At 59.2% G+C, this 115,343-nt stretch carries 92 protein-coding genes, 1 tRNA gene, 2 pseudogenes and 1 riboswitch (2 of these 96 running past the window's edge); of the genes and pseudogenes, 61 read left to right on the top strand and 34 right to left on the bottom strand.

Going from position 1 to position 115,343, the window contains the following annotated elements:
* From ACUIAI_RS05265 to ACUIAI_RS05250, 4 genes are all read left to right on the top strand, one after another.
* Positions 1 to 239 carry the 3' portion of a methionine ABC transporter permease gene (locus tag ACUIAI_RS05265; RefSeq protein WP_445341761.1) on the top strand. The gene continues 442 nt to the left of window position 1, outside the view, so only the last 239 of its 681 coding nucleotides appear in the window; the start codon falls outside the window, past its left edge; the stop codon is at positions 237 to 239.
* Positions 240 to 264: 25 nt separating this feature from the next.
* A complete protein-coding gene (locus ACUIAI_RS05260) occupies positions 265 to 1,146 on the top strand; it encodes a MetQ/NlpA family ABC transporter substrate-binding protein (RefSeq protein ID WP_445341760.1) in 882 nt (293 codons plus the stop codon).
* Between the two features lie 33 nt (positions 1,147 to 1,179).
* On the top strand, positions 1,180 to 2,043 hold the full coding sequence (locus tag ACUIAI_RS05255; protein WP_445341759.1) for a MetQ/NlpA family ABC transporter substrate-binding protein: 864 nt from the start codon (positions 1,180 to 1,182) through the stop codon (positions 2,041 to 2,043).
* Positions 2,044 to 2,133: 90 nt separating this feature from the next.
* Positions 2,134 to 3,306: a glycosyltransferase gene (locus ACUIAI_RS05250; RefSeq protein WP_445341758.1), complete on the top strand. Its 1,173-nt coding sequence runs from the start codon at positions 2,134 to 2,136 to the stop codon at positions 3,304 to 3,306.
* A gap of 12 nt (positions 3,307 to 3,318) precedes the next feature.
* On the opposite strand, the gene ACUIAI_RS05245 is transcribed toward ACUIAI_RS05250, so the two are convergent.
* Both ACUIAI_RS05245 and ACUIAI_RS05240 read right to left on the bottom strand, forming a co-directional pair.
* Complete coding sequence (locus tag ACUIAI_RS05245; RefSeq protein WP_445341757.1) at positions 3,319 to 4,095, bottom strand: ABC transporter permease; 777 nt, start codon at positions 4,093 to 4,095, stop codon at positions 3,319 to 3,321.
* Complete coding sequence (locus tag ACUIAI_RS05240) at positions 4,092 to 5,024, bottom strand: ABC transporter ATP-binding protein (protein ID WP_445341756.1); 933 nt, start codon at positions 5,022 to 5,024, stop codon at positions 4,092 to 4,094. The genes ACUIAI_RS05245 and ACUIAI_RS05240 overlap by 4 nt, the downstream gene beginning before the upstream one ends.
* A 157-nt stretch (positions 5,025 to 5,181) precedes the next feature.
* Between ACUIAI_RS05240 and ACUIAI_RS05235 the strand changes: the two genes are divergently transcribed.
* Complete coding sequence (locus ACUIAI_RS05235) at positions 5,182 to 5,874, top strand: response regulator transcription factor (RefSeq protein ID WP_445341755.1); 693 nt, start codon at positions 5,182 to 5,184, stop codon at positions 5,872 to 5,874.
* Between the two features lie 49 nt (positions 5,875 to 5,923).
* Positions 5,924 to 6,829, top strand: coding sequence for a sensor histidine kinase (locus ACUIAI_RS05230; protein WP_445341754.1), 906 nt, complete (start codon positions 5,924 to 5,926; stop codon positions 6,827 to 6,829).
* 189 nt (positions 6,830 to 7,018) lie between these two features.
* On the opposite strand, the gene ACUIAI_RS05225 is transcribed toward ACUIAI_RS05230, so the two are convergent.
* The 6 genes from ACUIAI_RS05225 to ACUIAI_RS05200 form a co-directional block, all read right to left on the bottom strand.
* The gene (locus ACUIAI_RS05225; RefSeq protein WP_110413184.1) at positions 7,019 to 8,068 is read right to left on the bottom strand and encodes an NAD(P)-dependent alcohol dehydrogenase; all 1,050 of its coding nucleotides are present in this window, start codon (positions 8,066 to 8,068) and stop codon (positions 7,019 to 7,021) included.
* Between the two features lie 240 nt (positions 8,069 to 8,308).
* Positions 8,309 to 9,334 (bottom strand): threonine aldolase family protein, encoded by a 1,026-nt coding sequence (locus ACUIAI_RS05220; RefSeq protein WP_445341753.1) that lies wholly within the window; start codon positions 9,332 to 9,334, stop codon positions 8,309 to 8,311.
* Between the two features lie 81 nt (positions 9,335 to 9,415).
* Positions 9,416 to 10,825: an NAD(P)(+) transhydrogenase (Re/Si-specific) subunit beta gene (locus tag ACUIAI_RS05215; protein ID WP_445341752.1), complete on the bottom strand. Its 1,410-nt coding sequence runs from the start codon at positions 10,823 to 10,825 to the stop codon at positions 9,416 to 9,418.
* Positions 10,822 to 11,190: an NAD(P) transhydrogenase subunit alpha gene (locus ACUIAI_RS05210; protein ID WP_110413181.1), complete on the bottom strand. Its 369-nt coding sequence runs from the start codon at positions 11,188 to 11,190 to the stop codon at positions 10,822 to 10,824. The genes ACUIAI_RS05215 and ACUIAI_RS05210 overlap by 4 nt, the downstream gene beginning before the upstream one ends.
* Positions 11,187 to 12,377, bottom strand: coding sequence for an NAD(P) transhydrogenase subunit alpha (locus ACUIAI_RS05205; RefSeq protein ID WP_110413180.1), 1,191 nt, complete (start codon positions 12,375 to 12,377; stop codon positions 11,187 to 11,189). Before ACUIAI_RS05205 ends, ACUIAI_RS05210 begins: the two co-directional genes overlap by 4 nt.
* 485 nt (positions 12,378 to 12,862) lie before the next feature.
* Positions 12,863 to 13,555: a hypothetical protein gene (locus tag ACUIAI_RS05200; protein ID WP_445341751.1), complete on the bottom strand. Its 693-nt coding sequence runs from the start codon at positions 13,553 to 13,555 to the stop codon at positions 12,863 to 12,865.
* A 462-nt stretch (positions 13,556 to 14,017) separates the two neighbouring features.
* Between ACUIAI_RS05200 and ACUIAI_RS05195 the strand changes: the two genes are divergently transcribed.
* Positions 14,018 to 14,320, top strand: a complete 303-nt coding sequence (locus ACUIAI_RS05195) for a hypothetical protein (protein WP_445341750.1) — start codon at positions 14,018 to 14,020, stop codon at positions 14,318 to 14,320.
* A 595-nt stretch (positions 14,321 to 14,915) separates the two neighbouring features.
* Here the strand turns inward: ACUIAI_RS05195 and ACUIAI_RS05190 are convergent.
* The 5 genes from ACUIAI_RS05190 to ACUIAI_RS05170 form a co-directional block, all read right to left on the bottom strand.
* The gene (locus tag ACUIAI_RS05190; protein WP_445341749.1) at positions 14,916 to 18,698 is read right to left on the bottom strand and encodes an RCC1 domain-containing protein; all 3,783 of its coding nucleotides are present in this window, start codon (positions 18,696 to 18,698) and stop codon (positions 14,916 to 14,918) included.
* Between the two features lie 485 nt (positions 18,699 to 19,183).
* Positions 19,184 to 19,259 (bottom strand) — tRNA-His (locus ACUIAI_RS05185).
* Between the two features lie 116 nt (positions 19,260 to 19,375).
* Positions 19,376 to 19,834: an ASCH domain-containing protein gene (locus tag ACUIAI_RS05180; RefSeq protein WP_445341748.1), complete on the bottom strand. Its 459-nt coding sequence runs from the start codon at positions 19,832 to 19,834 to the stop codon at positions 19,376 to 19,378.
* Positions 19,824 to 20,390, bottom strand: coding sequence for a DNA-deoxyinosine glycosylase (locus tag ACUIAI_RS05175; protein WP_445341747.1), 567 nt, complete (start codon positions 20,388 to 20,390; stop codon positions 19,824 to 19,826). The genes ACUIAI_RS05180 and ACUIAI_RS05175 overlap by 11 nt, the downstream gene beginning before the upstream one ends.
* Positions 20,387 to 21,364, bottom strand: coding sequence for a YwiC-like family protein (locus ACUIAI_RS05170; protein WP_445341746.1), 978 nt, complete (start codon positions 21,362 to 21,364; stop codon positions 20,387 to 20,389). The genes ACUIAI_RS05175 and ACUIAI_RS05170 overlap by 4 nt, the downstream gene beginning before the upstream one ends.
* Before the next feature lie 112 nt (positions 21,365 to 21,476).
* On the opposite strand from ACUIAI_RS05170, the gene ACUIAI_RS05165 reads away from it, so the two are divergent.
* The 10 genes and pseudogenes from ACUIAI_RS05165 (at position 21,477) to gmk (ending at position 33,741) form a co-directional block, all read left to right on the top strand.
* Positions 21,477 to 21,845 carry a DUF488 domain-containing protein gene (locus ACUIAI_RS05165; protein ID WP_144177619.1) on the top strand — a complete coding sequence of 123 codons (369 nt, stop codon included), beginning with the start codon at positions 21,477 to 21,479 and terminating at the stop codon, positions 21,843 to 21,845.
* Positions 21,846 to 22,306: 461 nt separating this feature from the next.
* On the top strand, positions 22,307 to 22,678 hold the full coding sequence (gene rpsL / locus ACUIAI_RS05160; RefSeq protein WP_015022141.1) for a 30S ribosomal protein S12: 372 nt from the start codon (positions 22,307 to 22,309) through the stop codon (positions 22,676 to 22,678).
* Positions 22,679 to 22,681: 3 nt separating this feature from the next.
* Entirely contained in the window at positions 22,682 to 23,152 is a 471-nt protein-coding gene (gene rpsG / locus ACUIAI_RS05155) for a 30S ribosomal protein S7 (protein WP_015022140.1), read from the top strand.
* Positions 23,153 to 23,178: 26 nt separating this feature from the next.
* Positions 23,179 to 25,305 (top strand): elongation factor G, encoded by a 2,127-nt coding sequence (gene fusA, locus ACUIAI_RS05150; protein ID WP_445341745.1) that lies wholly within the window; start codon positions 23,179 to 23,181, stop codon positions 25,303 to 25,305.
* A gap of 195 nt (positions 25,306 to 25,500) precedes the next feature.
* Complete coding sequence (gene tuf, locus ACUIAI_RS05145) at positions 25,501 to 26,700, top strand: elongation factor Tu (protein ID WP_015022138.1); 1,200 nt, start codon at positions 25,501 to 25,503, stop codon at positions 26,698 to 26,700.
* A 236-nt stretch (positions 26,701 to 26,936) separates the two neighbouring features.
* Positions 26,937 to 27,500, top strand: coding sequence for an elongation factor P (gene efp / locus ACUIAI_RS05140; RefSeq protein ID WP_045935559.1), 564 nt, complete (start codon positions 26,937 to 26,939; stop codon positions 27,498 to 27,500).
* 22 nt (positions 27,501 to 27,522) lie between these two features.
* Positions 27,523 to 27,999 (top strand): annotated as a pseudogene (nusB, locus tag ACUIAI_RS05135) (transcription antitermination factor NusB); the annotation flags it as partial.
* Positions 28,000 to 28,423: 424 nt separating this feature from the next.
* Positions 28,424 to 29,653, top strand: coding sequence for a glutamine-hydrolyzing carbamoyl-phosphate synthase small subunit (gene carA, locus ACUIAI_RS05130; RefSeq protein WP_445341744.1), 1,230 nt, complete (start codon positions 28,424 to 28,426; stop codon positions 29,651 to 29,653).
* On the top strand, positions 29,646 to 33,020 hold the full coding sequence (gene carB / locus ACUIAI_RS05125) for a carbamoyl-phosphate synthase large subunit (RefSeq protein WP_445341743.1): 3,375 nt from the start codon (positions 29,646 to 29,648) through the stop codon (positions 33,018 to 33,020). Before carA ends, carB begins: the two co-directional genes overlap by 8 nt.
* Positions 33,021 to 33,117: 97 nt before the next feature.
* Positions 33,118 to 33,741, top strand: a complete 624-nt coding sequence (gmk, locus tag ACUIAI_RS05120; protein WP_445342821.1) for a guanylate kinase — start codon at positions 33,118 to 33,120, stop codon at positions 33,739 to 33,741.
* Positions 33,742 to 33,826: 85 nt separating this feature from the next.
* Here the strand turns inward: gmk and ilvD are convergent, their stop codons facing one another.
* Complete coding sequence (gene ilvD / locus ACUIAI_RS05115; protein WP_029678603.1) at positions 33,827 to 35,686, bottom strand: dihydroxy-acid dehydratase; 1,860 nt, start codon at positions 35,684 to 35,686, stop codon at positions 33,827 to 33,829.
* Positions 35,687 to 35,864: 178 nt separating this feature from the next.
* Between ilvD and rpoZ the strand changes: the two genes are divergently transcribed.
* From rpoZ to ACUIAI_RS05065, 10 genes are all read left to right on the top strand, one after another.
* A complete protein-coding gene (gene rpoZ, locus ACUIAI_RS05110; protein ID WP_015022131.1) occupies positions 35,865 to 36,149 on the top strand; it encodes a DNA-directed RNA polymerase subunit omega in 285 nt (94 codons plus the stop codon).
* Positions 36,150 to 36,211: 62 nt separating this feature from the next.
* Positions 36,212 to 37,432: a methionine adenosyltransferase gene (metK, locus tag ACUIAI_RS05105; RefSeq protein WP_046323134.1), complete on the top strand. Its 1,221-nt coding sequence runs from the start codon at positions 36,212 to 36,214 to the stop codon at positions 37,430 to 37,432.
* Between the two features lie 92 nt (positions 37,433 to 37,524).
* On the top strand, positions 37,525 to 39,828 hold the full coding sequence (locus ACUIAI_RS05100; protein WP_445341742.1) for a primosomal protein N': 2,304 nt from the start codon (positions 37,525 to 37,527) through the stop codon (positions 39,826 to 39,828).
* A gap of 101 nt (positions 39,829 to 39,929) precedes the next feature.
* Complete coding sequence (locus ACUIAI_RS05095) at positions 39,930 to 40,634, top strand: HAD family hydrolase (protein ID WP_445341741.1); 705 nt, start codon at positions 39,930 to 39,932, stop codon at positions 40,632 to 40,634.
* 45 nt (positions 40,635 to 40,679) lie between these two features.
* Positions 40,680 to 41,654 (top strand): methionyl-tRNA formyltransferase, encoded by a 975-nt coding sequence (gene fmt / locus ACUIAI_RS05090; protein ID WP_445341740.1) that lies wholly within the window; start codon positions 40,680 to 40,682, stop codon positions 41,652 to 41,654.
* 66 nt (positions 41,655 to 41,720) lie between these two features.
* A complete protein-coding gene (arc, locus tag ACUIAI_RS05085; protein WP_445341739.1) occupies positions 41,721 to 43,265 on the top strand; it encodes a proteasome ATPase in 1,545 nt (514 codons plus the stop codon).
* Positions 43,262 to 44,770: a depupylase/deamidase Dop gene (gene dop / locus ACUIAI_RS05080; protein WP_445341738.1), complete on the top strand. Its 1,509-nt coding sequence runs from the start codon at positions 43,262 to 43,264 to the stop codon at positions 44,768 to 44,770. The genes arc and dop overlap by 4 nt, the downstream gene beginning before the upstream one ends.
* 90 nt (positions 44,771 to 44,860) lie before the next feature.
* Positions 44,861 to 45,697, top strand: coding sequence for an inositol monophosphatase family protein (locus tag ACUIAI_RS05075; RefSeq protein WP_045935548.1), 837 nt, complete (start codon positions 44,861 to 44,863; stop codon positions 45,695 to 45,697).
* A 24-nt stretch (positions 45,698 to 45,721) separates the two neighbouring features.
* Positions 45,722 to 45,925, top strand: a complete 204-nt coding sequence (locus ACUIAI_RS05070) for a ubiquitin-like protein Pup (RefSeq protein WP_445341737.1) — start codon at positions 45,722 to 45,724, stop codon at positions 45,923 to 45,925.
* Positions 45,926 to 45,928: 3 nt separating this feature from the next.
* Positions 45,929 to 47,356, top strand: coding sequence for a proteasome accessory factor PafA2 family protein (locus ACUIAI_RS05065; protein ID WP_445341736.1), 1,428 nt, complete (start codon positions 45,929 to 45,931; stop codon positions 47,354 to 47,356).
* Between the two features lie 98 nt (positions 47,357 to 47,454).
* Here the strand turns inward: ACUIAI_RS05065 and ACUIAI_RS05060 are convergent, their stop codons facing one another.
* From ACUIAI_RS05060 to ACUIAI_RS05005, 12 genes are all read right to left on the bottom strand, one after another.
* Positions 47,455 to 47,742, bottom strand: a complete 288-nt coding sequence (locus ACUIAI_RS05060; protein WP_015022121.1) for an HU family DNA-binding protein — start codon at positions 47,740 to 47,742, stop codon at positions 47,455 to 47,457.
* 169 nt (positions 47,743 to 47,911) lie between these two features.
* On the bottom strand, positions 47,912 to 50,383 hold the full coding sequence (locus ACUIAI_RS05055) for a lysylphosphatidylglycerol synthase transmembrane domain-containing protein (RefSeq protein ID WP_445341735.1): 2,472 nt from the start codon (positions 50,381 to 50,383) through the stop codon (positions 47,912 to 47,914).
* A 2-nt stretch (positions 50,384 to 50,385) separates the two neighbouring features.
* Entirely contained in the window at positions 50,386 to 51,831 is a 1,446-nt protein-coding gene (gene purB, locus ACUIAI_RS05050; protein WP_445341734.1) for an adenylosuccinate lyase, read from the bottom strand.
* Between the two features lie 72 nt (positions 51,832 to 51,903).
* A complete protein-coding gene (locus tag ACUIAI_RS05045; protein WP_445341733.1) occupies positions 51,904 to 53,331 on the bottom strand; it encodes an esterase/lipase family protein in 1,428 nt (475 codons plus the stop codon).
* Positions 53,328 to 53,654 (bottom strand): hypothetical protein, encoded by a 327-nt coding sequence (locus ACUIAI_RS05040; protein WP_445341732.1) that lies wholly within the window; start codon positions 53,652 to 53,654, stop codon positions 53,328 to 53,330. The genes ACUIAI_RS05045 and ACUIAI_RS05040 overlap by 4 nt, the downstream gene beginning before the upstream one ends.
* Positions 53,655 to 53,862: 208 nt before the next feature.
* Entirely contained in the window at positions 53,863 to 54,414 is a 552-nt protein-coding gene (locus tag ACUIAI_RS05035; protein ID WP_445341731.1) for a DUF6466 family protein, read from the bottom strand.
* The gene (locus ACUIAI_RS05030) at positions 54,411 to 55,442 is read right to left on the bottom strand and encodes a vWA domain-containing protein (protein ID WP_445341730.1); all 1,032 of its coding nucleotides are present in this window, start codon (positions 55,440 to 55,442) and stop codon (positions 54,411 to 54,413) included. The genes ACUIAI_RS05035 and ACUIAI_RS05030 overlap by 4 nt, the downstream gene beginning before the upstream one ends.
* Entirely contained in the window at positions 55,439 to 56,515 is a 1,077-nt protein-coding gene (locus ACUIAI_RS05025; RefSeq protein ID WP_445341729.1) for a vWA domain-containing protein, read from the bottom strand. The genes ACUIAI_RS05030 and ACUIAI_RS05025 overlap by 4 nt, the downstream gene beginning before the upstream one ends.
* Positions 56,512 to 57,045 (bottom strand): hypothetical protein, encoded by a 534-nt coding sequence (locus ACUIAI_RS05020; protein WP_254477285.1) that lies wholly within the window; start codon positions 57,043 to 57,045, stop codon positions 56,512 to 56,514. Before ACUIAI_RS05020 ends, ACUIAI_RS05025 begins: the two co-directional genes overlap by 4 nt.
* The gene (locus ACUIAI_RS05015) at positions 57,042 to 57,974 is read right to left on the bottom strand and encodes a DUF58 domain-containing protein (protein WP_445341728.1); all 933 of its coding nucleotides are present in this window, start codon (positions 57,972 to 57,974) and stop codon (positions 57,042 to 57,044) included. Before ACUIAI_RS05015 ends, ACUIAI_RS05020 begins: the two co-directional genes overlap by 4 nt.
* Positions 57,971 to 59,026 (bottom strand): AAA family ATPase, encoded by a 1,056-nt coding sequence (locus ACUIAI_RS05010; protein WP_438820759.1) that lies wholly within the window; start codon positions 59,024 to 59,026, stop codon positions 57,971 to 57,973. The genes ACUIAI_RS05015 and ACUIAI_RS05010 overlap by 4 nt, the downstream gene beginning before the upstream one ends.
* 45 nt (positions 59,027 to 59,071) lie before the next feature.
* Positions 59,072 to 59,860 carry a uracil-DNA glycosylase gene (locus tag ACUIAI_RS05005; RefSeq protein ID WP_445341727.1) on the bottom strand — a complete coding sequence of 263 codons (789 nt, stop codon included), beginning with the start codon at positions 59,858 to 59,860 and terminating at the stop codon, positions 59,072 to 59,074.
* Between the two features lie 150 nt (positions 59,861 to 60,010).
* Here ACUIAI_RS05005 and ACUIAI_RS05000 point away from each other — a divergent pair, with 150 nt between their 5' ends.
* From ACUIAI_RS05000 to groL, 3 genes are all read left to right on the top strand, one after another.
* Positions 60,011 to 60,655, top strand: coding sequence for a LytR C-terminal domain-containing protein (locus tag ACUIAI_RS05000; protein WP_110413150.1), 645 nt, complete (start codon positions 60,011 to 60,013; stop codon positions 60,653 to 60,655).
* A gap of 167 nt (positions 60,656 to 60,822) precedes the next feature.
* Positions 60,823 to 61,026, top strand: a complete 204-nt coding sequence (locus ACUIAI_RS04995; RefSeq protein ID WP_015022108.1) for a cold-shock protein — start codon at positions 60,823 to 60,825, stop codon at positions 61,024 to 61,026.
* Between the two features lie 319 nt (positions 61,027 to 61,345).
* Positions 61,346 to 62,965, top strand: a complete 1,620-nt coding sequence (gene groL / locus ACUIAI_RS04990; RefSeq protein WP_015022107.1) for a chaperonin GroEL — start codon at positions 61,346 to 61,348, stop codon at positions 62,963 to 62,965.
* A 207-nt stretch (positions 62,966 to 63,172) separates the two neighbouring features.
* Here the strand turns inward: groL and ACUIAI_RS04985 are convergent, their stop codons facing one another.
* Entirely contained in the window at positions 63,173 to 63,466 is a 294-nt protein-coding gene (locus tag ACUIAI_RS04985) for a WXG100 family type VII secretion target (RefSeq protein WP_254477290.1), read from the bottom strand.
* A gap of 75 nt (positions 63,467 to 63,541) precedes the next feature.
* Between ACUIAI_RS04985 and ACUIAI_RS04980 the strand changes: the two genes are divergently transcribed.
* From ACUIAI_RS04980 to ACUIAI_RS04955, 6 genes are all read left to right on the top strand, one after another.
* Positions 63,542 to 64,327: a TPM domain-containing protein gene (locus tag ACUIAI_RS04980; protein ID WP_445341726.1), complete on the top strand. Its 786-nt coding sequence runs from the start codon at positions 63,542 to 63,544 to the stop codon at positions 64,325 to 64,327.
* 4 nt (positions 64,328 to 64,331) lie between these two features.
* Complete coding sequence (locus ACUIAI_RS04975; RefSeq protein WP_254477292.1) at positions 64,332 to 65,090, top strand: response regulator transcription factor; 759 nt, start codon at positions 64,332 to 64,334, stop codon at positions 65,088 to 65,090.
* A gap of 184 nt (positions 65,091 to 65,274) precedes the next feature.
* The gene (locus tag ACUIAI_RS04970; protein WP_445342820.1) at positions 65,275 to 67,035 is read left to right on the top strand and encodes a sensor histidine kinase; all 1,761 of its coding nucleotides are present in this window, start codon (positions 65,275 to 65,277) and stop codon (positions 67,033 to 67,035) included.
* A gap of 86 nt (positions 67,036 to 67,121) precedes the next feature.
* Positions 67,122 to 67,511: a cold-shock protein gene (locus ACUIAI_RS04965; protein ID WP_015022102.1), complete on the top strand. Its 390-nt coding sequence runs from the start codon at positions 67,122 to 67,124 to the stop codon at positions 67,509 to 67,511.
* Positions 67,512 to 67,579: 68 nt separating this feature from the next.
* Positions 67,580 to 68,566, top strand: a complete 987-nt coding sequence (locus tag ACUIAI_RS04960; RefSeq protein ID WP_445341725.1) for a DUF3027 domain-containing protein — start codon at positions 67,580 to 67,582, stop codon at positions 68,564 to 68,566.
* A 102-nt stretch (positions 68,567 to 68,668) separates the two neighbouring features.
* Positions 68,669 to 71,311, top strand: a complete 2,643-nt coding sequence (locus tag ACUIAI_RS04955) for an ATP-dependent Clp protease ATP-binding subunit (protein WP_254477295.1) — start codon at positions 68,669 to 68,671, stop codon at positions 71,309 to 71,311.
* A 559-nt stretch (positions 71,312 to 71,870) separates the two neighbouring features.
* Here ACUIAI_RS04955 and ACUIAI_RS04950 read toward each other — a convergent pair.
* Positions 71,871 to 72,245, bottom strand: coding sequence for a hypothetical protein (locus ACUIAI_RS04950; RefSeq protein ID WP_445341724.1), 375 nt, complete (start codon positions 72,243 to 72,245; stop codon positions 71,871 to 71,873).
* A 1,045-nt stretch (positions 72,246 to 73,290) separates the two neighbouring features.
* On the opposite strand from ACUIAI_RS04950, the gene ACUIAI_RS04945 reads away from it, so the two are divergent.
* The 7 genes and pseudogenes from ACUIAI_RS04945 to ACUIAI_RS04915 all read left to right on the top strand — a co-directional run bounded on the left by ACUIAI_RS04945 (position 73,291) and on the right by ACUIAI_RS04915 (position 79,346).
* Positions 73,291 to 74,751 (top strand): NAD-dependent succinate-semialdehyde dehydrogenase, encoded by a 1,461-nt coding sequence (locus ACUIAI_RS04945; protein WP_445341723.1) that lies wholly within the window; start codon positions 73,291 to 73,293, stop codon positions 74,749 to 74,751.
* Between the two features lie 202 nt (positions 74,752 to 74,953).
* Positions 74,954 to 75,787, top strand: a complete 834-nt coding sequence (locus ACUIAI_RS04940; RefSeq protein ID WP_254477298.1) for an IclR family transcriptional regulator — start codon at positions 74,954 to 74,956, stop codon at positions 75,785 to 75,787.
* Positions 75,777 to 76,559 carry an IclR family transcriptional regulator gene (locus ACUIAI_RS04935; RefSeq protein WP_445341722.1) on the top strand — a complete coding sequence of 261 codons (783 nt, stop codon included), beginning with the start codon at positions 75,777 to 75,779 and terminating at the stop codon, positions 76,557 to 76,559. The genes ACUIAI_RS04940 and ACUIAI_RS04935 overlap by 11 nt, the downstream gene beginning before the upstream one ends.
* Before the next feature lie 223 nt (positions 76,560 to 76,782).
* Positions 76,783 to 77,310 (top strand): MFS transporter, encoded by a 528-nt coding sequence (locus ACUIAI_RS04930; protein ID WP_445341721.1) that lies wholly within the window; start codon positions 76,783 to 76,785, stop codon positions 77,308 to 77,310.
* Between the two features lie 169 nt (positions 77,311 to 77,479).
* Positions 77,480 to 77,740: a hypothetical protein gene (locus ACUIAI_RS04925; protein WP_445341720.1), complete on the top strand. Its 261-nt coding sequence runs from the start codon at positions 77,480 to 77,482 to the stop codon at positions 77,738 to 77,740.
* Between the two features lie 117 nt (positions 77,741 to 77,857).
* Positions 77,858 to 78,049, top strand: a pseudogene (locus tag ACUIAI_RS04920) (MFS transporter); the annotation flags it as partial.
* 244 nt (positions 78,050 to 78,293) lie between these two features.
* Positions 78,294 to 79,346: a 3-isopropylmalate dehydrogenase gene (locus ACUIAI_RS04915; protein WP_254477301.1), complete on the top strand. Its 1,053-nt coding sequence runs from the start codon at positions 78,294 to 78,296 to the stop codon at positions 79,344 to 79,346.
* A 662-nt stretch (positions 79,347 to 80,008) separates the two neighbouring features.
* Here the strand turns inward: ACUIAI_RS04915 and ACUIAI_RS04910 are convergent.
* Entirely contained in the window at positions 80,009 to 82,426 is a 2,418-nt protein-coding gene (locus tag ACUIAI_RS04910; protein WP_445341719.1) for an energy-coupling factor transporter ATPase, read from the bottom strand.
* 33 nt (positions 82,427 to 82,459) lie between these two features.
* Positions 82,460 to 83,086 carry an ECF transporter S component gene (locus ACUIAI_RS04905; protein WP_046323104.1) on the bottom strand — a complete coding sequence of 209 codons (627 nt, stop codon included), beginning with the start codon at positions 83,084 to 83,086 and terminating at the stop codon, positions 82,460 to 82,462.
* Positions 83,071 to 83,205: riboswitch (FMN riboswitch) on the bottom strand. (Overlaps the previous gene by 16 nt.)
* Before the next feature lie 165 nt (positions 83,206 to 83,370).
* Between ACUIAI_RS04905 and ACUIAI_RS04900 the strand changes: the two genes are divergently transcribed.
* The 7 genes from ACUIAI_RS04900 (at position 83,371) to ACUIAI_RS04870 (ending at position 90,925) form a co-directional block, all read left to right on the top strand.
* Positions 83,371 to 84,021: an RNA polymerase sigma factor gene (locus ACUIAI_RS04900; protein WP_445341718.1), complete on the top strand. Its 651-nt coding sequence runs from the start codon at positions 83,371 to 83,373 to the stop codon at positions 84,019 to 84,021.
* Positions 84,008 to 84,871: a hypothetical protein gene (locus ACUIAI_RS04895; protein ID WP_313835538.1), complete on the top strand. Its 864-nt coding sequence runs from the start codon at positions 84,008 to 84,010 to the stop codon at positions 84,869 to 84,871. The genes ACUIAI_RS04900 and ACUIAI_RS04895 overlap by 14 nt, the downstream gene beginning before the upstream one ends.
* A gap of 34 nt (positions 84,872 to 84,905) precedes the next feature.
* On the top strand, positions 84,906 to 85,763 hold the full coding sequence (locus ACUIAI_RS04890; RefSeq protein WP_445341717.1) for an ABC transporter ATP-binding protein: 858 nt from the start codon (positions 84,906 to 84,908) through the stop codon (positions 85,761 to 85,763).
* Between the two features lie 166 nt (positions 85,764 to 85,929).
* Positions 85,930 to 87,051 (top strand): hypothetical protein, encoded by a 1,122-nt coding sequence (locus tag ACUIAI_RS04885; RefSeq protein ID WP_445341716.1) that lies wholly within the window; start codon positions 85,930 to 85,932, stop codon positions 87,049 to 87,051.
* Complete coding sequence (locus tag ACUIAI_RS04880; RefSeq protein ID WP_445341715.1) at positions 87,044 to 87,781, top strand: ABC transporter ATP-binding protein; 738 nt, start codon at positions 87,044 to 87,046, stop codon at positions 87,779 to 87,781. Before ACUIAI_RS04885 ends, ACUIAI_RS04880 begins: the two co-directional genes overlap by 8 nt.
* A 140-nt stretch (positions 87,782 to 87,921) precedes the next feature.
* Positions 87,922 to 89,838 (top strand): FtsX-like permease family protein, encoded by a 1,917-nt coding sequence (locus ACUIAI_RS04875; RefSeq protein ID WP_445341714.1) that lies wholly within the window; start codon positions 87,922 to 87,924, stop codon positions 89,836 to 89,838.
* A 61-nt stretch (positions 89,839 to 89,899) separates the two neighbouring features.
* Positions 89,900 to 90,925 (top strand): glycosyltransferase, encoded by a 1,026-nt coding sequence (locus ACUIAI_RS04870; protein ID WP_445341713.1) that lies wholly within the window; start codon positions 89,900 to 89,902, stop codon positions 90,923 to 90,925.
* 12 nt (positions 90,926 to 90,937) lie between these two features.
* On the opposite strand, the gene ACUIAI_RS04865 is transcribed toward ACUIAI_RS04870, so the two are convergent.
* The gene (locus ACUIAI_RS04865) at positions 90,938 to 91,711 is read right to left on the bottom strand and encodes a histidine phosphatase family protein (protein WP_445341712.1); all 774 of its coding nucleotides are present in this window, start codon (positions 91,709 to 91,711) and stop codon (positions 90,938 to 90,940) included.
* A gap of 52 nt (positions 91,712 to 91,763) precedes the next feature.
* On the bottom strand, positions 91,764 to 92,543 hold the full coding sequence (locus ACUIAI_RS04860) for a nitroreductase family protein (RefSeq protein WP_445341711.1): 780 nt from the start codon (positions 92,541 to 92,543) through the stop codon (positions 91,764 to 91,766).
* Positions 92,544 to 92,715: 172 nt separating this feature from the next.
* On the opposite strand from ACUIAI_RS04860, the gene ppgK reads away from it, so the two are divergent.
* The 4 genes from ppgK (at position 92,716) to ACUIAI_RS04840 (ending at position 98,560) form a co-directional block, all read left to right on the top strand.
* A complete protein-coding gene (gene ppgK, locus ACUIAI_RS04855; protein WP_110413135.1) occupies positions 92,716 to 93,486 on the top strand; it encodes a polyphosphate--glucose phosphotransferase in 771 nt (256 codons plus the stop codon).
* Between the two features lie 75 nt (positions 93,487 to 93,561).
* Entirely contained in the window at positions 93,562 to 94,743 is a 1,182-nt protein-coding gene (locus tag ACUIAI_RS04850; protein ID WP_445341710.1) for a pyridoxal phosphate-dependent aminotransferase, read from the top strand.
* Between the two features lie 131 nt (positions 94,744 to 94,874).
* Positions 94,875 to 96,251 (top strand): MFS transporter, encoded by a 1,377-nt coding sequence (locus ACUIAI_RS04845; protein ID WP_254477307.1) that lies wholly within the window; start codon positions 94,875 to 94,877, stop codon positions 96,249 to 96,251.
* Positions 96,252 to 96,322: 71 nt separating this feature from the next.
* Positions 96,323 to 98,560 (top strand): exo-alpha-(1->6)-L-arabinopyranosidase, encoded by a 2,238-nt coding sequence (locus ACUIAI_RS04840; RefSeq protein ID WP_445341709.1) that lies wholly within the window; start codon positions 96,323 to 96,325, stop codon positions 98,558 to 98,560.
* 18 nt (positions 98,561 to 98,578) lie between these two features.
* On the opposite strand, the gene ACUIAI_RS04835 is transcribed toward ACUIAI_RS04840, so the two are convergent.
* The gene (locus tag ACUIAI_RS04835) at positions 98,579 to 100,837 is read right to left on the bottom strand and encodes a hypothetical protein (RefSeq protein ID WP_445341708.1); all 2,259 of its coding nucleotides are present in this window, start codon (positions 100,835 to 100,837) and stop codon (positions 98,579 to 98,581) included.
* Positions 100,838 to 100,887: 50 nt separating this feature from the next.
* Between ACUIAI_RS04835 and ACUIAI_RS04830 the strand changes: the two genes are divergently transcribed.
* From ACUIAI_RS04830 to ACUIAI_RS04820, 3 genes are all read left to right on the top strand, one after another.
* A complete protein-coding gene (locus tag ACUIAI_RS04830; protein ID WP_445341707.1) occupies positions 100,888 to 104,319 on the top strand; it encodes a tetratricopeptide repeat protein in 3,432 nt (1,143 codons plus the stop codon).
* Entirely contained in the window at positions 104,312 to 106,900 is a 2,589-nt protein-coding gene (gene ligA / locus ACUIAI_RS04825) for an NAD-dependent DNA ligase LigA (protein ID WP_445341706.1), read from the top strand. The genes ACUIAI_RS04830 and ligA overlap by 8 nt, the downstream gene beginning before the upstream one ends.
* A gap of 69 nt (positions 106,901 to 106,969) precedes the next feature.
* Complete coding sequence (locus ACUIAI_RS04820; protein ID WP_445341705.1) at positions 106,970 to 108,166, top strand: Mrp/NBP35 family ATP-binding protein; 1,197 nt, start codon at positions 106,970 to 106,972, stop codon at positions 108,164 to 108,166.
* Positions 108,167 to 108,297: 131 nt separating this feature from the next.
* Here ACUIAI_RS04820 and ACUIAI_RS04815 read toward each other — a convergent pair whose 3' ends face one another.
* Positions 108,298 to 109,596, bottom strand: coding sequence for an MFS transporter (locus tag ACUIAI_RS04815; protein ID WP_445341704.1), 1,299 nt, complete (start codon positions 109,594 to 109,596; stop codon positions 108,298 to 108,300).
* Between the two features lie 205 nt (positions 109,597 to 109,801).
* Between ACUIAI_RS04815 and ACUIAI_RS04810 the strand changes: the two genes are divergently transcribed.
* From ACUIAI_RS04810 to ACUIAI_RS04795, 4 genes are all read left to right on the top strand, one after another.
* Positions 109,802 to 110,515, top strand: a complete 714-nt coding sequence (locus ACUIAI_RS04810) for a LytR/AlgR family response regulator transcription factor (protein WP_445341703.1) — start codon at positions 109,802 to 109,804, stop codon at positions 110,513 to 110,515.
* Positions 110,499 to 111,815 carry an ATP-binding protein gene (locus tag ACUIAI_RS04805; RefSeq protein ID WP_445341702.1) on the top strand — a complete coding sequence of 439 codons (1,317 nt, stop codon included), beginning with the start codon at positions 110,499 to 110,501 and terminating at the stop codon, positions 111,813 to 111,815. Before ACUIAI_RS04810 ends, ACUIAI_RS04805 begins: the two co-directional genes overlap by 17 nt.
* A 154-nt stretch (positions 111,816 to 111,969) precedes the next feature.
* Positions 111,970 to 114,576: a family 78 glycoside hydrolase catalytic domain gene (locus tag ACUIAI_RS04800; protein WP_445341701.1), complete on the top strand. Its 2,607-nt coding sequence runs from the start codon at positions 111,970 to 111,972 to the stop codon at positions 114,574 to 114,576.
* Positions 114,576 to 115,343 carry the beginning of an MFS transporter gene (locus ACUIAI_RS04795; protein WP_445341700.1) on the top strand. It continues 942 nt past the right edge of the window, so only the first 768 of its 1,710 coding nucleotides appear in the window; its start codon is at positions 114,576 to 114,578; its stop codon lies beyond the right edge, outside the window. The genes ACUIAI_RS04800 and ACUIAI_RS04795 overlap by 1 nt, the downstream gene beginning before the upstream one ends.

Below are 115,343 nucleotides of genomic sequence, written 5' to 3'. Positions count from 1 at the left end.
ACCTGCGTGAGGGCATCCCCTCAATCATCCGGGTGACCACCATCACCATCGTCAGCCTGGTGGGCGAGACCGCCACCGTGGGCATCGTGGGCGGCGGCGGTCTAGGTGACTTTGCCATTCGTCTGGGCTACCAGCGATCCATGAACGACGTGACCATCGCCACCATCATCGTGCTGGTCATCTTCATAGCCCTGATCGAACTGTTCGGCCGGCTTCTGGCCGAGGTCGTCGAACACTGAGCAACCGGGGAAAGGTCAGATTATCGTGGTCGGTCGTAGTCGCGTCGGCAAAAAGAACAGAGCCAAGATCCAGCTGGCGGCGCTCAGCCTGGTCATCGTCCTCCTGCTGGCGCTGGTGGTCGGTACCGATGTCCGTCTGAACCAGGTAGGTGCCGATGTCAAGGTCGTCAAGGTCGGCGTCATCGGCAGTTCGGACGATCAGATCTGGAAGGCTGTCCAGGCGGAGCTGGATCGGCGTGGCGAACACATCAGAATCGAACTCAAGCCTTTCCAGGACGCCATCTATGTCAACCAGGCCACAGCCAACCGCGAGGTGGACTTCAACGCCGCCCAGCATTACGCCTACCTGGAGGACGATGTGAAAACCAACCACTACCAGCTGGCCGTGCTTGGTAATACTTACATCTCGCCCATGAACCTCTACTCGCAGCGCTATGCCAAGCCCTCGCAGTTCCAGGACGGCGACCGGGTGGCCATCCCCAACAACGCCACCAACATGGGTCGGGCCTTGAAGGTCCTGGCCGATGCCAAGCTGATCGGTCTGCGCGACCCCAAGGCCACCAACCCGTTGCCCGAGGACGTAGTGGACAATCCCAAGCATCTGCACATCGAACAGGTGGACCCGGCCGGTATCCTCAACCTGCTGCCCGACTACGCAGGTGGTGTCACCAATGCCAACTTTGTAGTCGATGCAGGTCGCAGCGTGCACGATGCCATTCACGAGGTTCCCTACGATCTGCAGAACCCGGCCAACAAGCCTTATATCAACATCATCGTCACCACCAAGGATCAGCGGGACAACCCCACCTACGCCGCAGTGGTGCGCGCCTATCATTCCAAGCCCGTAGCCGACACCATCGTCCGTGTCTACAAGGGCGCCTGCCTGCCGGCATTCAAGGTTTCCTGATGCGATAGGTTCCAGCAATGAAGGAGGACGGATATGAGCACCAGAAGAACCAGGGCCAAGCGAGAGCTGGCGGCTGTCTCGGTCGTCATCCTGGTGGTCGCCGTCCTGATGGGCGTGGCCTATGTCAAGGTCAACCAGCCCGAACGTGGCCAGCGGGAGATCAGCATCGGCCTGGTGGGTGATGCCGATGAGGAAATCTGGAAGGCCGTTCAGCACGAACTGGACCAGCGCCGGGCAGGCATAAAAATCAAGCTTCGGTCCTTCCAATACGGGCGTTACGCCAATCAGGCGCTGGCCAATGGGGAGATCGACCTGAATGCCTTTCAGCACTACGCCTTTCTGGAGCAGGAGTCCAAGCAGCACGGGTATCGGTTTGCCGCCATCGGCGACACCTACATTTCACCGCTCAACCTTTACTCAAAGAAATACCGGAGCATCGACCAGATAGGGCATGGTGAGCGGCTGGCCATTCCCAGCGATCCCATCGACCTGGGCCGCTCCCTGAAGGTGCTTGCCAGCGCCGGGCTGATCGGGCTGCGAGACCCCAAGGCCACCACGCCGGTTCCTGAAGACATCGTCGACAACCCGCGTGGGCTGGTCCTGGACCAGGTCGACCCACCGGGAATCGTCAAGGTCCTGCCCGACTATGCGGCCGGCATCACCAACACCAATTTCATCCTGGATGCCGGCATGAAGATCCAGGATGCGATTTACCAGGTGCCCGGCGATCTCAAATCGCCAGCCAATCACCCCTATGTCAACATCATCGTGGCCAGGCAGGCCGACAAGAACGACCCTGCCTACAAGGCTCTGGTCTCCGCCTACCACAGTCGATATGTGGCTGACGCCATCAACCGCTACTACCGTGGGGCAGCCGTCCCGGCCTTCCCCTACTAATAGTGACTGCAATTAGTGGGTGCAATCGGGTCATCGCCCTGTCTTGGTCCGGCCCAAGGCTGCTAATGATGAACAGCGGAGGGAACGCTGATGAAGGATCATGATCGCCTGACGCTGGCCCTGGTCCTGGACTCCTTTGGCAACAGGGGCAACGGGACTTCCAACTCCGCCATTCAATACGCCCAGGGTCTGGAGGCGCTGGGGCACCGGGTCCGTCTGGTGGGGGTGGGATCGACCGACTATCCGGCACGGGTGCATCGCATTCCTTTGGTCTCCGCAGTGGCGGCCAGGCAGCAGATGAGCTTCGCTCGTGCTGATCCGGATCTCTTCCGAAGAGCCTTTGCCGGTGTGGATCTGGTTCATATTTACGAACCTTTCGCCTTCGGCCGCGCCGCCCTGTCCCAAGCTAGATCCATGGGCATACCGGTGACCGCCGGCTTTCACATTCAGCCTGAGAACATCACCTATTCCTCTGGCCCATTGCGCTACCTACCCGGGGTGGATGCGGCCATTTACAGGCTGTTTCGGTTCTGGCTCTACGACCATGTCAGGCACATCCACGTTCCCACCCAGCTGACGGCCGACCTGCTGCACTCGCATGGGTACAAGGCCTGCCTGCACGTCATATCCAACGGGTACCAGCCCAGGTTCAACCCTGGTGACCGATATGAGCGGGACCGATACGAACGGCAGCGATCCGGTCGGCTGATCCAGGTTGTGGCCTCTGGCAGGCTGGCCCGGGAAAAGGACCATCTGACTTTGATCCGTGCCTTGGCCCTGTGCAGGAACAGACGCAGGATCCGTCTGACCATAGCTGGTACAGGACCCATGGAGCACCGACTGAAGGCAGAAGCCGCCCGGCAGCTGGACGGCATGCAGGTCTCTATTGGATTCCATCAGAACGCGACCATGCCCGATCTGCTCAGGCAGGCCGACCTGCTGGTTCATCCATCAATAGCGGATCTGGAATCGGTCAGCGTCCTGGAGGGGATGGCCTGCGGCGCAGTCCCGGTTATCGCCCGATTCATCCTGAGCGCCGCCGGTCATTTCGCCTTGACGCAGCATTCGCTCTTCCCGGTCGGCAAGGCTCGGTCCCTGGCTGAGCAAATCGACTGGTGGATTGACCATCCTGATGCCCTTGCAGTCTGGTCCAGTCGCTATGCCGAACATACCAAGGAACATTACTCACTGGATGCCTCCGTCAAGGCCTTTGCCCATATGGCCGTGCAGGCCGTCAGCGATCAGGAGCCGGGCCGGGTATAGGCCTGACCTGGCTTAGATCTCCTGCTTGGATATGATCAGAGCCGATCCGAAGATGGCCACCAGGACCACGCCTGCGGATACTCCGGCGTAGATCCAGGCCTGATCGGCCTTCAGAGTGTTAAGGATGATCTGTTCGCCGAACCCGACGAAGTCGAGGTATTTCAGCCATTGCCATTTCGCAGTGAACTCCATGAGACCGATCAGTATGGGCCATATCACGACCACCACCGCTGGGATGACCAGGGATTTGGTAAGGATCAAGAGAATAATGCCTAGGCTGATGATGACGGAGATGCAGAAGCTGACCAATAGGGTCATGACGGCCACATCCTTGCATAGGATGCCCCAACCGGCTCCAGGCTTCCTTCCTAGGGCCAGTCCGGTCAGCAGAATAGCGACGAAGTAGCACAGGGTCAAAAGGATGATGTCAGTCAGGATGGTCACATACTTGCCCAGGATGAACTGTATGCGCGAGATGCCCGATGTCAGCGTGTTCTTCAGAGTGTGCTGGCTGTATTCCGCACCAATGACAATGACGAAGACCGCGATGTAAAAGTAGATTAGAGACGAGGCGGAGGCGACACCTGCTTGCAGGCCTGTCCTAATGGTCCAGCTTTGCCCTTCGATTTCCGACAGTTTATGAGCGTATTCTTCGCCTCCGGTGGTGATTCCTATGGTCGTCTTGCCCCATGTGGTCACTATGCCGAGTGCCACAGTGGCAATCAGCAGAATCAGCATGCCGATGGATCGCCGCTGCCTGTAAAAGTCGGCCCTGATCTGGTTAATCATTGTTGTCTCCTAAGCTCTTGAGGGTCCTTGTTCAGCAGATCCGCGAAATATTCCTCCAGCGATCCCTTCTGCTGGCCGATCTGATTGACCAGGATGCCTTCCTGAACCAGAAGACTGTTGATGGGTCCCGGTTCCAGATTCCCTTGCTTGATCAGAATCTGATGGTCGTCAAGGACTTGGAAGGGGCCGATTCCCTTGCGATCCAGGAGCATAGCGGCCTTGGAGCTCTGGTCCACGTCGATCAACAGTCCATTCTGATTGATCCGATCCAGTTCATCCTTGTCTACCTCCTTGATTAGGCGGCCGTGGCTGATGAATCCGAACCGGGAGGAGACCAGATAGAGTTCGCTCAGAATGTGACTGGAGATGAGAATGGTCGTCTGGCGTTCCTTGTTGAGCCTGTCCAGGAGTGTTCTGAATTCCATAATTCCTGCCGGGTCCAGGCCGTTGATGGGCTCGTCCAGAATCAGGAAATCAGGCCGTGTGAGGATGGCCATGGCCAACCCCAGGCGCTGACGCTGGCCAAGAGAGAGGTGATCGGCTCGAGTCTCGGCCTTTTCGCTCAGGCCGACGAAGTCGATGGTCTGATCGATTGCCTTGTCGTCGGCCAGCCCGTGCTGGATGGCTGTCAGCTTCATATTCTGGCTGACGGTCAGTTTTTTGAAGGCGGCCGGAGCCTCAATGATCGAGCCTATTCTGCTTAGTATGCGGCTGTCCTTGCCAATTGTGTGCCCCATCATCCTTATGGTTCCCTCCTGAATGGGGGAGAGCCCGGTGATCAGACGCATCAGAGTGGTTTTGCCAGCGCCATTCTCGCCGATCAGTCCGTAGACCTCGCCCTTGTTTATGGAAAGGCTGAGATCGTCCAGTGCCTGGAAGCGCCCGAACCGTTTGCTGACATGGTTAATATCCAGAATGGTATCGTCCATGGAGTTCCTTTCTCTGTGCTGCTATTTGAGAATCTAAAATGCCTTTCTTAAGTGCTTGGCTAAGAAATCATTAAGAATTTCATAAATCCGATTGGGTGAGATCGGCATCGTTAGGCGGCTTCAGTAACATGAGAGTGACCTGCGAAAGGAAGAAAGTATGCCGACGATTCTGGTCGTGGAGGATCAGGAGGACATCCAGTCCCTGCTCAAGGATGTGTTGGGAGGGACCTACCGGATCATCCAGGCGACGACGGGCGCCCAGGCCTTAGCTTGCTTCCAGCAGGAGGAACCCGACCTGATCCTTCTGGATCTGATGCTCCCCGTAGTCACCGGGGACAGCGTTCTCAAGTCCATTCGGCATATGTCGTCAGTGCCAGTCATCATCCTCACGGCCGTCCAGGACAAGACCAGGACCGTCAGCCTCCTGGAGCAGGGCGCCAATGATTATGTAACCAAGCCATTTGACATCGATGAGCTTCGCGCTCGCGTCCAGGTCCAGCTGCGCCAATCCGGGGCACTGAAAGCGGATGCGAATGCAACAGGTGAATCCGACACCAAAATTTGTTTCGAGGGGATCGAGCTGGACCGGATGGAGCACACGGTCAGCGTTGATGGGCACCGGGTCGAACTGGCGCGCAAGGAATTTGCCATTCTTGAGCTTCTGATGGATCATCCGCATCGGGTTTTCGAGAAGGAGGATCTCTATCGGCAGGTTTGGAACCAGCCCTACATCAATGCCGAGAATACTCTCAATGTGCACCTGAGCACCTTGCGGACCAGTCTGAACAGATACGCCGGCAGTCAGCGCTACATCGTGTCGGTCTGGGGCATCGGCGTTCGCCTGGTCTGAATTCGGATGGAAGAAAGAACGATGAATAAGGGTCGTCGGAGGTGAATCCGTGAAGGTGGCCGCACTTGTTTTGGGTCTTGTCGCCCTCGCCCTGGCGATTGGCCTGATAATGCTGATTGTCGACCTCAAACGGATCAGTGACGATCTGGACTTCATCAACCATGCCGACACTAACGCCTTGGTAACCACTGGGTCCAATATCGGGCTCATCCGCACTCTGGCGGATAGGATCAATGCCGTTCTGAACAAGACCAGGCGGCTGCAGATCACACAGGCTGAGCAGAACAAGCAAGTCCGGCAGATGCTGACCAACCTAACCCATGACATCAAGACCCCGCTGACCGTGGCCAGGGGATACGCCCAGCTGCTCAAGGAGGGATCGGCTGATCAGGAGCAATTGGGTAAGATCCTCAACAACCTGCAATCGGTGGATCACTATCTGCATTACCTGATGGATTTCAATCTAATACAGGAGAAGAGCGTGAGTCTGGATCTGACCAGGGTGAACCTATCAGCATTGGTTCAGCAGGAGCTCTTCAATGCCTTCGATTCTCTGACTGCGCGGTCCGTCACAGTGGATCCCAGGATTCAAACTGGTGTGGAAATTACGACGGATCAGATTATGATGAGTCGAATAATTCAGAACCTGATCGGCAACTGGCTCAAGTATGCTGACGAATCAGCCTGGGTGGACCTGCACAAGAGTGAAGATGGACGAATTCATTTGGACTTCGGCAACAAAACCAAGAGCGGAGCCGTCGATGTGGACAGGCTCATGGAACGGTTCCAGACCGATGACCAGTCACGTACCAAGATCAGAAGCACAGGTCTGGGTCTGAGCATCGTTGATTCCCTGGTGGATTCGCTCAGCGGCTCCATGAGGCTGGAATCTGCCGACGGTATTTTCCTGGTCCACTTGTTGTTGGGTGATGCTCCGCAATCGAAGGAACTGTAAATAACGTAGGCTTGAGGGAGCTTGGTAAGATGCTGTGGCCGGTCACGGTCTTCACGACAAGACCGTGACCGGCCATCAGTGCATGTAGGCGGAGAATGGGGTCAGCACATGAATCTGACAGTACCTAAATCTGATTGTGCTTAAACCGGCCGACAGATAGGCCGCTTCTCCGTCTACAATCAGGGGAAATCAGGCCTTGGTGTGGGGCACTATAACAGCCCTGGCCGAGAGCTTGTTATCTACCAGCTTATGGTAGGCATCCAGGGCATTGTCCAGCGAGTAGGTTTCGATCTCGGTCTCGATCTGGCCGTTGCGATACATGTTGGCCACATCGTAGAGCTCGGGGATGGACCCCCAGTAGACGCCAAGCAGCTCCTGCTCCCAGGGCTTGGAGTACCAGTCGTATTCCGCCTTGCCGCCGGCGATGCCGACCACGGTCACCCGGGATCCCGGGCCGCCCGAAGCCTGTGCGGCAGCAATGGTCGGGGCCACACCCACGAAATCGAAGGCGGCATCCACGCCCTCCCCGTGGGTGATCTTCCTGATGTTCTCCACCTGGTGCTCGTCGCTGACCACGGGGATGGCACCCTTGGCCTCAGCCTTGGCCAGGGCCTCTGGCTTGGTGTCCGTGGCGATCACGGTGGCGCCGGTCAGGGCGTGAAGAATCTGAATGGCGATCTGGCCCAGTCCACCCAGGCCAATGACCAGAGCGTACTTTCCGCCGCCGTTCAGATGGGGCATGGCAGCCCGGATGGCGTGGTAGGGAGTCAGGGCAGCGTCAGCCAGGGGTGCTGCGCCGATTGGATCTGCATCGCCCAGCGGTACCAGGTTGCGGGCCGGAACGGTCATGTATTCAGCCATGCCGCCGTCACGCCCCAGTCCCAGCGCCAGGGATTTATTGGTTGCGGCGCTGGAGCAGTAGTTCTCCTGGCCGGCCACGCAGTGAGGGCAGTGGCCGCATCCGGTGGGTCCATAGACAATGTAGGCATCGCCCTTCTTGAAGCCCGTGACATCGGGTCCTACCTCTTCGACCCAACCAGTGGTCTCATGTCCCAGAATGAATGGCGGCTTGGTGTGGCTGCCGGTTTCGGGGGTGTAGTCCTGGAAGACGGAGACATCAGAATGGCAGCAACCTGCCCCGGCCACCTTGAGCAGAACCTCGCCGCTCCCGGGTGTCGGCTCCGGCACTTCCTTGAGGGTGGGGAAGGTATTGTATTCTTCGAAAACAACGGCTTTCATAAGCGTCCTTTCATCGTTGAAGTAATTCCGCCCCCGTGCTCAGGGCGGAGGTGTGCAACAGCATCGTTGCAATAAAAATCTTACTGAATGACAGCTTTGCACTCACCCGAACGAGTGTGATATGTCCAACAATGCAGGGTGAAAGCCATATACATATAAATACCCCTCCCCGAAGGTTGATTGGCGGGGGAGGGGTTGCAGGATTACCTTGGTCTTGCCTTCGTTTAGCGTGAGCGACTTTTACAGAAGATTGATCAGGGCTTGGGTGTCTTCGACCGTCGTCGCCCAGGAGGTGGCCAGCCGGATCACGGTGTGGGTGGCATCGCTGCGTTCCCAGAAGTCAAAGGCGACCTGCTTGGACAGCTCCTCCATGCGTTCATTGTCCAGGCGGACGAAGGTCTGGTTGGTTGGGGAATCCATGACAATCTGATACCCCTTCTCCCGCAAGGCCTTTTTGATCATCGCTGCCGTCTGGATGGCGTTGCGGCTGATTCGTGAGTAGAGGTCGTCGGTAAAGAGGGCATCGAACTGCACTCCCAGGAGTCTTCCCTTGGCAAGAAGGGCACCTCTTCTTTTGATCATGGTGCTGAAATGCTCGGGGGCATTCCCTCTGGGGAAGACCACCGCTTCACCGCAGAGTGCTCCGACCTTGGTTCCGCCGATGTAGAAAACGTCGCAGAGACGGGCTATGTCCGTCAGATCGACGTCGGTTCCGGGAGCCACCAGTCCGTATCCCAGCCTGGCCCCGTCCAGGTAGAGCGGAATCTTGTATTCCCGACAGGTCTGCGAGAGATCTTCCAGCTCCTGTCGAGTGTAGAGGGTCCCATACTCGGTGGGATGTGAGATGTAGACCATGCCGGGGAAGACCATCTGCTCATGGTTTCCGTCGGCATAGAAGCCTTCCAGAAAAGCGTCAAGGTCCTCTGCGCGAATCTTGCCCTGTTCGCCGCGAATCGTCAGAACCTTGTGGCCTACGGCTTCGATGGCGCCGGCCTCATGGACATTGACATGGCCAGTATCCGCAGCGACCACTCCTTGATATGACTTCAGCAGGCAGGAAGTGACGACCTGGTTGGTCTGGGTTCCTCCGGCCATGAAATAGACCTGGGCCTGGGGGCAGCCACAAGCTCGGGCGATTTTCTGAGCGGCGGAGGAGCAGTACCGATCCTTGCCGTACCCGGGAAGGTGCTCCATGTTAGTGTCGATCAGCCGCTGCAGGACTGCGGGATGTGCGCCCTCGGAATAGTCGTTGACGAATGACAGCATGTGGGTCCTTCCTGTTCGATGAAAATTGGCTCCGGACCATCGAAGCCGATCCGGAGCCATGGTTCTCACTACAGCATATGCTCAGGCGATGAGTTCCTTGACCGATGCAATGATCGCCTGAAGGCTGACTTTGGCGTCATTGAAGAGCATCTGCGTATTTGGGTTGAAGTAGAGCTCGTTTTCGATGCCGGCGTACCCCTTGCCTCTGCCTCGCTTGAGGACGACAACATGCTGGGCCTTGTCAACGTCCAGGATGGGCATGCCGGAGACGGCGGTCCCCGGCCGGCGTGCAGCCGGGTTGGTCACGTCATTGGCGCCCACTACCAAAGCGACGTTGGCTGAGGGGAACTGGGGATTGATGTCATCGAGGTCAATCAATTCCTCATAGGGGACGTTGGCCTCGGCCAAAAGAACGTTCATATGTCCGGGCATACGGCCGGCCACCGGATGGATGGCATAGGATACATCCACGCCACGGCCCTTGAGCAGTTCGCCCAGGTCGGCCAGTTCGCGTTGGGCCTGTGCCTGAGCCAGACCAAAGCCGGGGACGAAGATGACCTTGTCGGCATAGACCAGCTGGACAGCCACATCGTCGGGCGTGGTCTCCTTCATGGTCCCCTGGGTGCCTTGATTCTGGCTGGCGCTGACAGAGGAACCGCCGAACCCGCCGGCCAGCACGCTCAGGAGCGGCCTGTTCATGGCCTGGGCCATCAGGACGGATAGGGTTGCACCTGCTGCACCAACCAAAGCGCCTGCTACGATCAAAGCCACGTTGTCGATCGCCAGGCCGTTCATGGCCACAGCTGTACCTGTGCAGGCGTTCAAGACGGAGATGACCACGGGCATGTCGGCGCCACCGATGGGAATGACGAAGACAAGTCCGTAACCTAGGGCGAATATGGCCGTGAGGAGGGCCCATAGGGTCCGATTGTCCGGATTCAGGCAGAGCAGGACCAGGCTGAGGACCGTCAACAGAGCGAAGAGCACATTCCAGACAGCCTTGGCCGGCAGCTTCAGGTTTTTGATCAGGCCGATGCCCTGGAGTTTGCCGGCAGCTACCAGGGAACCGGTGAAGGTGATGGAACCGATGACCACGCCCAGGCCGGCGGTGATCAGCACCACCAGAGTCGGGGTGCCCTCGGAAGTCAGTATGTCGTTCAGAGCGACCAGGGCTGCAGCGCCGCCGCCGACCGTGTTGAAGACGGAAACCAGCTGAGGCATGTCCGTCATTTTCACCTTCTTGGCCGAGTAGACCCCTGCAACGGATCCAATCAGAATGCCGAGCACGAGCAGAACGATAGCCAGGGAGGAGGTGAAACCCGTGGCGAACAGGTGGATGAAGGCCATGGCAACGGCGATGATCATGCCTGCCGCAGAAATCCTATTGCCTGTACGGGCGGTTTTGGGGGAGTTCATGTAGTGCAGGCCCATGACGAACATGACTGAGGAAAGAAGATAGACGAACCAGGTGATGATGTCGAGGGTGTTCACTTCTCGGCTCCCTCGTTCTTAGCAGTCTGGGTCGGGACGGTCGAAGCCTGTTCGTCCTGACTGGTCTTATCCTTCCCCTTGTCGGGTTTGGAGGACTTGAACATCTCCAGCATCCTGTCGGTCACCACGTAGCCGCCCACCACATTCATGGCGCCAAGGACGGCAGCCAGGAATATAAGTACGTAGGAAAGCGGGGAGTGAGCCTCCGCCGCGATGATGACTACCCCGACGATCACAATGCCATGAATGGAGTTGGCGCCCGACATGAGCGGTGTGTGCAGCGTGGCCGGAACTTTGCCGATCACCTCCACGCCGATCAGCAGGGCCAGAATGAAGAGCGTTATTGCTATGACCAAAGAATTCATTGCTCCTGACCTTTCTCTTCGGTCTTTTCAACATCCGGAGCATCCGCGCTTCCATGCGCGCTGGATTTGGTTGCTCCTGACACAACAAGTGCTTGATCGATCTCGTCGTCCGTTTTGATGCTGAGCGCACCGTCACGAAGGAAATGCACCAGCACGTCCGCCACATTTCTCGACAGAAGATTCGATGCCGTCGTGGCTACGCCGCTGGCCAGGTATGGGGCCCCGATCATGATGACTCCCTTGTCGGTGGTCCTGGTTCCCACCTGTGATCCCTCGACATTGCCGCCCAGGTCGCTGGCAGCGCAGTCCACGACCACAGCCCCGGGATGCAGGTTGGCCACACCCTCGGCGCTGAGGAGGCGAGGAGGCTTCCCGCCTGGAACCTTGGCTGTGGTGATGACCACATCAAAGCCTGCCGCTTTGGCATCCACCGCAGCCTGCTGCTGGGCCTGCTCCTGATCGGTCAGCTGGCGCGCATAGCCGCCCTCGCCCTGCCCCTTGGAGAAGTCCAGTCCCAGGTCGAGGAACTTGGCTCCCAAGGATTCCACCTCCTGCCTGGAGGCGGGCCTGACATCATAGGCGGTGACCACGGCTCCCAGGCGTTTTGCGGTCCCGATGGCCTGCAGGCCTGCGATACCGGCACCCAGGACCAGGACCTTGGCTGGTCGGATGGTTCCTGCAGCAGTGGTCATCATGGGGAAGAAGGAACCATAGGCATCGGCAGCCACCAGAGCCGCCTTGTATCCCATGACCGAGTTCTGCGAGGTCATCTCGTCCATGGACTGGGCCGAGCTGAGCTGTCGGGGGAGTCGCTCCATAGCGATCCCTGTAAGCCCGGACGTTTCCAGGGATTTGATGTAGTCCTTGTCGCTCAAGGACCCCAGCATGCCGATGATCCATGTTCCGGCTGGGATCCCCTTCAGCAAAGATTCATCGGGTCTGTTGACGAAGCCCAGAACTTGTGACTTGGATAGCACACTATTCCTGTCGGTGACTGTGGCTCCCGTCTGCTGGTAGTCCTCATCTTGGAAGCCGGCTCGTGCCCCGGCTCCGGACTCCAATAGGCAGGTAATGCCCTGCCTGGTCAGCCGGGTCACGATGTCAGGCGTTAGGGCCACACGGGACTCCTCATCGTCTGTTTCTTTGAGGACCCCGAAGGCTACGTTGGATTGTTCTGGTCCACTCATGTCTTTCCTTTTCCAAACACAACTGTGTGTGAGTAATTTCATCAATGATTCTAGTTGCTGGTCTTTACTGTTGGGAGGTCAACACAATTTGTATGTGAATAAGTAACAGCTGAGAAGAGACCAAGTTCGAGGTATCTTGCATGGTGTCTTGCCGAAGAGGATGAGAAATAGAAAGAGCAAAGAACCATGCTCGCCAAGTTGTGTTCGCGCAGCTCATGGATTGCCTGAAGAGTGTTTTCGCGGCTTTGATGTCGAATTTTTGTGAACCGGCCGGCAAGGTGCAGGACCTTGCCATCCATGTCAAGCTGCAGCAGGGGAGATGATCCAGTAAAGGGTGCCACATATCTTCAAGAATGATGAGTGGCACCCTGAGGCGGAAGGCCTTGGCGATGGAACGCTGTGGGCAGGTAATTTCACATACACGGTCGGCCAGCCGGCCTTTCCGGTCTGCTATGTCGTTTCAGATCCATGTTCGTTACAGTGCTTTATTCATTCCCCTCGTGTTTTTCGTTCGTCGCAGGGTCCTTGGGCTTGGACTGCAAGGGATTGTGATGGTAGATAAGGGCGAAGGCAGCCAGGGTCTCGATCATGCTGGCGAGAATCCAGGCGATGACGATGGCGTTCTGATGTTTGCCGACGGTTCCCATTCGGGTGAAGATGAATACATCCATGATGAAGGTCTGCAGAACCAGAAGAACCGTCGCCACAACTACCGTCCTGGTGTGCCTGTCCGCATCTGTTCCCTCTCCCTCTGGTTTGCCGGGGGACTTGAAGCTGGCATAGGAGAGGAGCCAGATGCCGATTCCGAAGAGAACGGCGGCAAGAGGCAGGGAGAAGAAGATCGGCATGGTGCTCAGGCTGAGGCCCAGAGCTGCAACCAGGACTGCCGAGGCAAGGCCTAGATAGAAGGAATCGTGGTTTTTGGCCTTGCGAGGTTTGGCGGGCTTGCTTTCGTTCGTTGGCTGAGACGGTTTATCGACGGGTCCGGGCGTATCCTTTGCAGCAGGCTTACCGGGTCGGCTTGGCTTGTCGTCATGTGAGGAGCCATCATGCTCTTCGCCTACCTGGCCGGCCTGCGAGCGGTCGGCGGTTAGGGCCTGGTCCTGCTTATTTTGTGCTCCAGGTCTGCCATGAGCAACGTCCTTGCTGGATGAATCCCTGCCTTCCTTCTTCGGCATGGGGGCATTTTCCGCTTGGCTTTCTCTTCCGTCGTTCGCGTTCTCCGCTGGTCTTGGCATGCGGTCCTTGTCATTCATTGGTGATTGTTCGGGACTTTCATGCCTGCCCTGGTTCTTATTCGCACGTTCGTTTCGATTGTTGCTCATCTGACCCTCCAGGCTTGTTCTTCCCCATTGCTTGTGGCAGGTCATCTGGAAGCCTGCCCGTTTTCAGGAAGCAACATCTGTTGAGGCCAGTGTATGTGTCTTTTTCTCGTAAAAGTGGCATTGACCGGCACCAGATCCATACCGTTCCGATATTGACCCTTATGGGTGAAGCACTAATAGTTTGGCGAGAGGAATGTCCTGCAAAAAGAGCTGGGTTCATTGCAGCGTATCCGACTATGGATGCTGTCTCTGCCTGGTCAGTACAGGCGGCCGTTAACGGAGTCTGTCAGATAGATGATCTGGATGAATGGCTGCATGGGGGCATCGACCCTCGATGCCATCAACCGACTGATCGATGCGACCTGCGCGCAAAGATCAACCTCCGCAAGGCGGGCCATGAAGATTGACCTCAAGGCGGACAGGCCTGTGCCCGGCTCGGCTGACTTGTGTCTGCTTGTTCGGGATTCGTTGGATGATGTGGTTGCCGGGCTCCGTGGGTGTCATGTCGACTGTCTGGGTCCTGTCAGCTGGACTGGCGCGCATAGGGCTGTCACCTCGGTGTATGTCAGGGACCCTGACGGGAACCAGATAGAGTTTTCCAGATACGACCAGGACTGAAACCGAACAAGAACCGGTCATATCAGTAGGCGATAACACGAATGCGAACACAGTTTTTGGGGAAGCGATAAGTGACGGATCTTAAAAGCCCCCCATTCAGATACCGATGGTTTTGTTTATTGCAGTCACAAGGCCTTGTTTAACGTGGTCTCATAATAATTTACACTTGATCGGGTTTAGCTCTGCGCCTAGGCAATTATCTTTTCAGGATTCGTTGAATGTCGTATTGACAAAACTGATTTGAGTATGGAGATGGAGTCAAGAATGGAGAGGTGTGACGTTGAGTTTCGTGATATTAGGCTCTGAGATTTGTTTGGTCAACGGGCGGCGCCTTATCGTCAGGACAACTGGCATCTGTCGACTGGCTACGGTGTCGAATTCAGCCATCCCATGTCTTGCCGTCTTTCCCTTCCTCATTCGCTGAAGGGGTCTTGGAAGAACATCTGTGTCTAGTGAGATGACCAGTTCTATTGTTTCAGGGCCTGCTGCTCATAGGATTGTAGGGTGGCTCCGTTGTGTTGGGGGATTGGCGGAGCCACCCTGGTTGGCCGGGCCGTCTTGGGATGCGGCCTGGCTGCTTACTCGGGTGAGGATTCTAGACGTGCAGGGCGTGGGTTTCGCGCCGGTGGCGTCCGGCTGCGACGGCGCCGGCTGTGGCGAGCAGCCCGGCGGCGAGCAGGAGGATTATGCTGCCGTTGCCTCCCGTCAGGGGCAGGGTGCCTTCATAGGTGTAGGCCAGGTGCGCCTGGGTCTGGCCGACGCCGCCCAGGCTCCAGTCCACGACCACATCAGTCAGACCCGGATTATGGGCGGGCGTGGCGAACGAGACGGACCCGTCGGCTTTCTGCTGCAGGGAGCCGACCGTCGCCTGGTCGAACTTGACACCAGTGATCAGCAACGAGTTGAGGGCCACCAAGGTCGGGGTGCGGCTCTGTGCTGCGCTTCCGTTGCCGAGCTGGCCGTACTGGTTGTCTCCCCAGCTGTACGTGTTGCCGTCACGGCCGATGGCCAGGGAATGATAGTAACCTGCGCTGATTCGTGCTGTTGCGAGCCCGGTGCCGGCGTTGCCCTGGCCTGCGGGCGGCGATACACGTGTGGGAGTGTGCCTGTAGTTGGTGGTGTTGTCGCCGAGCTGGCCATCGTAGTTGTACCCCCATGCCCAGGCTGTGCCGCTCCTGTCGATGGCCAAGGAGTGGACCCAACCGGTGCTGATCTGCGCGACTTGGAATGGCTGGCTGGAGTTTGTGGGGTTTCCTACCTGTTTGGGCGTGGGACGGCTGGTTATCGTGCCGTCCCCCAGCTGCCCCCAGCCGTTGTACCCCCATGCCCAGGCTGTGCCGTCCTGGCTGATGGTTAGTGCGTGGTAGCCTCCGGCGCTGATCTGCGTGGCTTTGAAGGCCTTGCTCGTGTCCTTGGGATCGGGCACGCGTGCAGGGTCGGCGGCATACGTGGTGCTGCCTTCTCCTGTGCTTTTGCCGTTGCCGAGCTGACCGTAGTCGTTGTACCCCCACGTGTATACGTTGCCGTCCGCGTCCAGGGCCATGATGAAGCCTCGGTTGACGCTGACCTGGACCGCGTGCAGCCCCTGGCCGGAGCCGTTGGGATCCTTGGCCAGGGTCGGCGCCAGTTTGGGCGTGCTATACACGTTGTAACTGTTGTTTTCGCTGCCCCAGGTGTAGACGCGCCCATCCGGGCTGATGGCCGCCGAGTCGGCGTAGCCGGCACTCACCTGGACGGCCTTGAAGGGCTGGCCGTCCGCGTCCTTGACGGGCTGCGGCTTGGAATGGTGTTGTGTGTCCTTACTGCCGTTGCCGAGCTGCCCGCGATCGTTGATGCCCCAGCTGTAGACGATGCCGTCGCTGCCGACGGCCAGCGCGTGGTTCCCGCCTGCTGCGGCCTGCGTGTAGGTGAAACTGGAATCCACGCCGTCCGGCAGGGGGATCCTGACCGGTGTCTTCTGCGTAGGCGTCTTGTCTGGATCCTGGCCCAGCTGGCCGTACTCGTTGTCGCCCCAGGCGTAGGCGTTCCCATCGCTGGCCACGCCCACGGAGAAGCCACTTATTGAGCTGCTGGCGCTTATCTGGCTGAAACGGATGCCGCGGCTCAGCTTGGGCGGGGTGATGGTGGTCTGCTGGCCGCCCATCACGTTGCCCTTGCTTGGGCTGATCGACCAGCCGCCGGTGTTGGCGCGGCTCCAATGCGCGACCAGGGTGATGTCCGCGGTGACCGGCTGGCTGAAATCATACGCCACCTTGGAATCCCCCTCAGCATCCTTGAGGAACCAGCCGTCGAACAGGAAGCCGTCTTTGGCCGGGTCTGTGGTGGGGCGTGTGGCCTGCTGGCCTTCGGTGATCCGCTGCGGGCCTGGGGCCGGCTTGCCGCCGGCGCTGTCGAAGGCGACCGTGTAGGAGCTGATGTAGGTGTAGTCCAGGTGCGCGTCGGGCTGCCGGCCGTTCCTGCTCCAGGAGACGGCCACGTCCGTCTTGCCTCCTGCATGCCGGGGCGTGGTCACGCTCCAAGTGCCGTCCTTGTTGCCCGTCAGGCTCGTGCCCGCTGTCCCGCCGAACTTGACGCCGGTCGGCTTCGGCTTCTCAGGGAAGGCGACCATGCCGGGTTGGCCGTCGAATTTCCCGCTGATGTCGCGTCCCAGCTGGCGGCTGCTGTTGTCTCCCCAGCTGTACAGGTTGCCGTCCGATCCCAAGGCCAGGGAGAAATCCCCACCGTACATGCCGGGCGCGCTGGCTTGGGTGATTGTGACGCCTGCCGGCATGGCCACTTTGCCTGGCGTGCCGTCTTGCGTGCCGCTGATGCTGCGTCCCAGCTGGCCCTTGCTGTTGTCTCCCCAGCTGTAGAGGTTGCCGTCCGATCCCAGGGCCAGGGAATGATTGCCGCCTGCGATGACCTGGGTGAATCGTCTGACGCCTGCAGGCAGGTTCACTTTGCGCGGCGTGCCGTCCTTCGCCCCGCTGGCGCTGCGTCCCAGCTGGCCTTTGCTGTTGTCTCCCCAGCTGTAGAGGTTGCCGTCCGATCCCAGAGCCAGGGAATGATAGTATCCCGTGCTGATCTGGGTGAACTTCGTGCCGTCTGCCGGCATGTACCCCTTGCTTGGCGTGTAATGTTGACCAAAATCAGTACCGCCCATGCCCAGCTGGCCGTAGAAGTTGACTCCCCAGCTGTAGAGGTTGCCGTCCGAGTCCAGTGCCAGGGAATGGCTATTGCCTGCGCTGACCTGGGTGAATTTTGGGACCCCTGTCGGCAGGCTCACCTTGCTTGGCGTGCCATGACGAATAGTATTGTCAGTGATGTCGTCGGCAGTGCCGTTGCCCAGCTGGCCGTACTGGTTGTTTCCCCAGCTGTAGAGGTTGCCGTCCGAGCCAATGGCCAAGGAATATACGAATCCTGCGCTGATCTGGGTGAATTTCGTGCCGTCTGCTGGCATGATTACTTTGCCTGGTATATACGAGGATGTTACGGTGCCTTGTCCCATTTCGCCGTTCTGATCGTTTCCCCAGCTGTAGAGGTTGCCGTCCGAGCCCAAGCCCAGGGAGAAGCCTAGTCCTCCGCTGGTCTGGGTGAAGCGGACGCCTGTCGGCGGGGTAACGATGCCTGGCCTGCCGTCTGCCAGGTTGATCAGAGCTCTTACGGTTCCCCAGCTGTAGAGGTTGCCGTCGGAGCCTATGGCCAGGGCAAAGTCTTGTCCTGTGTCGATGTGGTTGAAGCGTATGTCGGATGTGGTGGGCGTGGACAGGGTGATCCGGGTGCCTCCTTCTGCTGGCCCGGAGGTGGGCTTGAGGCTCCAGGAGCTGGTTATCCTGGTCCATTTGGCGGTCAGGGTGATGTTGCCGGTGACGGGCCGGGTGAAGTCGTAGGCGGTGTTGCCGGTGAACCATCCGTCGAACAGGTAGCCGTCCCTGGCCGGGTCCTTGGGCCTGGAGGCCTGTCCGCCGCTGGGGACGCTCTGGGAGGGTGTGCTGGTGTTGCCTTCGGGGTCGTTGAAGGTGACGGTGTAGGCTGCGCGTGTCTGGGGCTGGCTGTCGGCGGTCCTGCTTTGGATGCCGGTGTCGCCTGGCTTGTCGGGCGTGGCCTGGGCGCTGATGAGGGGGGACGCGGTGTCCAGGGGCGAAGGCGAGGGCAGCGGCGACTGGGGGCCGGCCGGGGTGGCCGGCAGGATTGGTGCACTGGCTGATGGGTCCGCCGGTTGGCCTGCAGCCGTCTGCCCCAGCATGGTCGGCTCGGGCACACTGGATTCGCTGGGAGCAGTGTCAGCCGTGGCAAAGACGCCCATGATCAGACTGGCGGGCAAGATGATAGCCAGCAGGACACCAACCATAGTTGTCGACCGGCCGCGTGCGGACTTATGCTGAAACGTAATATGCATAATCCCTTCCCAAATAAATGTAGTTCAATGACGAAATTCCCCACGTTTCTGATGAACTATGTACCGGGAACAGCCCCGACGTATGAAATAATGCTATCACCTGCATATCTTTGGGCCAACTCGAATGTCAATAGTGGGTTTCGCTCTTTTTTCTTCCTAATATCGTAAAAACATTCTTTGAGCCGACCAGTTTGATGCTGTCTATACGGAAGGCGGTCCGATGAAATACTGGTGAATCCATGTCGGTTATGCTATTGCTGATTGTCGTTCTTAGCCGGTTTGGTTATTGCCTTTGGCATCGTATAAGGCTCCGGCCCTATAGGCTTGTGGGTGATTCTGTCATTCGTGTTGCTAGCGCTCGTCTTTTTGGTGTGCGAAGTCATTTGCCAATTTTGGGTCGCACGCGGTCACATATTTGGACGCTGGGGAAGTTTGATCGCATATAACAAAACCCCTGCTTTTAAATCAGAGGCACAGGGTTGAGGTGGGGTGGCTAACGCGGCTCGAACGCGCGACCTCCTGAACCACAATCAGGTGCTCTACCGACTGAGCTATAGCCACCATGGTGAACCGACCCGCGTCGCGGATCAGTGCAACAGATGAAACTATACACGATGGTATGACATGGCACGCCGGTGAAGTGTTAACCATAAGGGCCCTGCTTTGCCTTTGGGACCTTAGTTTATGACTATGGTCTCTACATGAAAGGTTTCCAGCACCACCAGAGTCTGGTCATCGATGGTGAAGTCCGGATCATCCAGCGCCTGTCGCATGTTCTCTGAGGTCCAGAAGGACTCATGAGCCTCGCGCCACTCCGCAGGACTTTTATAGCCTTCTCCCTCGTTCAGAACATGCTGCCATGTGACCACGCCCAGTCGAATCACGCTCACCGAGGCATATCTAAGGACGGCAACTGGCTGGTTATCTGAGTCCACCAAAACTGTTCGTCGGCCGGAGGAGGGGAGTGGTTCATGATCGTGGATGAACTCTGCCATCAGGCTGGTCGTGGCAGTTTTGCGCCCATCCAGAATTGCCTCCACTAGGCGGTCACGTTCTGGACCAGAGAAGGCGAATTCATCCTTGGGAAGATTCCCAACATCTCGGGCTTTGACTGTCGGTATTTGTTTATTTGCCATAATCGATGTGATTGTTTGGTTTTCTCGGTTCTGCTTCGTCGAGCGCTTTTCTGATGGGCTGGTAGGCCTTGACCAGATCAGCCAGACTCATAGCGGCATTGGCGGGGCTGGTGGACGGCAGATTGATCATCGTCATCCGATGCCCCTTCTCCTGCAGGCTCGGCAGGCAGTAGCGACGGTAAAGCTGACCGGCCTTGCGTCCTGTTGTGAATATGGTGCCGATGGGTGCATGGTCCAGCAAACTGGCGATGTCGGTAGGCACTACATTGGTGATTGAAGCGTCGGAGGCACCGTGGATGTCGCATTCCTGGATGACATCCCAGAGTGCTATGCGGTGTTTGAGCGCGAACTCGGCGCGGTCAGCCAGATTGTCCGGAACAGGCTGGTCGAACAGCGCGGCCAGTACGGGCCAGAAGCGGTTGCGCGGAAACATGTAGTAGAAGCCAGCCTCGCGCGAACTCGGGCTGGGTATGGATCCAAGGATCAACACACGGGATCGGTCATTCCAGACAGGCCCGAATCCGTGGGTGACATGTGTGGTCGGAGCTGCAGTCATGCGCCGAGCAGGCTAGTCAGAGACGCAGTCATCACGTCAGCCTGTGCAATCACCAGAATGAAAACCAACAGGCTGGTTGCGCATTCGACCAGGCCCACATACAGGATGGGAATGCGGCGCCGACGAGAGATGACAGGCAGCAGGGCCGCACGCACCAGCAGAACCAGGGCAGTCAACAGAGGCCACCATCCTGCGGTGCGTACCATGGCGACTCCGATCAGGCAGAGGGCCAGGTTCCAAGCCAGCGAAAGCAGGTAGCACCAGGTCTTGCCGCGCTCGCGGATCATGGTTTTGACGAAGATGACCGAACCGAACTGCGTCACAGCGAAGACAGCTGCACTGACCACTCCAACCGATGGCAGAGCGGCGCTTGGCAGAAATCCGCTGGCGAAGCAGTCCACAGCAGGATTCGGTTGGCATCCGAAGTAGCCGACGCCGGAGCTTTCCAGACCTGGTTCCGGCTTCTGGAATCGTGATCCTAGGGAGACAGCGATCAGACAGAGCGTGCAGGCCGCGATCACGACTACCGTATCGTTCCACCAGGAGCGTTCCGTGCGCATCCAGGCGGCAGCAAAGTTCAGCGCGCCCAGCACCAGGTAGAGCGGGACCCATCGCAGGAGCCCAGGGGTGCCGACCAACAGGATCAGCCCGGTCACGGCCGTGAGCAGGGCATATCCCAAAGCTGGTGGCGCGAACCTGGCAGCTCGGTGCGAAACCATCCACCGCGAGCCGGTGAACTCAAAGCAGTAGCAGAAGGCCCAGGCGACCATGAGCAGCAGGCTTCTCCAGGTCGGGCCTCCGATCAGCAGACCGGCCAGACCCGGCATCAAGGCCATGGCCCAGCCGCCAATCTGGTCGGGTATCCATAAACGCCGCCACTGTCGTCCCTTGGACCCTGGTCCGGTCGATTTTGCCGGTTTGCTGCCCTTTGATCCGGCGGCCTTGCCCCTGTCTGCGTCTGTATGCATATTCATCAGCCTACGCCCCTGTATGGCTGTCACTGCCTCTTCCGTAATGCCGATTCGGTCAATATCATGGTTGAAGGAGTGGTGAATCATACGGGTCCCTGGTTTCAGGAGGCAGATGATGGGTCAGGTGGATATCAAACGCGTATACGAGCAGGCCGCTGACGGGGACGGGGTCCGCATCCTGGTCGACAGACTCTGGCCACGCGGCGTCAGCAAGGAGCGGGCAGCCTTGTCCGGCTGGCTTAAGGATGTGGCACCCAGTCCGGACCTGCGGCGCTGGTGGCACCATGATCCGGACCGCTTTGATGACTTCGCACGCCGCTACCGCACTGAGCTGGACGACAACCCCGCCTTGGGGGATCTGCTGAGCATCGTGCGCGAACATGATCGGACGACACTGGTCTATGCGGCCAAGGATCCAGCTGTCAACCATGCCCTGATTCTGCGTGACTACATCCGCCAGGCTCTTGAGAAAGAAGACAAGTAGACGCTGGCTTTGATGTTTCTGGCGTTAATATTTACGGGTCGGGATATGTATTTCTGATACCTCTATATGTGTATATGTAGGAATCCGTTATAGGTGGGTACCTCATTGTGGGTGTCTGTAAATATAAGGTATGTGCAAGGGCCTTCCCATTAACGGACCCGGTGCGTCATCGCAGTAGGCGAAGCCTAGAGCATACTTCCAAGTGGTAGACGTGGCCATGTCTGCCCCGGTGATATACTTTTCATCGTGTGTGCCGGCAGCACGCCTTATGTCACAGGTGAGCTTGTCGGGATATCCCCGAATCCGAAGAATGCAGGCAGCAATGCCCTGCAGGAGGATCAGGGGCCATCGGGCCGGTGGACAGTGGCTGATCTCTCCTCCTAGGAGCGACTGCGGCTGCGGTGCGGCGGTCTCGCAGTGCAAACGAAGACAAGTTCATCGAAGGAATCGGAGAGAGTCAGTTGCCAACAATTGAACAGCTCGTCCGCAAAGGGCGCAAGGCCAAGCCTCGCAAGTCGAAGACTTTGGCACTCAAGGGCAGCCCGCTGCGTCGCGGCGTGTGCACCCGTGTTTACACCACCACCCCCAAGAAGCCGAATTCGGCTCTGCGGAAGGTTGCCCGTGTCCGTCTGAGCTCCGGCATCGAGGTTTCCGCCTACATCCCCGGCGAGGGCCACAACCTGCAGGAGCACTCCATCGTGCTGGTGCGCGGCGGACGTGTCAAGGACCTGCCCGGCGTGCGCTACCACATCGTGCGCGGTGCGCTGGATACGCAGGGAGTCAAGGATCGCAAGCAGGGCCGTTCCCTGTACGGAGCAAAGAAGGCCAAGTAACACATGTCACGCAAAGGACCAGCTAAAAAGCACCAGCTCCTGCCCGATCCCATCTACGGTTCCACCGTGGTGGCCCAGCTGATCAACAAGATCCTGCTGGACGGCAAGAAGTCCATCGCCGAGAACATCGTCTACACCGCCCTGGAGCAGGTCAAGGAGAAGACCGACCAGGAGCCTGTGGCCGTGCTCAAGCGCGCCCTGGACAACATTCGTCCCAGTCTGGAGGTCCGCAGCCGTCGTGTCGGTGGCGCCACCTACCAGGTCCCCGTCGAGGTCAAGCCGAACCGCGCCAATACGCTCTCGTTGCGGTGGCTGACCGATTACAGCCGCGCCCGTCGTGAGAAGACTATGTCGGAACGGCTGGCCAACGAGATCCTTGATGCCTCCAACGGCCTGGGTGCTGCGGTCAAGCGCCGCGAGGACACCCACAAGATGGCCGAGGCCAACAAGGCGTTCGCCCACTATCGCTGGTAATCCCAAGAGAGCGAGAACAAGGAATTATGGCACAAGACGTGCTCACGGACCTGACCAAGGTCCGCAACATCGGCATCATGGCCCACATCGATGCCGGCAAGACAACGACGACCGAGCGTATCCTCTACTACACCGGCGTCAACTACAAGATTGGCGAGACCCACGACGGCGCCTCCACCATGGACTGGATGGACCAGGAGAAGGAACGTGGCATCACGATCACCTCCGCCGCCATCACGGCCTTCTGGAACCGTCAGTCCCACGATCCTGAGGACCGCTACCAGATCAACATCATCGACACCCCAGGCCACGTGGACTTCACCGCTGAGGTGGAGCGCTCCCTGCGCGTGCTCGATGGCGCTGTGGCGGTGTTCGACGGCAAGGAGGGCGTGGAGCCCCAGTCCGAGACCGTTTGGCGTCAGGCCGACAAGTACGGCGTGCCCCGCATCTGCTTCATCAACAAGATGGACAAGCTGGGCGCCGACTTCTACTACTCGGTGGACACCATCAAGGACAAGCTGGGCGTCAAGCCGCTGGTCATGCAGCTGCCTATCGGCGCTGAGAGCGACTTCCACGGCGTGGTCGACCTGGTGCGCATGGTCGCCTACTACTGGAAGGACGAGGCCGACCTGGGCGCCAAGTACGACACCATCGACATCCCCGACGATCTCAAAGACAAGGCCGAGCAGTATCACACTGAGCTGCTTGAGGCTGTGGCCGAGTCGGACGAGGGTCTGTTGGAGAAGTACCTGGGCGGCGAGGAGATCTCCCAGCAGGAGATTCGTACCGCTGTGCGCAAGATGACCATCGAGCAGTCGGCCTTCCCGGTCTTCTGCGGATCCGCATTCAAGGACAAGGGCGTGCAGCCCATGCTGGACGCGGTCGTGGACTACCTGCCCAGCCCTGAGGACGTGCCGGCCATCAAGGGCTACAAGATCGGCGACGAGTCCGTCGAAATCGACCGCAAGCCCACTGTGGACGAGCCCTTCTCTGCCCTGGCCTTCAAGGTGGCCACTCACCCCTTCTACGGCAAGCTGATCTACGTGCGCGTCTATTCCGGCAAGGTGGCCCAGGGCGAAACGGTCCTGGACTCCACCAAGGACAAGAAGGAGCGCGTCGGCAAGCTCTTCCAGATGCACTCCAACAAGGAGAATCCGGTCGACGAGGCCATCGCCGGCAACATCTACGCCTTCGTCGGGCTCAAGAACGTCACCACCGGTGACACTCTGTGTGACGAGAAGGCGCCGCTGGTGCTGGAATCCATGACCTTCCCCGATCCTGTGATCGAGGTGGCCGTGGAGCCCAAGACCAAGGCCGACCAGGAGAAGATGGGCATCGCCTTGCAGAAGCTCTCCGAGGAGGATCCCACCTTCCAGGTCAAGACGGACGAGGAGTCCGGCCAGACCCTGATCTCCGGCATGGGCGAGCTCCAGCTGGACATCCTGGTGGACCGCATGCGCCGCGAGTTCCATGTGGAGTGCAACGTGGGCAAGCCCCAGGTGGCTTACCGCGAGACCATTCGCAAGCCCGTCATGAACCAGGAATACACCCACAAGAAGCAGACCGGTGGTTCCGGCCAGTTCGCCAAGGTGCTCATGAACTTCGAGCCCCTCGACACTTCCGAGGGCGAGTCCTACATCTTCGAGAACAAGGTCACCGGCGGCCACATCACCAAGGAGTTCATCCCCTCGGTCGATGCGGGCGTGCAGGAGGCCATGGAGTCCGGCGTGCTGGCAGGCTTCCCGGTCGTGGGCGTCAAGGCGACCCTGACCGATGGACAGATCCACGAGGTCGACTCTTCGGAGATGGCCTTCAAGATCGCTGGTTCCATGTGCTTCAAGGAGGCTGCTCCCAAGGCCAAGCCCGTTATCCTCGAGCCCATCATGGCTGTCGAGGTCCGTACTCCCGAGGAGTACATGGGCGACGTCATGGGCGACATCAACTCCCGTCGTGGCTCCATCCAGTCCATGACCGACGCCACCGGCGTCAAGGTCATCGATGCCAAGGTGCCCCTGTCGGAGATGTTCGGCTACATCGGCGACCTCAGGTCCAAGACCCAGGGGCGCGCCATGTTCACCATGCAGATGGACTCCTACGCTGAGGTTCCCAAGACCGTCAGCGACGAGATCATCAAGGCCCAGCGAGGCGAGTAAAGCCGGTCCGGTCCGCCGCTACGGCGGGCCGCCGCAAAAAGGCTCTTCTGTCACAAGTCGGCGTTACACTCTTGTAGCGCTGACTGGGCGGAGGGCAAAAGTGGCAAAGAACCCGATAACCCAGTAATATGTAGCGAGTGCTCTGTGCGTGGTTCGCGCAGGCAACCTACGAGACGTCCAGGAGGACAAAACACAATGGCAAAGGAAAAGTACGAGCGGACCAAGCCGCACGTTAACATTGGCACCATCGGCCACGTCGATCACGGCAAGACCACCCTGACCGCGGCCATCTCCAAGGTGCTGCATGAGGAGTACCCGGACGTCAACCCCGAGTACGATTTCGCTCAGATCGACGCTGCTCCTGAGGAGAAGGAGCGCGGCATCACCATCAACATCGCGCACATCGAGTACCAGACCGCCAAGCGCCATTACGCCCACGTGGACTGCCCCGGACACGCCGATTTCGTCAAGAACATGATCACCGGCGCTGCTCAGATGGATGGCGCCATCCTGGTGGTCGCCGCCACAGACGGCCCCATGGCCCAGACTCGTGAGCACGTGCTGCTGGCCCGCCAGGTCGGCGTGCCGAAGATCCTGGTTGCCCTGAACAAGTGCGACATGGTCGACGACGAAGAGCTGATCGAGCTGGTCGAGGAGGAGGTCCGCGATCTGCTGGACGAGAACGGCTTCGACCGCGACTGCCCCGTCATCCGCACCTCCGCCTACGGCGCCCTGCATGATGATGCCCCCGACCACGACAAGTGGGTTCAGACCATCAAGGACCTCATGGATGCCGTCGACGACTACATCCCCACCCCGGTCCACGACCTGGACAAGCCCTTCCTGATGCCCATCGAGGATGTCTTCACCATCTCCGGCCGCGGCACCGTGGTGACCGGCCGTGTCGAGCGTGGCAAGCTGCCTGTGAACACCAACGTGGAGATCGTCGGTCTGCGGGACACCCAGTCCACCACCGTCACCTCCATCGAGACCTTCCACAAGCAGATGGACGAGGCTGAGGCTGGCGACAACACCGGCCTGCTGCTGCGCGGCATTGGCCGCGAGGACGTCGAGCGCGGCCAGGTTGTGGCTGCTCCCGGCACCGTGACCCCTCACCACAAGTTCGAGGGCGAGGTCTACGTGCTGACCAAGGACGAGGGTGGACGCCACTCGCCGTTCTTCTCCAACTACCGTCCGCAGTTCTACTTCCGGACCACCGACGTCACCGGCGTCATCACCCTGCCTGAGGGCGTCGAGATGGTTCAGCCCGGCGATCACGCCACCTTCTCCGTCGAGCTGATTCAGCCCGTCGCCATGGAGGAGGGCCTGACCTTCGCTGTTCGTGAAGGCGGCCACACGGTCGGCTCAGGTCGAGTCACCAAGATCATCGAGTAGGATTGCCTGTCGCTTATCGACACGATCCAATGACGGGGCCCGGAATCCTTCCTGTGATTCCGGGCCCCGCCCATTTCCGGCAGGCCTCGCCTCCGGACCAGCCGCGGTGTTCATGCGCCGTGGCATAATAGGCGAGGATTTATCGCGAGCGGGCCGGATCCTGTAAGGCCCGGTGCTTTCGGCAGATGGCCAGGAGCCCTCCGAAGGAACGTTCATCAGAATGAGGTGGTATCAAGGTGGCACAGACTTCCAATGACATCAAGAACGGATCGGTCATCAACCTGGACGGCAAGCTTTGGACCGTCATCAAGTTCCAGCACGTCAAGCCCGGCAAGGGACCGGCCTTTGTGCGCACGACCATCAAGGACGTCCTCACAGGTAAGATTGTGGACCGCACTTTTAACGCGGGTATGAAGATGGACTTCGAGACCGTGGACAACCGGACCATGCAGTACTCCTACCGCGACGGGGACTCCTTCGTCTTCATGGACATGAACACCTACGAGCAGGTCAACATCCCCGAGGCCCTGGTCGGCGATCAGGAGCGCTTCCTGCTTGAGGGCACCGACTGCATCATCAGCTTCCATGACGGCAACCCTCTGTCCGTGGAACTGCCTGCATCCGTGGTGCTGACCGTGACGGCAACCGAGCCCGGCGTGCAGGGCAACCGCTCCAATGCCGGCACCAAGCCCGCTACTGTGGAGACCGGTGCCGAGATTCAGGTGCCCCTCTTCGTAGGCGAGGGTGAGAAGGTCAAGGTGGACACCCGCGACGGCTCCTACCTGGGCCGCGAGAACTGAGTCAGGCAGAAACCACACATCCATGGCACGTTCCACAGCCCGCAAGCGGGCCTTGAATACCCTGTATGAGGCCGATGAGAAGAGCCAGGATTTCCTTTCCCTGCTGGAGGAGCGCAAGGTTCGGCCGGGGGCTCAGACACCTCTGCCTGCTTATGCGGTGACCATCGTCGAGGGTGTGGCAGAGCATCGTCGAGATATCGATGAGGCTTTGCAAACCCATTCCACCCGATGGCCGCTGAGCCGGATGCATGCCATTGACCGCAACATTCTGCGTATCGCCGCCTGGGAGATGCTCTACAACCCCGAGGTTCCTGACAAGGTGGCCATAGATGAGGCCCTTTCTTTGGCCAAGACACTTTCGGATGCCGATGCTCCCTCCTTCATCCACGGCGTTCTCAGCGCCCTGGAGCAGGAGAAGGATGAGCATCAGGCTCGTCGTGAGCAAGCCGATCGAATCGCTGCCCTGGCTGATGCCGAGGCCGATGCGGACGTTTCAGATGATGAATCCGATAAGGCAAAAGCGGCGGTCGCAGTCTCCGAGCCTGTTTCCTCTGAGGATGCCCATGTTGGCAGCGAGTTGGAATCGGCAGAGAGTGGATCTGAAGGAGGGGAATCCGATCAGGTTCCTGACCATACTGTCGATCAGTCGGCCCCCAGCTTGGACCAGCTGAAACTGACCCTGCCGGAGGAACTGACCCCCGATGCGGATCGTCCTTTGGACAACTGAGCAATGATTCGGATAAAGGCCGACCGATGCCCGCTAACTATCAGGGCATCAGGTCGGCCTTTTGCCCTATTCGGACTGGTTGACCAGCAGTCTATCCTGGAAGATTTGCCCAACCATTTTTTGGCTGGTTCGGCCGAAATAATCCATGGGGGTCATTAATATGGGTGCGAATATCCGCGGTAATCAAGGGGGTTCGGTGAACCTGAAAGACACCAACACCATCACCTCCGATAGCCGTTTCTCCAATCGTGCCTTGCTCATCCTTGAGGATGGGGAAGTGTATGTGGGGAGAGCCTTCGGAGCGGTGGGCACTACCATAGGTGAAATTGTTTTCTCGACCGGAATGACTGGGTATCAAGAAACCCTGACGGATCCTAGCTATGCTCGGCAGATCGTTGTGCAGACCTTCCCCCACATCGGTAATACCGGTGTCAATGACCAGGACGGTGAGTCAGACAGGATCTGGGTGGCAGGGTATGTAGTCCGGGAACCCAGCCCCAACGTCAGCAACTGGCGGGCCCGGGGCAGTCTCCATGACCAGCTGGTCGATCAGGGCATCGTCGGTATCAGTCACATAGACACCCGCCGGCTCGTGCGACACTTGCGTTCTGCAGGTGTCATGCGGGCCGGTATTTTTTCAGGCCCGGACCCAATGCTCAACGACGGCGGTAGGCCCAGAACCATGCAGGAACTCCTCAATCAGGTCCGTTCGGCCCCCAAGATGACCGGGTCCCACCTGACTGGCGAGGTCAGCACAGACAGGTCCTATATCGTCGAACCAGTCGGAGACCGTCAGACGAAAGAGCCTGTCTGCACGGTGGCGGCGGTGGATTTGGGAATCAAGTCCATGACCCCTCACAGGCTGGCCGAGCGAGGGTGCAGGGTCCACGTACTTCCCGTCGACACCACCATCGAGCAGATAAAGGCCCTGCGGCCAGACGGGGTTTTCTTCTCAAACGGTCCAGGCGACCCATCGACCGCAGACGAGGAGGTGTCGCTCCTCAGGCAAGTTTTGGATGCCGGACTGCCATTCTTCGGCATCTGCCTGGGCAACCAGCTTCTGGGCCGTGCCCTGGGCTTCGAGACCTATAAGCTGAAATTCGGTCATCGCGGCATCAATCAGCCGGTCATGGATCTCAGCACTGGCAAGGTTGAGATCACCGCCCATAATCACGGATTCGCAGTCAAGGCACCCAAGGGGGACCCAGTGCCCTCACCGTATGGTGAAGGCCGATATGGCCGTGTCCGGGTGTCTCATGTCGATCTCAACGACGGCGTGGTCGAGGGTCTGGAGTGTCTGGACATTCCGGCCTTCTCCGTTCAGTACCATCCGGAGGCTGCGGCTGGTCCGCACGATGCCTCCTATCTGTTTGACAGGTTCGTCACTTTGATGCAGGACGCCAGGGAAGGGAAGGCACATGCCTAAGCGGCAGGACATCCATTCAGTCATGGTTATCGGCTCGGGGCCCATCGTCATCGGGCAAGCGGCCGAGTTCGACTATTCGGGGACCCAGGCCTGCCGGGTGCTGCGCGAAGAGGGGATTCGTGTCATCCTGGTCAATTCCAATCCCGCCACCATCATGACGGACCCCGAGATGGCCGATGCCACCTACATTGAGCCCATCGCCCTGCCCTTCCTGGAGCGGATCATCGCCAAGGAGCGGCCTGACGCGCTTCTGCCTACCCTGGGCGGCCAGACCGCTCTGAACGCTGCCGTGGAGCTGGGCAAGGCTGGCGTGCTGGAGCGCTATGGGGTTGAGCTGATCGGCGCTTCGCTGGAGGCCATCGACAGGGGAGAGGACCGCGAGCTCTTCAAGCAGGTGGTGGACCAGGCCGGCGCCGAGTCGGCCAAGTCCCGTATTGCCCACAGCCTGGATGAGGCCGAGGCAGTAGCCACCGAACTGGGTTACCCTCTCGTGGTTCGTCCCTCCTTCACCATGGGCGGCCTGGGCTCTGGAATCGCCCATGATCGCGATGAGCTGAGGCGGATCGCTGGCGCTGGCATCCATTATTCGCCCACCGATGAGATCCTTCTGGAGGAGGGCATCGAGGGGTGGAAGGAGTATGAGCTGGAGCTCATGCGCGACCGCCTGGATAATGTGGTTGTGGTCTGCCCCATCGAGAACGTGGACCCAGTTGGCGTGCACACCGGCGACTCCATCACCGTGGCTCCGGTCTTCACCCTGACCGACCGGGAATATCAGCGCATGCGCGACATCGGCATCGCCATCATCCGCGGCGTGGGGGTGGATACAGGCGGCTGCAATATCCAATTCGCCGTCAACCCGAAGAACGGCCGGATCATCGTCATCGAAATGAATCCGCGTGTTTCGCGCTCCTCGGCTCTGGCATCCAAGGCCACTGGCTTCCCCATCGCCAAGATCGCGGTCAAGCTTGCCCTGGGATACACCCTGGATGAGATCGAGAACGACATCACCCGCTCAACGCCTGCCTCCTTCGAACCAACCATTGATTATGTGGTCACCAAGATTCCACGTTTCACCTTTGAGAAGTTCCCCGGGGCGGACACTACCCTGACCACCTCGATGAAGTCCGTGGGCGAGGCCATGGCACTGGGGGGAAACTTCCGTGAATCCTTGGGGAAGGCCATGCGCTCCATCGACAAACGGCACATGACCTTCTCCTGGGACGGCCCACGGCCCGACCAGGCCGCGACTGACCAGCTGCTGGAGGCCATGCACACCCCCACCGAGCACCGTTACCTGCAGATCCAGCGGGCCTTCTGGGGAGGGGCTACCGTGGAGCAGATCCATCAGGCCACCAGGATCGATCCCTGGTTCCTGGAGCAGATCAGCATGATCAACGAGCTGGCCCTTCAGGTGCGCCAGTCCGAGGTCCTGGACGAGGACCTGCTGCGTCGGGCCAAGCAATCAGGACTGAGCGACCTGCAGATCGCCCACCTGCGCGGTATGGGCGACCAAGGCGAGGCAGTCGTCAGGGAGCTGCGTTGGGCCTTTGGCCTTCATCCTGTCTACAAGACTGTGGACACCTGTGCAGCCGAATTCGATGCCGTCACGCCCTACTATTACTCCTGCTACGCAGACGAGTCCGAGCTGCGACCCCGTGAACGTGAGGCGGTCATCATCCTGGGTTCGGGGCCCAACCGGATAGGCCAGGGGGTCGAGTTCGACTACACATGCGTGCACGCCGTCCAGGAGTTGGGCAAGGACTATGACACCATCATGGTCAATTGCAATCCCGAGACGGTCTCCACCGACTATGACATGTCAGACAGGCTCTATTTCGAGCCGTTGACCTTTGAGGACGTTCTGGAGATCTACCGGGCTGAGAAGGCCATGGGACCTGTCAAGGGCGTCATCGTCCAGCTGGGCGGTCAGACGCCCCTGTCTCTGGCGGCCAGGCTCAAGGCAGCTGGGGTGCCCATCCTGGGGACCAGCCCCGAGTCCATCGACCTGGCCGAGAACCGTGAGCTCTTCGGCCAGGTGCTCAGCAAGGAGCATCTGAACGCCCCCCGGTACGGCACCGCTCTTTCCCTGGATGAGGCCAGGGATGCGGCACATGCCATCGGCTACCCGGTTCTGGTCAGGCCCTCTTACGTACTGGGCGGACGAGGCATGGAGATTGTCTATGACGACCAGCAGCTGGGCACCTACGTGGATCGAGCCCTGGAGGAAGCCAAGGCCGATACAGTGGTCTCCGGCCGGCTGCCTTCGCCCCTGTTGATTGACAAGTTCCTTCAGGATGCCATCGAGATCGATGTGGATGCCCTTTATGACGGGCAGGAACTCTACATCGGCGGAATCATGGAGCATGTTGAGGAGGCTGGGGTCCATTCCGGTGATGCAGCCTGCACCCTGCCGCCATCGACACTCTCCGACGACCAGATCAACCGGCTGCGGCAGGCCACCCTGGCAATAGCCCAAGGTTGCGGGGTTCAGGGGCTGATCAATGTTCAGTATGCCTTCATGGCCAACACCCTCTATGTGATCGAGGCAAATCCCCGCGCCTCCCGGACGGTTCCTTTTGCTTCCAAAGCCACAGGTACGGCACTGGCCAAGGCTGCGGCGCGAATCATGGTGGGGGAGACTATCGAGCAGCAACGAGCCAATGGCCTGCTCCTGCCTGTCGGCGACGGCGGCATGGTCCGTGTCGGCCAGCCTGTGGCGGTCAAGGAGTCGGTATTGCCCTTCAAGCGCTTCCGCACTCCGGTTGGCCGGACCGTGGACATTCTGCTGGGTCCGGAGATGCGCTCCACCGGAGAGGTCATGGGCTTCGATCGGGACTTCCCCCACGCCTTCGCCAAGAGCCAGCTGGCCGCCTACCAGGGCGGATTGCCCACCGGCGGGGTCGCCTTCCTTTCGGTCAATGATGCGGACAAGCGTCAGTTGCCCATGCTGGCCGCTCGTCTGCTGGAGCAGGGCTTCAGCATCTGCGCCACCAGTGGCACGGCCTCCGTCCTGCGCCGGTACGGCTTTGACGTGGCTGTTGTCGACAAGATCAGCGACGAGGAGGAGCAAGGTCGGCCCTTCACTGATGCTGATGGGGTCAGGCACATGGGCCGCAATCCAGTCCAGCTAATTGAGGATGGGGCTATCGACATGATCCTCAACACGCCCAGTTCCAGGGGTTCGCGCTCTGACGGCTATCTGATCCGGGTGGCCGCCATAGCCGCCGATCTGCCGCAGTTCACCACTATCACCGAATTCTCGGCCGCCTTGATGGCCATTGACGTGGTCAAAAAGGACGACTACGAGGTCATGAGCATCCAGGAACACGCGGCCCGGTTGCTTGAGCTGGAGAAGGCCAGGTAGGCGCTCGCTATATGATTGTCCCATGTTCCGGTCCAGATATACCGGAGGATGACCTTGAGGAAAGGAAGTGGCCGTGTCAGCGATCAGCGGTGCCGACATGTCGGTTCAGGAACCTTCGGGAGAACAGACCGGGGGGCCGGGGAAGACGGGCGGCCGGCTGATCGTGTTGACAGGGCCCACGGCCGTAGGCAAAGGTACAGTGGAAGCAGCCCTGCGTCATGCCCACCCGGAAGTTTGGGTCTCCGTCTCGGCCACCACCCGGGCGCCGCGTCCGGGCGAGAAGGACGGCATCACCTACTGGTTCATGGACGAGCAGGAGTTTGCCCGCAGGGAAGCCGCCGGAGACTTTCTGGAGACCGCCTTGGTCCATGGCATGTCCCACTATGGCACCCCGCTGCAGCCTGTCCTGGACCATCTGGCGGCAGGGGTGCCCACAATTCTGGAGATTGATCTGCAGGGGGCGCACCGAGTTCGCGAACGTGCCAAGGAGCTGGGCCTGGAAGTCTTCTATGTGTTCCTGGCGCCGCCATCATTCCAGGATCTGGTCACCAGGCTGAACATGCGGGGAACCGAAAATGAGGAGCAACGAGCCCGGAGGCTGGAGACCGCCAAGGTGGAGTTGGCCTCCGAGGATCAGTTCGACCAGGTCATAGTCAACGACAACGTGGAGAAAGCCGCCCAGGCCCTCTGGGCGATAATCGCCAAGGAATACGGTCTCTGAGCATCAGGCCTTTACTTGGCCTTACTCCAGAAGAGTCGAAAATCCCCCAATCGGGTAAGAGCCCGATTGGGGGATTTTCGATCTATCAGTCCAGACCGGACAACCGGTTGATCAGATCCGGGTCGCGTGTGGCGCCCTTGTCTGCAGAGCGGGCGAAAGCGGCGTAGGCCTTCAGCGCCAGTGAGACCTTGCGGTCCCTGTGGGCCACATAGCCTTCGCCGGCCTCAAGTTCTGCGCGGCGCTGGGCAAGTTCCTCATCGCTCAGCTCGACGTCTACACGCCGGTTGGGTATGTCGATGCGGATCATGTCGCCGTTGCGAATCAGGGCGATGGGGCCCTTGTTGGCTGCTTCAGGAGCGATATGGCCAATGGCCAGGCCTGATGAGCCGCCGGAGTAGCGGCCGTCGGTCAGCAGGGCCACGTCCTTGCCGATTCCCTTGCCCTTGACGAATGAGGTCGGATAGAGCATCTCCTGCATGCCCGGGCCACCCTTGGGGCCCTCGTAACGGATGACCAGGGCCTGACCCTTGTGCAGGGTGCCGTTCAGTATGACCTCAACGGCCTGCTCCTGTGATTCGACCACCAGGGCCGGTCCGCGGAAGTTCCAGATTTCCTTGGGCACGCCTGCGGTCTTGACCACGCAGCCATCGGGGGCCAGGTTGCCGCGCAGTATAGCCAAGCCGCCTTCAGAGACGGCCGGGTGGTCCAGGTCGTGAATGGCACCGTTGACACGGTCGGTGTCCAGATCCTCCCATTCCTTGGACTGGTTGAAAGGTTCGGGGGAGGTGATGTGCCCGGGGGCTGCGTGGTAGAGCTCCTTGGCCTGATCCAGGCAGGTAGGACGCATGATGTCCCAGTCGTTGAGCTTGGACTCCAGATCCGGGTAGTCGATGGAATGCGTGTCCTGGTGAAGGACACCGCCACGGTCCAGCTCGCCCAGGATGCCGCAGATGCCGCCGGCGCGGTGAACGTCCGATATCTCCCAGTCTCCGGAGGGAGAGGCCTTGCAGATGCAGGGGACCGTGTGGGAGATGCGTTCGATGTCATCCAGGGTGAAGTCCACATCCGCCGACTGCGCGGCAGCCAGGATGTGCAGGACGGTGTTGGTGGATCCTCCCATGGCCACATCCATAGTCATGGCATTTTCGAAGGCTTTCTTGGTAGCGATGGAACGCGGCAGGACCGAGTCGTCGTCATCCTGGTAGTACCGGTTGGCAATTTCGACGACCAGCTTGCCGGCACGCTCGAAGAGCATCTTCCGGGCTGTGTGTGAGGCCAGGGTGGTACCGTTGCCGGGCAGGGCCAGACCCATGGCTTCGGTCAGGCAGTTCATGGAGTTGGCGGTGAACATGCCGGCGCAGGACCCGCAGGTGGGGCAGACCGTCTTCTCCAAGGCCAGCAGGCCCGCATCGTCGATGCTGTCATCCGCCGAGGCATACATGACGTCAATCAGGTCCGTGCTCTCCTGGACCGTCCCGTCTGGCATGACGGTACGTCCGGCTTCCATGGGGCCACCGGAGACGAAGACTGTAGGAATGTTCAGACGCAGAGCGGCCATGAGCATGCCGGGGGTGATCTTGTCACAGTTGGAAATGCAGATCAGGGCGTCGGCGCAGTGGGCGTTGACCGAGTATTCCACAGCGTCAGCAATCAGGTCACGGCTGGGCAGAGAATAAAGCATGCCGGTATGGCCCATGGCGATGCCGTCGTCCACAGCAATGGTGTTGAACTCGCGGGGGATGCCACCCGCTTCCTTGACGGCCTTGGAGACCAGACGCCCCACCTTGTTCAGGTGAACGTGACCAGGCACGAACTCGGAGAAGGAATTAGCGATGGCCACGATGGGCTTGCCGAAGTCCTCGCCCTTGACGCCAGCGGCACGATAGAGAGCACGGGCGCCCGCGAACTCTCGTTCCTTCATTAATTTGGCTGATCGCATCTGCATAGTTTCATTCAAGTGAACGTGGACGGTGACGGCTCGAACATGACCACATGTTGGAATTTCCAGCGTGTTCACACTGCTTTTCCCGGCAGAGAAGCCTTCAGGGCTAAAATCGAGCCCGGGCGGTAAAATCATACAGATTGAATGAATGGTTCATCCAGTTGAATTGGAGAAACATCTTATGGCATTCGGTACCGAGCCCCATCCGCAGGGATTTGCGAATCCACCCATCGACGACCTCATGAAGCACGCCGATTCTAAGTATGCACTGTCCATTTTCGCGGCCAAGCGGGCCCGTCAGATCAATTCCTATTTCACGCAGCTCAATGAGGGTCTGCTGCAGAACGTTGGTCCCCTGGTCGAATACCAGAACCAGGAGAAGCCTTTGTCCATCGCCTTCCGCGAGATCAACGAGGGCCTGCTTGAAGAGACCCTGGGCGAGGACGATCTGAGCGAAGGCAACTGAGCCTTTCGACTCTTGGTACAGGGTCCTCGGGCGGTGACGGTTTCTAGACAAAGGTGAATGAAATGACAGAGCGACGGCTGATTTCGGCTGAATCAGTGACCGAGGGCCATCCAGACAAGGTCTGCGACCAGATTTCCGATGCCATTCTGGACGATCTGATCGCCCAGGATCCGCACTCGCATGTGGCTGTGGAGACCTCGGCGGCCACTGGCCTCTTCTTCGTTTTCGGAGAGGTATCGTCTCAGGGCTACACGGATATCCAGTCCCAGGTCCGGTCAGTGCTGCGCAGAATCGGCTACACCTCATCCGATATTGGATTGGATGCGGATTCCTGTGGCGTGACCGTGGCTCTGAGCGAGCAGAGCAAGGAAATCAACCAGGGTGTGGAACGGCTGTCGGCCAGCCAGGAGAGCGCCGCCACCCGTGAGGAGCGTTACCAGTCCCAGGGGGCCGGCGACCAGGGAGTCATGTTTGGGTACGCATGCGATGAAACCGACACACTCATGCCTCTGCCCATATACCTGGCCCATCAGCTGGCTTTCCGGCTGGCACAGGTGCGCAAGGAGGGGATCATTCCCCACCTGCGGCCTGACGGCAAGACCCAGGTCACCATCGAATACGATGAGGATGACCGTCCTCGTCGGGTGGACACGGTCCTCATCTCCACCCAGCACGATCCCGAGGTTGGGCGCGACTGGCTGCAGGAGCAGTTGATGGAGCACGTCATTACGCCCGTGCTGGATCGCGTCTGCGGCAAGGCCGTCGAGCACCAGGGCTATCGGGTGCTGGTCAATCCGACCGGTTCCTTTATTCTGGGTGGTCCTGCGGCTGACGCAGGACTGACCGGACGTAAGATCATCGTGGACACCTATGGTGGTGCGGCCCATCATGGAGGCGGTGCCTTCTCCGGCAAGGATCCCAGCAAGGTAGACCGGTCCGCGGCCTACGCAGCGCGTTGGGTGGCTAAGAACATCGTGGCCGCTGGACTGGCGCACAAGGTCGAGGTCCAGGTGGCCTATGCCATTGGCGTGGCCGATCCGGTCAGCGTCAACGTTGAGACCTACGGCACCGAGCAGGGGGTCACTCGGGAGCAGATCCAGGAGGCCGTGCGCAAGGTCTTCGACCTGCGGCCTGCCGCCATCATCGATGAGCTGGATTTGTTGAGGCCCATTTACGCCAAGACTGCAGCCTACGGTCACTTCGGCCGGGAGGACCCCGACTTCACCTGGGAGCAGGTGGACAAGGTTGGCGAGCTCAAGGCTGCCATCGGCATGACCAGGTAGCAGCTGTTCATCAAGAGCCACGGCGGGTTCCCGGGTCATCAACTGGGGAATCCGCCGTGGCTCTCTTAATCGTGAAAGCGAGAGGATCAGCCATGGATTCGCAGGCCGTCAGTCAGCCCGCCCTGGACGGTCTTGCCCCGCGTCGTCGTACGAGTAGCAGTCGAAAGAGGCCCCCGCGCCGACCAGCCGATGAACTCCCCGTGGCACGGGTGGTGTTGGATGTTCAGGCTACTCATCTGGGCGGGACCTTCGATTATCTGGTGGACGCTGACCAGGCCGATCATGCACAGCCGGGATGTCTGGTTCGCGTTCGATTCGGGGCGCGCAGGGTCAATGGCATCATCTGGGAACGCGTCTCAGACAGCCAGGTTCCCCGCGCATCCTTACGCTATCTGGAGCGGGTGGTGTTGGATCGCAGCCTGATCTCACCTTCTTTGCGCGCGGACATCACTGCTATCGCCAGAGCCTATGGGGGTACTGAAGCCAACATTCTGCGTCTGGCCCTGCCCCCTCGCGTCGCCCGGATCGACAAGGAGCAGCAGCTGGTTCCCGGTCAACCCCGGTTGGCATCCGACCCCAGCTGGGTGGCCGGGCTGGCCCAGCGGCAGAAGGACCTGAAACAAAGACTTGATCCGGGCTATCAGGGGCTGGAGAAATTGGATCAGTCGCTGGAAGAGGATGCCTTCGCTGCTTTTCTGACTGACATTCTGCCCGGCATGGACCAGGCCGCCCTGTTGGCTGCCAGGGTATTGATTGGCGCACTGCTTGCCGGCCGAGCGGCGGTTATGGTGCTGCCGGGCACCCGTCAGGTGGCTCACCTGTCTGCAGTTCTCCAGCAGCTGGGACTGCGTCCCTTTGGACCTTCTGTCTCAGCAGGTCCGGGCCAACAGGAGGCACGCGGCTGGTCCGGTGATTTCGCCATTCTGGACAGCGGCATGGCTCCCGCCGAGCGCTACAGGGCCTATCTTGCTCTGGCTTCCGGTCAGGTCCGTTGCGCCATCGGGCTGCGGGCCGCCATGTACGCGCCGGTGGAGGGTCCTGCCCTCTTCGCTCTTATGGATGATGCCAGTTACCAGTACGCCGACGGGATGATGCCATACGCTAACGCCCGCGGAGTGTTGAGATTGCGAGCGCGTGTCCACGGCGGTGTCTTCCTGGCCATGGCCCGTGCCAGAAGCGTGCGTTCCCACTGGGAGAGTCTGCCCGAGGCCAGTGAGGCGAACTCTGGTGTGACTGGTCCAGGCACCGCCTTGACGCTTGATCGGTCTGCTGTGACGACCCTGCTTCCTTGGATTCGCTGGCTGAACCGGGAGGAACTGAGCCATATGGCCGACCCGACCGTGGGCGCCCGGGTTCCGCATACCGCCGTCGCCGTTATAAACAAAGCCTTGGAGCGTGGACCGGTTCTGCTGTCCATCCCTCAGGACGGCATATTCGAAAGCCTGAGTTGCGCTCGCTGCCATCATCAGGCTCGTTGCCCGCGCTGTACCGGACCCCTGCGGGCACGGCGGCCTGGCGCGCCCCGATGCGCCTGGTGCGGTGCTGCGGCTACGGACTGGTCCTGTCCGGATTGCGGGGGTTCACGGCTTCGGGTGGTCAGGGTAGGCGCCGCTGGGACGGCGCAGGAGCTGCGCATGCTCTTCAGAAATGTGCCCATCGTCATCTCTTCGCCCAGTCAGCCCCGCGGGGTGGTAGAGAGCGTGCGGGATCGTCCCAGTCTGGTCATTGCCACTCCAGGCGCCGAGCCAAGGGTGGTCGGCTCGGGCGTCGATGGCAACAAAGCGGATACAGACGATCCTGATCTGCCCCGGCTGTCGCGAGGATACCGGGCCGTAGCCATTCTGGACGCCTGGACCAGCCTGTATGCCCCTGGCATCGATGCGCGCATGGACACCCTGGGAGCTTGGATGCGCGTGGCATCCTTCTGTCGCTCCCGGGCCCAGGGAGGCCAGGTGCTCCTGCTGGGGGAGTGCGATCCCCAGCTGGCCCAGGCGCTGATGACCTGGCAGGGACCGGTGCTCGCCGCCGCCGATTTGGAGGACCGTCGGCTGACTGCCATGCCCCCTGCGGTCGGCATGGCTGCGATCTGGGGTGAAAGGGAGGCCGTCGTCTGGATGCTTGACGCAGTCGGTATCGCGCCGGGTCAGGAGGCTGTCACAGATGCCGGCACTGAACCTGTTCCTGCCCTGCTTGGGCCTGTGCCCATACCTGCGCCCTCCACGCTGAAAGCCGGCTATCTGGAGGGAACCCAGGACAGGGTCCGAGCCTTGGTTCGGGTACCCACCAGCCGCCGGGACAAGCTGGCTGAGGATCTCAAGCAGGCTCAGGCCAAGTACGTGGCCGGTCGCGGGCGAGGAGAGCTGCGCTTCCGGATGGATCCCAAGGATCTGACCTGATTGTCGCTTCAGGCGGATATGTACAGGGTCTATGCGGCGTGGTTTCATGAGGGGGCGCAGGCAGAGGCGCATATGGACGAATTCACGAAAGGCGGAAAGTCATGAAGGGATGGCCGGGCGAGATCCGGGTTGAGGCAGATGTGATCAAGGCTGAGCAGGAAGCGGCTCAGGCCCAAGGTCAACCCATTGAACAGGTCATCTTTGACTTCGGCAACGTCCTGATTCGTTGGCAGCCCGAGATGGCCATGGTGGCCCGATACGGGCGCAGGAGCGTCGAAGCCATGCTGGACGACAGCCGTTCCGGCTTCTACCGGGCCAACAACATGATGGACGGCGGAGCCACCTGCGCCCAGGCTCGTGACTGGGTGGCCGCCAACTGCGGAGCACCCTGGGATGCCATGTTCGAGTACTACTGTGACCACTTCGTCGATTCACTGACCGGCCCTGTGCCCGGTGCCCGCATGCTGGTGGAGGATCTGAAGGCGGCAGGCCTGGGTGTCTGGGGGTTGACCAACTGGAGTGCCGAGCTCTTCCACCACGCCTGGGACGGCGACTCCTTCCTGCATGGGCTGGACGGGGTGGTGGTCTCCGGGCCCATCCACATGCTCAAGCCCGACCCGGCCATCTACCGATATGCCCTGGACCAGTTCGGAATCCAGGCAGACAGGACCCTCTTCGTGGATGACAAGGGTATGAATGTAGTCGGTGCAAACAAGGCCGGCATCCGCAGCCTAAGATTCAGTGACCCCTACGGGCTGCGTACCGCCCTGATCGAGGCAGGAGTGAACATTCCTCAGGTGCAGTAAAAGTGTAGTGGTCCAAAGCCGTCAGATGAAAAGGAGATTGCCGATATGGTCATGACATTGCTGTTTGCGGGCACGCCCCAGGTCGCCTTGCCATCTCTGAGATTGCTGGCGGCCGACCAGGAGCATTTCCGGGTTGCTGCCGTGCTTACCAGGCCCGACGCTCCCCAGGGGCGTGGAAGGCATCTGCATCCCAGTCCGGTCAAGGCTGAAGCCCTGAAGCTGGGGATTCCCGTTCTCGAGAACAACCCAACCGATCCGGATTTTCCGGCGCGGCTGCAGGAAACGGGTGCCAGCTGTGCGGCCGTCGTGGCTTACGGACGGATCCTGCGTCAGCCGGTCTTGGATGCCTTTGAAGGTGGTTGGTATAACCTGCATTTTTCTCTGCTGCCGCAGTGGCGGGGGGCAGCGCCGGTCCAGCGGGCCATCTGGGCCGGGGATACCATCACTGGCGCCACGGTCTTCAGGCTGACGGCTGGCATGGATGAAGGGCCCATCCTGGCTCAGTCCACGGTGGAGATTGGACCGCACGAGACCTCGGGCGAGCTGCTGGATCGGCTGGCCGAGGATGGATCCCACCTGCTGGCTGCCAGCCTGGAGGCTCTTGCTGAAGGACGGGTTCAACCCAAGGAGCAGACGCAGGGCGCCTATCAAGTGGCCGCCAAAATCACCCACCAGGATGCTCGCATGCGTTTCGATGTGCCCGTCTTTGCCCTGGATCGGCAGGTTCGAGCATGCAGCCCAGAGCCCGGAGCTTGGTGTCTGTATCGGCAAGGCGATGACCCGCAGGGCAAGCAGACAGGGCTGACCGTGCTCAGGGCGACACCAGCCCGAGGGGACGAGCCCGGGCTTCCTGAGCATCTGGAGCCTGGGCAGCTCGCCATGGACCGTCGCCACCTCTGGGTGGGCACCAAGACCCTGCCCCTGGAGCTGCAGATGGTCAAGGCTGCCGGCAAGCGTGCCATGAAGGCTATGGACTGGGCCCGTGGAGCTCGTTTGGAAGAGGGAGCCCGCTGCAGCTGAGTCCTTCCGCTCGGCTGGCTGTCCAGGCCGAGCGAGAATTCCAGGGACGGACGAAGGAGAGAAGCCATGCAGGCCGATGATGTAAATGACCAGGATCCGGCCGGGGATCGGCGCAACCGGGCCCTGGCTGCGGCGCTTACCAGGGCTGCCAAGGAGCTGGCCAAGGCCAAGAGCCAGTTGGCCCAGCTGGGCCAGCCGCCCTTGACGGTTGCCCTGGCCTTGGGTGTCGATACTGTCGCCTATGACAGCCAGGGGGTGCAGCAGGCCCGCCTGCTGATTCTGAACGGTTCCAGGCGGATGGTGGTGCCTCTGGCGCCTGATGTTCGCGCCGAACGGATCAGGGCCGGTCAGGAGGTTCTGCTCAACGCCGATATGGTGGTGGTGCGTGTGGGCGATCAGCCGGTGACTGGGCAGGTCCGCACGCTGCGGGAGACCTTGGAATCCGGTGCCCTGCTGGTGGAAGACCCCTCCGGGCAGACCCGTGTCGTTGCACGTGCAGGATCTCTGCAGGACCAGCCTATCGAGGCGGGCAGTGCCTTGCTCATGGACGAAAGCTGTTCAATGGCCCTGGCTGTTCTGCCTGAGTCGGACCAATCCGACATGCTGCTGGAGGAGACTCCTGACGTGGACTTCTCTGATATTGGCGGCTTGGACAGGCAGATTGAGCGTATCCGTGATGCTGTCCAGCTGCCCTTCCAGCATGCCGATCTGATGCGTCGTTACGGGCTTCAGGCCCCCAAGGGTGTTCTGCTCTATGGGCCGCCCGGCAATGGCAAGACCATGATTGCCAAGGCCCTGGCCCGCGCCCTGGCTCAGGAGAGCGATGGCCACGGGGTCTTTCTGTCGGTCAAGGGCCCCGAGGTGCTCAACAAGTTCGTGGGCGAGTCCGAACGGCTGATCCGCCGTCTCTTCGCCCGGGCCCGCAGCCTGGCAGGCCAGGGTGGACCAGTGGTGGTCTTTATCGACGAGATGGATGCCCTGTTGCGCACTCGGGGGTCAGGCATCTCATCGGATGTGGAGACCACCATCGTCCCCCAGTTCCTGACCGAGCTGGACGGTGTCGAGTCCCTGGACCAGGTCATGGTTATTGGCGCCTCCAACCGCATCGACATGATCGACCCAGCGGTTCTGCGCCCAGGACGGTTGGATGTCAAGATCCGCATCGATCGTCCCGACAGGACCAGGTCGGCCGCCATTCTGGGCAAGTATCTGGGCTCAGACATGCCCATGGAGGATGATGCCGGGCCGGAGGAGCTAATTCAGGTGCTGGTCGAAGGACTCTTCGCCCGGGATGGTGACCACCTGCTGGGCAAGATCATGGATGCCACGGGCCGCTGGCAGCCCCTCTACCTGGAGTCTGTGGTCTCCGGCGCCATGCTGCATAATCTGGTTGACCGGGTCAAGACCATGGCGGTCAAGGCCTCCATCGAGCAGCATTGCCAGGTGGGTCTTGACTGTGGGCTCTGCTTGAGGGCGGTCCGTGGGCAGTATGAGGACACTCTGGAGGAGCTTCGCGGCCAGGACCCGGACCGGTGGGCCAATCTGGCCGGACTGCGCCCAGGGCAGGTCCAGGAGGTTCGTCCTGTCGACGGGCCAGGGGAGCGGTCATGAATGCCGGGCGGGTTATGGGCACCGAGACTGAGTACGCCATTGCCGACCCCCAGGATCCCGGCGCTGATCCACGTGCTCTTGCCCTGCGTCTGGTAAGGGCCGCAGCCCAGCCGGACCTGGCCCACATCCGCTGGGACTACGGGGGTGAGGATCCGGTCAATGATGCCAGGGGAGGTCGGCTGCCGCGTTCCGCTGCCGCTTCGAGCATGCTCACCGATGCGCCCGGTGCCCGGCTGATCGATGTGGCAGCTCCCAACGGTGCACGGATTTACGTGGATCATGCCCATCCCGAGTATGCCTCGGCCGAAACAGTGAATGCCTTCGATGCGCTGGTTCAGGACCGCGCGGGTGACCGGATGATGGCCCAGGCCGCAGAAAAGGCTGGAGGCTTGGCCATCTATAAGAACAATGTGGACGGCAAGGGTGCCGCCTGGGGATCGCATGAGAACTATTTGATGGATAGGGCGGTGCCCTTCGCCAGAGTAGCAGCCCTGATGACCATTCATTTCGTCACCCGGCAGATCTACACCGGTTCGGGCAGAGTGGGTCTGGGACCCAGGAGCGAGGAGGCCGGCTTCCAGCTCAGCCAGCGCGCCGACTATCTGACCAGCCGCATTGGACTGCAGACCACCTTCGGGCGGCCAATCATCAATACCAGGGACGAGTCGCATGCAGGGCCGGACAGTCGCCGTCTCCATGTAATTGTGGGCGATGCCAACCGTCTGGATGCGCCCCTGGTCCTCAAGCTGGGGACCACCGATCTGCTGCTGGGGCTCCTGGAGTCCGAGGGCGATTCGACCCGTCAGATCGATAAGCTGTTGGACCGCTGGACTCTGGATGATCCGGTGTCTGCACTGCACGCGGTTTCCCGTGATGTCACTTTGGCCAAGCCGCTTGCGCTGGCAAACGGAGGATGTGCCGATGCGCTGACCATCCAAAAGGCACTGCTGGATGCGGCCCGCCAGACCAGACGGGATGCCGACCGGCCAGGTTGTGCCGACAATCGGGTTTTGAACCTTTGGGACCAGGTGCTCAAGGATCTGGCTGTGGTGCGTTCGGGCGACGACGAGGCCCGTTTGGCTATGCACGATCAGGCAGGAAGATTGGAATGGCTGCTCAAATGGCAGCTCTTGGAGCGCCTGCGCCGCCGCCGGGCCATGCCGGACTGGTCGGATTCCCGTCTGGCGGCCCTGGATTTGGCCTGGGCACGGGTGGATCCTGGCCGTGATTTGCCCTGGCGACTCAGAGGATCCATCCTGCGACTGGCGGATCCCGACCAGATCGCCAGGGCCATGGATCAGGGGCCGGAACAGACCCGGGCCTGGTGCCGTTCCCAGCTGCTCCACCGCTGCCCTGATGCGGTCAGGGCCGTCTCTTGGAGTCGTGTCATTCTGGAGGAGCAGGGGCCGGAGGGAGAGCCTGGGACCAGGGTTGTGGATCTGTCCGATCCGCTGAGTCACACACGGTCTTCCTGCCGGGACGACCGCGACATATACTGCTCATAGCGCAGAAAATAGTCCGATATCCGACCGGACGACCACCGGTGGACCACGGTCGGCAATGCCTCGACCACCCGTTTGAAAGAGAAGAGAAGTATGGAATTGCGCGATTTGGCCATGCAGGCCGCCACCATTGCCGTGGAGGCCGGCCGTCATGCCCTTCAGGACCAGATCAACCCTCACGATCCCCGCTCTACCTCAGCCATCGGCCAGGGCACCCAGTTCTCGCCAGGCATTGATACGCGTCTGATTCGCTACTGCCGAACCAAGATCGCCGCCCTGGACCCCATGGACGGCTTCTGGGAGGAGGAGGCCGGCAACCGCCGTCCTGGCGGCCGCTACTGGTGTCTGGGCCACATCGACGGCCCGGTCAACTATGTGCGCAACATGGCCGAATGGACGCTTACCATTTCTCTGTTCGCCGTGGACGAGAAAGGCCACGCTTCGCCGGTTCTGGGCATCGTGCATGCACCGGTCCTGGGCCTGACCTATCTGGCCGCCAAGGGCCAGGGCGCCATCAGGATCCGACGGACCATCGTGGGCGACAAGCGGGAGAAGATCATCCCCTCCACGATGACCACCCTGACCGGATCAGTAATCAGCTTCGGCATGTCCTACTTCCCCAACGAGTCCGAAAAGGTCCTGCAGATCGTCTCGCGCATGGCCGGCAAGCCTGCCGACATCAAGCGCGTCGGTCCGGTCTCGCTGGACCTGTGCCGGGTGGCGGACGGCAGCTACGACGCCTACTTCGAACCGGCCTTGCACTCCTGGGACATCCCTGCCGTCTCTGCAGCGGCTGTCGTGGTCCGGGAGGCCAAGGGCACCCTCTGGCGCTGGGACGGCGGGCATGTGCGTTGGGAGGGCAGCAACGACGTGGTGGCCACCAACGGGCTCATCGCGGAGGATTTGAACACGTATCTGAGCGGGCGCTGATCCGCGCCGGGAAGGAGAGCGACCATGGCTGAGGCATCCCAGCAGGGGCGGCGCATGACAGCCGGGCAGCAGCAGGGGCAGGAAGAGGATCTGCCGCAGACCGGGGCCCATGAACAGGGCCAGGCGGCAGAGTCCGACCTGGATGCCGTCTTGGATGACATCGAGACCACCCTGGAGACCAATGCCAAGGAGTACGTGGAGGGCTTCGTCCAGAAGGGCGGCCAGTGATCCATGGCGGACCGGCAGGGGACTGACTCGGACTTTCGCAGGATATTCGGCATCGAGACCGAGTATGGGCTGAGCTTGACCGGCACCAGTGGCCCATACGCCGCCGGAAGGGTGGCCATGGCTATGTTCCGCCCTCTGATTGAGAAGCACGGATCGACCAACATCTATCTGCCCAACGGCGCCCGGCTCTACCTGGATGTGGGCTCCCACCCGGAGTATGCCACGGCAGAGGCCCGTGATCCACTGACGGCCCTGACTCAAGTGCTGGCCGGGGAGCGGATAATGACCGACCTTGCTGAGCGAGCCCGGAAGTACCTGTCGGAGAACCTGGGCAGGCCTGTAAAGGTTCATGTATTTGCCAACAATTTGGACGCTCAGGGCCACGCTTTCGGTTGCCATGAGAATTACCTGCTGGACCGTAGGGTCCCCTTGGACATGATCGGAGCTTGCCTGGTTCCCTTTCTTGTCACACGGCAGCTGATCACCGGGGCGGGTCGTCTGAGCCCCGATGGGTTCCAGCTCAGCCAGCGGGCCGACTTTCTTGACGAAGCGGTCTCCTCGGCCACCACCCGTGCCCGTCCCATGGTCAATACCCGTGACGAGCCTCTGGCCGATCCCGAACGATGGCGGCGTTTGCATGTGATCGTAGGGGATACCAACCGGTCGCCGCAGGCTACCTGGTTCAAGATGGCCAGTACCCACCTGGTCCTCAACCTGATTGAGCAAGCCTGCCGCCAAGACCGCCGGCCAGACCTGGCCGACTGGGCCCTGGCTGATCCCGGTGCAGCCGTCCGAGCCGTCAGCCGGGATCGGACCGGCCGGGTCATCCTGGAGCTGGAGGCTTCGACGAAGACCGCCGGCGTCAGCGCTCTTGGTCTGCAAGAGGCCTACTGGTCAGCCTGCAAGGCCTTGGTGGACCAGCAGGAGGATATTGGCATCGACCGGTCCCAGGCTCTGCGTGCCCTGCAACTTTGGAGGGTGGCCTTGGATGCGCTGGACGCGGGGCGTTGGCAGGACCTGGCTGACTGGGTGGATTGGGCTGCCAAGCTGCGGCTGCTTCAAGGCCTGAGTCGACGTGGCGCCGGGCGGGATCTGGCCGAGGCTCTGGACTTGGACTATCACGATTTGAGTGCGGGAAGATCCTACCCTGGCCTGATCAGTCATGGACTCATGCGCTCACCGGTCGACGGCTTACAGATACGCCGCGCCATGGATCAACCTCCACAGGATACCCGGGCCCGTCTGCGTGGCGACTTTGTCCGTGCCGCAGACCGAGGAACACGCACATGGTCATGTGACTGGAGTCACCTGGTCCTGGGTGGTTCTCGCCGAGTCGAGGTGGACCTGCCCGACCCCTTCGACCATATGGGCCCGTCTCGATATCATTCCTTGATGGACTTTCTGGGGGGTGCCTCAAAGCCTCGTGCCTAGGATCTTGTTTGCACCGCCGGACGTCCTTTGAGCCTGATGTAACAAGAAGGGCCCCCCATCCGTGGACGGATGCCGGGGCCCTTATAGAAAGGCTGATTTCACTTCTTGTTGGTGACGGCCTTCTTCAGCAGCGAGCCGGCAGAGATACGCACGCCATAGCTGGCCGGAATCTTGATGGTCTCACCGGTGCGGGGGTTGCGGCCGGTGCGAGCGGCACGCTTGACACGCTCGGCCGAGAACAGACCGGTCAGCTTCAGACCCTCACCGGACTTCATGGCCTCGACGAAGACATCCTGGAAGGCGTTGACAGCAGCTTCCGCCTGAGCCTTGGTCAGGTTGGACTTCTGCGCAATCTTCGAAACGAGATCCGACTTGTTGTATGCCATAGAACATCCTTCTTTCGGGGGCCTCCCATTGCTTGATTTGGGGAAAGCCCAACGGTCAATGACTGATATTAGCGCAGATTAGGCCCAAACACCGCATTTTCCGGGGGTTTCCGACATTTCACCACGCGATTTTTGAGGCCGTCGGGATTGGGTCTGTTCGAGGAGCTCTTCAGATGCGATTGTGGTTGCTCAGCCAGCGCATGGCCAGGGCTCCCAGCGGGATGCGTAGCCAGTAGGTGGCCACTCGGAAGACCAGAGTGGCCGAGATGGCCACGCCCGAGGGAACTCCAGCCAGACGGAAGGCGGAGAAGAGCACCGCCTCAATGGCCCCCAGGCCGCCGGGAGTGGGAACAGCCGAGCCTAGCGTGTTGGCCAGGAGGAAAACGAAGGTGGTCTCGAAAACGTTGGTCTTGCAGCCGAAGGCCATCAGGGCGGCCCAGAAACTCATGCCCAGGGCGGCTGACTGCAGTACGGCCCCAAGCACGGCCACCACCAGCTGCCTGGGCTGAGTCAGAATCTCTACAAGGTGGCGGGCGTAGGAGGCCACGATGGGCATCAGCCGCTCCATGACCAACCGCCTTGTGTAAGGCACGGCCATGATCAGGGCCGCGATGATGGCTAACGTTCCGATGACGATGACCAGGGTGTTGGTGGGGATCATACCGGATAGGGTGTTGCGGCCGGTGAACAGCCCGATGACGATCAACAGGCAGAAGGTGGTCGCGAATTGGACGGCCACCACAGCGCTCATGATGGCCGTGGCCATGGTGTTGTCATAACCGTCCCGCCGCAGGAACTGCAGGTTGACGAAGGCCGGTCCTACCCCCGCGGGCATGGAGACCGAGGTGAACGAGGATGCGACCTGGGACAGGAAGATGCCCCTGAAGTCGCGCTTGGCAGGGTCGATGAAGACTCCCAGAGTGATGGCGCAGCCCACCCAGGACAGCGACCCCAGCAGGAAGGAGAGCCCGGCCATCCATGGGTTGGCGTTGCGGACGGCACTGATGACCTGGGGCAGGTTGAACTGGGTGACGATGACCACCACAGCTATTACCAACAGGGCCAGGGCCACGAAGCTGCGCAGGCTGAAACGCGAGAGGGTCACCTGGCCGGTCTCCGCCACCGACTCGGGAGGAGCCAGGGCCCGCAACTGTTTGCGCAGGTCAGTCAGAATCTGTCGATCCCAGCCGGGCAGGGCCTGGGTCTGTGAGGGAATGGCCACCATCTGGCAGAAGGGCGATAGGCTCACCAGGGTCTTGACCCCCCAGGAGACACGGGCGGCCTCGATGGCTTGATCTACACCGATCAGCGTGGCAATCAAGGCCAGAAGCTGGATCCGGTCCAGGGCGATGTTGGCCTGTGAGCTGGCGCTGTCGCCGTTCTCCCAGCCGGCAATGACCATGGAGCCTGACTGGTCCATGGCCAGAGTCTCGGGCCGGATGCGGCGGTGTGTAAAGCCGCGCTCGTTGGCTCGGCGGAGGTAGTCCATGAGCTGCTTGGCCTGGTCCGTGTCCAGGGTTCCGGGTTCCAGGGGCCGAAGGTAGACGTCATCCTCCAGGACCAGAATTGAGGATTCGGCGCTCTCCGCCAGGCCGTAGGGGTGCAGGGCGATCAGCCCCAGGTCCCGCAGTTCAGTCAGCATGGCCATGTGGTGTTGCATGGAGTTTCTGACCGACCGGTCCCGGCGCATGGAGACTCCGGACAGCTTGATCCACTGCCAGAGCTGCATCAGATAACCCATGGTGTGCAGCTGGCCGTCCATGACCGACACCGTATAGGTGCGGCCATCCCTGTCCTGGGCCCTGTAAATGCGGGAGGCTTCGATAAGGTCGTCGTCGAGGGCGGGTAGGGGCTGGCCATCGGCATCCAGACTGGGATCCTGACGTTCCAGCCTGGCGGCATGGATGCCAATGGATGCTATGGCCTGTACCACTCCCTGCCCCCAGGCGCCCTTGTTCTGCGTGCCCGCCAGGTATCGGACGACCATGCCCATGATTCGTCCCAGAATTAGCGAGACCAGGACACCGCTGGCCGAATTGGAGGATATGGCGACCATGATGACGGCCACGATGTATAGAGCGTTCCATCCCCATTTGACCGAGCTGCGCAGGCGACGGGGTCCGGCTGCGCTCAGGAAAGCTGCCAGACCGGCATAGAAGTCAGGCAGCAGAACAGGCGATCCTATGGCGTTCTGCGAACTGAATGAGGCGATCAGGGTGGGGTTGCCCGCTTTCAGGATCAGGTTGGAGGTCAGCATGACCAGCCCGAACCCTAAGAACATGGCCAAGGGGGCAGTGATGGCCTGGACCCACTCCCTGTTGACCAGCAGGTGGATAAGCACGGCCAGGACCACGGTCACCGTAACTGCCTGCTGCAGGAAGGCGGTGGGTACGTCCATGAGCCAGTCCATGGCATTGCCGGCCTGGCGCATGTCGGACTCGACCCCTGCGGCTATGCCTTTCAAGTAGATGGCTGCCAGGGTGACAAGAATTCCCAGGATCAGAGCTGCCAGGGCTCGAAGCAGGTCCTCGGCATCATGGACCCGTTGGGGCGGGGTGTCCCGGATGACGACCTGGGCTGGCTGTACAGGGTCGGCGGAATCGGTGTCCTCGGGAGTAATGGTCGACTGGGACGGGGTCATGGTCAGTCGCGATCGAAGTCCACCAAGGTTCCGGCTGCGCCTGTGTAGGTTGCCGGCGTCAAGGCCTTGAGCCGACTTGCCGTGTCCTGGTCCAGGTCAAGGCCATTGATGAAGTTCTCGACATCCTCCCGGCCGATCCTCTTGCCCCGCATCAGCTCTTTGACCTGCTCATAGGGATGATCCATGCCTGTACGTCCAGCCAATCCAGCGGCCCGCATGGCCGTCTGTATGGGCTCGCCCAGGACCTCCCAGTTACTGTCCAGCTCGCGGGCCATCAGGGCCTTGTCAGGGTGGATGGTCTGCAGGCCGCTGTCCAGGTTGTCCAGAGCCAGCATGCTGTAGCCCAGGGCCGAACCGATGTTGCGCTGGGTGGTGGAGTCGGTCAGGTCCCGCTGCCAGCGGGTTTCGGTCAGGGTGGTGGCCAGGGTGTCCAGCAGGGCTCCTGAGATCTCCAGATTGGCTTCGGCGTTCTCGAAGCGTATGGGGTTGACCTTGTGGGGCATGGTGCTGGACCCTGTTGCGCCTTTGACGGGTTCCTGGGCGAAAACACCGCGGGAGATGTACATCCAGACATCCACGGCCAGGTTATGCAGGATCCGGCCCAGGTGAGCGATGTTGCTGAAGAGCTCGGCCTGCCAGTCGTGGGACTCGATCTGGGTGGTCAGCGGGTTCCAGACCAGGCCCATCCGCTCCACGATGAAGGTTCGGGTCAGATCGATCCAATCCACCTGCGGCAGGGCGGCCAGATGGGCGCCAAAGGTTCCAGTGGCGCCATTCATCTTGCCCATGTAGTCCTGATTGCGGATCCGGTCCAACTGCCGGTGCAGTCTGTGGACGTAGACCGCCATCTCCTTGCCTAGGGTAGTGGGTGTGGCCGGCTGACCATGGGTCAGGGCGAGCATGGGCAAATCCCGGTATTGTTCAGCCATGGTGGCCAGATGGTCCTCGATCCGGGTGGCCTTGGGGAGCCAGACCTGTTCGACCCCGCCTCGGATGCAGCGGGCATAGGCTAGGTTGTTGATGTCCTCGCTGGTGCAGGCGAAATGGACCAGGGGTGTCAGCCTCGGCAGTTGGGACTCGGGGCCAAGTGCTGTGGCTGCTGCCTCCAGACGACGGTCGATGTAGTATTCCACAGCTTTGACATCATGGTGGGTTTGGGCTTCGATGCCCGCCAGTTCGGTGATGCCGTCGGCATCGAACTCCTCGGGTATGGCTCGTAGGTGGGCCTGTTCTGCCTCGGTCAGAGGCTCTACGCCCGGTAGAACCGGGTGCTGGCCATTGCCCTGGTAGCCGTTGGCCAGCATGATCATCCATTCGACCTCGACCCGCATGCGCTCGCGGTTCAAGGCAGGTTCGCTCAGGTATTCCACCAGATCGGCCGTTTGTCTGCGGTAACGTCCGTCCAGGGGATTGAGGGGGATGACTGGGGTGATTCGGCTCAGGTTCATGCCTCCAGCCTAGACGACCGGGTCAACCAGCAGGAACCGGCATGGGCACTCCTGGTGGCGCGCGTGTCCCGCTCATTGCCGCAGCCTGCCTCGGTAGTAGTGAGTCTCCTGCAGATCGCCCTCGATGGTATGGGCGAAATGTTCATCCTGACGTTGTACTGCTGGTGAATTCTGATCCAGGGCATCGGCCCAGGCCGCCTGCTGGTAGGCCATACCGTGGGTGGATTCCTTGCCGGGTCCGGCAGTGGTCACTGTCCGGCCAGTCTGGTTGCCACCTGGAGGGGGAGGTCCGCCCGCTCTTCCCCTGACTGTCAGCTGGTTGGGTCGGGAGGAGTTGTCGGCTCCATCAAGGCTGGAGACCAGTTCTTCGCGCATCTCCACGCTGGTGACCCAGGTGTCTGATCCTATATGGCGATGGGCAATGGGCGATCCGACGGTCACGATGTGATCAAAGCGGTAGCGGTCCGAAAGATCCGAGGCCATGGTGGCGGCCACGATGCCGCCCTGGGAATGGCCCACCAGGCTGACCGGATCGTGCGGGCGCACCCCTGCATCCTGCATGGCCTGGTCTACTAGACGCAGGGAGGCCGCCCTGTCGCGCACTGAAGCCTTGTCACTCATGAGCTGGATGTTCTGGGCCCATCCGATGGGGGAGTCCAGATGGGAGCTGGTGCCGGGTATGTAGACCAGCCAGTGGTCTTTGCCATCGGCCTTTCGATAGCGCTGTATGGCGATGGTGGAGTAGGGAATGCCGTCCCTGCAGGATCCCAGGGTCTCCAGGTTGTGCAGAGCACCGGCTATGTCATTGGTCTCGCCCAATCCTTTGCCACTTGGTTGAACAGGGTCCATCGAAATCCGGTCACCCTGAAAATGAGTAAGTATCAGAGGCATCAGCAGGCCGGGGCCGGTGACCAATCCGCCAATGGGATCATGATGGTCCGAGGAAAGGCCGGATGCAACGGCGGTCAGCAGGGGCTGTTGGATGCTGGCCGTAGTTTCCAGAAATTCCTGGAGTTGCGATGCATCCAGGTGATCGGTCAGTTTGGCTACACCCAGGCCCAAGCCGATGGATCCCAGCATGAACGGGGCAATAGGCTGAAAGACGGTCAAGGCCTTGGACATCAGGGAGTTCATCAGCCTATCCATGAATGATTCAGCCTGCGAATACAGCCCATAGGCCTTGGTCAGCTTGTCGGCCACAGACTGGAGCTGGGTGCGCAGATCTGTGCAGGCTTGGGCCTGGTTATTGCAGAAGGTCACCATCAGATCTAGGGGCAGATGGGCATGATCCGGCAGCGGCATGGAAGCCTGGGCACAGGGGAGAGTCGGCAGTCCCGGCATGGTTCTGCGGATGGCCTGATTGGTCAGAACCCATTGGGACTGCAAGGTGGCCAGGGCACCACCTGCCTGGTTGAGTCGGTCTGCCATGCCGGTCAGATGGTCCAGTTCGGTGCGTGTATAGCCATTGGCATCGGGGGCAGCGGTTATCGTCCGCTTCATGGCCGACTCTCTTGATCAATCAGGCTCAGGGTACGCCCTGCTTGGTTGCGCTGATCCTGGCAGAGGGCATCCATGGCCCGCACCTGGGCCCGATAGGCTTCAGCGGCCCGCCCTTGCCAGTCGACCCTCAGAGCCTGGTCGGCTAATTCACTCAGATGGACCAGAGTGGCTCGCGACTGCCGGGCCATGTCGGACAGCAAGGTCCGACAGCGGGCTGCCCGTGCATGACAGGGGCAGGATCCAGCTGAGTCCGGGTCAGCCAGGTAGGAGGGTTGTTCCAGGAAGGGGCTCAGGGCGGGCAGTGATGAGGATGACCTATACATGCCTCTACTACAACATGGCGATCCTCCTGAAATGATCCCCATGGGGCCATGTGGTCGAATGAGGTCCGATCCATCTGACCGTGGACGGATTTACCACTAATTCTTGATTCTGTCAGTCAGATGGCTGAGAGAGGTTCGTCTGCATGAGGATTGATTTGCATGAAAGGAGGCGTTGGAACGACTCATGTGAAAGGCTGTGTGCGGTCGGTCACCAGGGTTTGACGTTCTTCCCCTGACCCTTATTGTCACTCGCCTGGCCTGACGGCGTGGGGGAGGCAGACGGTTGACTCTGCTGCTGGTTGCGCCTGAGCAGATCCTCCACCTCGGCTTCCTGCTGCTTGGTCAGCCCTGAGGGGGAACTCTTGTTGGATCCGTTCTGTCTGTCCTGGACCTTATTGGCTTTCTGTTTCTTGAGCAGACGCTCCGTGCGGCTGGTCAGCGCAGCGTTGGCAGCTCGGTTGGCCTCGGCAGCATGTCTGGTCTGTGGCAGAATCAGGGGTCCAGGCCGATCGACCTGGGCGAAGAGATGCTCGGCCTGGTCCTGCAGCGCCTTGATGGCGGCCGGATCGGCCTGAGGGTTTTGGGCCTGTCGAACGTTGGTGCTCAGCGTGCGCGTGCCCTCGTTATAGGTGGCGACGGCTTTGACGTTGATTAAGCCCCAGGCTCCGGCCAGGGCTGCAACCAAAGCCAAGCCAGCCAGAATCAGGCGCATTCGCAGGCGGCGGCCGCTTCTTGGGCCTTGCTGGGACTTCCTACTCATAGCAGTCTCCTCGAAGTATGGATCCAGAGCCCCGCCTCAATCAGGATCAGGACCAGCTCCACCAGTGCCAGCGGCCAGACCAGCGGGGTGACGTGTTGACGGACTTGGTCGACCTTGGTCACCCGGTAGCGCTTGGAAGCCGCAGCCGTACTCCCCTCACGCAAGGTTGTCCCCTTTGCCAATGCCTGATAGTGGCCGCTCATCTCGTCGGCCATGGCCTTGAGGGTTTTCGGATCCATGGCGGAGATGCCCGGCTGGCCGGTCTTTGCGTCCGTCACCCAGCCGCCGGCATCGTTTCCACCGACATCGGAGCTCAAGGGCACCATGCCGCCTTTGGTTGAGCCGGTTCCCAGCACAAAGGCATCGTCCAGCCCTTCCCTGAGGACACTGAAGGATCGTCGTTCACCAGGCGCGGTCTGTTCGCCATCGCTGATCAGGTAGAGCAGGATTCGGTCGTCGGGATGCCGGTCCTTGGTCTGTTTCAAGACCAGGCTCAGGCGATCCAGCGGAGCGTCCAGGCTGGAGCCGGATGATCGGGATGTGGGCTCTGTAACCAACCCCCTGGCCCAGTTGTCCACAGCCCGCACGTCTGGGGTCAGCGGCAGATCGACACTGGCCGAAGCGCCGAAACTCAGGGCCGAGAAAGAGGCATCGGGGTAGGCGCGTGTCAGGTCGTGGACGGCTGCCCGGGCCGCATCCAGCCGGCTCATTCCTTCCTGGTTGCCATATCCAGCATCCTTGACCGCCATGGATCCGGTTACGTCAACGGCAATGAAGACATCAGTGGCATTGATGGCTTTATTGGTAGTCTTGCTGACCGTGCTGGGAGTCAGGACCATGAGGGCCAGGATCAGAACCATGGCGGTGCGCCTGATCAGGGCCCAGCGATCGGCATCCGTATCCTGCCCTTTGCGTCTTAGTCCATGGATGACCAGCGCGATGGCCAGGAGCAGCAGCAGACCCGCCAGAAGGCCGCCGGCCACCCAGCCCAGGGCAGGCTCAAAGGTCAGGGACTTGAGTATGTTCATCGCTTCAGCCTCCAGGCCAGGAGCAGATATCCCGATAGCGCTAGGGCCAGGATCAAGGTCCACCAGCCAGGTGCATCCACCAGGCTGGACTGCTCTTGTTGACGTGGGTCGGCTCCGTGCCGGTGCTCAATCTGGCGGACCAGCGCGTTGATGGAATTGCCGTCCTGCCGTCGGAGAAAGATGCCGCCCCGCGCTTCGATCAGCCGCTGCATCTGCCGGGTGCTTTCATCTTTGGTGCCCTGGTCCGGTCCCGAATAGAGACCGTCCACCGCGATTCCTGCGGCCGAGGTCAGCTTGAGCGCTTCCTCCAGGGTGTATGTGGGTTTGCCGGAGACCACGTTATCGGTGGCCAGTACCAGGGAGCTCGATCGTTGGTCGGCCTTTGCCGGTCCGCTCTGGTCCCTGGGTGCGAATTGCGGCAGGAGTGCAGCGCAGCCCACCAGCCCGTCACCGATCAAGGATGTGGTGTCCCGGCGGTTCTGCGTACCCTCCAGCCAGTCGCTGATGTCCTGGTACTGTCGTCCGCTCATGGCATCGATGCGATCCTGGGACTGCACCCCATCCAGGATCCGCCGCGCCTTGCTCAATTCGGCTGTGATCATGTCATAGTCGTCAGTCAGGGGGAAAACTGTGCGCGAGGTGGAGTTGAATATGCTCAGAGCCATGCGTTCGCCTCGGAAGTTGCGGACCAGATCAAGGTAGGAGGCGATAACCTGCCGGTCGTAGGGCAGGGTGGATCCGGATACATCTAGGCATAGAACAATATCGCGGTTATGGCCTTGTTCCAACGTCCGATCGACCCGGGCGGGCCTTGCAGCAAGGCTCAGAGCCATCAGCAGGGCCAGAGAGAGCAGGACTGCAGCGCAACGGTTTAATCGCCGCCAGCGCCGCAGGGCCTCATGGCCTTCCTCGGTGTCCAGGTCGCTGTTCAAGGTCCAGACCCGGGCTCCCGGTTCCTGATCCGGCTTGCGACGACGTGCCATATAGTAAGCCAGCAGGCCAAACGCCAGGGCCAGGACCAAGGCCAGAATCGGCAGCCAGGGCCACCTCCAGGACAGATTGCCTATGCTCATCGCGGCCACCGTTCGATCAGATCCCGTACCCAGTCTGCTGCCTGATTCACCGTGGCGTCGGTTCCTGTGCTGTCCCGGGGGAGGGCAAATTCAGGCGGGTAAAGGGCATCTATGGTCTGCCGAAGCAGGTCAAGGCCCTGCCGGGTGCTCGGCGTGCGGGGCTGAGCCTTGATTTCAGCTAGAGTCTTGGCTTTCATATCGCTGTTCCAGGAGCGTGAGGCGAATCCACGAGCGATGGTGGCCAGTGCCGTCATGGCTTGGTCGCGGTCCAGACGGCCACTGTCGTAATGGGCCACTACCTGATCAATCCGCTGACGCCATACATTGCGGGAGTCGGAGTTCGCATGGAACGTATGCTCCCCATGCTGACGACGGAACTTGGGCAGGAGAAGGGCCGTTGCGGCCAGGGCCAGGGTCAGTATGAAGGCGGTCGTCGTCAGAGCCAGCAGCCAGATGGGCTGGGTCATGGTGGGCATGACCTTGATTCGGACATGACTGGACGTAAGAGGAATCAGGACGACAGGATTCATGCCGCCATCACCGTCCGCTGCATGGGGATGCCCGGCCGGCCGGCTGAAAGCAGGTGGATGAACCTGTTGAACATGGCTGTGCTGGAGTCGGCCCGGATCAACGAGGCTCCGATTCTGGCCAGCTCACGGTTAAAGGCCTCGATCTGGTAGCGCCTGTGCAGGTCCACAGCCCGTGTCCCGTTCGCAGTGCGCAGGAAGGCCGGAATCTTCCGTCCGCTTGGCGCATCTGTCACCGAGCCTGTAGCGGGCTGCTGGCGCATGGGATTCATGGTCTCCACTCCGATGAGATTCAAGGGGTGGGTGGTGGCCAACTGGCGGATGGAAGGTATCAGGTCAACGTTCAATGCCGACTGGTCGGTGGCGATGACCAGCATGGCCTGCCGGTCCTGGATGCCAGCGGCGTAGCCCAGCAGGGCTTCAAGGTTGCGTGGTTGATCCAACGGCGACTCCAGAGCTCGGTCCAGGGTCTGCTCGAATCGGGCGAGGCCACCCTGGCAGGGTATGCGGCGGATAGCAGTTGAATCGACCAGGACCAGGTCCACCTCATCGCTGCGGCGCAGGCAGAGGGAGGCGAACATACACAGGGCATTGGCGGCCACCTGGATGGCCTGCTCCCCGTCAGGACATGTTCCGGACATCTCTCGGCCGACATCCAGCAGCAACCAGACCTTGCTGGTGACCAGACGTTCGCGCTCCACCACCATGGGCCGACCCACACGTGCACTGGCGTGCCAGTCGATCATGCGGGTCTCATCTCCGAACTCATAGGCGCGTAAGTCAGCACGCTCATCTCCGCCGCCGCGACGGCCAGAGGAGTGCTCGCCTTCTAACAGACCTAAGGCCCTGCGTACCGTGGGCAGCCGCAGACTGGTGTCCAAGGACTCGATCCGTCTGCGGACCGGGTCGCGATACGGGCGTCGACGGCTCATGGCACTGGCACCCTGTCGACGATCTGGTCGATGATATCGTCGCTGCTGATGCCGTCGGCCTGGGCCTCAAAGGTCAAGAGGATCCGGTGGCGGAGCACCGAATGGGCCCAGTCTTTCAGATCCTCGGGAATCACGTAATCTCTGCCCGTCAGCAGGGCTCTGGCCTGGCCGATGCGCACCAGGGCGATGGAGGCGCGTGGACTGGCTCCCAGTCTCACCTGCTCGGCCAGCCCTTGGATGGGCCGCGAACCAGCACCCCTGCTGGTGGCTGCCAGATCGACTGCATATCGCATGATGGGCTGTGCCACGTGAACTTGCCGGGCTTTCTGCCTCAGGAAGTCCACATCGGCGATGGTCAGTGCGTCCCGATCGTCCTTGCCGGGCATGTCGGTGCCACGGGTGGTCAGCATCTGCAGCATGCGGGTCTCCTGGTCCGCATCGGGATAGGTCATGACTGCCTTGAGCATGAACCGGTCCATCTGGGCTTCGGGCAGGTTGTATGTGCCCTCTTCTTCGATGGGGTTCTGAGTGGCGATCACCATGAAGGGCTGGGGCAGGGCTATGCGTTCACCGCCGATAGTGGTCGCGCCTTCGGCCATGGCTTCCAGCATGGCCGACTGGGTCTTGGCGTTGGAGCGGTTGATCTCGTCCAAAAGGACGAAGTTGGCGTGAATTGGGCCCAGCTGTGTGGAGAAGCGCTGTGTGGAGAAGTCGTAGACCTGGGTGCCTACCAGATCCGAGGGCATCAGGTCGGGTGTGCACTGGATCCGTTTAAAGCTGCCGGAGACCGAGGTAGCCAGGGTCTGGGCGGCAGTGGTCTTGGCCAGACCGGGCACGGATTCAATCAGAATGTGTCCAGAGGCCACCAGCGTCAGGATCAGGGCCTCGCGCAGGTTCTCCTGACCTACCAGAGTCCTTGAAAAGCGGGTCCGGATCCGGTCGGCCAACTGACGGCAACGTTGCAGGTCATCCTGACTGATTGGCGGAACCTGCCGGTCCTGACTGGGCTGAACAGATGGGGACTGACTGGGTCGAGGTGGGAATAATGCCATAGCAGACATGGTAACGGCATTTCCTGACGACTCAGCCAGCAGGACTCAGGTCAGGGACCAGTCCACCGGCTGGGCGCCCATGGCCTCCAGTGCTTGGTTGGCCTTGGAGAATGGGCGGGATCCAAAGAAGCCATACCGGGCCGATAGGGGACTGGGATGCGGGGATTTGATAATGGCTGCGTTGGTCAGTAGGGGCTCTAGGCTCTGGGCCTGTCGCCCCCAAAGAATGGCCACCAGGGGGCGGACCTTGCCCTCCTCGTCGCGTCTGTCGTTCAGGGCACGGATGGCTGCGTCGGTGATCTCTTCCCAGCCCTTGTTCCGGTGGCTGGCCGGCTTACCAACCTGTACAGTCAGACAGCGGTTGAGCAGCATGACCCCTCGCCTGGTCCAAGGCGTCAGATCGCCATTGGAAGGCGCGGGCAGACCCAGGTCGGCGCTCAGCTCGGCGTAGATATTGCGCAGGGAGCCGGGGATGGGGCTGACTGCAGGGTCCACACAGAAACTCAGTCCCACCGGATGCCCGGGAGTCGGGTATGGATCCTGACCCACGATCAGGACCTTGATGGAGTCGAAGGGGATTGTGAAGGCGCGCAGAATGTTCTTGCTGGCAGGCAGATAGCGGTGGCCCTGGGCCAGCTCGGATCTGAGGAAGTCGCCCATCCGGTGAATGTTGGGTTCGACAGGTGCCAGCGCACGGGCCCAGCCGGGATCCACCAGGGCGCTCAGAGGTTTGCGGTGGGGCCGGCCCTGGCCTCCTGCTATGGTCGGAGGGTTGGTACCGGTTCGGTTCGTCGGCTCAGGGGAGGTTGCGGCAATAGGCTGGCTGCTGTTCATAAGGTCACTATATCGCTTGGTGATATGGGGCGATCATGACTGCTTCAGCCATTTCAGGGTTGGCGGAGGACGTTGAATGGTCGGTTGAATGTTGACCCGACAACGCATTACTTATAATGGTTCAGGATCCGGTGGAGCAGAGGAGAGTTCATGGCTAGCACGCGCGACAATGGGACGCAGGCGCGCCCTCAGGTTCATGATGCGTTCGACAACCCTCCCAAGGGGCCAGTCGGCGTACATCGCGGACCTCGTTCCCTGTCGATCAGGGTTCTGCCCTACCTGCTGGTGGTTGTCTTGGCGGTGCTGTGTGGTCTGGGTGTATGGGCTGCGGTCAGCGGTTCCCTGCCCTGGCAGCAGACGCATACTGAAGCCTCCCGGGTCATCAGCAGCCACCTGCCGAAGCGTTCAGCATCTTCTTCTGCTTCAAGCAGTGCGACCGCTACTGATCAAGCCTCCCAAGAACAAACTTCTGAGCCTTCCTCCCAGTCGCCTTCAGCGAGCGCTTCCAGCAGCAGCCCGGCTCCCGTGGTCAACCGGGGCACGCAGGTTACCGTCATCAATGGAACCAGGGCCAACGGGTATGCCGGCAAGAAGCGCCAGGTACTGGTCAATGCCGGTTACACTGCGGTCACGGCATCCAACCCGCAAGATGCACTGCCTGGCGTAAGCACGGTCCGCTACCGTGACGAGGCCGACAAGGCCACGGCCCAAGAGGTGGCCAACCTGCTGGGTATCACTCAGGTGGAACAGTCCTCTGTGGCTTCCGCTCCGGTGGAAGCCATCCTCATGCAGTGAGTCCGGTCAGCCGGACAGCGGGGAAATACGACGGCAAAACATTCAGAATTTCGGCTCGGCGTTTTGCAATTGCTTCATAAATAGGCCTAAACTGACCTTGCCGACCAGGCAGATGCGGTCAGTCTCGTATCTGTTGTGACGCGGCACCTATGTTAAGGAAGTTAGTTATGGCACAAGGCACTGTGAAATTCTTCAGCGCTGGCAAGGGTTACGGATTCATCAATCCTGACGATGGCGGCGAGGACGTGTTCGTGCACTACTCAGCCATTCAGTCCGATGGTTTCAAGACCCTTGATGAGGGAGATAAGGTCGAATATCAGGTGGAGCAGGGCCCCAAGGGTCTGCAGGCAACCAAGGTCACCAAGCTCTGATTGTCGTCTTCTGTATTCGTCATGGGGACCCCGGGTTATTCCGGGGTCCCTTTTTATGACTCCTTAGACCATAACCAGACGCTGAGCCAAGATTTTGCAGGATATGGATTGTCTGCAGACGCGGCCGATAAGTTAAGTCTGATATGACATACAGCCTGCAGCGTATTTTCCCTTCGGGTTGGCACTCGGCCCCAGCGAGTGCTAATCTGCTGAATTAGCACTCGAGGTGCGGGAGTGATAACACGATAGCTGACGATCGGGTTCCATTCCACGCCGACGGTGGGTTATAAAACCTCAAGCCATGACGGAGGAAGCAACAATGGCAAAAATCATCGAGTATGACGAGGAAGCTCGTCAGGGCATGCTTGCCGGCCTGGACAAGCTGGCCGACACGGTCAAGGTCACGCTGGGCCCCAAGGGCCGCAATGTGGTGCTGGACAAGTCCTACGGCGCACCGACCATCACCAACGATGGCGTCTCTATCGCTAAGGAGATCGACCTGGAGGATCCTTACGAGCGCATCGGCGCCGAGCTGGTCAAGGAAGTCGCCAAGAAGACTGACGATGTCGCAGGAGACGGCACCACCACTGCGACTGTGCTGGCCCAGGCCCTGGTGCATGAGGGTCTGAAGAACGTGGCCGCCGGGTCCAACCCCATCGCCCTGCGCCGCGGCATCGAGAAGGCTGCTGACGCCATCGTCAAGGAACTCGTGGCCCAGTCCAAGGAAGTCGAGACCAAGGACCAGATTGCTGCCACTGCCACCATTTCTGCAGGTGACCCCGAGATCGGCAATGAGATCGCCGAGGCTCTGGACAAGGTCGGCCAGGATGGCGTGGTTACTGTCGAGGACAATAACCGCTTCGGCCTGGACCTGGAGTTCACCGAGGGCATGCGTTTCGACAAGGGCTACATCGCTCCTTACTTCGTCACCAACAACGACGACCAGACCGCCGTTCTGGATGATCCCTACATTCTGCTGACCTCGGGCAAGGTCTCCAGCCAGCAGGACGTGGTTCACATCGCCGAGCTGGTCATGAAGACCGGCAAGCCCTTGCTGATCGTGGCCGAGGACGTGGACGGCGAGGCGCTGCCTACCCTGATCCTCAACAAGATCCGTGGCACCTTCAACTCCTGCGCTGTCAAGGCTCCTGGCTTCGGCGACCGCCGCAAGGCCATGCTGCAGGATATGGCCATCCTGACCGGCGCACAGGTCGTGTCCGATGAGCTCGGTCTCAAGCTGGACTCCATCGACATGAGCGTGCTGGGCACCGCGAAGAAGGTCATCGTCTCCAAGGACGAGACCACCATCGTTTCCGGCGGCGGTTCCAAGGATGAGGTCTCCGCCCGCGTGGGCCAGATTCGCACCGAGATCGAGAACACCGATTCCGACTATGATCGCGAGAAGCTGCAGGAGCGGCTGGCCAAGCTGGCCGGCGGTGTGGCCGTTATCAAGGTCGGTGCAGCCACCGAGGTCGAGGCCAAGGAGCGTAAGCACCGCATCGAGGATGCTGTCCGTAACGCCAAGGCCGCCATCGAAGAGGGCCTGCTGCCCGGAGGTGGCGTGGCTCTGGTTCAGGCCGCTGCCAAGGCTGAGAAGGATGTCAAGCTGGATGGCGACGAGTCCACCGGTGCCTCCATCGTCTTCCGCGCCATCGAGGCCCCTATCAAGCAGATCGCCGAGAACAGCGGTGTCTCTGGTGACGTGGTCATCAACAAGGTCCGTTCGCTGCCTGCTGGTCAGGGCTTCAACGCCGCCAATAACGAGTACCAGGACCTGCTGGAAGCAGGCGTGGCCGACCCCGTCAAGGTGACTCGTTCCGCGTTGCAGAACGCAGCCTCCATCGCCGGGCTCTTCCTGACCACCGAGGCTGTCGTGGCCAACAAGCCTGAGCCTCCGGCACCTGCCGCCGCTCAGCCCCAGGGCGACATGGGCTACTGATCCTTTAAGGTTCGGCCGGGCTTTCGGCTGAACCTAGTGATCGCCAAGGACGGGGGCCTGCGCACCGGGCAATGGTGCGCAGGCCCCCGTTTCTTTTATGGTCTGCTTTCGTTTATCGTCTGTTCTGTCTTTCCAGATGCTTGCCAGATCTGGGCCCGATATGCCATGGTCAAATAGCTTTGAGCTGCCAGCACATCGGTCCAGTGCTCAGGCTCCGGCGAAGAGGCGTGTGGCCTGGGCTTCTGTATCTGCATAGAGAGCCGAAGCTTGGGTTAAAGCCGCCTGGATGCCTTCAAGTGCCTGTTCCATCTGGGCTTGAGAGGCGCGCCACTGCTGGGCCACTGTGGCGAATTGGTTGGCCGCCGAGCCTTGCCAGACACTTTGGAGATTGTCCAGGTTGGTGTACATTCCCGCCACGGCATCTCTGATGGCCCCTATCGAGCCGCTGACTGCGCCGGAGGCGGTCTGTATCTGATCTGAATCAACTTGGAACCGTGTCATGGTTGTCCTTTCCGTGAATGGCGGTGATGGTGGGGGAGTCCGATGCCGTCAGCCGCTACTGTGGACACTATGACAGTGTTCACGCAGTTGCCCCGTCCACGGATCCATGTGGTCGAACGAGTCTTCCTCCACAAGGCGAGTCCGGGCTGCGCTCCGGTCATGGGGCGGGTTCTGGCTTTCCTGCTTTTGATGGTTTTGATGACGAGCGCCCTTGGACCGACCAGGGTTTTTGCTGATGAGCCTCAGACCGGGGCCGGAACCATGACCGACACGATCACTGATCCACAGAATCTGCTGGGCTCGGATGTAGGATCCGTCAAGGATGCGATCAAGGAGACTGCAGAGCAAACAGGGGTATCGGTCCGACTGCTCTACTTGCCGCATTTCTATGAGGGCGTCAAGCCGGAGATCTGGGCATCCCGGGTGCTCGAATCGATGAAGCCTGCCCAAGACACGGTTATGCTGGCCGTGGCCTCTCAGGACGGCAAATTGGTGGTGGCAGTCTCCAGCAACTCGCAGGCCTGGCTCAAGGACCAATCCAGCGTGGATCAGCTCTCGCAGGCTGCTCTAGAGCCGGTCACCAAAAGCCGCAATCCTGACTGGGTGGGCTCGGCCAAAGCCATGATGACCCAAGTGGAGACTCTTGACCAAAACCACAGACATCACCGGGTCATGATCATCGCTCTTTCGGTAACGGTTGTGGTCCTGGTCGTTCTGGGTATAGCCGTTACGATTTGGTGGCGTCGCAGCAGCCGAAGCGGGGCTCATCATCGCAGGTCCAGTTCAGTGAAGAAGAAATCACGCCCGGCAGAGACGGTCAGCGAACTTTCAGACAATACCCAGAAAGAGGCGGCAAGCTGAAGCCATGAGCAAACCGACGCAAGCACAACTGGTCGTGGTCGACGACGAACCGTCCATCAGGGATCTGCTGGTGGCTTCCCTGCACTTCGCGGGCTTTGCGGTTGAGACCGCAGCGTCCGGCTCCGAGGCCATTCAGGTCATTGAGCGCATCCAGCCCGATCTGATCGTCCTGGATGTCATGCTGCCTGACATCGATGGGTTCACAGTCACCTCCCGTATCCGTCAGGAGGGAATCGATGCGCCGGTGCTCTTCCTGACGGCCAGGGATGACACCCAGGACAAGGTCATGGGGCTGACTGTGGGCGGTGACGATTACGTGACCAAACCCTTCAGCCTGGAGGAGGTCGTGGCCAGAATCAAGGCCATACTGCGCAGAACCCGCGAGCATCAGGAGGACGACCCGATCATCCGCGTGGGCGATCTGGAGATCAACGAGGATTCCCATGACGTCACCAGGGCTGGCCGACCAATCGACCTGAGCCCGACCGAATACAAGCTGCTACGCTACTTAATGGACAATGAAGGTCGCGTGCTCAGCAAGGCCCAGATTCTGGACCACGTCTGGCAGTACGACTGGGGCGGCGATGCGGCCATTGTGGAATCCTACATCTCCTACCTGCGCAAGAAGGTGGATGGTATCACCGTCAGCGACGGGCATGGCCGGGAACACAAGGTCACCCCGTTGATCGAGACCAAGCGAGGAATCGGCTATATGATCCGGGCACCCAAGCAGAACGCATCGGACGGCGGCGATGGCGACTAGTCCCCAGAGTCCGACCCCTAAGACAGAACAGTTGGCTGTTCCCGACCCGAGGTCGGCTGACAGGTCCAGGTCGTTCAAGGGTTCGGACTCCGGCATGAGAGCCGACGCCAACAAGCCGCGGGGCAGGTCTATGCCCAGGTCGCCTCTGGCTGCGATTCCCCTAAGTACCAAACTTGTGGCCAGCATGCTCATCCTGCTCATCGTGGGTACGGTAGGCGTTTCTGTAGCAATCTGCCAGATGGCCGACGACTACCTGATGAAGCGCACGGACTCGCAGCTGATCCGCCAGGCCAATCTGGGAATCCGCAATGCCACCCTTTTGCGTCAGGAGGATCTGAGCAAGAACGGCCTGGGCCCCACCGACTACTTCCTGCAGATCCGTGACGACGACCTGCATATCATTTCGGACGATCTGAATCCCATGCAGGTCAACGGGGTCATCTCCCGCCCGCGTCTGCCTGCCGACGGCAGCATGGGCTCGATACCCCTTGGCCAGCCGACCACGGTACCAGCATACGTGCGGATCTCTAAACAAGCCTCGCCCGACCGCGACACCTTGAAGCGAGCCCGGGCCTCCTGGCGTGTGGTTGCCATGCAGTGGAAGTTGCGCAATGAACTGGACGGGTCCGAAATCAGCGGCGTACTCTTTATCGGTTTGTCCATGAGCGACCAGGATGAGGCTGTACACGATCTGACGGCTTTCTGCATGGTCATCTCCGCCGTGGTGGTTCTTCTGGGCGGGATTATCTCGGTCCTGCTGATCCAGTCCACTCTGGTTCCACTCAAACGCATCGAGAAGACTGCTGCAAAGATAGCGGCTGGCGACCTTTCCCAACGCATTCCCAGCTTCCCAGAAAATACCGAGGTGGGCTCCTTGGCGGCATCCCTCAATGCCATGCTGGCACGAATCGAGCATTCCTTCGACGAGCAGCGCCAGACCACTGAAAAGATGAAGCAGTTCGTTTCGGATGCTAGCCACGAGCTGCGTACCCCTCTGGCCGCCATCCACGGCTATGCAGAGCTCTACAGGATGCAGCGCGACTATCCAGGGGCTTTGGAGCGTGCCGATAAGTCCATTCAGCACATCGAGGATTCTTCCACCAGGATGACGGTCCTGGTTACGGATCTGCTTTCGCTTGCTCGTCTGGATGAGGGCAGGGGGATCGACCCGACCCTGTCGGTCGATCTGACTGGACTGGTGCGGGACGGAGTGGATGACCTGCATGCCCTGGACCCGGATAGAGATGTGGCTACAGGAAGGGTTTGCCTGCATACCGAGGATCAGCCTGCCCCTCAGGAAATGCAAGCTACGGCCAACAAGGGACTGCCAGGCCTCAAGGGACGCAACAAGGAGAAAATCACCGTGGGCGGGCACCTGGGCCCATCGGTCAGCCTGGACATTCAGGAGGGATCTCTGCCCTCGGTACAGGTGATTGGTGACCCCAGCCGTTTGCGTCAGGTGATCACCAATATCGTGGGCAATATTCACCGCTATACTCCATCTGATTCCCCGGTCCAGGTGGGATTGGGCCTTGTCAGGGCAACCATCGCTCCAGCGGATTTGACAAGACTGGAGGCCACTGAATCTTCGCTGGGACGACTGACAGAGGCGATTCAGGTGGCAGAGAACAGCCATGTGGGCACTGACTACGCCATCATTCGCGTGGTTGACCACGGGCCAGGTGTCCCCGAGGAATCCAGGGCCAGGCTGTTCGAGCGCTTCTACACGGCCGACCCGTCCAGGGCTCGGGAGAAAGGCGGCACGGGGCTTGGACTGGCCATTGTCCAGTCTATTGTCAAGGCCCATCAGGGGTTCATCTGCGCTTCGCAAACCCCGGGTGACGGCTTGACCTTCACCATCGTCATGCCACAGGGCGTCAGCCGGGATCAGGGGCACGTTGAGGACCAGGCCAATTCTGCCGCCAACCATCCCGTACGCCTATGACAAGATGGGTCGTCCTGCCCGCTTCAGTCAGGTAGACTAATTTCGGATATACCTGTTCAAGAAGCAACGTAAGGAAGTGGCAGAGCATGCCCAGCGGGAGAGTACGGTGGTACGACGCCAAGCGGGGGTTCGGGTTCATCACGGATGAACAAGGTGGGGATGTCTTTCTGCCCTCATCAGCCCTGCCTGCCGGGGTATCCACCATACGCAAGGGATCCCGGGTGGAGTTCTCGGTGGCGGAGGGCCGCAAGGGGCCCCAGGCCCTGGATCTGAAGCTAGTGGGGCCGACCCCCTCCATCCTGCGCGCCAAGCGACCTGATCCGGACGATATGGCCGCGATCGTGGAGGATTTGATCAAGCTGCTGGATTCGGCTGGCAACGGACTGCGTCGGCACCACTATCCAGGTCGGGCCGAATCCGCCAAGCTGGCCACCCTCCTGAGGGCTGTGGCCGATGACTTTGATGTGCCGGACTGAGTGGACGGCGAGAGGAATCCGACGTGGATCGGTCTTGTCCGGTCCCACTGATGATGAAGGTGTGATAGATGGTTCAAGAGGACCTGGATCCTGAGGAACTGGCCAGGCGAGTGGCTCTGAGCGTGGCTGCCGACAGTGATGAGGTCGGTGAACTGGTCGGCCGTACCCCGATCGGGGATGGAGTCTGGGACTACCGGTTCGCCTCGGCCATCAAGGGCTACGAGGGCTGGCAATGGTCGGTTACCCTTTACCGTGACGAGGATGCCGATACCTGGACTGTGGATGAATCGTCCTTGGTGCCCACTGATGCGGCCCTTCAGCCTCCGGCATGGGTTCCCTGGAAGGATCGCCTGCTGCCCTCGGATCTGAGCGTGACCGACGTCATGGGAACCGATCCCGACGATCCCAGGCTGACAGTCGGATACATGCCAGCGCAAGCTAGTCTTCAGACTCACGAAGACAACGAAGAAGCCAGGACACCATCAGCATCGGTTGATGCTGATGGTGCCGATCAGGAGACTGATGGTGCGGTCTTCCGCCTGGTAGATCGCTCAGGTGACGAAAAGGACATTCAAGGGCAGGAACCAAATGATCAGGTTTCTCTTGGCGCACAGACCTCTGCCGCCGACCTGGATGAGGCCGTCGATCGTTTTGCTCTGAGCCGCCGACACGTGATGACCGCCGAGGCCAGGGCCACAACTACCAAGCGCTGGTACGAAGGTCAGCACGGTCCCAAGTCCCTGTCGACTCGGACGGCCAAGGGCAAGGCCTGCGAGACCTGCGGATTCATGATTCCCCTGGTAGGCGATCTGGGGACCATGTTCGGCGTCTGCGCGAATCGTTGGAGCCCGGATGACGGGCGCGTGGTCTCCCTGGATCATGGCTGCGGCGAGCATTCCGAGATAGAGCCCCAGGAGGAGTCCCATCTTTGGGTCCAATCTCAGCCGGCCTATGACGATCTTCATATCGATGTGGTCAGACCGAAGCCACGCGAGGAGCGCCCTGAGGTGGAACTCATGGAACAGATGGAGTCGGAAGACGGCTCAGAGGACTGATTCCAAGGCCTCGTTGCGTTCAGAGCGCAATCACCGGCGGGCCGAGAATAAACGTCACCGTAAATCTGTAGAGTGAATTACGGATCAAAGGGAAGGACAAGTATGTTCGAACGGTTTACCGACCGTGCGCGGCGGGTGATTGTGCTGGCGCAGGAAGAGGCCCGCACCCTGCAGCACAACTACATCGGCACCGAGCACCTCCTCCTGGGCCTGATCAGGGAGGGTGACGGTGTTGCCGCCAAGGCCCTGGCCTCCAAGGGCGTGGAACTGGATGCCACACGTAAGCAGGTTGAGGAGATGATCGGTAAGGGCAATGCGGTCCCCAATGGGCACATCCCATTTACGCCGCACGCCCGTCAGGTCTTGGAGCTGTCGCTGCGCGAAGCTCTTCAACTGGGTCACTCATACATTGGCACCGAGCACATCCTCCTCGGCCTCATTCGTGAGGGTGAGGGCGTCGGCACCCAGGTGTTGATCAAGATGGGTGTGGATCTGGGCGATCTGCGGACCGCCACTATTGACATGATTCGCGGCAACCATGAAGGCGGCGACGCTGGCAAGGGCGATCTGGCCAATGCCGGCGGCGTTTCCAACAAGGGCGGGCAGACCGGTTCGGCCATCCTGGACCAGTTCGGCAGGAACCTGACCCAGGAAGCCGCTGAGGGCAAGCTGGACCCGGTCATCGGCCGGGCCAACGAGATCGAGCGAGTCATGGTCGTCCTGTCCAGGAGGACCAAGAACAACCCGGTGCTGATCGGTGAGCCTGGCGTGGGCAAGACTGCCGTGGTCGAGGGCCTGGCGCAGAAGATTCATGAGGGCGATGTTCCAGAGACGCTCAAGGGCAAGCAGGTCTACTCGCTGGATCTGGGCTCCATGGTGGCCGGTTCCCGCTACCGGGGTGACTTCGAGGAGCGTCTGAAGAAGGTGCTCAAGGAGATCAAGACCAGGGGCGACATCATTCTCTTCATTGATGAGATTCATACCATCGTCGGTGCAGGTTCGGCCGACGGGGCCCTGGGCGCTTCTGACATGCTCAAGCCCCTGCTGGCTCGCGGCGAGCTGCAGACCATCGGCGCCACCACTACCGACGAGTACCGCAAGTACATCGAGAAGGATGCGGCCCTGGAGCGGCGATTCCAACCCATTCAGGTCTCCGAGCCCACAATCGCCCAGACCATCGAGATCCTTAAGGGTCTACGCGGTCGCTACGAGCATCATCACCACGTCACTATCACTGACAAGGCCCTGCAATCGGCGGCCGAGCTCTCTGCACGCTACATTCAGGACAGGAACCTGCCTGACAAGGCCATTGATTTGATTGATGAGGCCGGCGCACGTCTGCGCATCAAGCGGCTGACCGCCCCGCCGGAGCTCAAAGAACTTGATACCAAGGTGGATCGTATCTCAGCTCAGAAGGACCAGGCCATCAAGGACCAGGACTTTGAGAAGGCCGCTCAGTTGCGTGACAGCCAGGAGAAGCTGGAGGCCGAGCGCAAGGAGAAGGAGAAGGCCTGGCACGAGGGCGAGTCCGACGTCAAGATGGTTGTCGACGAGGACGTGATTGCCGAGGTGGTCTCCTCGACCACCGGCATCCCGGTCTTCAAGCTGACCCAGGCCGAGTCCAAGAAGCTCCTGGGTATGGAGAAGGAGCTGCACAAGCGGATCATCGGCCAGGATGAGGCTGTCTCCGCCCTCTCCCGTTCCATCCGTCGTACGCGTGTGGGCCTCAAGGATCCCAAGCGTCCTGCAGGTTCCTTCATCTTCGCTGGACCCACCGGTGTGGGCAAGACCGAGCTGGCCAAGGCTCTGGCCCAGTTCCTCTTTGATGATGAGGATGCCCTGATCCGGGTGGATATGTCCGAGTTCTCGGAGAAGTACTCCACCTCCCGTCTATTCGGTGCCCCTCCGGGGTACGTGGGATACGAAGAGGGCGGCGAGCTGACCGAGAAGGTCAGGCGCAAGCCATTCTCCGTGGTCCTCTTCGACGAGATCGAGAAGGCCCATCCGGACATCTTCAACACCCTGCTGCAGGTGCTGGACGACGGCCATCTGACTGATGGGCAGGGTCGCATGGTGGACTTCAAGAACACCATCATCATCCTGACCACCAACCTGGGAACCCGTGACATCGCCAAGGCTGCAAACACCGGCTTCAATGTGAGCGGCAACACCGAGACCTCCTATCAGAGGATGAAGGACCAGGTGACCAGTGAGCTCAAGCAGCAGTTCAGGCCTGAGTTCCTGAACCGCCTGGATGACATCATCGTCTTCCAACAGCTGACCGAGCCCCAGGTCCGTCAGATCGTCGATCTGGACATCGCTCAGCTTAACGATCGTCTCTTTGAACGCCACATGTCCCTGGATCTGACCGACAAGGCCAAGGACCTGCTGGCCGAGAAGGGCTTCGATCCGCTCCTGGGCGCCCGGCCTCTGCGCCGCGTCATCCAGCGCGACATCGAGGATGCCGTCTCCGAGAAGATCCTCATGGGCGACCTTACGGACAATGAGTCCGTCCAGGTTGACGCCGAAGGCGAGGGCATCCTGGGCGAGTTCACCTTCACTGGCAAGCCTTTCGAGGGACCCCGGCATGCGGCCAGCTCTGCCGATGGGCAGGACCAGGAGCCTGAACTGGTTGGAGCCCCAGTGTCTGCTACCCCAGATGCTGATCTCTCTGAGGATGCCTCTCAGGCAGATCGGGTGGAACGTCCCTTGGGTGATGAGCCACCAGAGGGTTCAGCTGAGTAAACAGGCCATGGATATTCTCTTGATGTGTTCGGCAGAGGAACCAAGGATTTAAGACACGATGATGGGGGTGGAGAACACAAGAGGTGTTCTTCACCCCCATCATCGCTATTTCCGGAGTCTTCGCCATGGTAATAGGCTGGGCCTTGAGCCCTTCAGCTTTGATAAGCCGGTAGGTGGGTATGCATACCCCCTCAAGTATCTTCGAAAATTGATGGGCAGGAAGTGGTCTTTGTCCTCAAATCCCTGGTCATTCTTCATGTAAAAGAGGGTTTTAAACCCCTGCGATCCCCCTGGTGGGAGAGGAAGTTAATGGAACCAAGCCGTAGTCGTTGACAAGAATGATGATGTTTTTTCCTGTTCCGGTATGGCAGCGAGGACACCTTGGTGGCGCATGAGGAAGAATGCGTGTCCTCTGAAGTTGAAGATTTCCCGATTTGGTGCTGCCATGCGCAGTCCATGCAGCAATGTTCATATTCGACGGAATAATCAAAGGTGATCCTGACTGCCAGGATTCCTTGGGGCCGCTGCATAGGGATCCAACGGCATTGACCATTGCATCCTAGGGCCCGGCGAAACTGGTGACAATCCCGATCACCTTCTTCTGACCCAGCTTGTCGTCTTCGGGAATATGCTGAGTCTGCCGAACAACTTCCGTCTTCCTGCTGTAGTCATAAGGTACCTGCCAGTCTGCCGGGGCATGGCTCAGTTCATGAATCGCATCCTTGCAACTCCCGACGATCGCGATTGTCGCTACCTTGTTGACATCAAACAAGGCTACGTTGATATTGACGAACCATACTGGGGGCTCTGGGAAGACGGTATTCGAGGCCGAGATAAAGTCGGTGTACTTGGTTCCGGTGCCGATTATCAGGTCGGTTGGCTGGCTCCAGTTGATTGGCTTATGTGAGTCTGATGGAGCTGAAAGACTCGACATTCGGTGGGCGCTCAGAGACTTATAGCCTCCCTTTGCTGGCTGAGTGCTGCCACTGGGATGCCGATGTGTTCAGTGAAGACGTTCAGTTGCTTGCTGGCTGAAGAGTAGACCCGTGCCGCAGTTGGCGATAGTGAAGGGAAGTTTACTAGTTCGTATGGTTGTGGCTGTAGCCACAGCATCCGCATCCGGCCGGCCCGCTGATTTTCCAGGTGCGTAGCTTAAAAGAGTGGCGGGGAAGTCGAGGCTTCGGCCTGAACATCGAGCGTTGCCGCCCTGTTTTGGCTTGGACTGTCAGTGTTTCCACGGCATTGTTCAGGGCGGTTAATCCTATTCCGATAGCGGCCGATACGCTTAGGGCATCATTGCCGGAGATGTCATAGGAGCGTTCATTTCTCAATCTGTTGCAAGATTGAACCGGCACGACGGGTTGAGACAATATAGCTGGGCTGCAAGAGGAAGGGAAGCAAGAGGACGATCAGCCTTGCCGTGCCAGTGTCTGTCACCAGGTTGGCGGATCCTGGACCTATTCGGCTATCGCGGCCATGGCCTCTATGGTTCTTAAGGCGTGTTTAGAGCACGGCGATGTGGCTCATAACTTGTTCATTGTGCGCTTGTATGAAGCGTATTTGTTTTGCTCTTCTAAGAACGTCCACCCAAGGCTGCAGACATTGCCATGTTCCATAATGCGCATGGGTATCTTTAGAGAAGCTGTTGGCCTGTCTGCCGTGGATGACTTGTTGGGCCTCTAAGATCCGCGCCATCTGTCCGGCTGCCAATCGTATCACGCCCTTTTGGTGTATCCTCCGCTTTCTTGTATACCGACCCTGAATAGTTGCTGGCCCATTGCCATCGGCGCCATTTCCCTATCTCCCTCCTGCTAGGAACCGGACTAGGTCATGCTTATCAGAGCAGTTGCTACTGACTGCAAATGCGAAAGATATCACTAAATGGACAAATTGTCTGAAATTTAGTATGTTAGAAACGTTTATCCAAACACAGGAATGTATCTGCTGCAAAGAAGCGCTGAAAGTGAGGAATAGACAGTATGTGGAAATACAAGGTCGAGTCATTACTTCCCCAGTCGGGAACGAGCTTGTTTATCGACGGACAGTGGAGGGCTGCCGACAGTGGCCGGGTATTTGAAGTGGACAACCCTGCCGATGGCTCTACGCTCTATCAGGCATCGGACGGGGATGGGCAGGAGGCGCTGGCTGCCCTGGACAGTGCTGAGAGGGCCCAAGAGTCCTGGGCCCAGTCAACGCCGCAGGAGCGGAGGGATATACTGCAAACAGCTTATGAGGCTCTGATGGATAACAAGGAGATTTTTGCAGAGCTGATGACACGTGAGATGGGCAAGAGCTTCAAGCAGGCGCTGGGAGAGGTGGACTACGGCGGCGGCTTTCTCAAGTGGTTCTCAGAGGAGGCCATGCGTGAGTATGGCAGGACTTTCCGCCTGCCGGACGGCCGCAAGGGTCTGGTTACACACGATCCGGTGGGACCCTGTTACTTGATTACCCCCTGGAACTTCCCGCTGGCGATGGGAACCCGGAAGATTGGCCCAGCCTTGGCTGCAGGAGATACCGTGGTGGTCAAACCTGCCGCGATGACTCCTCTTACCACGCTGGCGTTAGTGGAGATTTTACGGCAGGCAGGGGTGCCTAAGGGCGTGGTCAATGTCATCACCACCTCCCATTCCTCTCACATTTCAGATGCCCTCTTTGCCGACCATCGGTTACGTAAGGTGAGCTTTACCGGTTCCACCCCTGTGGGTGTCAAGCTGATGAAGCAGGCGGCCGACAATGTGCTGCGCACCTCCATGGAGTTGGGTGGCAATGCCCCCTTTGTGGTTTTCGATGATGCGGATATCGATGCGGCTGTTGACGGCGTCATGCTGGCCAAATTCCGCAACTATGGAGAAGCTTGTACTTCAGCTAACAGGATATTGGTACAAAAGGGGGTTGCCGACCAGTTTGTGGCCAAGGTGAAGGAGCGTATTGAGGCTCTGGTCGTGGGTGATGGCATGGATGAGGCAACCGATATCGGCCCCCTGATTGACGTCAAGGCTGTAGATCGTATCGGGCACTTAGTTGATGAAGCAGTCAGCGAGGGGGCGGAGCTGATCGTCGGTGGTCACAGGGATGAGCACGGTGAACGATACTTCCAACCGACGCTTCTGGACCGTGTCCCCCGCCAATCTCGGGTATACACTGAGGAAATCTTTGGACCCGTCCTGGCTGTAAGCCGCTTTGACAGCGACGAAGAAGGCATCCAGGCCGCTAACGACACGCCGTACGGACTGGCAGCATATGCCTACACCAGCTCGATAAAGCGCAGTGAACTCATGCAACGCCGTAGTGAGTCTGGTGTCCTGGCCATCAATTCCGGCGTGCTCTCCGATGCCACGGTTCCCTTCGGCGGAGTCAAGCAATCAGGTGTTGGCAGAGAGGGTGGAGCCGAAGGCATCTTTGAGTATATGACCACGAAGTATACCCTTCTGGTTCCCTGATGCTCAGTTTTGTGGTCTTCAAACCTAAGCGGTTGGAGACAGACTGAAGGGGGAAGATCCGCACAAGTTTTCGCTAGGTCCTGTCCCCCCCCCCCCCTCAAGCCTCCTGATGGTGGACCTCCTTGTATGCCGGATAACCTGCCGACACCATATAATGTGCACTGGGCATAGATGGACGGCCAAAGATAAGAAGGAGGGTGCCATGAGGAGGGGTACCAGATCTGACCCGGGGCACAGTGTTGGCACCCTGACCAAGGCCAAAGCGGTATTGGACGCTCTGAAGCAGCTTGGTCCTTCGAGGATCAGCGAGATCAGCGCTTATGTGCACGAGCCTGCAAGCTCCACCTATCGCCTGCTCTCCAATCTCGTGACCTTAGGTTGGGTGGATCATGGCCTACATCGCGGCGAATACCGCTTGGGCATCGCCTGTGTGCGCATTGGTGGCCGTATTGAGGCAAGGCTGGATGTACAAAGCATTGCCAGACATGTCTTTAAGAGGCAGGAGGGCTCAAATGGCAGCTGGAGTCTTTTCGTCCGCTACAATGTGCGCTCGGTCTGTGTGCAGATGACCTTCCTGGGGCAGAGTCGATTGCGCTCGCCCCAGATTGGCTATTCGCTGCCGATCAGCTTGGGTGCCCCCTCCGACGTCCTCCTGGCCTTTCTTGATCAATCGCGGTTTGAACGTCTGATAGAGCACTATCGCTACAACGCTGACATGGGCGGACTGCTTTCGACCTTCCGGGAGCGCTCGGTGCAGATGGCTGAAAAGGTCACCAAACGGGGTTACGCCTATGATGTTGACCAGACAGTACCTGGGGCGCTCACCATAGCTGCCCCGATATTCGATCATTCTGGTCATATCAGGGCGGCGGCCTGTTATAGCGGGCTCTCCAGGACCAATAAGGCACTGGTTGAATCAGGTGCCGATTTGTGCGAGGTGAACCGCCTGCGTCAAGCTGCTAGGCAGATATCGCAGGGACTAGGCTATTCGTTTGACGCCAGGGAGGGAAGGTTCGATAGTGAGAGTGAGCAGTAAGGCCAGCGATCAGGAGCCGACCGGGGCCCTGTTTAAGGCTGGAAAGATCATCGATATCCTGGCTGATAACAACGGTATCGGGCCTGCTGAAGTGGCGGCTGTCTCTGGCATCCCCCGCTCATCCGCCTACAGGATCCTGGATGGTTTGGTCCAAGTCGGTCTGGTCAAGGTCAACCAGGACGATACCTATTCACTGAGTTTGAGCTGGCTCGATCTTTCCGATGTGGCACGCAGTTCCCTGACTGAATGGCCCAAGGCCTATGATCTCTTGGCTGAACTGACGACTCTCACTGGGCAGACCTCCTTCCTGACTGTAATCAGTGGTTTCGAAACCGTCTGTGTGGAATGTGCACAGGGGCAAAGCTTTGACGCGTTGATCCTACGGCCGGGCGGTACTTTGCCCTTCTTTGCTGGTGCTGCTGGCCGGGTTTGTCTGGCCTATTCTGATGAGCAGATCCAGGAAGACTATCTGCAGCAGGCACCTTTTGAAGGATATAACGAGAACTCGTTGGTCACTTCCGACGCTCTGTGTGCGGATATTAAGCAGATTCAGAAGAGAGGATTTGCCATTTCCAATGAGGACATCACCATCGGTGTGGCCTCGATCGGTGTTCCCATTTTTTCACAATCGAATGGTAGGGTCGTGGGTGCTCTGTCGACTGGCGGTTTTGTAGACGCGATGATGCCACGTTGTGAAGAACTGGCAGGGCAACTCAAGGTTTATGTTAATCGCTTAGGAGCAGGTAGGCCTTTGGACTCCATATCGGAATAAAGCTTTGATGTCCGGTTTGGGGGGGGGGAGGGAGACAGCAGAGTCCGAAGGTGGGGCTTGTGTTGCCGGGATGAACAGTCGGTCTGTTGCCTAGATCAGCGGAACTTTACTATTTCATTTCGAGTAATGAACATATTGACCATAATTCAACAAGTAAGTCAAATTTAGGGTTAGCGAGAAGCACAAATAGGCATGTATCATCTCAAAAGCCTCCCAAGACTTAATGTCGAAGCCCTGGCTCGTAAATATATACGTTATGTCAGCATACTGGTTGTGGCGGGAATTTTGGCGGGAACTGTTTGGTTATAAGCCAACCTTCCTGTCTGAGGCAGCCTCAAAGATGAATTTAGCTGCCTCCAGGCAGCGGCTCAGCGCCTGGCGTAAGGGCATTATCACTGCGATGATGCTCCTAGGGTGTGCAGTTGGTTCTTTCTGTGGTGGCAGCCTGGCAGATCACCTGGGTTGCAAGCGACTGATCCTCTACCGGGTGATCATATATGCTCTGGCAATCCATGCCGCCTTCCTTTGTCATCTTCCGGGAACTCGTAGGATTTGCGGTAGGGACGACTTTCTGTGTGGTTCCCAGATATCTGGGAGAGCTTGCACCATCCTGACGGCAGGGCTGGGTGGTCTCCCGCAATTCCCTGGTCCAAGAAGACTGGCATGGCCTGGATTTGGGCGATTGTGGTTCCTCCGTCCGCAGTCCATAACGGTTATCTTTTGTCCATGGAACACCGAGCTTCCTTGCTAGCCAGTTTATGGAAACCGAGGCAGTCAAGTTCCTGATGGAAACTTGTTCTAAGTCAGGAGCAGAGGCGACTCTCGCCTCCTTTCAACCGGCGGAAAAGAAAGAGACAGAGGGGCCAAGGAAAATTGCTCCACTCTTGGCTGCGTAGGATCTTGTTGGCAAAAGCAGGGGCATGGCAAATGAATCAGCGGCTGGTTTGAAAGCCATCAACATCTTCGTCCCCGGCATATTTTCATCAACATTGGGTATCGGCCTGGATAACTCGGTTATTGCCATGGTGCCGGTCATGAGTGATTTGTCTATCGGCGCTGCCCTTGGCGGCCTTGGCTTTATGGATAAGATGAACCGCTGGACTGCAATGATGGGTGTCTTGGGTGAGGTCTCCATCCTCCTTGCCTTGTTGCGGGCCCGCTTTTCTCTCTATAGACCCTAACCACCCCTCTGCTAGGATGTTCTGGCTTCGTATGGTCCTAGACATACTAGACCTCGCCTTCGTTCAGGACATCGTTTAGCCGGTGACCTGGCAGCTTCTTACTGAGTATTTTCGGCAAAGATCCGGGGCAGGGGAGTTGGATATGCCAAAGTATCAGTCAATGCGGCAAACTGTATCATTTCTTTTCTCTTCCTGCTCCTGCTCAAAGAGGTTGGCGGAGCGTTTACCTGCTTTAGCTTTGCGCTCATCAATGTAGGAGCCATCTTCTTTACCAAGGCTTATATTCCGCAGATTAGGGGAAGATTCTAGAGCAGATTGAACAGGGGGCCGAAGATGTGACTGGAAAGACTCGATTGACTCCGTACAAGATTGGACCTACCTAGCAGTGGAATTGCTCCCTCTTCACTCGCATGCCCTAATAGAGGGACAGAAGTAAATTATGATCATAAAGTCTAAAATGTAGAATTATCTAGGAAAATTACCCAGAATTGTCATATTTCATCGGTAAATATTGATTATGTACACTCAAAAATGATAATGATAGGTTAAGCATATGGCAGACAAAGATGTACAGAAGACAATCAATATAGCTGTTATTCCAGGAGACGGTATCGGCAGGGAAATTACCCCGCAGACCCAGGCAGTTATGGACAAGGCGGTAGGCGATGAGGTAAAGCTACAATACGTGGACTATGACCTTGGTGCTGAGCGTTACCTGCGCGACGGTACCCTGCTCAATGATGAGGATTTGGAATCCATCGGGCGGCAGGATGCCATCCTGCTGGGGGCTGTGGGCGACCCGCGTGTGCGTTCAGGGATTCTGGAGCGCGGCCTCCTGCTCAAACTCAGGTTCAGCTTCGACCAGGCCGTCAACCTGAGACCGACCAAGCTCTATCCGGGGGTGAGCTCGCCGCTAAAGAATCCTGGCCAGATCGATTTCGCCGTGGTCAGGGAAGGAACTGAAGGCCTCTACTCAGGAATGGGAGGATACGTCCGTCGGGGGACTGACCAGGCCATTGCGACCGAGACCTCACTCAACACGGCTTTCGGTGTCGAGCGTGCGGTACGTTATGCCTTTGATCTAGCCCGCAAGCGTGGGGGTAAGCGCAATGTGACTATGGTCAATAAGACCAATGTCCTGCCTCACGCCGGCGCTCTCTGGCTGGATATTATGGACAAGATAGCGCAGGACTATCCAGATGTGACATGGGACTACCTGCATGCTGATGCCTGCACAATCTTTCTTGTGACTGAGCCCTCACGCTTCGATGTCATTGTCACCGACAATCTCTTTGGTGACGTGCTCACTGATGAGGCTGGGGCTGTGGTCGGCGGCATTGGATACTCAGCCTCAGCCAACATCAACGTCACTGACGAACACCCTTCAATGTTTGAGCCCATTCATGGTTCAGCCCCTGATATCGCCGGTAAGGGGATCGCCAACCCGACAGCTTCAATCCTGTCTGGAGCCATGCTTTTGGAACATTTCGGATATGACCAGCCTGCTCAACGCATACAGAGGGCTGTAGAAGAAGACGTTGCTGCCAATGCAAGCAGGTCAAGGTCCACAGAACAGGTTGCAAGGGATATTATCTCCCTCCTGTAAGCGGACAAAAGGAAGAAGTTGATACTTATCAAGAGTGCACTTGACCCTACCTCATCTATTGCAATTACAGGCTGCTGGAATTGCCGCAGGCTATCGGTACAAGCAGAGGTATCGAATGATCACATCCTTCCCCTTACACTCACTCTCCAAGGCTGAAGTTGTCCTGGTCTACGATTTGGCACAGGCCTGCAGAGATCCACCGTGAGTTGGCTACCCAGGTCATGTAGGTCGGCAAGCCAATAGTTTATTGACAAGCCGATGGCTGGACGGAATCTGGCCGCAAACAAGATCCTTGAGGTGGCACAGGCCACCGGCGCACATGGAGCGGCCTTCCAGAATCGACGCTATGACGCAAAGATTTTCACATCCAGCAAGTTACCTACAGCAATTGGACCTGGGCCGTGTCGTACATGTGAAATACAGGTACGGTTCTTTTCGCCTCAGTGTGGAAATCGGCTGGTGTGGCTTCCATCAGTGTAAGGCTGACAGTCTCTGTGTTCTGGAATTCATCGACCAGGCCACGCACTCTAGCCAGGAGAAAGAAGAAGAGGATCATCCACGATTAGGGTAGATGCACTCAACACTTGGCCTTCGGGCTTACTGATAACAGGTTAGGTCCCCGCTGATCGCATATATGGCTGATCAGTGGGGACCCAATCTGTTCAGAACAGAGGATGCAGCAGCAGGGCCAGCAGGTAGACGGCCATGAGAGCGATGAACAGGATGTCCATCCTGCCCAGTCGCAGCAGGCGGTAGTGGGTGCGCTGTTGACGACTACCCTCATAGCATCGGGCATCCAAGGCCCGGCTCAGGTTATCGGCGTGGCGCAGAGCTCCAGCGAAGACGGGAACCGTGATAGCTATGGCCGCATGCAGGCGTTGCGAGAGCGAGCCGGACTCGATGGATCCGCCACGGGCCGCCTGGGCTTCCACAATGGCCTGAACCTCACGTCCCAGGGTGGGGATGAAACGCAGAGCCAGTGAGAGGACTAGGGCGATCTCATTGGTGTGGATACCCAGCCTGGACAGTGGGCTCAGCAGGGATTCACAGGCATCGGTCATCTGTGTCGGCGTGGTTGTCTCTACCAGGAGCGCCCCCAGAAAGATGATCAGCATGAAGCGACAGGCATAGAGTACAGCTACCCAGATCCCTCCTGTGGTCAGCACGAATGGGCCCCAGGCAGCCAGTCTGCGGCCGGTTTGGGTGACCAAAAGATTGAACAGGGCCAGCAGAAGCATGAGTGCCAGAAAGCCCTTGACTGAATTCAAAATGGAACGCAGTGGCGCTCGTGCGGCGGCAAAGAGACCCACAGTGACCATCAGCGCCAGAACGAGTTGTGTCGGTGTGGAGATGGCGAAGGCGGTGAACATGGCTAGGAGGAAGGTCACCAGTTTGGCTCGTGGGTCCAGCCTCGCCAGCAAGGATAGGGGTTTCTGGTCGGCCTGATCACGTTCCGCTTTCTTCCCGGTGGCCCCCTTCTCCGCTGCATCTGTTGCGAGCAGTTGGTGATATCGTTCCACGACTTCGGCAGTAGTCCCATAGGCTAGTGTTTCCCCATGCTCCAGGAGCAGGGTCTGGTCGGCCAGGTCCAGGGCCTCGCGATCGGCGTGTGTGCTCATGACGATGGTGACCCCACGCTTATGGAGTACTCGGAGGAGTGTCATGATGCGTGCGCAGGCCTGGGGGTCGAGACTGGCAGTGACCTCGTCCAAAACCAGTAGTTGCGGGCTGCAGGCCACGACTCCGGCGATGGCCACCAATCGTCGCTGACCTCCCGAGAGGTCGAAGGGGGAGCGGTCGGCCAGATCACCGATTCCTAAAAGCTTCATGGCATCATCCACCCGATGCTGCACCTGCTCAGGCCCATAGCCCAGGTTGTGTGGACCATAGGCGATATCCTGGGCAACGGTATCCGCAAAAAGCTGATGTTCGGGATATTGCATGACATAGCCGACCCTTTGACGCAGAAGCTTCAGATTATGGCGCCGCAGATGCTTGGCCTTGGGCTGGTCGGGTCCGGCCAAGGGCAGGCCGGCCACCTGGATGGACCCGCTGTCGGGAGCGGCCAAGGCACAGATGAGCCTGGCCAGGGTGGACTTGCCGGATCCGTTGCGACCGATAATGGCCAGGGTCTGTCCTGCCGCCAGCTCCAGATTCACCCCGCTGAGGGCTTTGCTGCCGGCATCCGGAAAGCTGTAAGAGACATTCGACAACTTGACCATGGCAATGGCATGGTTGTTGACCGTGGTCTTCGTATCCGCTTCTGGCGCCCTGCTTTGGGTCAGCGGATTTCGGTCCGGTTTGCCAATAAGGGCGGGCAGATCCTTCCTGGTCAGGATCTGGTCAGGTCTTCCGGATGCCACGATGCGCCCATGGTCAAGTACCAGGACCCGATCAGCCTGTCTGGCTTGCTCAAGCAAGTGGGTGATGTGGACGACAGCCGTGCCCTGGGTCGTCAGCCGACAGAGGATCGATTGAATCTCCTGCCGGCCGGCAGCATCAAGCATGGCGCCAGGTTCGTCCAGCACCATCATGCCTGGATTCATGGCCAAGCTGCCGGCCAGGGCCAGTCGTTGTTGTTGCCCGCCTGACATGCGGGTGGGATCATCATTCATCCGCGTCTGCAGATCCACCTGCCTCAGGGCCGCTGGCACGCAGGAGAGCATCTTTTGACGGGGAATGCTCAGATTCTCGGGCCCAAAAGCCACGTCGTCCTGGACCACAGTAGTCACGATCTGGTCCTCGGGGTTCTGAAAGACCATGCCGATGCTCCGCCGTGCCTGCCGGTAGGCCTCAGTGTCGATCTGTCGGCCCTGGTCCGGGGTATCGAAGCAGACCGCTCGGCCCATAAGTTCGACCTGGCCGTGGTCAGGTGCCGTCGCACCCGAGAGGATGCTTCCCAGCGTGGATTTGCCAGAACCATTCGCTCCCAGAATGCACAGATGCTCGCCTGCATGTACTTCCATGGAGAGATGGTCCAGGGCCCAGGTCTGGCCTCCGTCATAGGAGAAGGAGACCTGGCTGAGACGAGCGACCGTTGCCTTCGAATCCGCTGAAGCCGGGACTGCGGATTCGGTCATGGATGCTGCCATGACGATCCGAACCCCCGCGGCCTACTTGTTGATCAACGTGGAGATCGGCTTGTAGATCAGGAAGGTGACCACGCCGTGGATGGCGAACTTCATCAGGTTGAAGGGCAGGAGGATCGGCACGATCATGGCGACGACCTTGGCCATGGACATGTGCGCATAGAAGGGGGTAATCACCACGTTGCACAGGATGGCTGCAACCACGCCCAGAATGGCACCGGAGACAATCCCGATGACCGCTCCTTTACGGCTGTGCATCCTGCGATAGACAAGGGCCGCCGGCACGCTCAGGGCCAAGGCCACGATCATCGAGATCAGAGCGCCGAAGGGGTTGGTGAACAGGTGCGGGACGAATCCCAGTATGGAGATGATTGCTGCAGCCGCCGGACCGAAGGCGAAGCCGCATACCAGGACGACGATGCCTGAAGGGTCGTATTTGAGCCAAGGGGCGGCAGGAAAGATCGGGAAGGAGAAGAAGCTCAGAACCATGGCCAGGGCTACGAAGAGCGCGTAGACCGCGATCCGCTTTGTCGACCAGCGTCCTGAACCGCCTGCACCTGTGGAGTGGACATCGTTGAAGCGCGTGTCCTTGTTTGCAGTGGTGTGTGAATGAGAATTGGGCATACTCATAGAGGGCCTCGTTTCTTCCATCCGGACTGTAACCGTTGGCTTCGGACTTTGACCGATATCCACCGCTTGCGCGGGTCGCGGGCTCCCGGCATTCAGCCGGATACCGCCAGTAAGGACTTTCACCTTCCCTGAAACTGACGATTTCAATATAGCTGCGATCCTTGGAATGGTCAATTCCCTCTCGCTGCCAGTACATTTTTAAACACGCCAAGAAGGAAATAAAACCGCCTTCCATGCAACTATTGCAGCCTGCACAACGAATATGAGGTTGTCGAAAGTTCACAATGTTGCAAGGAGGCTGGAGCATGGCGAGGATGGGTGACCATCTGCTGCCTGCGGATGAAGCTATACATCCGGCCTTGGTCAGACAAACCAGTGACGGAGACGCTGATGGTGGCCAATCCCAGGCAGAGGACCTGGAATGGATCAGAAACATACTGTCAACTAGGTCCTTTCGCGCAGCCGATGACCTAGTTCGCAAGTACTACGACGACATCCTGGCCTACATCCGAGCTCAGGTAGGCGATAAGGAGGAGTCGCTGAACCTTGCCCAGGATGCCTTTGTTGCCATTCTGCGGTCTTTGGGCAGCTACAATCCGCACAAGTCCAGCTTCCGTACCTGGATCCACCGCATCGCAACCTACAAGGTCATTGATTACTGGCGGATCCGCCGCAGGCGGCAGCGGCAGGAGGCGCAAGTATTTGTGGCATCCGGCCACGATCAACATGACGACCCCGCCGACCAGACCTTCAAGGACGACCTAGTTGGTCGGATTGAAGACAAGATCTCACAGGCTCCGGTCCCGGCGCAGGAAGTTTTGCGTCTCCATCTGTATGCCGGCTATGGGTTCGCGCAGATTGCCGAGGCCTGCGGAGAGCCTGAAAACACGGTCAAGGCTCGGTATTACCGACTTTTGGACAATTTGAGGAAGGAGTTTGGTCATGAATCGGTCTGAACCTGATATCCGTCCCATTCTGGCGGCTCTTCAGGGTAGCGACCTTGAGCGCGATGATTTTGCTGAATCACAGATCGGCAGTTCCAGGATGCGCGAGCGATCCATAAAAACAATTGTACGCAAAGGGATGGGAAGACGTCCTGGGCTGATCTGGACCCTTGTAGCCATGGTCCGTTCCCTGGGCCTGAGAAACCTGCTCTTTGGCCTCTGGGACTGCGTCTTTATCGGCCTGATTCTGACGGCGGCGGTTTGGGCGACCGTCTTTGGCTCCTTCATGAAGACTGCTTGGCCCAGCAGAGTCGATAGAACCTTCGGTCTGGTTGTCCCCATATTCGTCTGCTCGCCTGCTCTTTTCCTGGTGGTGCACCTTTTGGTCGTGCTCAAGGAACGGAACCTGAATACCCTGAATCTGATCAGAACTTGCAGGTGGTCATTCCGTCAGATAGCCGCAGTCAGGATGCTTCTGTTCGGCATGGTCAGCATGATGATTTCATCCTTGGCCACGGTCTTGCTGGCGTGGACGACCAATCCGGGGCTGTCCACCATGACCCTTCTGGGGATCAGCTTCTCCTCCCTCTTTCTCTTTTCCCTGGCACAGATCTGGGTAGAGGAGCATATGCATGGAGAACTGTCCATCTGTCTGGTTCTGGGACTCTGGATCGTGCTCGGTATGATTCTTTATCTGACTCGATTCGCCACCGCCCCCATCCTTGTCTCTATTCCGCCGGCGCTGAGCCTAGCGACGGGCCTTGTTCTTCTGACGATCTTCCTGCTTGTTCTGCATGGACGCTGCGTAGGGTCACCTCTGTCAAAGCGAGCATGGCATATGAAAAGACTGGCGACGGCATGAGGGCGGAATCTTACATGTTTAGTGTGAAAGGACGGTGAGTTTCGTGCTGCACTTGGACCATGTGTCAAAGAGCTTCAGGAACAAGCGGGTTATCAACGATCTGAGCCTCTCCATTGGAACCGGCGTCCATGGGCTTCTCGCGCCTAACGGAGCAGGCAAGACCACGCTGATCCAAATGATCGCCACCCTGATCCGCCCGGATTCGGGAAACATCACTTGGAACGGGCAGGACATCATGGTTATGGACGAGGACTATCGCGGCCTCTTGGGGTATCTGCCCCAAAAATTCGGCTATTACCCAGACTACAGCGCTGAAGATTTTTTGATGTACATAGCAGCCCTTCAGGGGATCGGCCGGAAACGGGCCAAGTCCCTGGCGAAAGATCTCCTGAAGACCGTGGGGCTTAAAGACCAGGGTAAGCAGAAGATGAAGACGCTCTCTGGGGGCATGATTCAGCGCGTGGGGCTGGCACAGGCCATGATCAACGACCCGGAACTGATGATTTTGGACGAGCCGACCGCTGGTTTGGATCCACGGGAACGTGTCCGCTTCCGCAACCTGGTCCATGCTCTTTCGCGCGACCGGATCGTTATCCTGTCCACTCATATCGTCTCTGACCTGGAGACCATCGCCGACCGGGTCATCATGCTCAAGGATGGGCAGATCTGCTGCAACCAGGCCCCAAGGCAGATAAGCCGCTGGCTGGAAGGCAAAATATTCCTGGTTCCTGCGGATTATCGCTTAGGGCAGGGGCAGCTGCTCCTTGAGGACGAGCTGGATGGGGATGCGACCCGGCTCAGAATTTACTCACCTGAGCCGCCGTCCCAGGGCCAGGCTGTTCCTGCCAACTTGGAGGATGCCTTCCTGGTGATCTACGGGGACGAGGAGTAGCGATGCAGCATACCCCGCCGAATCGGGCTCGCAATCTTATTTCTTGCCAGGGATGTCTTCAATGAGATGGATGGTGATCAGGAACGAGATGCGGCACCTTCTGGGTACCTCTTTTTGGGTGGTGCTCAGTCTGTCTCTTGGATTCGTTTTCTGTATGAATCTAGCTATGTATGACCAAATTCCCACTGACGAAGCCCATCATGACCTAGCTAGCTACGGACCGTATGTCAGTCAGTCCACCATTACTGGATTCAAGCGTGAGGCTGACAGACTTAAACCGGTGGTATCCAAAGATCTGATGGCACTTGGTCCTCAGGCTGTTCAACTGGGCGTCAAGAATTATCAGTCGGCCAGGGACCTGGTCGATTCGGTCGAGAGCTCGCGCTGGACAAATCCTTCAGTACTGAATACAGACCGGGGCAAACTGACCGGCCGCATCAATGCCTTGCCTAGCTATCGTCGGCTTGTTCATTGCCATGATGTCATGGATGCCTATCGTGGATGCAACCGGGAAGCCCTGACCGCAAGAGCTGAGAAACAGTTGCGTAAGGGCGGTAGTAATGGCATCGAACTGCCCGAATCGGTGACGAAGCGGCTTGACATCTTAAGTGGACAGTGCAGGGCGGGTATGGGCCTGGCCGCTCCTGAATTACTGGACTACACTCAGAGCAACTTCAGACTTTCAGTTTATCTGGTCCCGCTTCTGGCAGCCTTGGTTGTCGTGGCCCCACGCCTTGTTAAAGACCAGGTCCATGGGGTCCGGCAGACGCAGTTGACGACACGGACCGGACGCATCTTGCCTGGGCTGCAGGTGTGCGCCATGGTCTGTGCGGGCCTGCTGATGATGCTCATGGTGGCAGCGGGATCATTCCTGATGTGGGTGCCCAAGATCGCGGGTTTGCAGGATCTTTCGGTTTTTGATGGACATGCATTGCCTTGGTTCACCTGGTCCTTGGGGGAGTATCTGGCTGTGTTCGTATTGCTCTGCCTGGGGTCCGCCTTTCTTGTTTTTCTCTTGGTTCTCTGGATTTCCATGCACTGCAGGACCTACACACGCTTGGTCTTGCTTGCAGTCCCGGTGGTGTTGCTGGCCGTTCATGTCTTTGTCGTCTGGCTTCTCGTGGATCCATGCTGTATTGGCAGTGTGGTGACTCGGATTGTGCCATTGCCCGGCATTGAGCTCTACCTAATCCTGGGACTGCTGGTTTTGACCCTTTGTCTTTGCTGGTGGTCGGCCAGAAAGCTTTGTTGCCTAGGCGATCTGAATGAAAGGAAGATCAATGAATGAACTGCCACTGAAAATGGAGGGGGTATCCTTCCATTACAAGGCTGGTGAAGCTGGAATAGACCAAGTCGGCCTGGAATGCTCGACAGGATCTTGGACCGCAGTTATGGGTCCTTCCGGAGCGGGGAAAACCACCTTGCTTTATTGCGCCTCAGGGCTCTTGCCAGTACAGCAGGGATCGGTCGAGATAGTCGGCCAGAACATAGCCAGGATGAAGGAGTCCGCCCTAACCAGGATGCGCCGCGACCATATCGGTTTCGTTTTTCAGGATTACAACCTGGTCGAGGCCTTCACCTGCTTGCAGAACGTCATGCTGCCCCAGCTCTTCGGCGGTCCCAAAGTTGGTGTCGCCCAATCGCTGCAGGCCTTGAAGATTTTGGGTCTAGATGGGTATGCGCAGCAATATCCGTCTGACATATCTGGCGGTCAAAGGCAACGCGTGGCCATTGCCAGAGCGCTGGTCGCCCAGCCAGATATGATTTTCGCGGACGAGCCCACCGGGGCACTGGATACGCGCAGCTCGGAAATGGTTCTGGATGCCCTTTCGACCTTGGTGGAGAGCGGACGGACCGTGCTCATGGTGACCCATGACCCCAATGTGGCGGCCTGGGCGCAGCGCACGGTCTTCTTGGTGGACGGCACAGTGCATTCGATATGCCAAGGATATACGGCCGAGCAGCTGTCCACTCACCTGACCAGCATGACTCAGGTCGGCCAGGGGGTAGGACGATGATGCATGCGGGTAAAGGCCAAGCAGGAAGAGGAGAAGTTCCCGGACGGGATTCCCTGCATGCATTCTCCGCGATCAGTCGACCGACCCTGTTCTCCTTGGTCTTGTCCCTGATCAGGAAGCATCGAGCATCGTACGCGGTCATGGGTCTATCCACCTTCCTGGCATCCCTGCTGACCTCTTCGACCATGCAGGTCTACCAAGCGGGAAAGTCCTTTGACAATATCGGCGATCTGAATAGGTTCAACACCTACCAGCGTCTCCAAGCCAAGGTACCTTATTCAAATCTCTCCATGGTCACTATTCCGGCGCTGGCTTGCTGCCTGCTGGTGTCGGTCTTTTTGGTCCTCTCGTCGGTCACTTTTCTGATTCAGGAACGCCGACGCGAGTATGCAATGATGCGGTTGAACGGAGCCTCGCGCAGGAGGATCCTGATCATAGGTATCTTGGAATTCTCGATCCCCCTGGCCCTCTCGAATCTCATTGGCTGCCTGGTCGGATCTCTCCTGACCATACCAGTTGGACGGTTTTACGCGCGCTCTGCCGAGTTCAGCGACAGTGGCATGGTTTTCACACCGCGGATTCGACCTTCCATTGCAGTTGTCACCTTCATCATGATGATGGTCGCCTGCCTGTTGGGAGTATGGATGGCTATGCGCAAGGTGGGCGGGGCAGCTCCGCTCCAGCTCATGACGGAGACCAGTGACAAAACCAAGCGGATCGGATGGATTCGTTCTTCGGCAGCCCTGGTCTTCCTGATCCTGACCTTGGTGGTCGGGTTCGCCCAACTGCCTTCTATGACCCTGGACCTGCGTATTATGCTCGAGGTCATTCTTGTCATCACTACGGTCTATTTGGCGGCTCCGATCCTGGTTGTCCTGACTGTGTCGGTCATTGGTCTGATCCCGGCGAAGGTGGCCGGGGGGCCAGGTCTTCTGGCCCTGCAGCGTGCTCGAAAGGAGAGCGCAGGCTCAACCGCTATAGCCCTCCCCGCCATGATGATCCTGACCATCGTCATTTCCCTTGTGGCAGCCATGCAGGCTGGCTCCATCGGAGGGGCGGTTCTGAGCCTATATCCGCTGAAGGCCGATGTTATGGCTACTTCCCTTGATTCGGATGCCCAAAACCGCAACCCATCCGATCTGATCGGTGGGATGCCTGAGGTTCGAGACTTTGTTACCTACCAGACTCAGCAATGGGCTATGGAAGGATCACCGGGCCAGACGGCAACGGTGGTATGGGAACCTGCCGAGCAATTGCAGGGTCAGAAAGTTCAGAGTTCGCCGAGCATTCATTTCTCCTTTGTCCAAGGGAATTCGTCTGATCTCGGTTCAGACCGCGTCGCTGTGAATCAGGATTCCTCCTATTCCATAGGCGACACCGTTCGTCTTCTTGATCGCCATGATCAACCGCATGAGGTGCGGGTCGTTGCCCTTGTTCAGTCGCCTGAGGGCATTCCAGAACTATCTGCAGGCAATAACTATCCTCTGTTTCTGACGGCGGAGGATGACCTGCCTCAATTGGGTGAAGACGCACATACGATCATTCCCATATCGGCTGTCAATCCAACAGATGCGCACGGGATTACCTCCCGTCTGAAGAGTGGCCTTCGGGGCGATTTCGCGGTGCAGACCAGGCAGGAGTATATAGATGACTTCATTCAACGAGGCCTGTCCGGGCAGACGGCCATGACGGTCATGATCGTCGGCGGGACCGTTCTTGCCCTAATTTTCATGATGCAGTCCATCGCCATTTCGGCTTGGGAGCGCAAGCGGCAGAACCAGCGGCTCAATCAGATCGGGGTGGCCTGGAGGTCAATAGCCTGGTCGGGAGTGATGGAGACACTGACCGATGTGGCCGGCGGTGCAGTGATGGCGCTGCTGGGGATCGCCATTGTCGAGGGCTGTATTGCCTTGAGTTTTGTCCAGGCTGGCTTGTCTATGGCTCTGACCCCTGTGCCCGTCGGCCGGTTCCTTCTGGTGACTGTGGTTCTGCTGCTGGTGGCGGTGTTCACATCCTGGGTGTGCAGCCTGCGATCCAGGAAGGCGGAAGAAGGCTAAACCTACTAGGAGGATTTTGCTTCAGTAAGCAAAGTTGCGGGGCGGTGTCACAATGGAGAGCATGGGAAAGACCTTGAATAAGGCGGCTATGGTCGTCGTAACCTATAAGCGTCAGGAATTGCTGACAGGCCTGTTCGACTCCATCCTCCAGCTCACCCAGGCCCCCTGGCGGATCGTGGTGGTGGATAACGAGAATTCGGCAGACACGCGAACCATGGTCGAGCAGTTCTCAGAACGTGTGACAGGACGTTGGGGCAGGACCATCATCGACGGCTCCGGCAATCAGGATCGTGTCGTTTATCTGCCACAGGATCACAATGGCGGTGGCGCGGGAGGCTTCTCCGCTGGCGTGCGCAAGGCATACGAGCTGGGGGCCAAGTGGTTCTGGGTCATGGATGATGACGTTGCAGTAGAGCCCGAAGGACTTGACCTGCTGGCTAAGTGGAGTGAACGCTATCAGGTGGTGCAGGGTTCCCGGCTGGATTATGATGGTGGCCCCTTCTATTGGCAGTATCATTTTCTGACCGCTTTGGGCATTCCAGACCCGATAGCACCGGGGGAGTTCGGACCATCAGGATGTCGGCCTATGAACACCATGTGTTTTGAAGGTGGTTTCTTCTCCCGGCAGGTTGTGGAGCAAATCGGTCTGCCTGACCCACGTTTCTTCATCTATTGGGATGACACCATCTATGGGTATTTGGCATCCAAGGTCACACAGCCTGTGGTCGTCTCCGATATAGTCATGCGTCGGACTCGCAACATCGCTAATTGGAATATCGCTGGTGTGCGCCAGCTCAATTCCACATCGGATATGAACCGTTATCACATTATGCGCAACCGGGGCTTTATGGCCAGGTATTTCATGGTTCATGGGGACTATCGACCCCTGGCTTTTGCCCTGGGGACCCTGGCAACAGCTCTCAAGGAAGTCATTCGCCTTCTGGCTGTTGATCGCAGTCACATCATGACTGGTATTCCTGCCATCCTGAAGGGTTGGGTGGATTCGCGCCAAATATTGCATGATCCCGACTGGAGGCCCATGGAGCCCCTCAGAGGCCAACCAGCCGGGGAAATGCAGCGCGCCTGAACGGTCTGACTGCTACTTTTCTTGACTTCCTGCCTGGAAGTACTCCATGGAACCGATAGGTCCTGCCAGGTGAAAGCCGTCGTCTTGGTAGACGACCTTTGTGACGGCGGTGTTGTCCATGTCAGGGATGGGGCAGTGATCGTCAATGGCCACCAGGAACTGTTGCAGGCACATGCCGGAGGAGACCACCAGGACAGGCCCGCCGCCCTCTTCGATGGCAGATTGGGCGATGCGCGTCAATACTGCGATCATTCTGCTGCGGACCTGGGCGGTGGTCTCAGCCCGGTCCTGTTCTTCCAGTCCGGCGGACAGGACGTCCTGGGCGTCCAGCCGGTGGAAGGTGTCCTGCATATGGACGGAGATGTTCCTGCCGTAGGTTGACTTGGCCGCAGCGAAATTCTCGAACCCCATGGCTGCGCAGACTTGGTCCAGAGTAGTGCGTTCGTCCCGGCCCTCGAAACTTCCGAAATTGTCCTCGCGCAGGTCAGGGTCCACCCCCACGCGCAGGTCTCCATTGCCGGACATATCAAGGGCCAGGCGGGCCGTTTCATACTGACGACTCAGATTGCCACTCCAGGCTGCCCGGAAGCGAATGGGCCGCAGACCCAGACCGAACTGGCGCACGTCCTCGCGGCCTTGCTGGGTGAGCGGAAAATCAGACCAGCCCTGCATCAGATGCATGACATTGGCCGTCGTTCTGCCGTGCCGGGTCAGGTAAAGGGTTGTCGAACCTGCTTCAGTGCTCGGTTCGGCGGTTGACTGAGATGATGATGCTCCATTGTTCATAGTTCATCACCCTACACGGTCCCCTTGCCGGGGCACTGGAATACAGTCGCGGTTAGGGCCTGATGAAACGGCCTCCATCGCCCCAAGTCCATGTGCCGCCGCCGGATCCGATCTGGAAATTCATTTTGGCTATGCCCAGATCCACTGCGGAGCCATAGGCGACCGAGGGGTCCAGAGTGGCGATCGCATCGCCCGTGTTCTTGTCCCAGGCAAAAACCACGGGCTGTCCGTTCATGGCCGAAGGCGCCTTGGCGGCGGCAGCCACGCCGGCCTTGAACCATTCTGGAGCCTCCTGGCGGTCCTGCACGCTCATGGAAGAAGTCAGCTCCTCATAGCTCTTAGAGGTTCGATGCTCGCTCTGACGTTGGCAAAGCTTGTCGAAGTCCTGATTGCCGTAGCCGACCTGGTCGGCCGGATAGCCGATAGTGACCACCAGATAGAGCGACTGGCTGGGAGTGATCCGGCAGTGGCGCTCTGCTGCCTGACGGTCCCAGCTGCCTGACACCCATCCTGTCCCCAGTCCGTACAGGGTGGCGGCAAGAACCATGCGCTCGCCATAAAAGCCGGCTTTTTCCAGGCTCTCCTGATCATCCTTGGGTCCGACCAGGGCAAGGTAGTTGGCCGCATTGGCCAGGTGGCCGGAGGCATTGTCGGCAGTGAAGGCGTCCGGCTTGCCTAGGACCAGTTGCATGTCCAGACCGCTGAGCGTATTCAGGGCATTCAAGGTGCTGCCCAGCTGCCTTGCTAGGTCGGGATCGATGGGCTTAGGATCGTATTCTCTGGTGGTGATGCGCACGTTGACTGCGTCAATGAGCTGTGTATGTTCGGTCATAGCCTCATTATCTCACCCAATTCTTCTTTCTGCAGTTTGTAGCAGAAGGCAGGCGGAAGGGTCAGCCCTAGTCCGGTTTATGTCGCTCCTACGGGTTGCAGAGGCATGGCTTGGGGTACAATCGCTACCGTGCCGGTTCGGACCCTCATCTTTGATCAGCTAAGGAGCAGCAATGATTGAAACAGCGCAGGCTTTCGGAGTGGATATCGGTGGATCCGGCATTAAGGCTGCCCCTGTTGACCTGACGATCGGTGATTTTGCAGAGCCTCGCAAGAAAATTCTGACTCCTGAGCATTCCACGCCAGAGGCTGTGGGGGTTGTTGTCAAGGAGCTCTTGGACCGCTTCGAGGTTCCTTCGGATGTGCCTGTGGGCATCGCCTTCCCGGCCCCTGTCAAGCCTGATAAACCGCTGGATTTCATGGCCAACCTGGACCAGGCCTGGGTCGGTACCAATGTTCAGGAGGTTCTTTCCAAGGCCTGCGGTAGACCCGTCAGCGTTGTCAACGACGCGGATGCGGCCGGGCTTGCCGAGGTGCAGTACGGGGCTGCCAAAGGCCAGAAGGGTCTGGTCATCGCCACCACACTGGGCACCGGCATCGGCACGGCGCTGATTTATAACGGCGTTCTGATTCCCAACAGCGAGCTGGGCCATCTGACGCTGGACGGCAAGGACGCAGAGAAGTACGCAGCCTCATCGGTGCGTGACCGCAAGAAACTGAGCTATAAGAAGTGGGCCAATCGTCTGACCAAGTACTACCGCTTGCTTGAGCACTATTTCAACCCTGACTTCTTCGTTGTCGGTGGTGGAGTCAGCAGGATGAGCGAGAAGTTCTTGCCCCACATCGACATTAAGACCCCCATTGTGGCTGCCAAGCTGCGCAACCAGGCCGGCATCGTGGGTGCCGCTTATCTAGCCGACCTCCGGCAAAAGCACCTGGGGTGAAGCAGAGCGTTTTCTGCGACCAATCTACACGGGGCGTTTAGGCGGCTGCTGGATCGGATGAGGAGCTGAAAAATCATGCATTTTTCTCACCGTACCGGGTCTGACCGCCCCAATCGCATAGCTCTGGCCGAGTCAGAAGCACGAGCCCATGGTCTCAAGTTGGGCAGGCTGAATGATTCCAATCCCACCCATTTTGGACTGGCCCCGGCATTCCTGCCGCAGGTCTACGAGGCCGAACCGAGGGGGCCTCGTAAGGCTCGGCAGGCTCTGGCTGAGTTTCTGACCATGCGTCAAAGTTTGTACGGCAACGATCGTGGTATTGCGGTTGATCCTGATAACCTCTACCTGCTCTCTTCCACATCTCAGGCCTATTCCTGGCTGATGAAGCTCCTCTGCGACCCGGGTGATGCCATTCTGGAGCCCCGGCCCGGATATCCTCTGATCGAATCCATCGCCGGTCTGGAATGTGTCCGAACAATTCCATACCGCCTTGCCTACGACGGGTCCTGGGCCCTGGACCTGGCCACGGTCAGAGAGGCTTTGGAGGGGCCTGAGAGCGGCCGCATCCGCGCCGTGGTCCTTATCAACCCCAACAATCCCACGGGGTCCTACATTCATCCAGAAGAACGCCAGTCGCTGCTGAAACTCTGTCAGCGGCATGGGGTGGCCATCATCGCTGATGAGGTCTTTTTTGACTATCCCTTGGATCCTTTGCCGGGCCGCGCACGACTGGCTGGGGAGGATAGGGTGCTGACCTTCGCCTTGGACGGGTTCTCGAAGAGTCTGGCAGCTCCTCATGCCAAGGTGGGCTGGATTCAGGTTTCCGGGCCAGCGGACCAGGTTGCCGCCGCCAAGTGCCATCTTGACCTGATAGCCGACGATTACCTGCCCATGAGCCTTCTGATTACCAGGGACATGGAGGCCATGCTATCGGATATTCCCGGCCAGACCAGCCGAGTGGGGAAACGGGCCAGGGGCAATCTCGAAATCCTTAGACAGACATTGGACCAACGTGATTCCTGCGTCTCCCTGCTCAGGCCTGAGGGCGGATGGAATGTTCTGCTGCGCTTTCCCGAGGTCATCGACGAGGAGGAACTGATTCTTTGTCTGATTCGGTCCTGCGGCTTGACTGGCCAACCCGGTTACTTTTTCGACATGCCAGGCAACGGATATCTTGCTCTGTCGCTCCTTCCAGAATCCTTGGAATTCCGCCGAAATGTGGACTCTGTCGTCTCAGCAATTAGAAAAATCCTGTGATTATAACCCTCCTCTTGCCTAGTTTGCTCCGATAATAAGTTCCGAATGATCACCCGTCCTGGAAGGGGGAGATTGGTAGGGCTCAATGATGAGCCACTGACTGCAAGGTTGCACACAAAGGAGCAATAACGATGGGGAACGAAAATAAGAATCGAAGGGGAGACCCAGCCAAGGGGGTTGGTGCTCGAGTCGGGGAAGACATCAAAGCCATGGCTACCGTTGATGAGACCGGAGGTGCTGTCGCAGATCATGGTGTAGACGCAAGCTTGGCTCCGGATACTGGCAGAAGGCTCAACAGCACGGAGAAGTTCCGCTTCGCTGTCGGGTTTGTTATGGTATCCCTGCTCTGGGCGGCGCCCTTCACCATGGGATCCGGGGTCCTCCTGCCGCAGATCTTCAATTCCCTGCGTGGAGTCAGCGCTGAAGCGGCTCTAGGTATGATGAATTCGATTGGCTGCGTATTTGCGTTGGTGGCCAACATTGTTTTCGGCGCTCTCTCGGATATGTCTAGGTTCCGTGTCGGCAAGCGCACCCCATGGATCGTGCTTGGCGGCATCATTGGCGCCCTTGGCTTTCTGATGGTCATCCAGTCCCATGCACTGCCCATGATCATCTTCGGTTGGTGCATTGTTCAGGTGGGCATCAACTGCCTAATAGCCCCTGCTGTGGCAGTCCTCTCGGACAGGATTCCTGAGTCGACCAGAGGAACGTATTCGGCACTGTATGGGGCCAGCCAGATCGTCGGCCAACAGCTGGGTACTATCATTGGTAGCTCGTTCATAACCAAGATCCATACCGGCCTGATAGTAGGCATGATCATCTTCCTCTTCTCGGGCATTCTCACGGTGTTGATCTGGCCCCGTGAGAAGTCTGCTGCAAACACAGTTGTGGAGCGGACCTGGGCTGATGTTGGTCGATCCTTCATACCGCCCACCAAGAACAGCCGGGACTTTTACCTAGCGCTTCTGGGCAGGTTCACTTTCATCGTCGGCTGTTACATGATCTCGGGCTACCAACTCTACATCCTGCAGAAGTACTGCCATTTGAGCGATGCCCAGGCTGCGTCCACACTCAAGATCATGGCCTTGCTCTCGGTAATCACCACCATTCTGGCCGCTGTGGTCTCGGGCCCTCTGTCGGACTTCTTGCAGAAGCGGAAAGTGATCGTGGCAATCAGTTGTCTGATCATTGCTCTCGGGATGGTTTTCCCCTTCCTGATGCCAACTGCAACGGGTATGTACATTTATGCCGCTCTGGCTGGAGTCGGCAACGGGTGCTACATGTCAGTCGACCAGGCACTGAATGTCGATGTGCTGCCGAATGCCAAGGAAGCTGGCAAGGACCTGGGTATCCTCAACTTGGCCAACACGATCGGCCAGGTGATCGCCCCTGGGTGCACTACGCTGGTCATCGGCATCTTCGGTGGTTATAGGATGATCTTCCCAGTCGCCATCGCCTGCCTGCTGGTGGGGACCGTCTTCATCATGATGATTCGCAAGGTCAAGTGAGTCTGAAAACCTGTAACCCGGACCCGTACTGAGCAGCGGCCCGGCCAATCGATTTCGAAAGGAAAATAGACATGACAGAAGAATCGCATACCAAAGCCAAGGATTTGGATCTGCAAGAGGAGGCCTCGCTGACCTCGGGATCCGACTCGTGGCACCTTCAGGGACTTCCCGACAAGGGCTACGAAGGTTATATGATCACCGACGGCCCTTACGGCCTACGCAAGGCCACTGGCTCTGACGTTTACGGTTCGGTCCCGGCCACCTGCTTCCCACCGACCGCTGGACTGGCATCCTCCTGGAACCCTGATCTGACCTACCAGGTGGGCCAGGCCATGGGCGAGGAATGCATCCAGGAGAAGGTGGCCGTAATTCTGGGCCCCGGCATCAACATCAAGCGCAGCCCACTGGGTGGCCGCAACTTCGAGTTTTACTCGGAGGATCCTGTGCTGGCCGGGCACGAAGCTGCAGGTCTGGTCGATGGGGTCCAGTCCAAGGGGGTGGGGACATCTCTGAAGCATTTTGCGGCCAACAATCAGGAGACCGACCGGCTCAGGGTCAGCTCTGACGTGGACGCGCGCACCCTGCGCGAGATCTACCTGCCGGCCTTTGAATACGTGGTCAGGAATGCCAAGCCCTGGACTATCATGTGTGCCTACAACAAGGTTAATGGAGTCTTCAGTTCGGAGAATCACTGGCTGCTGACGGACGTTCTGCGGGGGGAGTGGGGCTACCAGGGCATGGTCATGTCCGACTGGGGGGCCGTCCACAACAGGGTCAACGCTCTGCAGGCCGGGCTCAATCTGGAGATGCCGCCCTCCCGTACTGATGACCAGGTGGTCCAGGCCGTGAAGGCTGGCCAGCTGGACAAGAAGCAGCTGGACCGGATGGCCCAGGGGATTCTGGATCTGATTGACAAGGCTCGTCCGGCCATGTCCCAGCAGGGTTATCGCTACGACGTCCAGGAACACAACAACATGGCCCGCCGAGCGGCTCAGGAGTCCATCGTCCTCTTGCGCAACGAGGATCGGATCCTGCCCCTTGACCCGAAGAAGAAGGTCGCCGTCATTGGCGAATTCGCCCGGACTCCGCGCTACCAGGGAGGAGGTTCCTCGCATATCACACCGACCGAGGTCTCATCCGCGCTGGATGGCTTCAAGGAGGCCGGCATGAATGTGGACTTCGCGCCCGGGTTCACGCTGGATGAGAAGGAACAGGATCCTGCTCTGACCCAGCAGGCGCTTGATGTTGCGCGCGGAGCCGACACCGTGGTGCTCTTCCTGGGATTGCCTGAATACGCTGAGTCCGAGGGCTTTGACCGCACCAGCATGGATCTTCCCGACAAGCAGGTGGCTCTGCTCAAGGCTGTCTCCGAGGTCAACGACCGGGTGGTCACCGTCCTTTCCAATGGAGCTGTAGTGACGGTTGCCGACTGGATGGACAAGACCAAGGGTCTGCTGGAGACTTGGCTGCTGGGCCAGGAGGGTGGACGCGCCGTAGTGGATGTGCTGACCGGTGTCGCCAACCCCTCGGGCCATCTGCCTGAAACCATTCCGGTCCGGCTGGAGGACAACCCCACCATCACCTCCTTCCCCGGTGAGGAGGGTCATTCGCGTTACGGCGAGGGCGTCTACGTGGGCTACCGCTACTACGACACCTTCCAGCGTCCGGTGGCCTTCCCCTTCGGATTCGGGCTGTCTTATGCCGACTTTGACCTGGATCAGGTAACGGTGACCAAGACCGGAGCCAACTCGGCTCGGGTGGATGTGACGGTGACCAACACCTCGCAGGTGGACGGCGCTCAGACCGTGCAGGTCTACGTGGCACCCTGCGCCAGTCGGGTGAATCGGCCCAGCCATGAGCTCAAGGCCTTCACCAAGGTCTTCCTGAAAGCCGGACAGTCCAGCCGGGTGAGCATGGACCTGACCGAGCGCGACTTCGCCTACTGGTCCACAGCTATGGATGCCTGGCATGTGGAGGCGGGCACTTACCGCATCCAGGTGGGTACTTCGAGCCGAGATCTGGTTGCAGAAGAGGACCTGCAGGTGGATGGCGACGGCAGGTTCATTCCGCTGAATGCCGAATCGACCATGGCCGAGTGGCGCGAGAATTCGATTGGCGGGCCCATCTTGCGCGATCGTATCGATCAGGATGGCATACCGCTGCCTGACGATCCCAATACGGCTCAGCTTTTCGATACCATGCCTCTGGCATCGGTCATCACCTTGTCAGGCGGCGATGGCAATGGCATCGTGGCTGACATGGTCGACCGGTATCACCAAGCCCTCAAGCAGCAGGGCCTGGACTCCTGACATCACTGTCGGCTGGGCTCAGGGTGCTAGGAACCAGACGGCTGCGTTCATGGCCTGACTGGGGTCGAAGTGCTCCAGCAGGACCATGGCGTTGATCAAGGTCAGGACCAGGCCAGCCAGACAGGTTAGTGTCAGTAGGCTCATGACGGCCGCTCCCGCTCTGGAGCGGCCGCCTTCGTATGCCGAGGATGCGGCGGCCATGATTACAACGGCAGCCAGGCAGATCAGCCAGGCGAAGTCGATGGTGTAGCGCACCGAGAACCCGCCAACATAGGAGTCTGCAGCCATAACCAGAGCCGCTAAGGCCAGGGCCAGGATTAAGGCGGGCATCCATCCTCGGCGCTGCAGTTCTTTTCGCACCCGGGGCAGGACGATAAGGACAAGGGCCAGTACAAGTACCGGGGTGGTGACTAACAGCCCGCCCAGGCCAGGCTCGGTGAAGTGCCAGACCCGCATGGGAGCGGGGGAGAATTGCAGGTAGGGGAAGACCGGCAGGGTAGTCAACGGCTGCAGAAGGTAGTAGCCAAAAATCTGAAGCAGACCTTGGGTGCCAGGATGATAGTTGGTCAGGTCCAGGACGGTCATTTGATACCTGTTGCCGAAGTCCAGCAGGGCCCCGAAGCGCCAGCGGTTGTACCAGAGCAGGGGAGCGGCTACCAGGATGACTGGCAACAGGCCACAGACCAGCAGCGACAGCGCCCGTTTCCTAGACAGGTCGGCAGGATGGCTCCTGCGAGCGAACAGGGTGTTGATGACTGCCCTTATTTCTTTGGCAAACAGGGGTAGCGCCAGTAGTCCGGCAGCCAAGAAGGTGGGTCGGCAGCCCAGGGTGGCAGCTATTGACAGCGAACCCAAAAAAAGTCGAAGTCTGGACAGCCGCCAGGGTTGGTTCCCGTCCTCCACGGTCCATATCCGCGTTGATCCACGATCCGAATGCTTACTGGCATCTGCAGGCTGTCGATGGACCCGTCTGGCCCCCATCCAGAGCCAGAGTCCAGTCATGACCGCCAATATGGAGGCATCGAAGGGAATCGTATAGAAGTTGCGGCGGCACCAGAGGTAGACCATGCCGGATCCTTCCAGCATGGTTGTAAGAGCCATGCCGACCACGGCCAGGTTGACCCGGGGGAACCATCGGGCCAGCAGGCGGATGGTGGCCAGGGCGGTCATGATGGTGGCCGCCGTGACCAGCAGGGCGGCAGCCGAACTGGTGGGCAGGGCATACCCGCCCGGATGCGCCAGGCTGGTCACCGCCCTGTAAGGCAGAAAGAGCAGCAGTACCGGCAGGACACCGAAGTAGGAGTACCAGTGGCCATTGTGATAGACATAGTCCCAATATATGGGTTGCTGGTCCTGGGCCAGCAGTGCGTTGCGGGTGGCTATGTCAAAGGGGTTGGCTGCCTTGGACAGACCCGGCGCCTGGCCCAGATCCAGCCAAGGGCGTCCATGCAGAAGGGCCTGCGCCACATGATCGTACTGGTTGAAGTCGTAGACGTAGGCCTGCGGGTGATGGTAGGCCACGGGGGTAAAGGTGGACAGATCATACTGGATGCTCCAGCAGGACCAGACTGCAAGCGGAGCCAAAATCAGGACCAGTGCCAGGCGCTGGCTTATCGAACCCGTATCCAGCCGGGTCCGCCAGAGGACCGAGTCGGGTAGGTAGCCTAGGATCAGCGCCGCCAGACAGGCCAGCATCAGTATCCGCGCTGGGTTGAGTTCCAGGGGTACCACATCGGCCGGAGTCATTCCGGTCAGCTCCAGCTGAGATCCGACGGGCTCCTGTATCCACAGTCGCATGGCCTGGATCCGACCGCCGTTGGGATTGCCTCTGATGCGCAGATAGTGGCTACGGGCCTGACCGGGGCAGATCAGCCCTCGGGTGCCCTGGGTCCAACCCTTGTCGCCGGCCAGGTGCAGGTCCAGACGTACATGAATCTGCGACAAGGGTGAACCCTTGATGTCTTCTGCCAGCTGAGCCTGAAGGAAGGATGCCCGTCCATCGGCGACAGGGACGTCCATCCAGGCATCGGCTGGATCGGTGACTTTCAGTCCTCCGCCCGGCAACGGGGACAGTCCTGGTCCCAGCTGGCGTGATTGTGAGGCGACATCGCCAGCAGTCCTTGTCGAAAAGTTTGAGGATGAACCCGCCAGCGACTGCCAATGGGCCAGATTAAAGACCCCCAGTTCCAAGGTGAGCACAACAAAAAGTGCCAGCAACAGGCGGATGGCTGCGCCCCTGGCCGGGGTGGGGCGTCTCAGGGCTGGCAGAGTCATCACGGTTTTATTCTAACGGCGACATGTCGGGCTGGATTGGGACAATCAAAGGTATGTCCAAGAACGCGAAGAAGTCCCGGGGGTTCGGGGATCTGTCCGGCCTGGGCCGTTCCATTCTTTCCTCACTGGAGGGACTGGTCGGCTCCTCTCGTCCGACTACTGGGAGTCGCGGGGATCGTCCCCTGGATTCTTCGGTGGCCGACATGGTCGATCTGATCAACCGGACGGGGCACCATCCAGATGATCGGCAGATGCGCGAATTTCTGGCCTCCCACAGCCGTGTTCTGGGCATCGCCGTCAAGCGTCGGCTTTTTCCGCGCCTGCAGGGCGTTCCCGATGGTCTGACGCTTGGCTGGGTCCAATGGCCTGATGCACCAGGCCGCGGCTTTGCGCTAGGTATCTTCACCGATCGTCGTCACTTCGCCCAGATTGCTCTGGCCGACGACCATGGCCGGGTCTTCATCGGCGAGCAGAGCCGGATGGACCTGCAGAACATGGAGCCTGCCTTCTTGCTGGGCCGGGAGGAGGAGGTGACCCTGGCCGACGGTCGTCGGCTGGGCCGCGATCCGGGTCAGGATTCGGGGCCGGTCCGCGCCCTGCAGGGTGCTGTAGCAGGCCGTGACGATGCCGGCCACATGCGTTGGCTGGCCTCCTGGCTGCGAGCCGATGGTCGCTATTCACTTGAGCAGCTGCGTCCGCTCCTGCCTCCTGAGATGCGCCTGGACCTGGAGTATAGGGATGCCGTGGCCATTGCCTTCTTCGCTGCTTACCTGCTGCCGCGCATCCAGGGAACCTTCACTGGGTTCGGCTCGGGCAACATCTTCTACCGGCTCAACCGGGAGGCGCCCATGGGAGCCATCCGACGCAGCGTGGGTGACATGATCCAGGCGCGCTCCCACGGACAGCGGGTCTCCGGTCTGGAGGATCTGTTTGCCGACCTGATGCGCGAGGCTGGGGCTCTATCACCCGTCTCAGGCCTTGAGGCCGTTCATGGGGCCGAGCCCCTGCATCTGTATGCTTCCTCTTATTCGGGCGCCTACTTTCTGAGCTGGGACAACGGACTGGAGTTCACTGCCGCTCTTGCGGCCCTGCGCATCGAGGGCAATCTCAACAGGTTCGCCGCCGTCAGCGCCTGGCTGGAGCGCAATGCCCGCCTGGGAACGCTGCCCACCGAGGACTCGATCAACCGCGTCCAGGCAACCCGGCTGGACCAGGCACTTTTGGATGATCCTGCCATTGTCGCCTTGCTGCGCCCGGGGGACTATCCGATTCGTTTCGACCCCCTGGAGGACGACGGGCGGACCGCCATCAATGCCATGGTCGACAAGGCTGCGGCGACCGCCGTCATGGTGCGTCAACAGGCTCCCCAGGCTCTGCCTGTGCGAGCGGACGGCCAGGGTCAGGAGCCGGTGCGTTCCGAGTGGGTCTACAGGCAGACGCTGTCCATGCTGATGCGTTCCCTCCGGCTGCCCTTCCGCTTCGATGTGGAGTTCAGGTCCAACCTCTCCCAAGGACAGGTGGCCCTGGCCTTCACTGCAGCAGGACGCACGATGATGCCTTCCAGCCGCTATGAGGACCAGTCGCGGGCCTGGCGGGACCTGGATGACGGCGAGCGATCCGCCATGAGCGCTGACTACAACCTGCGCGTCGGGCTGATGATGGCTGCCCTGGCCTTCGGGGTGGATCCGGCCGTGCGCGAGGTCAGCCTGCAGGTCGACTCCATCGGTCTGGAAGAGGCTGTCGACCAGCAGAACTCGGCGATCAGGACCATGATGGGACAGGCCCTGGAGGCATTTGAGCGCATGCGTTCAGGCGAGGTGGCCCCCACCGGGTCCAAGGCTGATCCCAAGGATGGCGACGTGCACGGCGATCCCACCAAGCCCATTGCCTCCCGGATGGCCCCGGAGCAGCAAGAGGGGAACGAGGAGGACAAGGCCGAGGATCAGGGTGAAAAGGAATCTGTGGATCGTGAGTTCAAGGATCTTATGCAGGGCGTGGACCTTGACTCTGCTGCTTTTGCGCCGCCTTCGTCAGCCAATGATTCCGACGCGGATGAGTCGACTTCTGATGATGCATCGAAGGAGGATGTCTCGAATGATGATGCCTCTGCAGACAAGACTGACGACGACGCATCGCAGAATCCGCTCAGCGCCCTGCAGAGCAATCCGACCATCCGCACCCTGGTCTCGGTGGTCTTCAGCAGGGAACTCTTCCTCTCCCGCATCCGTTCACAGGGTTTGAAGGATCCACGTGCCATCTACCGCTTCTTCGACGCGGCCATGCAGGTGGATCCCCAAGGCGGGCTCAAGCCTACTGAGGCTGAGTTTGACATGCGCGATGACCGCTTCAGCCCCCATGGCAGTCAGGAGGAACCTGAGTTCTCCGAGGTGGCCTTTGCTGATAAGTCTGCCAAGGCCCTGGGCGCACATAAGGCCGTGGATCTGTCCATCCAGCGTGCCGACCTGTTGCAGAGGGCTGTAGGCGGTTTCCACCAGCTGGCCTCGGACCGGACCATGACATCAGCGGCCAAGGCCCAGGCGGCCACAGGCATCATCCAGAGTATTGGCGACCCGGAGCTGGAACAGCTGGCCCCCCAGGTTGCCAGTGCCATGATCGATGGCACCCCTGTTCCAGACTTTGACTTCTCCCTGTCCTCCCAACTAGACAAGGAGCGCGTCAAAGCCCGTGATCTGCTCTTCTCCGGTGGGGCAGCCCAGGGCATACAGGTTGAACAAGACGCTATCGCTCATCTGGATGCCGTCTTTGCGGCCGAAGGCCAGGTACCCCGCTACTTCAACTCCTATGCCGAGCGGGTGGTCTACAACCGCCTCTTCGCCACACCAGGAGAGCGGACCCTGCTCATTCCTGACAACCTCTTCTATGCCCACTTGGAGATAGCCGACCTGCTGGCTCAGATCAAGGAGGACCAGGCGGCCCTCAAGCATCTGAACGCCATGGTGGCCTATGCGCCCGCCTATCCGCTTTCCCACCTGAAGCTGGCGGTCATGCTGGCCAACCGGGAGGACTGGGATTCGGCACGGGCTGCCACGCTCAACGCCCTGCGGGTGGCTTTGGATCGGGACGACGCCTCCTTCGCCTACTATCGCCTGGCCTATGCCTCATGGATGCGCGACGAGTTTGACGTGGCTGCAGCGGCCTACCTGATGAGCGAGCACATCAGTCCCGATCGGATACCAGCCCTCAAGAGCGAGCTTGCCGAGCTGCAGGCTAGGGCCCGCTCCCAGTGCGTGGTCCTGCCCGAAGACCACAGGCAGGCCCGCCGGGTGCTGGCAGAGCACGGCCTGCCGGTCTGGCCTCACACCGAGGTGGCTTCGATAGTGCGCCAGGCAGCGCGCATCTGTGTGGATGGTGGGCTCTTCGTCCCGGCCCGAACACTGTCAATGGCGGCCGCAAGGATGAACGACGACGATAATGAAGGTGTTGATGTGGTACAGGCACAGTTCATGAGGTCGCTCAATGCATGACAAAACAGCTCAGGAAGATATTCAGCAAACCCGTGATGAGGGCAGGAATGCCGAGTCCAGGCCCAGGCCGGGCACTGACCGATGGATAGCCTCCCTGCAGCCCGACGATGCTGATGCCATGCGACTGGGGGAGTTGGATTTTGACTCTCTGGGAGCCCAGCAGGCCCAGCGTCTCTGGTCCAGACTGGCTGCCTGGGTGGAGTCCGACCAGGTCGCCTACTACATAGACGATGCGCCGGTCTCCTCTGATGCGGCCTATGATGCCCGGATGCGCTGTCTGCAGGAGCTGGAGTCCCACTTCCCCAGCCTGGACACCCCCCAGTCGCCGACGCACCGGGTCGGAGGGACTTTCTCCAACGACTTCGCCTCCGTCCGTCACCCCTCCCAGATGCTCAGCCTAGATGACGTCTTCAGCGTCGCCGAGCTGCGTCAGTGGTATGACGGACTTCGCAACGAGCTCGACTGGCCGCAGGGCAAGGCCCTGCCCATGACCAGCGAGGTCAAGATAGACGGCCTGGCTCTCAACCTCCTCTACCGCAACGGGGTCCTGGAGCAGGGCCTGACCAGGGGGGACGGCGTTACCGGGGAGGACATCACCCTGAACGTCAGGACCATTTCGAGCATCCCGCAGAACCTGTCGGGACCGACCCGCGACATTCCCGAGTTCGTGGAGGTCCGTGGTGAGGTTTTCATGCGGTTCGATGACTTCAATGCCTTGAACGAGCAGCAGGAGCAGGAGGGCAAGGCGCCCTTCGCCAACCCTCGCAACGCCGCCGCCGGGTCGCTGAGGCAGAAGGATCCGCGCATCACGGCTAGCCGCCGTCTGAGCTTTTACGCCCATGGCCTGGGCTCCCTGAGGTGGGGCCCGGCCCATCCCAAGGGGACCCACGACGAGGTCATCGACCAGTCCCAGGCTTACGATCTCTATAAGCAGTGGGGAATTCCGGTCTCCCCCCACAACCGGGTTGTCACCTCATTCGACCAGATCCTGGATATGATCGACTATTACGGCCAGCACCGCAATGACATCGAGCACGCCTTGGACGGCATCGTCGTCAAGCTCCAGGACCGAGATCTCCAGCGCAGGCTGGGTGCTACTTCACGTGCGCCCCGTTGGGCCGTGGCCTACAAATACCCCCCGGAGGAGATCAATACCCGGCTTTTGGACATCACCGTCCAAGTGGGCCGGACCGGGCGAATCACCCCGGTGGCGGTGCTCACCCCGGTCACCGTGGCCGGGTCCACGGTCTCCAGGACCACCCTCCACAACGCCTCCGAGGTCAAGCGCAAGGGCATTCTGATCGGGGACACGGTCGTGGTTCGCAAGGCAGGCGATGTGATCCCTGAGCTGGTCGGACCGGTTATCGAGGCCAGGAAGGGGCGCGAAAAGGAACTGAGACCCTTCATCATGCCCGAGACCTGCCCCAGCTGCGGTGCCCGGCTGGCCCCGGCCAAGGAGGGCGATGTGGACATCCGTTGCCCCAATGTGGAGTCCTGCCCGGCCCAGCTGACCGAGCGGATCATCCACATGGCCTCTCGAAAGGCTCTGGACATCGAGCATCTTGGGGAGCAGAGCGCCATAGCCCTGACCAACCCCGATGAGAACCGGCCCGATTCCGTGGAGGTCTACGCTCCCGGCCTGCGTGAGGTCCTGGTCGACCAAGGCGGCCAGGCAGCCCAGTATCAGCCGGACCCGGACCTGAAGCTTCCGCCTCGTCAGGAACCTGTCCTGACCAGCGAGGCGGGTCTCTTCGACTTGAAGGTGGAGGATTTGCGCCAGGTCTATGTCTGGCGTGAGGTTCCCCTGATGGAGCAGGCGGAGGTCGAAGGCCGGCAGGGACGTGCCACAACCAAGCGCCGGACTGGCGGCAGCGGTCTCTGGTACCGGGTGCCTGCCTTCTACAACCTGCCCAAGAGCGCCCAGGCTGGCCAGGGCGAGCGGGCTATGAACAGCCATGAGACCCAGGTCCAGGAGGCCGCCCTGGGCAGTGCCGACGCCCAACCCTCCAGGAACACCCTGCAGATGCTTGAAGAGATCGACAAAGCCAAGCATGCCGACCTGTGGAGGGTCCTGGTGGCCCTGTCCATCCGACACCTGGGACCGACCTCGGCCCGGGCCATCGCCACCCGCTTCCCGTCGCTCAAGGCCGTGGAGGAAGCCAGCGTGGAGGACCTGTCCGAGCTGGACGGTGTGGGCCCCGAGATCGCGCATTCCATCCACGACTGGTTCCAGGGTGCTCGGCAGCCCGACGACTGGCGTGGACGCATCCTGGATGCCTGGCAGGCAGCTGGCGTGGGCGCTCATGTCGAGCGCAGCACTAAGCCACAGACTCTAAAGGGCATGACCGTGGTGGTCACTGGCAGCCTGGAGGACTTCTCCAGGGACTCCGCCAAGGAGGCCATCGTGGAGCGCGGCGGCAAGGCCTCAGGATCCGTAAGTAAAAAGACCACCTATGTGGTGGTGGGCGCCAACCCGGGCTCCAAGGCCGAAAAGGCTGAGAGCCTGGGCCTGCCAATCCTGGACGAGGCGGCCTTCCACCGCCTGCTTGACACTGGCGATCCCAGCCCAGCCCAAGGTTGATTGTGACATTCGCAATATCCGACCAGCCGCGCCCTAGCAGCCGATGGCTGGGCGCGATATGGTGACGGCATGGAACAAGTAGAGCATCGCAAGGAAGGGACCCGGGATCTGGAGGAGCTGCCTCGAAGAATCAAGGGGGAGGTCTATGAGCGGCTCAGTCGGGTCATCGATCCAGAGCTGGGACGGTCCATTACCGATTTGGGCATGATCACCGACATCATTGTCGAGCCAGCCAGGGATGCCCAGGCCGACTATGAGGTGACTGTGCGGGTGGAACTGACCATCAAGGGATGCCCGTTGTCGACCACCATCACCAACCAGATCAACGGCACCGTGACCTCCTACCCGCGAGCCCGGCTGCGCCCCCATATCGATGTTTCCTCCATGAGCCGGGAGAAGCTGGACAACCTGGTAGCCGACCTCAAGGCCGCCCGGCGCAGCAACCCCTTCTCCAAGCCCGGCGTGGGCACCCGCATCTTCGCCATTGCCTCGGGTAAGGGCGGCGTGGGCAAGTCCTCTGTGACGGTCAATCTTGCGGCCACGCTGGCTGCCCTAGGCTATGACACGGCTGCCATCGACGCGGACATCTACGGATTCTCCCTGCCTGGGCTCTTCGGTGTACACAGCCGGCCCACCAATCTGCACGGCATGCTGATGCCGGTCACCGCATGGGGGGTCAAGCTGATTTCCATCGGCATGTTCGCCGGGTCGGACCGGGCCATTCTCTGGAGGGGTCCGCGGTTGCAGCGCTCGCTGGAGCAGTTCCTTTCCGATGTCTGGTGGGGAGACCCCGATGTGCTTTTGTTGGATCTGGCCCCAGGCACCGGGGACATGGCCCTGTCCGTGGCGCAGGCCCTGCCCAACAGCCGGCTGATTGTGGTCACTACCCCCCAGCCTTCGGCTTCGGAGGTGGCCGTGCGTTCAGGGTTAGTGGCCCTCCAGTTGCCCACCAAGGTCCAGGGCGTGATCGAAAACATGTCCTGGTACGAGCACAAAGGTGAGCGGCTGCGCATCTTCGGTCAGGGAGGCGGCCAGCGTGTGGCCGACCAGCTGACCCGAGATTTGGGGTATCAGGTACCCCTGCTGGAACAGCTGCCCCTGCAGACCGACCTGCGCGAATCGGGGGAGTCCGGCCGGCCGGCTGTGCTCAGATCAGACGGCTCCCTGGACGATTCGCCGCTAACCAAACGATTTGTGGATCTGGCCAAGACCCTGATGGCAGGTTCGGAGCCTGGCGATGCCCGTCGGGCCGTCGGCGAGGACTGACTCTCAACAAGGACTGACTCTAAAGAGACAACACAGTCTGCTGGACTGGCCACTGCAGGTATGCCTTCTTGGTCATCCTTTGAATTAGCCAACCTCGAAGTCTTTAATTCGGTGCACTGCCTTGTCTGAGATTAAAGGGTAGCCGGGTTCTTTTGGCTGGTGATCTGTCGCGAGGGAATGGCCAGGAACCAGGGGACAGCCAGCACGACCAGTCCGATGGCGCACATGGCCAGGAATGGAATGACCTCATGCCCGGCCAGGATGTAGGAGGCGAACATGGGCCCCACGATATAGCCCAGGGAGGCGGCCGTGTTGAGCAGGCCGAACATGCGCCCGCTGAACGATGGCCCGGCCAGCTCGGCGGCCACCACCGGCTGGGAGATGCCCATCATGACCTCGCCCAGTCCGAAGATGGTGATGCCCAAGGAGGCCACGCTCAGAGCGCCGGGGGTGGAATCCAAGCGTAGGCCCAGGACGATGATCACCCAGGCCGCAGCCCAGAAGACCGGCACGGTGCGCAGCAGGCGCACATGGTTGGCGTCCTTGAGCCGGGGCAGCAGCATGATGTTCATGATGACCACCGAGAAGGTGTTGACCACGTCCACCACCGACAGGGACCAGCGGGGGATATGGGGATCTGAAATCAGGGTGGTGACCAGACCGGCATCAAACTGGGAATATCCGAACAGGTCCATAAAGAAGGTGCCCATGGTCAACAAGGCCATCGAGGCCAGCACTCTGGTCAGGGAACTTGTCCGCCCGCCGAAGGTGCCGTTGGCGGTTACACTTTTTGCTTTGTGTGTCTGGCTGACCTGCAGGGCGTGGGTTGTCCCTGCAGATTCCTGGACGGCCTCCTGCTCTGCTTGAGCCTTGAGCTCAGCTGTCAGTCGGCGCAGCTGCCAGTGTCGTTCGATGACCAACAGCGACATGCTGAGCAGAGCGAATCCTAGGGCCCTGTCGCCGAAGCCAATGCGGTAAAGGAAGTCCTGACCACCTGCGGCCAGCAGTCCGCCTACGGCCGCTCCAAGGCCGATGCCTAGGTTTAGTTCGGCCTGGTTGATTCCGTAGACGATCCGGTGCTGCTTCCTGGTGGAGATCTGCGTCAGAATGCTGGCCCAGGAGGTCTGCATGCCCATACCCAGGCCTGATACGAAGGCTCCCGCCACTGCCGCACGATAGTCGTGGGCCACGGTGAAGATCAGGGGGCCGATGACCGAGAAGATCATGGCTGTGTGCATGGCCAGCCATGAGGAGCGGCGGTCCGAGACCCAGCCGATGATGGGATTGGAGATCAGGGACCCTACCGAGCTGATGGTCACGAGGAGCGCTGCCTCGCTCATGGTCGCGCCCAGGGAATGGGTGGCGAAGAGCAGCTCGATGGGCATGACCAGGCCGATGCCGAAGTTGCACATCAGGTCTACGATGAGCATGGCTCGCAAATATACGGGCAACTCCATGAACTCACGCAGCCAGCGCACTTCACCACCCCTGACTTTGGCCCTCTATAAGGCATAATTACGGACAATATTAATGTTGATGGTAATCGGAGGCATGACTATTTGCGGCAAGATCGACCATTAACTTTCCAACGCCATACTGTATGCTCAGGATTGATAGGTCGAGAAGGAGTGCTGAATGTTGACGGTAGCCCTTGTCGAGGATGATGAGCCCGCCACAGCCTGGTTGCACCGCTGTCTGGATGATTACATGGACAAGACAAAGGCGAGGATCGAAATAACCGATTTTCGTGAGCCCACGGCCTTAGTTGAGCCGTATCGGATTCGGTACGACCTGATTTTCATGGATATTGATCTGCCCAATATGAATGGGCTCGAAGCTGCCAGGCGGATAAGGCACATGGATCAGAAAGTCATTATTATCTTCGTGACCAATATGGCTCAATATGCAGTCAAAGGATATGAAGTTTCGGCTTTAGACTATATTGTAAAACCCTTTACTAAAGAGGATTTCCATAGGAAAATGGACAGGGCCGTGTCCCTGTGTCGGCAGCAAGCTGATACCATTACCGTAAGATACAGGTCAAAGAGTCAACGTATTTTCCTGCGGGACTTGGCTTACATCGAGGTTCGACGCCATCAGTTGGATTTCCATACCGACAAGGGTCTGATACATGGGGTGGGCAGTCTTCAAGACGTGGAAGACGTGCTCCAGGGACATGGTTTTATTCGTTCATCTAAGTCCTTTCTAGTCAATCAGCGTTATATACGTCTGGTAAAGGGGGAGGAGATCACCCTCCTAAATGGGTCTGTTTTAACTATCGGCCGAGTCTATCGCAAGACTTTCATGGCTCAACTCGTCACTTGCATCGGCAATGACCATGTTATCTGAAAGCCTGATTGAGCCCGTTCTTTGGTTCTTCCAGTCGTCGGGATTCTTATTTGAGTTGATTCTCTCAATCGGTCTCTATACATGGAAGTTGGATCGTCGTCCTCCGATCTTTTTCCGGATGGGTCTATCATTGACGCTCATGTTGATCATCTGCCTTGTTTGGGCAGAACTTGTGCATCAGAACCCTTATACTCTCATCCTTAGGGTCACCATTTTCTATGCTATGTGCCTGGCTGCCATGATGATATGCCTGTGCTTGAGCACGGGACAGGCTGTCTTTTACCTGGTGGCGGGCGTAGCTACTCAGCATTTGATCTATTGCGGCGCCCAGATCATTGTTTCCCTGCTGAAAAGCTTCACAGATATGCGTGGCGACATGCTGTCCTATTTGGTTTATCCGGTGATCTTCCCGGCTCTCCTGCCTGTCGTATATAGGGTCTTTGCGCGTTCCATAGTCGAACATGCACCACCCAGCACGGTCAGCAAGCACATTCCGCTCATACTTGTTGGCGTGATGTTGTGTGTAAACGTCTTTGCCTGTCTTTTCGATGAACTTGTAGGAAACACCCGCATCCCAGTTCTGGCTTACCTGATGTTCACACTCACCCGTTTGATCACGTGCATTTTCATTCTGGTCTTGCTTGATGAGATATCTGGTCGCAGGGCGGCCGAGCAGGATGGGCTCATGCTGCAGCGTCTTCTGGCACAGCAGGAGCAGCAGATGCAGCACGACAAAGAAACAGTCGATCTCATCAACATCAAAGCCCATGACATAAAGAAAGAGATCAACGATCTGGGAACTGCTTTGGATAAGGATGAGATCAAGGACCTTAATACTTTGATTGATGTCTATGACACCAAAGTCAAGGCTGGGAATGAAGCGCTGGAAATACTGTTGGCTGGTAAAGCCCTGCTCTGTCAAAAGCGTGGCATTCAATTCGACCGTATGATAGATGGTTCTTGCCTGGACTTTATGAGGCAGGGGGACGTATATTCCCTGTTTGCCAATGCCATGGACAACGCCATAGAGGCTACGGATTCCCTGGATGTCATGACAGATAAGTACATCAGGTTGATTGTGCATCCTGACAAAGGAATGGCGGTGATCCACTTGGAGAACCCCTACAAGGGAAGGCTGATTTTCAAAGACGATCTGCCGGTCACCACCAAATCTGATGCGCGCTATCACGGGTTTGGCATGCGTTCCATGCGCATGATCGTGACGCGTTATAAGGGGTATATGGTGGTTGATGACTCGCAGGGGATTTTCCGACTTAATATCCTTCTTCCTGTACCCTGAATTCATTTCGTGTATCTAAAAGAACCTTTCGTGTCATGCAGCTTGGTCGCTCACTTCTCATGCGAGAGCCTTAGAGGGTATTCGACAAAGAAACGACGAGACCGCGGGCAGCTTAAGGTGACCCTCTCGCCGTAGTAATCGAGAAGAGGCAAAGATGCTGACGGTGGGCCGTCTTGCTATTGAGAATGTGACCGAGGGCTGCGTCACTGATTCAGCTCATCCCCTTTTCACTTTCAATCTTGACAGTGACTGTCAGGATGATCGCATGGAATCAGCCACCCTCAAGGTGAATTCATGGGTGGGTAATCCTGGCGATGATATGTCTATCAGATATGGGGGTCCTGATTTAAAGCCCTTCACCAGCTACAACCTCGACTTGAACGTCAGGGATACGCTCGGTCAGTCTGCCTTTGCCGTTGCCCAATTCGAAACCGGACGCATGGGAACCCCTTGGCAGGCCAAATGGATCACGGACGGCACCTATAGGTTTCATGAAAAGAAGGTTTCGCCTTCCCCTATGGTTTTTCGGAGAGTTTGCTCCTTGAAGGAGGGGAAGGTCATCAGGGCACGTCTTTATGCCACTGCTTTGGGTATCTACGACTTCACCATAAATGGCAAGGAGGTCTCCGATCGGTATTTCGCCCCCGGCTTCACATCCTATGCCTCCAAGCTCCAGTACCAGACTTACGATGTCACAAATCTTCTGGCCGGTGGCGGTCAGAAGGAGATCACAGCCGTGGTGGCCGGTGGATGGGCTGTAGGATCCTTTTCCTTTACTAGGAAAAACAGGATTAGCGCAGACCGTCAGGCGCTCTTGGCCGAGCTTCGGATTGAGTTCGAAGATGGCACCAGTCAGATCCTTGGCACTGATAGGGATTGGTCAGTCACTTTGAACGGTCCCTGCCGGATGGCTGACCTGTATGACGGTGAGACCTACGATGCCAGGATCGATTTGAGTGAGTCGCAAATGGGTCCTGACTGGCACCCTGCAGCTATTGAGAAGCCGAAAATCCATCCTCTTCTGGTTGCTGACTATGGTAGTCCGGTTCGGCCCCACGAAGTCTTGAAGCCTATTAGCGTATCCAGACTCTCCTCTAATGAGCTGGTTTATGATATGGGTCAAAATTTTGCGGGTGTGGTTAGGCTGACCATCGATGGGAAAGAAGGGCAGATCATCAAGGTCCGTCACTCCGAAATCCTCAACCCGGATGGCAGCCTCAACACCCGCTTCCTTCGTACGGCCAAAGCGACCTTGACCTATATCTGTCGCCAGGGCCGCCAGATTTATTCCCCTCGCTTTACATATATGGGGTTCAGGTACGTTTCCGTTAGCGGCATATCAGCTGACAGGATCCAAGTTGAAGGTCTGGCTCTCTACTCAGATATGCCTGTGACCGGGGATTTTTCATGTTCAGAACCCAGGCTGAACCGTTTGCAGAGCAATATTGTCTGGGGAGCCAAATCCAACTTGATGGATATACCAACAGACTGTCCCCAAAGGGACGAACGTATGGGGTGGACAGGCGATATCGCAGTCTTCGCTCCAACAGCCTGCTACAACTTCGATATGAGTCGATTCCTTGACAAATGGTTGAAGGATGTAGCCGATGAGCAAGCGCGGACTGGCGGAATACCGAACACAGTGCCAGCGCAAGGGTTCGGATTCCCGGACACGATGCCCACGATGGCCGTTGATTGGTGGGGAGATGCCTGTGTCTTGGTACCGTGGGCCGAATATCAGGCTCGAGGCAATATTGATCTCCTTGAACGAATGTATCCGGTAATGCAACGCTATGTTCGTGCCTGCCGGTTCTGGGCTGGGCTTTGGGGTATAGGCAAGAGGCGATACATCTGGCACACCCCAGCAGTGGTTCATTTCGGCGATTGGGTGGCACCTGACCTTCCCAAAATGTCTCAATGGCAGGCCCGGAGTCCTTGGACAGCCACAGCAAGTCTCAACAACACCAGCCGGACCCTGGCAAAAGTGGCAAGAGAGCTAGGCAAGGATCGTGAGGCGCAGGAGTACGACCTGTTGGCCGACAAGGTGGCTGATGCTTACATATCGGTTTTTACTGATGGACGGGGGCATCTGAAAAAAGAATTCCAGACAGCGTATGTCCTCCCTCTCTACTTGCACATGTTCAAAGGGGAAGAAAGAAAAGAAGCAGCAGCTCGCCTGGCCGAGCTGGTAAAAGAGAATGGGTACCGAATCGGCACCGGATTTCCTGGGACGCCTTATATCCTCTTTGCTCTGGCTGATAACGGACAAGTAGATGCTGCGTATCGGATGCTGTTGAACGATACCTGTCCATCTTGGCTTTACGAGGTGAAAATGGGCGCCACAACGATATGGGAACGCTGGGATGGCCTTGACGAATCCGGTCAGTGTCCTATCCGTGATGACGGCACTGATCTGATGATTTCCTACAACCATTATGCATCAGGTGCTGTGGGAGACTTCCTCTACCGTCGTGTACTCGGAATTGAGATGATCGATCCAGGATATCGTATTTTCAGATTTAAACCCATTATTCACTCCAGCCTGAACTGGGCTAAGGGACACGTTCAGACTCCCTACGGCACTATTAGTGCCTCCTGGAAGGTTGAGGATTCCCTTCTTGACGTTCGTGTCCATGTTCCTATAGGGACACGTTGTCGCCTGGAATTGCAGGGGGGGCAGACACAAGATCTCTGTCCTGGTGATCACCAGGTTAATCAGACCATCAACTTGGGAACAAGGCAAGAAGAGGACAAAAACTGATGGCTCAGCAGAAAATAAATCTATTAGAACAGTTCTTTTCTTCGAGCTGGTTGCGCACCCGCATCACCTCGGCCAATGTCCAGATCAAGGAAATGGTTCTCGGTTATCTTGTAGGACCATTTTGCGCCCTTATCTCGAATGCCATCTTCGCCTCTTATCTGAACAGGTACTATTCGGATATTCTCCACTGGACCGATAAGAGCAAATTCGGTCTCTTTGCAACCTTTATGCCAATGGTCTCCGTCATAGTCGTGGTTCTGGGTAATCTTCTGGTGGGACGAATGATGGATTTGACCAGAACCCCTCAGGGCAAGGCAAGGCCTTATCTTCTTTTGTCGGCTCCGATTCTTATGGTTGCCATCATCGGCCTTTTCATGACTCCTAGGAACTCCTCGCCGACGATGCAGATGGTCTGGATTTGCGTCTCCTATAACCTTTACTACGCGTTGGCATACCCTATGTTCTATACGGCTCACAGTTCTATGGTCAATCTTTCTACCCGCAACACCAATCAGCGGGGGCTCCTGGCCACCTTGTCCAACGCAGCAGGCGTGGCTGCAGTTGGTATCGGCGCCAGCATACTGGTGCCGGTCCTCCTTCAGGGTTTTCTGTTCGTGGATCATGGGGGGGTCATTGATACACAGGCCTCATACAATCACTGGAAGGGAGTAATTTTAGTCCTCTGTCTGATCACTTTTCTCGGTATTCTCTGCGAGTACTACTTCACCCGTGAACGGATAACCGAAGAGAATCTCAAGCTCAAGATC

The organism is Bifidobacterium sp. ESL0827 (assembly GCF_052606685.1).
The sequence above is the reverse complement of the archived record's forward strand: the minus strand, read 5'-3'. Positions and strand labels throughout refer to the sequence as shown.

Excerpts from the sequence above, each read along its gene's own strand:
- ACUIAI_RS05255 (WP_445341759.1), top strand. The coding sequence starts at position 1,180 with ATGAGCACCAGAAGAACCAGGGCCAAGCGAGAGCTGGCGGCTGTCTCG.
- ACUIAI_RS05250 (WP_445341758.1), top strand. The coding sequence starts at position 2,134 with ATGAAGGATCATGATCGCCTGACGCTGGCCCTGGTCCTGGACTCCTTT.
- ACUIAI_RS05245 (WP_445341757.1), bottom strand. The coding sequence starts at position 4,095 with ATGATTAACCAGATCAGGGCCGACTTTTACAGGCAGCGGCGATCCATC.
- ACUIAI_RS05240 (WP_445341756.1), bottom strand. The coding sequence starts at position 5,024 with ATGGACGATACCATTCTGGATATTAACCATGTCAGCAAACGGTTCGGG.
- ACUIAI_RS05235 (WP_445341755.1), top strand. The coding sequence starts at position 5,182 with ATGCCGACGATTCTGGTCGTGGAGGATCAGGAGGACATCCAGTCCCTG.
- ACUIAI_RS05225 (WP_110413184.1), bottom strand. The coding sequence starts at position 8,068 with ATGAAAGCCGTTGTTTTCGAAGAATACAATACCTTCCCCACCCTCAAG.
- ACUIAI_RS05220 (WP_445341753.1), bottom strand. The coding sequence starts at position 9,334 with ATGCTGTCATTCGTCAACGACTATTCCGAGGGCGCACATCCCGCAGTC.
- ACUIAI_RS05210 (WP_110413181.1), bottom strand. The coding sequence starts at position 11,190 with ATGAATTCTTTGGTCATAGCAATAACGCTCTTCATTCTGGCCCTGCTG.
- ACUIAI_RS05205 (WP_110413180.1), bottom strand. The coding sequence starts at position 12,377 with ATGAGTGGACCAGAACAATCCAACGTAGCCTTCGGGGTCCTCAAAGAA.
- ACUIAI_RS05200 (WP_445341751.1), bottom strand. The coding sequence starts at position 13,555 with ATGCCGAAGAAGGAAGGCAGGGATTCATCCAGCAAGGACGTTGCTCAT.
- ACUIAI_RS05195 (WP_445341750.1), top strand. The coding sequence starts at position 14,018 with ATGGGGGCATCGACCCTCGATGCCATCAACCGACTGATCGATGCGACC.
- ACUIAI_RS05190 (WP_445341749.1), bottom strand. The coding sequence starts at position 18,698 with ATGCATATTACGTTTCAGCATAAGTCCGCACGCGGCCGGTCGACAACT.
- ACUIAI_RS05180 (WP_445341748.1), bottom strand. The coding sequence starts at position 19,834 with ATGGCAAATAAACAAATACCGACAGTCAAAGCCCGAGATGTTGGGAAT.
- ACUIAI_RS05175 (WP_445341747.1), bottom strand. The coding sequence starts at position 20,390 with ATGACTGCAGCTCCGACCACACATGTCACCCACGGATTCGGGCCTGTC.
- ACUIAI_RS05170 (WP_445341746.1), bottom strand. The coding sequence starts at position 21,364 with ATGAATATGCATACAGACGCAGACAGGGGCAAGGCCGCCGGATCAAAG.
- ACUIAI_RS05165 (WP_144177619.1), top strand. The coding sequence starts at position 21,477 with ATGGGTCAGGTGGATATCAAACGCGTATACGAGCAGGCCGCTGACGGG.
- rpsG (WP_015022140.1), top strand. The coding sequence starts at position 22,682 with ATGTCACGCAAAGGACCAGCTAAAAAGCACCAGCTCCTGCCCGATCCC.
- fusA (WP_445341745.1), top strand. The coding sequence starts at position 23,179 with ATGGCACAAGACGTGCTCACGGACCTGACCAAGGTCCGCAACATCGGC.
- tuf (WP_015022138.1), top strand. The coding sequence starts at position 25,501 with ATGGCAAAGGAAAAGTACGAGCGGACCAAGCCGCACGTTAACATTGGC.
- carB (WP_445341743.1), top strand. The coding sequence starts at position 29,646 with ATGCCTAAGCGGCAGGACATCCATTCAGTCATGGTTATCGGCTCGGGG.
- gmk (WP_445342821.1), top strand. The coding sequence starts at position 33,118 with ATGTCGGTTCAGGAACCTTCGGGAGAACAGACCGGGGGGCCGGGGAAG.
- ilvD (WP_029678603.1), bottom strand. The coding sequence starts at position 35,686 with ATGCAGATGCGATCAGCCAAATTAATGAAGGAACGAGAGTTCGCGGGC.
- rpoZ (WP_015022131.1), top strand. The coding sequence starts at position 35,865 with ATGGCATTCGGTACCGAGCCCCATCCGCAGGGATTTGCGAATCCACCC.
- metK (WP_046323134.1), top strand. The coding sequence starts at position 36,212 with ATGACAGAGCGACGGCTGATTTCGGCTGAATCAGTGACCGAGGGCCAT.
- ACUIAI_RS05100 (WP_445341742.1), top strand. The coding sequence starts at position 37,525 with ATGGATTCGCAGGCCGTCAGTCAGCCCGCCCTGGACGGTCTTGCCCCG.
- ACUIAI_RS05095 (WP_445341741.1), top strand. The coding sequence starts at position 39,930 with ATGAAGGGATGGCCGGGCGAGATCCGGGTTGAGGCAGATGTGATCAAG.
- fmt (WP_445341740.1), top strand. The coding sequence starts at position 40,680 with ATGGTCATGACATTGCTGTTTGCGGGCACGCCCCAGGTCGCCTTGCCA.
- arc (WP_445341739.1), top strand. The coding sequence starts at position 41,721 with ATGCAGGCCGATGATGTAAATGACCAGGATCCGGCCGGGGATCGGCGC.
- dop (WP_445341738.1), top strand. The coding sequence starts at position 43,262 with ATGAATGCCGGGCGGGTTATGGGCACCGAGACTGAGTACGCCATTGCC.
- ACUIAI_RS05075 (WP_045935548.1), top strand. The coding sequence starts at position 44,861 with ATGGAATTGCGCGATTTGGCCATGCAGGCCGCCACCATTGCCGTGGAG.
- ACUIAI_RS05070 (WP_445341737.1), top strand. The coding sequence starts at position 45,722 with ATGGCTGAGGCATCCCAGCAGGGGCGGCGCATGACAGCCGGGCAGCAG.
- ACUIAI_RS05065 (WP_445341736.1), top strand. The coding sequence starts at position 45,929 with ATGGCGGACCGGCAGGGGACTGACTCGGACTTTCGCAGGATATTCGGC.
- ACUIAI_RS05060 (WP_015022121.1), bottom strand. The coding sequence starts at position 47,742 with ATGGCATACAACAAGTCGGATCTCGTTTCGAAGATTGCGCAGAAGTCC.
- ACUIAI_RS05055 (WP_445341735.1), bottom strand. The coding sequence starts at position 50,383 with ATGACCCCGTCCCAGTCGACCATTACTCCCGAGGACACCGATTCCGCC.
- purB (WP_445341734.1), bottom strand. The coding sequence starts at position 51,831 with ATGAACCTGAGCCGAATCACCCCAGTCATCCCCCTCAATCCCCTGGAC.
- ACUIAI_RS05045 (WP_445341733.1), bottom strand. The coding sequence starts at position 53,331 with ATGAAGCGGACGATAACCGCTGCCCCCGATGCCAATGGCTATACACGC.
- ACUIAI_RS05040 (WP_445341732.1), bottom strand. The coding sequence starts at position 53,654 with ATGTATAGGTCATCCTCATCACTGCCCGCCCTGAGCCCCTTCCTGGAA.
- ACUIAI_RS05035 (WP_445341731.1), bottom strand. The coding sequence starts at position 54,414 with ATGAGTAGGAAGTCCCAGCAAGGCCCAAGAAGCGGCCGCCGCCTGCGA.
- ACUIAI_RS05030 (WP_445341730.1), bottom strand. The coding sequence starts at position 55,442 with ATGAACATACTCAAGTCCCTGACCTTTGAGCCTGCCCTGGGCTGGGTG.
- ACUIAI_RS05025 (WP_445341729.1), bottom strand. The coding sequence starts at position 56,515 with ATGAGCATAGGCAATCTGTCCTGGAGGTGGCCCTGGCTGCCGATTCTG.
- ACUIAI_RS05020 (WP_254477285.1), bottom strand. The coding sequence starts at position 57,045 with ATGAATCCTGTCGTCCTGATTCCTCTTACGTCCAGTCATGTCCGAATC.
- ACUIAI_RS05015 (WP_445341728.1), bottom strand. The coding sequence starts at position 57,974 with ATGAGCCGTCGACGCCCGTATCGCGACCCGGTCCGCAGACGGATCGAG.
- ACUIAI_RS05010 (WP_438820759.1), bottom strand. The coding sequence starts at position 59,026 with ATGGCATTATTCCCACCTCGACCCAGTCAGTCCCCATCTGTTCAGCCC.
- ACUIAI_RS05005 (WP_445341727.1), bottom strand. The coding sequence starts at position 59,860 with ATGAACAGCAGCCAGCCTATTGCCGCAACCTCCCCTGAGCCGACGAAC.
- ACUIAI_RS05000 (WP_110413150.1), top strand. The coding sequence starts at position 60,011 with ATGGCTAGCACGCGCGACAATGGGACGCAGGCGCGCCCTCAGGTTCAT.
- ACUIAI_RS04995 (WP_015022108.1), top strand. The coding sequence starts at position 60,823 with ATGGCACAAGGCACTGTGAAATTCTTCAGCGCTGGCAAGGGTTACGGA.
- groL (WP_015022107.1), top strand. The coding sequence starts at position 61,346 with ATGGCAAAAATCATCGAGTATGACGAGGAAGCTCGTCAGGGCATGCTT.
- ACUIAI_RS04985 (WP_254477290.1), bottom strand. The coding sequence starts at position 63,466 with ATGACACGGTTCCAAGTTGATTCAGATCAGATACAGACCGCCTCCGGC.
- ACUIAI_RS04975 (WP_254477292.1), top strand. The coding sequence starts at position 64,332 with ATGAGCAAACCGACGCAAGCACAACTGGTCGTGGTCGACGACGAACCG.
- ACUIAI_RS04970 (WP_445342820.1), top strand. The coding sequence starts at position 65,275 with ATGCTCATCCTGCTCATCGTGGGTACGGTAGGCGTTTCTGTAGCAATC.
- ACUIAI_RS04965 (WP_015022102.1), top strand. The coding sequence starts at position 67,122 with ATGCCCAGCGGGAGAGTACGGTGGTACGACGCCAAGCGGGGGTTCGGG.
- ACUIAI_RS04960 (WP_445341725.1), top strand. The coding sequence starts at position 67,580 with ATGGTTCAAGAGGACCTGGATCCTGAGGAACTGGCCAGGCGAGTGGCT.
- ACUIAI_RS04955 (WP_254477295.1), top strand. The coding sequence starts at position 68,669 with ATGTTCGAACGGTTTACCGACCGTGCGCGGCGGGTGATTGTGCTGGCG.
- ACUIAI_RS04950 (WP_445341724.1), bottom strand. The coding sequence starts at position 72,245 with ATGTCGAGTCTTTCAGCTCCATCAGACTCACATAAGCCAATCAACTGG.
- ACUIAI_RS04945 (WP_445341723.1), top strand. The coding sequence starts at position 73,291 with ATGTGGAAATACAAGGTCGAGTCATTACTTCCCCAGTCGGGAACGAGC.
- ACUIAI_RS04940 (WP_254477298.1), top strand. The coding sequence starts at position 74,954 with ATGAGGAGGGGTACCAGATCTGACCCGGGGCACAGTGTTGGCACCCTG.
- ACUIAI_RS04930 (WP_445341721.1), top strand. The coding sequence starts at position 76,783 with ATGTCGAAGCCCTGGCTCGTAAATATATACGTTATGTCAGCATACTGG.
- ACUIAI_RS04925 (WP_445341720.1), top strand. The coding sequence starts at position 77,480 with ATGGCAAATGAATCAGCGGCTGGTTTGAAAGCCATCAACATCTTCGTC.
- ACUIAI_RS04915 (WP_254477301.1), top strand. The coding sequence starts at position 78,294 with ATGGCAGACAAAGATGTACAGAAGACAATCAATATAGCTGTTATTCCA.
- ACUIAI_RS04910 (WP_445341719.1), bottom strand. The coding sequence starts at position 82,426 with ATGACCGAATCCGCAGTCCCGGCTTCAGCGGATTCGAAGGCAACGGTC.
- ACUIAI_RS04905 (WP_046323104.1), bottom strand. The coding sequence starts at position 83,086 with ATGGAAGAAACGAGGCCCTCTATGAGTATGCCCAATTCTCATTCACAC.
- ACUIAI_RS04900 (WP_445341718.1), top strand. The coding sequence starts at position 83,371 with ATGGCGAGGATGGGTGACCATCTGCTGCCTGCGGATGAAGCTATACAT.
- ACUIAI_RS04895 (WP_313835538.1), top strand. The coding sequence starts at position 84,008 with ATGAATCGGTCTGAACCTGATATCCGTCCCATTCTGGCGGCTCTTCAG.
- ACUIAI_RS04885 (WP_445341716.1), top strand. The coding sequence starts at position 85,930 with ATGTATGACCAAATTCCCACTGACGAAGCCCATCATGACCTAGCTAGC.
- ACUIAI_RS04880 (WP_445341715.1), top strand. The coding sequence starts at position 87,044 with ATGAATGAACTGCCACTGAAAATGGAGGGGGTATCCTTCCATTACAAG.
- ACUIAI_RS04875 (WP_445341714.1), top strand. The coding sequence starts at position 87,922 with ATGGGTCTATCCACCTTCCTGGCATCCCTGCTGACCTCTTCGACCATG.
- ACUIAI_RS04870 (WP_445341713.1), top strand. The coding sequence starts at position 89,900 with ATGGGAAAGACCTTGAATAAGGCGGCTATGGTCGTCGTAACCTATAAG.
- ACUIAI_RS04865 (WP_445341712.1), bottom strand. The coding sequence starts at position 91,711 with ATGAACAATGGAGCATCATCATCTCAGTCAACCGCCGAACCGAGCACT.
- ACUIAI_RS04860 (WP_445341711.1), bottom strand. The coding sequence starts at position 92,543 with ATGACCGAACATACACAGCTCATTGACGCAGTCAACGTGCGCATCACC.
- ppgK (WP_110413135.1), top strand. The coding sequence starts at position 92,716 with ATGATTGAAACAGCGCAGGCTTTCGGAGTGGATATCGGTGGATCCGGC.
- ACUIAI_RS04850 (WP_445341710.1), top strand. The coding sequence starts at position 93,562 with ATGCATTTTTCTCACCGTACCGGGTCTGACCGCCCCAATCGCATAGCT.
- ACUIAI_RS04845 (WP_254477307.1), top strand. The coding sequence starts at position 94,875 with ATGGGGAACGAAAATAAGAATCGAAGGGGAGACCCAGCCAAGGGGGTT.
- ACUIAI_RS04840 (WP_445341709.1), top strand. The coding sequence starts at position 96,323 with ATGACAGAAGAATCGCATACCAAAGCCAAGGATTTGGATCTGCAAGAG.
- ACUIAI_RS04830 (WP_445341707.1), top strand. The coding sequence starts at position 100,888 with ATGTCCAAGAACGCGAAGAAGTCCCGGGGGTTCGGGGATCTGTCCGGC.
- ligA (WP_445341706.1), top strand. The coding sequence starts at position 104,312 with ATGCATGACAAAACAGCTCAGGAAGATATTCAGCAAACCCGTGATGAG.
- ACUIAI_RS04820 (WP_445341705.1), top strand. The coding sequence starts at position 106,970 with ATGGAACAAGTAGAGCATCGCAAGGAAGGGACCCGGGATCTGGAGGAG.
- ACUIAI_RS04815 (WP_445341704.1), bottom strand. The coding sequence starts at position 109,596 with ATGCTCATCGTAGACCTGATGTGCAACTTCGGCATCGGCCTGGTCATG.
- ACUIAI_RS04810 (WP_445341703.1), top strand. The coding sequence starts at position 109,802 with ATGTTGACGGTAGCCCTTGTCGAGGATGATGAGCCCGCCACAGCCTGG.
- ACUIAI_RS04805 (WP_445341702.1), top strand. The coding sequence starts at position 110,499 with ATGACCATGTTATCTGAAAGCCTGATTGAGCCCGTTCTTTGGTTCTTC.
- ACUIAI_RS04800 (WP_445341701.1), top strand. The coding sequence starts at position 111,970 with ATGCTGACGGTGGGCCGTCTTGCTATTGAGAATGTGACCGAGGGCTGC.